The sequence below is a fragment of the Microvirga puerhi genome (genome assembly GCF_020089865.1).
GTDB classification, from domain to species: Bacteria; Pseudomonadota; Alphaproteobacteria; order Rhizobiales; family Beijerinckiaceae; genus Microvirga; species Microvirga puerhi.
Genome location: NZ_JAIRBM010000010.1, coordinates 502 through 115844, shown reverse-complemented (window position 1 = coordinate 115844; position 115343 = coordinate 502). Strand labels below are relative to the sequence as shown.

104 protein-coding genes and 2 pseudogenes (1 of these 106 running past the window's edge) are annotated in these 115343 nt (G+C 63.2%); 56 read left to right on the top strand and 50 right to left on the bottom strand.

The genetic code is table 11. From position 1 onward, the window contains the following. Window positions 1-1293, bottom strand: the 5' portion of a protein-coding gene (locus tag K9B37_RS14775; protein WP_224314040.1) for an SUMF1/EgtB/PvdO family nonheme iron enzyme. It extends 345 nt beyond the left edge of the window; only the first 1293 of its 1638 coding nucleotides appear in the window; it begins with the start codon at window positions 1291-1293; the stop codon falls past the left edge of the window. Between the two features lie 68 nt (window positions 1294-1361). Beyond that, window positions 1362-2282 carry a DMT family transporter gene (locus K9B37_RS14770; protein ID WP_224314038.1) on the bottom strand — a complete coding sequence of 307 codons (921 nt, stop codon included), beginning with the start codon at window positions 2280-2282 and terminating at the stop codon, window positions 1362-1364. 227 nt (window positions 2283-2509) lie between these two features. Here K9B37_RS14770 and K9B37_RS14765 point away from each other — a divergent pair, with 227 nt between their 5' ends. From K9B37_RS14765 to K9B37_RS14750, 4 genes are all read left to right on the top strand, one after another. Next, window positions 2510-3736 (top strand): MFS transporter, encoded by a 1227-nt coding sequence (locus K9B37_RS14765; protein ID WP_224314036.1) that lies wholly within the window; start codon window positions 2510-2512, stop codon window positions 3734-3736. Window positions 3737-3879: 143 nt separating this feature from the next. Then, complete coding sequence (locus K9B37_RS14760; protein ID WP_224314035.1) at window positions 3880-5115, top strand: YeeE/YedE family protein; 1236 nt, start codon at window positions 3880-3882, stop codon at window positions 5113-5115. 140 nt (window positions 5116-5255) lie between these two features. Continuing rightward, on the top strand, window positions 5256-5996 hold the full coding sequence (locus K9B37_RS14755; protein ID WP_224314033.1) for a hypothetical protein: 741 nt from the start codon (window positions 5256-5258) through the stop codon (window positions 5994-5996). Beyond that, complete coding sequence (locus K9B37_RS14750) at window positions 5989-7047, top strand: thermonuclease family protein (RefSeq protein ID WP_224314031.1); 1059 nt, start codon at window positions 5989-5991, stop codon at window positions 7045-7047. Before K9B37_RS14755 ends, K9B37_RS14750 begins: the two co-directional genes overlap by 8 nt. Before the next feature lie 9 nt (window positions 7048-7056). Here K9B37_RS14750 and K9B37_RS14745 read toward each other — a convergent pair whose 3' ends face one another. Next, window positions 7057-7701, bottom strand: a complete 645-nt coding sequence (locus tag K9B37_RS14745; protein WP_224314150.1) for an MBL fold metallo-hydrolase — start codon at window positions 7699-7701, stop codon at window positions 7057-7059. Between the two features lie 167 nt (window positions 7702-7868). On the opposite strand from K9B37_RS14745, the gene K9B37_RS14740 reads away from it, so the two are divergent. From K9B37_RS14740 to K9B37_RS14730, 3 genes are all read left to right on the top strand, one after another. Beyond that, window positions 7869-8981: an S-(hydroxymethyl)glutathione dehydrogenase/class III alcohol dehydrogenase gene (locus K9B37_RS14740; RefSeq protein WP_224314030.1), complete on the top strand. Its 1113-nt coding sequence runs from the start codon at window positions 7869-7871 to the stop codon at window positions 8979-8981. A 214-nt stretch (window positions 8982-9195) separates the two neighbouring features. Further along, window positions 9196-9732: a hypothetical protein gene (locus K9B37_RS14735; RefSeq protein WP_224314028.1), complete on the top strand. Its 537-nt coding sequence runs from the start codon at window positions 9196-9198 to the stop codon at window positions 9730-9732. Window positions 9733-9813: 81 nt separating this feature from the next. Continuing rightward, on the top strand, window positions 9814-10734 hold the full coding sequence (locus K9B37_RS14730) for a tellurite resistance TerB family protein (RefSeq protein ID WP_224314027.1): 921 nt from the start codon (window positions 9814-9816) through the stop codon (window positions 10732-10734). Here K9B37_RS14730 and K9B37_RS14725 read toward each other — a convergent pair. Then, on the bottom strand, window positions 10731-11333 hold the full coding sequence (locus K9B37_RS14725; RefSeq protein WP_224314025.1) for an NUDIX domain-containing protein: 603 nt from the start codon (window positions 11331-11333) through the stop codon (window positions 10731-10733). The genes K9B37_RS14730 and K9B37_RS14725 overlap by 4 nt on opposite strands. A gap of 300 nt (window positions 11334-11633) precedes the next feature. Here K9B37_RS14725 and K9B37_RS14720 point away from each other — a divergent pair, with 300 nt between their 5' ends. The 3 genes from K9B37_RS14720 to K9B37_RS14710 all read left to right on the top strand — a co-directional run bounded on the left by K9B37_RS14720 (window position 11634) and on the right by K9B37_RS14710 (window position 14971). Next, window positions 11634-12815, top strand: coding sequence for an OpgC family protein (locus K9B37_RS14720; RefSeq protein ID WP_224314023.1), 1182 nt, complete (start codon window positions 11634-11636; stop codon window positions 12813-12815). Continuing rightward, on the top strand, window positions 12725-13573 hold the full coding sequence (locus K9B37_RS14715) for an SGNH/GDSL hydrolase family protein (RefSeq protein ID WP_439651734.1): 849 nt from the start codon (window positions 12725-12727) through the stop codon (window positions 13571-13573). The genes K9B37_RS14720 and K9B37_RS14715 overlap by 91 nt, the downstream gene beginning before the upstream one ends. Before the next feature lie 81 nt (window positions 13574-13654). Continuing rightward, window positions 13655-14971, top strand: coding sequence for an AmpG family muropeptide MFS transporter (locus tag K9B37_RS14710; RefSeq protein WP_224314019.1), 1317 nt, complete (start codon window positions 13655-13657; stop codon window positions 14969-14971). Window positions 14972-15016: 45 nt separating this feature from the next. Here K9B37_RS14710 and K9B37_RS14705 read toward each other — a convergent pair whose 3' ends face one another. From K9B37_RS14705 to xylF, 4 genes are all read right to left on the bottom strand, one after another. Continuing rightward, entirely contained in the window at window positions 15017-15769 is a 753-nt protein-coding gene (locus K9B37_RS14705; protein WP_224314018.1) for an SDR family NAD(P)-dependent oxidoreductase, read from the bottom strand. 106 nt (window positions 15770-15875) lie between these two features. After that, entirely contained in the window at window positions 15876-16655 is a 780-nt protein-coding gene (locus K9B37_RS14700; protein WP_224314016.1) for an ATP-binding cassette domain-containing protein, read from the bottom strand. Window positions 16656-16666: 11 nt separating this feature from the next. Next, a complete protein-coding gene (locus K9B37_RS14695) occupies window positions 16667-17968 on the bottom strand; it encodes a sugar ABC transporter permease (RefSeq protein WP_224314014.1) in 1302 nt (433 codons plus the stop codon). A 195-nt stretch (window positions 17969-18163) separates the two neighbouring features. Next, a complete protein-coding gene (gene xylF, locus K9B37_RS14690) occupies window positions 18164-19210 on the bottom strand; it encodes a D-xylose ABC transporter substrate-binding protein (RefSeq protein ID WP_224314012.1) in 1047 nt (348 codons plus the stop codon). Window positions 19211-19445: 235 nt separating this feature from the next. On the opposite strand from xylF, the gene K9B37_RS14685 reads away from it, so the two are divergent. After that, window positions 19446-20654 (top strand): ROK family protein, encoded by a 1209-nt coding sequence (locus K9B37_RS14685; protein WP_224314010.1) that lies wholly within the window; start codon window positions 19446-19448, stop codon window positions 20652-20654. A 6-nt stretch (window positions 20655-20660) separates the two neighbouring features. Here K9B37_RS14685 and K9B37_RS14680 read toward each other — a convergent pair whose 3' ends face one another. After that, the gene (locus K9B37_RS14680; protein ID WP_224314008.1) at window positions 20661-21281 is read right to left on the bottom strand and encodes a TetR/AcrR family transcriptional regulator; all 621 of its coding nucleotides are present in this window, start codon (window positions 21279-21281) and stop codon (window positions 20661-20663) included. Window positions 21282-21369: 88 nt separating this feature from the next. On the opposite strand from K9B37_RS14680, the gene K9B37_RS14675 reads away from it, so the two are divergent. The 5 genes from K9B37_RS14675 (at window position 21370) to K9B37_RS14655 (ending at window position 29411) form a co-directional block, all read left to right on the top strand. Continuing rightward, window positions 21370-21948 carry an isochorismatase family protein gene (locus K9B37_RS14675; protein ID WP_224314006.1) on the top strand — a complete coding sequence of 193 codons (579 nt, stop codon included), beginning with the start codon at window positions 21370-21372 and terminating at the stop codon, window positions 21946-21948. A gap of 142 nt (window positions 21949-22090) precedes the next feature. Beyond that, on the top strand, window positions 22091-25135 hold the full coding sequence (gene polA, locus K9B37_RS14670) for a DNA polymerase I (RefSeq protein ID WP_224314004.1): 3045 nt from the start codon (window positions 22091-22093) through the stop codon (window positions 25133-25135). A gap of 569 nt (window positions 25136-25704) precedes the next feature. Continuing rightward, the gene (locus K9B37_RS14665; protein WP_224314002.1) at window positions 25705-28083 is read left to right on the top strand and encodes a calcium-binding protein; all 2379 of its coding nucleotides are present in this window, start codon (window positions 25705-25707) and stop codon (window positions 28081-28083) included. 228 nt (window positions 28084-28311) lie between these two features. Further along, window positions 28312-29022 (top strand): glutathione S-transferase, encoded by a 711-nt coding sequence (locus K9B37_RS14660; RefSeq protein ID WP_224314000.1) that lies wholly within the window; start codon window positions 28312-28314, stop codon window positions 29020-29022. 101 nt (window positions 29023-29123) lie between these two features. Continuing rightward, entirely contained in the window at window positions 29124-29411 is a 288-nt protein-coding gene (locus K9B37_RS14655) for a hypothetical protein (protein WP_224313999.1), read from the top strand. 15 nt (window positions 29412-29426) lie between these two features. On the opposite strand, the gene K9B37_RS14650 is transcribed toward K9B37_RS14655, so the two are convergent. After that, entirely contained in the window at window positions 29427-30218 is a 792-nt protein-coding gene (locus K9B37_RS14650) for a class II glutamine amidotransferase (protein ID WP_224313997.1), read from the bottom strand. Between the two features lie 173 nt (window positions 30219-30391). Here K9B37_RS14650 and K9B37_RS14645 point away from each other — a divergent pair, with 173 nt between their 5' ends. After that, a complete protein-coding gene (locus K9B37_RS14645) occupies window positions 30392-31801 on the top strand; it encodes a sodium:proton antiporter (protein WP_224313995.1) in 1410 nt (469 codons plus the stop codon). Between the two features lie 60 nt (window positions 31802-31861). Here K9B37_RS14645 and K9B37_RS14640 read toward each other — a convergent pair whose 3' ends face one another. From K9B37_RS14640 to K9B37_RS14630, 3 genes are read right to left on the bottom strand one after another with little or no spacing between them, the layout of a single operon-like run. Beyond that, window positions 31862-32956, bottom strand: a complete 1095-nt coding sequence (locus K9B37_RS14640; protein WP_224313993.1) for an NAD(P)/FAD-dependent oxidoreductase — start codon at window positions 32954-32956, stop codon at window positions 31862-31864. 6 nt (window positions 32957-32962) lie between these two features. Next, window positions 32963-33403 (bottom strand): hypothetical protein, encoded by a 441-nt coding sequence (locus K9B37_RS14635; RefSeq protein ID WP_224313991.1) that lies wholly within the window; start codon window positions 33401-33403, stop codon window positions 32963-32965. 45 nt (window positions 33404-33448) lie between these two features. After that, entirely contained in the window at window positions 33449-35059 is a 1611-nt protein-coding gene (locus K9B37_RS14630) for a phosphoenolpyruvate carboxykinase (protein ID WP_224314149.1), read from the bottom strand. Window positions 35060-35429: 370 nt separating this feature from the next. Between K9B37_RS14630 and K9B37_RS14625 the strand changes: the two genes are divergently transcribed. The 14 genes from K9B37_RS14625 (at window position 35430) to tolA (ending at window position 54002) form a co-directional block, all read left to right on the top strand. Further along, entirely contained in the window at window positions 35430-36128 is a 699-nt protein-coding gene (locus K9B37_RS14625; protein WP_224313989.1) for a response regulator transcription factor, read from the top strand. 23 nt (window positions 36129-36151) lie between these two features. Beyond that, a complete protein-coding gene (locus tag K9B37_RS14620; RefSeq protein WP_305072161.1) occupies window positions 36152-37930 on the top strand; it encodes a sensor histidine kinase in 1779 nt (592 codons plus the stop codon). After that, window positions 37927-38397: an HPr kinase/phosphorylase gene (locus K9B37_RS14615; RefSeq protein WP_224313987.1), complete on the top strand. Its 471-nt coding sequence runs from the start codon at window positions 37927-37929 to the stop codon at window positions 38395-38397. Before K9B37_RS14620 ends, K9B37_RS14615 begins: the two co-directional genes overlap by 4 nt. A gap of 90 nt (window positions 38398-38487) precedes the next feature. Next, complete coding sequence (locus K9B37_RS14610; RefSeq protein WP_224313985.1) at window positions 38488-38889, top strand: PTS sugar transporter subunit IIA; 402 nt, start codon at window positions 38488-38490, stop codon at window positions 38887-38889. A 15-nt stretch (window positions 38890-38904) separates the two neighbouring features. Further along, the gene (locus K9B37_RS14605) at window positions 38905-39231 is read left to right on the top strand and encodes an HPr family phosphocarrier protein (protein ID WP_224313984.1); all 327 of its coding nucleotides are present in this window, start codon (window positions 38905-38907) and stop codon (window positions 39229-39231) included. Between the two features lie 106 nt (window positions 39232-39337). Beyond that, window positions 39338-40768, top strand: a complete 1431-nt coding sequence (gene ahcY, locus K9B37_RS14600; protein ID WP_224313982.1) for an adenosylhomocysteinase — start codon at window positions 39338-39340, stop codon at window positions 40766-40768. A 361-nt stretch (window positions 40769-41129) separates the two neighbouring features. Beyond that, window positions 41130-43694, top strand: a complete 2565-nt coding sequence (locus K9B37_RS14595; protein ID WP_224313981.1) for a sensor histidine kinase — start codon at window positions 41130-41132, stop codon at window positions 43692-43694. 30 nt (window positions 43695-43724) lie between these two features. Next, on the top strand, window positions 43725-45299 hold the full coding sequence (gene tsaE / locus K9B37_RS14590) for a tRNA (adenosine(37)-N6)-threonylcarbamoyltransferase complex ATPase subunit type 1 TsaE (protein ID WP_224313979.1): 1575 nt from the start codon (window positions 43725-43727) through the stop codon (window positions 45297-45299). An 8-nt stretch (window positions 45300-45307) separates the two neighbouring features. Next, complete coding sequence (locus K9B37_RS14585) at window positions 45308-46042, top strand: nucleotidyltransferase family protein (RefSeq protein ID WP_224313977.1); 735 nt, start codon at window positions 45308-45310, stop codon at window positions 46040-46042. 9 nt (window positions 46043-46051) lie between these two features. Continuing rightward, complete coding sequence (gene addB, locus K9B37_RS14580; protein ID WP_224313975.1) at window positions 46052-49297, top strand: double-strand break repair protein AddB; 3246 nt, start codon at window positions 46052-46054, stop codon at window positions 49295-49297. Beyond that, window positions 49294-52731, top strand: coding sequence for a double-strand break repair helicase AddA (gene addA / locus K9B37_RS14575; RefSeq protein ID WP_224313973.1), 3438 nt, complete (start codon window positions 49294-49296; stop codon window positions 52729-52731). Before addB ends, addA begins: the two co-directional genes overlap by 4 nt. A 112-nt stretch (window positions 52732-52843) precedes the next feature. Continuing rightward, entirely contained in the window at window positions 52844-53164 is a 321-nt protein-coding gene (gene trxA / locus K9B37_RS14570) for a thioredoxin (RefSeq protein WP_224313971.1), read from the top strand. 133 nt (window positions 53165-53297) lie between these two features. Then, window positions 53298-53630, top strand: a complete 333-nt coding sequence (locus K9B37_RS14565) for a hypothetical protein (RefSeq protein WP_224313969.1) — start codon at window positions 53298-53300, stop codon at window positions 53628-53630. 15 nt (window positions 53631-53645) lie between these two features. Continuing rightward, window positions 53646-54002 carry a cell envelope integrity protein TolA gene (gene tolA, locus K9B37_RS14560; protein WP_224313968.1) on the top strand — a complete coding sequence of 119 codons (357 nt, stop codon included), beginning with the start codon at window positions 53646-53648 and terminating at the stop codon, window positions 54000-54002. Between the two features lie 47 nt (window positions 54003-54049). Here tolA and K9B37_RS14555 read toward each other — a convergent pair whose 3' ends face one another. The 14 genes from K9B37_RS14555 to K9B37_RS14490 all read right to left on the bottom strand — a co-directional run bounded on the left by K9B37_RS14555 (window position 54050) and on the right by K9B37_RS14490 (window position 66464). Then, entirely contained in the window at window positions 54050-55375 is a 1326-nt protein-coding gene (locus K9B37_RS14555; RefSeq protein ID WP_224313966.1) for a bifunctional folylpolyglutamate synthase/dihydrofolate synthase, read from the bottom strand. Between the two features lie 17 nt (window positions 55376-55392). Continuing rightward, entirely contained in the window at window positions 55393-56253 is an 861-nt protein-coding gene (gene accD / locus K9B37_RS14550; RefSeq protein ID WP_224313964.1) for an acetyl-CoA carboxylase, carboxyltransferase subunit beta, read from the bottom strand. 163 nt (window positions 56254-56416) lie between these two features. Next, window positions 56417-57256, bottom strand: coding sequence for a tryptophan synthase subunit alpha (trpA, locus tag K9B37_RS14545; RefSeq protein ID WP_224313963.1), 840 nt, complete (start codon window positions 57254-57256; stop codon window positions 56417-56419). Window positions 57257-57261: 5 nt separating this feature from the next. Then, entirely contained in the window at window positions 57262-57609 is a 348-nt protein-coding gene (locus tag K9B37_RS14540) for a hypothetical protein (RefSeq protein ID WP_224313961.1), read from the bottom strand. Further along, complete coding sequence (gene trpB / locus K9B37_RS14535) at window positions 57606-58790, bottom strand: tryptophan synthase subunit beta (protein WP_224314145.1); 1185 nt, start codon at window positions 58788-58790, stop codon at window positions 57606-57608. Before trpB ends, K9B37_RS14540 begins: the two co-directional genes overlap by 4 nt. Window positions 58791-58928: 138 nt before the next feature. After that, entirely contained in the window at window positions 58929-59591 is a 663-nt protein-coding gene (locus K9B37_RS14530) for a phosphoribosylanthranilate isomerase (RefSeq protein ID WP_224313959.1), read from the bottom strand. A gap of 10 nt (window positions 59592-59601) precedes the next feature. Next, on the bottom strand, window positions 59602-60549 hold the full coding sequence (gene lhpI, locus K9B37_RS14525) for a bifunctional Delta(1)-pyrroline-2-carboxylate/Delta(1)-piperideine-2-carboxylate reductase (protein WP_224313957.1): 948 nt from the start codon (window positions 60547-60549) through the stop codon (window positions 59602-59604). A gap of 6 nt (window positions 60550-60555) precedes the next feature. Further along, window positions 60556-60906, bottom strand: coding sequence for a lipopolysaccharide assembly protein LapA domain-containing protein (locus K9B37_RS14520; protein WP_224313956.1), 351 nt, complete (start codon window positions 60904-60906; stop codon window positions 60556-60558). A gap of 19 nt (window positions 60907-60925) precedes the next feature. Next, window positions 60926-61237: an integration host factor subunit beta gene (gene ihfB / locus K9B37_RS14515; RefSeq protein WP_224313953.1), complete on the bottom strand. Its 312-nt coding sequence runs from the start codon at window positions 61235-61237 to the stop codon at window positions 60926-60928. Window positions 61238-61262: 25 nt separating this feature from the next. Next, entirely contained in the window at window positions 61263-62225 is a 963-nt protein-coding gene (gene sppA / locus K9B37_RS14510; protein ID WP_224313951.1) for a signal peptide peptidase SppA, read from the bottom strand. 125 nt (window positions 62226-62350) lie between these two features. After that, window positions 62351-62737, bottom strand: coding sequence for a YkvA family protein (locus tag K9B37_RS14505; protein ID WP_224313949.1), 387 nt, complete (start codon window positions 62735-62737; stop codon window positions 62351-62353). Window positions 62738-62847: 110 nt separating this feature from the next. Then, the gene (locus tag K9B37_RS14500; RefSeq protein ID WP_224313948.1) at window positions 62848-63291 is read right to left on the bottom strand and encodes a DUF4431 domain-containing protein; all 444 of its coding nucleotides are present in this window, start codon (window positions 63289-63291) and stop codon (window positions 62848-62850) included. Window positions 63292-63446: 155 nt separating this feature from the next. Then, on the bottom strand, window positions 63447-65150 hold the full coding sequence (rpsA, locus tag K9B37_RS14495) for a 30S ribosomal protein S1 (RefSeq protein WP_224313946.1): 1704 nt from the start codon (window positions 65148-65150) through the stop codon (window positions 63447-63449). A 318-nt stretch (window positions 65151-65468) separates the two neighbouring features. Then, window positions 65469-66464, bottom strand: a complete 996-nt coding sequence (locus K9B37_RS14490) for an aldo/keto reductase (RefSeq protein WP_224313944.1) — start codon at window positions 66462-66464, stop codon at window positions 65469-65471. A 103-nt stretch (window positions 66465-66567) separates the two neighbouring features. Between K9B37_RS14490 and K9B37_RS14485 the strand changes: the two genes are divergently transcribed. Next, window positions 66568-67479: a LysR family transcriptional regulator gene (locus tag K9B37_RS14485; RefSeq protein ID WP_224313943.1), complete on the top strand. Its 912-nt coding sequence runs from the start codon at window positions 66568-66570 to the stop codon at window positions 67477-67479. On the opposite strand, the gene K9B37_RS14480 is transcribed toward K9B37_RS14485, so the two are convergent. Both K9B37_RS14480 and K9B37_RS14475 read right to left on the bottom strand, forming a co-directional pair. Then, window positions 67467-68759, bottom strand: coding sequence for an MFS transporter (locus K9B37_RS14480; protein WP_439651735.1), 1293 nt, complete (start codon window positions 68757-68759; stop codon window positions 67467-67469). The genes K9B37_RS14485 and K9B37_RS14480 overlap by 13 nt on opposite strands. Window positions 68760-68909: 150 nt before the next feature. After that, entirely contained in the window at window positions 68910-69539 is a 630-nt protein-coding gene (locus K9B37_RS14475) for a 2-hydroxychromene-2-carboxylate isomerase (protein ID WP_224314143.1), read from the bottom strand. 147 nt (window positions 69540-69686) lie between these two features. On the opposite strand from K9B37_RS14475, the gene K9B37_RS14470 reads away from it, so the two are divergent. From K9B37_RS14470 to K9B37_RS14450, 5 genes are all read left to right on the top strand, one after another. Continuing rightward, window positions 69687-70919, top strand: coding sequence for an argininosuccinate synthase (locus K9B37_RS14470; protein ID WP_224313939.1), 1233 nt, complete (start codon window positions 69687-69689; stop codon window positions 70917-70919). Window positions 70920-71244: 325 nt separating this feature from the next. Continuing rightward, window positions 71245-71886, top strand: coding sequence for a hypothetical protein (locus K9B37_RS14465; RefSeq protein WP_224313937.1), 642 nt, complete (start codon window positions 71245-71247; stop codon window positions 71884-71886). A 272-nt stretch (window positions 71887-72158) separates the two neighbouring features. After that, window positions 72159-73361, top strand: coding sequence for a site-2 protease family protein (locus K9B37_RS14460; protein ID WP_224313935.1), 1203 nt, complete (start codon window positions 72159-72161; stop codon window positions 73359-73361). A 159-nt stretch (window positions 73362-73520) separates the two neighbouring features. After that, a complete protein-coding gene (gene typA / locus K9B37_RS14455) occupies window positions 73521-75350 on the top strand; it encodes a translational GTPase TypA (protein ID WP_224313933.1) in 1830 nt (609 codons plus the stop codon). 93 nt (window positions 75351-75443) lie between these two features. Then, a complete protein-coding gene (locus K9B37_RS14450; protein WP_224313931.1) occupies window positions 75444-76067 on the top strand; it encodes a glutathione S-transferase family protein in 624 nt (207 codons plus the stop codon). 7 nt (window positions 76068-76074) lie between these two features. On the opposite strand, the gene K9B37_RS14445 is transcribed toward K9B37_RS14450, so the two are convergent. The 10 genes from K9B37_RS14445 to ubiE form a co-directional block, all read right to left on the bottom strand. Continuing rightward, window positions 76075-77307, bottom strand: coding sequence for an MFS transporter (locus tag K9B37_RS14445; RefSeq protein WP_224313929.1), 1233 nt, complete (start codon window positions 77305-77307; stop codon window positions 76075-76077). Between the two features lie 96 nt (window positions 77308-77403). Further along, on the bottom strand, window positions 77404-77568 hold the full coding sequence (locus K9B37_RS14440; RefSeq protein ID WP_224313928.1) for a hypothetical protein: 165 nt from the start codon (window positions 77566-77568) through the stop codon (window positions 77404-77406). Window positions 77569-77578: 10 nt separating this feature from the next. Continuing rightward, window positions 77579-77833, bottom strand: a complete 255-nt coding sequence (locus K9B37_RS14435; RefSeq protein WP_224313927.1) for a hypothetical protein — start codon at window positions 77831-77833, stop codon at window positions 77579-77581. A gap of 69 nt (window positions 77834-77902) precedes the next feature. Further along, window positions 77903-78196 carry a hypothetical protein gene (locus K9B37_RS14430; protein ID WP_224313925.1) on the bottom strand — a complete coding sequence of 98 codons (294 nt, stop codon included), beginning with the start codon at window positions 78194-78196 and terminating at the stop codon, window positions 77903-77905. Window positions 78197-78327: 131 nt separating this feature from the next. After that, complete coding sequence (gene cysK, locus K9B37_RS14425; protein WP_224313923.1) at window positions 78328-79290, bottom strand: cysteine synthase A; 963 nt, start codon at window positions 79288-79290, stop codon at window positions 78328-78330. A 74-nt stretch (window positions 79291-79364) separates the two neighbouring features. Then, a complete protein-coding gene (locus K9B37_RS14420; RefSeq protein ID WP_224313922.1) occupies window positions 79365-79814 on the bottom strand; it encodes an RrF2 family transcriptional regulator in 450 nt (149 codons plus the stop codon). After that, window positions 79811-80296: a dUTP diphosphatase gene (dut, locus tag K9B37_RS14415; RefSeq protein WP_224313920.1), complete on the bottom strand. Its 486-nt coding sequence runs from the start codon at window positions 80294-80296 to the stop codon at window positions 79811-79813. The genes K9B37_RS14420 and dut overlap by 4 nt, the downstream gene beginning before the upstream one ends. Next, the gene (gene coaBC, locus K9B37_RS14410) at window positions 80293-81498 is read right to left on the bottom strand and encodes a bifunctional phosphopantothenoylcysteine decarboxylase/phosphopantothenate--cysteine ligase CoaBC (RefSeq protein ID WP_224313918.1); all 1206 of its coding nucleotides are present in this window, start codon (window positions 81496-81498) and stop codon (window positions 80293-80295) included. The genes dut and coaBC overlap by 4 nt, the downstream gene beginning before the upstream one ends. A gap of 3 nt (window positions 81499-81501) precedes the next feature. Beyond that, window positions 81502-83073, bottom strand: coding sequence for a 2-polyprenylphenol 6-hydroxylase (gene ubiB, locus K9B37_RS14405; RefSeq protein WP_224313917.1), 1572 nt, complete (start codon window positions 83071-83073; stop codon window positions 81502-81504). 1 nt (window position 83074) lies between these two features. Continuing rightward, complete coding sequence (gene ubiE, locus K9B37_RS14400; RefSeq protein ID WP_224313915.1) at window positions 83075-83824, bottom strand: bifunctional demethylmenaquinone methyltransferase/2-methoxy-6-polyprenyl-1,4-benzoquinol methylase UbiE; 750 nt, start codon at window positions 83822-83824, stop codon at window positions 83075-83077. Window positions 83825-83917: 93 nt separating this feature from the next. Between ubiE and mutM the strand changes: the two genes are divergently transcribed. The 8 genes from mutM to dnaN all read left to right on the top strand — a co-directional run bounded on the left by mutM (window position 83918) and on the right by dnaN (window position 92350). Continuing rightward, window positions 83918-84799, top strand: a complete 882-nt coding sequence (mutM, locus tag K9B37_RS14395) for a bifunctional DNA-formamidopyrimidine glycosylase/DNA-(apurinic or apyrimidinic site) lyase (protein WP_224313913.1) — start codon at window positions 83918-83920, stop codon at window positions 84797-84799. Window positions 84800-84982: 183 nt separating this feature from the next. Beyond that, window positions 84983-85777 carry a DUF2189 domain-containing protein gene (locus K9B37_RS14390; protein WP_224313912.1) on the top strand — a complete coding sequence of 265 codons (795 nt, stop codon included), beginning with the start codon at window positions 84983-84985 and terminating at the stop codon, window positions 85775-85777. A 151-nt stretch (window positions 85778-85928) separates the two neighbouring features. Further along, window positions 85929-86702 carry an enoyl-CoA hydratase gene (locus K9B37_RS14385; RefSeq protein WP_224313910.1) on the top strand — a complete coding sequence of 258 codons (774 nt, stop codon included), beginning with the start codon at window positions 85929-85931 and terminating at the stop codon, window positions 86700-86702. A gap of 27 nt (window positions 86703-86729) precedes the next feature. Further along, window positions 86730-87497, top strand: coding sequence for a TSUP family transporter (locus tag K9B37_RS14380; RefSeq protein ID WP_224314141.1), 768 nt, complete (start codon window positions 86730-86732; stop codon window positions 87495-87497). 167 nt (window positions 87498-87664) lie between these two features. Continuing rightward, window positions 87665-87931, top strand: coding sequence for a 30S ribosomal protein S20 (gene rpsT / locus K9B37_RS14375; protein ID WP_224313908.1), 267 nt, complete (start codon window positions 87665-87667; stop codon window positions 87929-87931). 314 nt (window positions 87932-88245) lie between these two features. Next, on the top strand, window positions 88246-88641 hold the full coding sequence (locus K9B37_RS14370) for a VOC family protein (protein ID WP_224313906.1): 396 nt from the start codon (window positions 88246-88248) through the stop codon (window positions 88639-88641). A gap of 914 nt (window positions 88642-89555) precedes the next feature. Next, window positions 89556-91067, top strand: coding sequence for a chromosomal replication initiator protein DnaA (gene dnaA / locus K9B37_RS14365; protein WP_224313905.1), 1512 nt, complete (start codon window positions 89556-89558; stop codon window positions 91065-91067). Window positions 91068-91231: 164 nt separating this feature from the next. After that, window positions 91232-92350, top strand: a complete 1119-nt coding sequence (gene dnaN / locus K9B37_RS14360; RefSeq protein WP_224313903.1) for a DNA polymerase III subunit beta — start codon at window positions 91232-91234, stop codon at window positions 92348-92350. Window positions 92351-92382: 32 nt separating this feature from the next. Here dnaN and K9B37_RS14355 read toward each other — a convergent pair whose 3' ends face one another. Then, entirely contained in the window at window positions 92383-92724 is a 342-nt protein-coding gene (locus K9B37_RS14355; RefSeq protein WP_224313901.1) for an antibiotic biosynthesis monooxygenase family protein, read from the bottom strand. Window positions 92725-92940: 216 nt separating this feature from the next. Here K9B37_RS14355 and recF point away from each other — a divergent pair, with 216 nt between their 5' ends. From recF to gyrB, 3 genes are all read left to right on the top strand, one after another. After that, window positions 92941-94101, top strand: a complete 1161-nt coding sequence (gene recF / locus K9B37_RS14350; RefSeq protein ID WP_224313899.1) for a DNA replication/repair protein RecF — start codon at window positions 92941-92943, stop codon at window positions 94099-94101. Between the two features lie 65 nt (window positions 94102-94166). Continuing rightward, window positions 94167-94781, top strand: a complete 615-nt coding sequence (locus tag K9B37_RS14345; protein ID WP_224313897.1) for a LysE family translocator — start codon at window positions 94167-94169, stop codon at window positions 94779-94781. Window positions 94782-94985: 204 nt separating this feature from the next. Then, the gene (gene gyrB, locus K9B37_RS14340; protein WP_224313895.1) at window positions 94986-97412 is read left to right on the top strand and encodes a DNA topoisomerase (ATP-hydrolyzing) subunit B; all 2427 of its coding nucleotides are present in this window, start codon (window positions 94986-94988) and stop codon (window positions 97410-97412) included. Between the two features lie 332 nt (window positions 97413-97744). Here the strand turns inward: gyrB and K9B37_RS14335 are convergent, their stop codons facing one another. Both K9B37_RS14335 and K9B37_RS14330 read right to left on the bottom strand, forming a co-directional pair. Beyond that, window positions 97745-98371 carry a hypothetical protein gene (locus tag K9B37_RS14335; RefSeq protein WP_224313893.1) on the bottom strand — a complete coding sequence of 209 codons (627 nt, stop codon included), beginning with the start codon at window positions 98369-98371 and terminating at the stop codon, window positions 97745-97747. 432 nt (window positions 98372-98803) lie between these two features. After that, window positions 98804-99418: a LysE/ArgO family amino acid transporter gene (locus tag K9B37_RS14330; RefSeq protein ID WP_224313891.1), complete on the bottom strand. Its 615-nt coding sequence runs from the start codon at window positions 99416-99418 to the stop codon at window positions 98804-98806. 92 nt (window positions 99419-99510) lie between these two features. Here K9B37_RS14330 and K9B37_RS14325 point away from each other — a divergent pair, with 92 nt between their 5' ends. Beyond that, a complete protein-coding gene (locus K9B37_RS14325) occupies window positions 99511-100395 on the top strand; it encodes a LysR family transcriptional regulator ArgP (protein WP_224313889.1) in 885 nt (294 codons plus the stop codon). A 1-nt stretch (window position 100396) separates the two neighbouring features. On the opposite strand, the gene K9B37_RS14320 is transcribed toward K9B37_RS14325, so the two are convergent. From K9B37_RS14320 to K9B37_RS14290, 7 genes are all read right to left on the bottom strand, one after another. Continuing rightward, the gene (locus K9B37_RS14320; RefSeq protein WP_224313887.1) at window positions 100397-102625 is read right to left on the bottom strand and encodes a xanthine dehydrogenase family protein molybdopterin-binding subunit; all 2229 of its coding nucleotides are present in this window, start codon (window positions 102623-102625) and stop codon (window positions 100397-100399) included. Between the two features lie 5 nt (window positions 102626-102630). Next, window positions 102631-103647 carry an FAD binding domain-containing protein gene (locus K9B37_RS14315; RefSeq protein WP_224313885.1) on the bottom strand — a complete coding sequence of 339 codons (1017 nt, stop codon included), beginning with the start codon at window positions 103645-103647 and terminating at the stop codon, window positions 102631-102633. After that, complete coding sequence (locus tag K9B37_RS14310; protein WP_224313883.1) at window positions 103644-104174, bottom strand: (2Fe-2S)-binding protein; 531 nt, start codon at window positions 104172-104174, stop codon at window positions 103644-103646. Before K9B37_RS14310 ends, K9B37_RS14315 begins: the two co-directional genes overlap by 4 nt. Before the next feature lie 327 nt (window positions 104175-104501). Beyond that, entirely contained in the window at window positions 104502-105101 is a 600-nt protein-coding gene (locus tag K9B37_RS14305; RefSeq protein WP_224313882.1) for a nucleotidyltransferase family protein, read from the bottom strand. Beyond that, window positions 105098-106117, bottom strand: coding sequence for a molybdopterin-binding protein (locus K9B37_RS14300; protein WP_224313880.1), 1020 nt, complete (start codon window positions 106115-106117; stop codon window positions 105098-105100). The genes K9B37_RS14305 and K9B37_RS14300 overlap by 4 nt, the downstream gene beginning before the upstream one ends. After that, window positions 106114-106806 carry an XdhC family protein gene (locus K9B37_RS14295; RefSeq protein ID WP_224313879.1) on the bottom strand — a complete coding sequence of 231 codons (693 nt, stop codon included), beginning with the start codon at window positions 106804-106806 and terminating at the stop codon, window positions 106114-106116. Before K9B37_RS14295 ends, K9B37_RS14300 begins: the two co-directional genes overlap by 4 nt. Window positions 106807-106864: 58 nt before the next feature. Continuing rightward, on the bottom strand, window positions 106865-107188 hold the full coding sequence (locus tag K9B37_RS14290) for an XdhC family protein (protein ID WP_224313877.1): 324 nt from the start codon (window positions 107186-107188) through the stop codon (window positions 106865-106867). Between the two features lie 175 nt (window positions 107189-107363). Between K9B37_RS14290 and K9B37_RS14285 the strand changes: the two are divergent. The 7 genes and pseudogenes from K9B37_RS14285 to K9B37_RS14255 all read left to right on the top strand — a co-directional run bounded on the left by K9B37_RS14285 (window position 107364) and on the right by K9B37_RS14255 (window position 114568). Continuing rightward, window positions 107364-107834, top strand: a pseudogene (locus tag K9B37_RS14285) (iron-sulfur cluster assembly scaffold protein). 68 nt (window positions 107835-107902) lie between these two features. After that, window positions 107903-108364 carry an SRPBCC family protein gene (locus K9B37_RS14280; protein ID WP_224313876.1) on the top strand — a complete coding sequence of 154 codons (462 nt, stop codon included), beginning with the start codon at window positions 107903-107905 and terminating at the stop codon, window positions 108362-108364. A 173-nt stretch (window positions 108365-108537) separates the two neighbouring features. Further along, the gene (locus K9B37_RS14275; RefSeq protein WP_224313874.1) at window positions 108538-109032 is read left to right on the top strand and encodes a (2Fe-2S)-binding protein; all 495 of its coding nucleotides are present in this window, start codon (window positions 108538-108540) and stop codon (window positions 109030-109032) included. A 151-nt stretch (window positions 109033-109183) separates the two neighbouring features. Further along, window positions 109184-111547 carry a xanthine dehydrogenase family protein molybdopterin-binding subunit gene (locus tag K9B37_RS14270; RefSeq protein WP_224313872.1) on the top strand — a complete coding sequence of 788 codons (2364 nt, stop codon included), beginning with the start codon at window positions 109184-109186 and terminating at the stop codon, window positions 111545-111547. A 12-nt stretch (window positions 111548-111559) separates the two neighbouring features. Beyond that, on the top strand, window positions 111560-112363 hold the full coding sequence (locus K9B37_RS14265) for an FAD binding domain-containing protein (RefSeq protein ID WP_224313871.1): 804 nt from the start codon (window positions 111560-111562) through the stop codon (window positions 112361-112363). 79 nt (window positions 112364-112442) lie between these two features. Continuing rightward, window positions 112443-113357: an AAA family ATPase gene (locus tag K9B37_RS14260; protein ID WP_224313870.1), complete on the top strand. Its 915-nt coding sequence runs from the start codon at window positions 112443-112445 to the stop codon at window positions 113355-113357. Continuing rightward, entirely contained in the window at window positions 113354-114568 is a 1215-nt protein-coding gene (locus K9B37_RS14255) for a vWA domain-containing protein (protein WP_224313868.1), read from the top strand. The genes K9B37_RS14260 and K9B37_RS14255 overlap by 4 nt, the downstream gene beginning before the upstream one ends. 156 nt (window positions 114569-114724) lie before the next feature. Here K9B37_RS14255 and K9B37_RS14250 read toward each other — a convergent pair. Next, window positions 114725-115343, bottom strand: a pseudogene (locus tag K9B37_RS14250) (hypothetical protein); the annotation flags it as partial.

Sequence of the window (115343 nt, the reverse complement as noted above, 5' to 3'; positions counted from 1 at the left end):
ATAGCGTCCCGTGGACCCTGCCCGCGCGGCGTATTCCCACTCGGCCTCGCTCGGCAGCCGATAGGCCAGGCCCGTACTCTGGGCGAGCCAGTCGACATATTGCTGCGCATCCAACCAGCTTAGGTTGCGCGCCGGATCGATATCCTCGCCGCGCACCACGTCGGGGCAGGCCTTCGCGGCGACGCATTGCTTCCATTCGGCGACCGTGATGGGGTAGCGGCCGATCGCGAAGGCGGACACCTGAACGAGACGTATCGGCTTTTCCGAGCTATCCTCGTCGCTTCCCATCCGAAAACTTCCGCCGGGCACCCGGACGAGTTCGGGACAGCCCTGGCAATCGCGGATGCTCGATCCGGAGCCGGTATCTGTTGGCCTGCTGGGTGATGGGATCGCAGCCACGGTGGAAGGCGCCGTTTTCGTCGCTGCTCCTGGCGAGGGGGAAATCGGTGTGATTGGAATCGGCAGGTTGGAGCTGGGGGCAGCGGGAGCCGGAGGCATCCCGGACGGCGCCCCAGCGGCCGAAGAAGCGCTGGTGGATTGCGGCTCCGATGACGACGATTCCGCCTGGAGGAGTCCGGATGCGGACGTTTTGTCGGCCGATTGTTCCAGCGAGGCGGAGCGGCGCCCGCCCTCCGAAGTCTCCGGTTTCATGATGGACCAGCCGACGGCCCCCAGGATCAGCAGCGCTGCCGCGCCCGATGACAGCCAGACCCAGTGCTGCCGCGTTGCCCTTGCAACCGAGGCTGGGTCAGGCAGAACTCTGTAGATCCGCACCGGATCAGTAATGTTCTTGAGCTTTTCATCACCGAGGGATTGGTAACCGCAGACGAGCTTATTCTTGATCTGCTCGTAGACACCCCCGGAAATCAGGACACCGCCGGGATCGGCGAGGTTTTCGAGCCGTGCCGCGATGTTCACGCCCTCACCATAGATGTCGTCGGGATCGACGATCACGTCTCCCAGGTTGACGCCGATCCGGTAGCGGATCCACTGCTCCGGTGGCAGGGACATGTTGCGGGCGGCCATGGATTGCTGGATGACGATGGCGCAGCGGACGGCTTCCAGTGGGCTGTCGAACATGGCGAGGAAGCCGTCGCCGGTCGTCTTCACGAGCCGCCCGTAATGCTCCTGGATCGTGGGCTCGATCAGCTCGCGGCGATGCCTCTTGAGGCGAGCGAGGGTGCCCTCCTCATCCGCGCCCATCAGGCGGCTGTAGCCGGAAATGTCGGCCGCCAGGATCGCCGCCAGACGACGTGGGCTTCCGGCCACATGCGATGTGCTCTCTCCGGGCATCCATGTCTCCCGACAGCACGATCAAGGGTGGAGAGCGTACACCCTTACGCTGGGGGAGCCAATCGCGATCAACCTTTGGAAACGGCCCGAACACGCTCCCGATAGGCCGTATAGAGACCGCTGAGTGCGATAATGCACGCGCCGATGATGGTCCAGGAATCCGGGACAGATCCGAACACGAGATAGCCCAGAGTTCCGGCCCAGAAGAGCTGGATATAGGAGAAAGGCGCGATCGCGGAGGCGTGGGTCTGCCGGTACGCGAGGATGACGAGCCAATGGCCGACGCTCGAGAAGATGCCCATCGCAAGGCCCAGGCCGAGTTCGAAGAGGCTGGGCGTCACCCAAACGAAAGGCAAAAGAAGGCTCAGAAGAACGAAACCGACCAGCGCCGAGTAGGCGAGCGTCGTGACGGCGGAATCCCCGCTCATCTTGCGGGTCACGACGGCGGCGGTAGCCCAGCTCGTTGCACCGAGAAGCGGCAGGATCGCAGCCGCCTCGAAAGTACTCGCGCCTGGGCGAATAACGAAGAGCATTCCGACGAGGCCGACAAAAGCGGCACTCCAGCGACGCCATCCGACCACTTCGCCCAAGAGCGGGATCGAGAGTGCCATGATCAGGATGGGCGAGATGAAGTAGATCGCGGAGGCCTCGGCAATCGGTAGGTAGGGAAGCCCGGCGGTAAACAGCAAAGCCGATCCCACCATTCCGAGACCGCGCAGGATCTGCAGGCTCGGGCGGTGGGAACGCAAGGCCGAACCGCCGCCGCTGGCGAGCAACAGCGGAACTGCCATCAGGACAAAAGTGACATAACGCAACCAGGCAACTTCGACGGCCGGCAACTGGCCGGCGAGCGCCTTCGTGGTCACGTCGGAGCAGGCAAAGAAGACGGTCGAAACGACCATAAGGACCGTGCCATGGAACTGCGCCGCCGACGCTTTGCCGTCCGTGTTGGCAGGAGTAGCCTGCCGGGCGATCGAAGGAGCAGTCATGGATCTCTCGAGAACAGGGGGGACCATCGGGATTCTGCGTCGCGAGACGATCCATCATTCACCATGAGCAATGTTTCGCTCCGAAAGAGAAGCGCAAAGGCGACAAGCATTCCATGCGCCCGAGGAATGGTTCCGAAATCGCGTATGCCCTCTTTCCGCGGCACCCTGCTATAGGAGCTGAGAACCGGCAAGCCGCGTTCATTCATGAGGATCCGTGGAGCTGCGGAATGGTTGGGAAAGGTGAGGTGCCAGGACGGCTCGAGAGTGGCACGTCCGCCTTCAGGCGGCTGAATCTTGCCCTGTTTGCCGCCGGTTTCGCAACCTTCGCCATTCTGTACTGCGTGCAACCGCTGTTGCCGGTCTTCTCCCAGGAGTTTCACGTCAGCGCGGCTGTCAGCAGCCTGTCCCTGTCCTTGAGCACGGGCATGCTGGCCGTCGCAATGCTGGTGACCGGTTCGATTTCGGAAGTCTGGGGCCGAAAGCCCCTCATGGTAGCAGCATTGTTCTCGTCGGCAGTGCTGACGATCGTCTCGGCCGTCGCGCCGAACTGGCATACTTTGCTGGTGACCCGCCTCTTGATCGGCGCGACGTTGAGTGGCTTGCCAGCCATCGCCATGGCCTATGTGAGCGAGGAGGTCGACACCAAATCCATCGGTCTTGCGATGGGCCTGTTCATTGGCGGCAATGCCATTGGTGGCTTGGCCGGCCGGGTCGTCACTGGCGTCCTCACAGATCTCGTCTCCTGGCGGTTCGCCATCGGCACCATTGGGGCCCTCGGCCTCGCGGCGGCGATCGCCGCCTGGCGCAGTCTGCCGGAGTCGCGCCACTTCCTGCCCCGCCGAGCCGACCCTGCCGATCTCCTACGCTCCTTCGCCACGCATTTGCGTGATCCGGGGCTGCGAGCCCTGTTTGCGGAAGCCTTCCTGCTCATGGGCGGCTTCGTGACTTTTTATAACTACCTGGGCTACCGGCTCATCGCGGCGCCCTATTCCCTCAGTCACTCGGCCATCGGCGCCATCTTCACCGTCTATCTCGTCGGCACATTCAGCTCGACCTTCGTCGGCCACCTCGCCGGACGGCTCGGCCGACGGAAAGTGCTCTGGACGATGATTCTTGTCATGCTGGCCGGACTGACCATCACGCTGTCACAGAACCTCCTGCTGATCCTGCTCGGCATCGTCGCCGTGACATTCGGCTTCTTCGGCGCCCATTCGATTGCCAGCAGTTGGGTGGGACAGCGGGCGCAGATCGCGAAGGCACAGGCCTCGGCCCTCTACCTCTTCGCCTATTATTTCGGCTCCAGCGCCGTCGGCACCCTGGGCGGCGTATTCTGGTCGGCATGGAACTGGGCTGGCGTGACTGCTCTCGTAGCAGTTCTGCTGCTGGCTGCGCTCGGAATTGCCCTGTGGCTGACCCGCCTTTCCCCTATCGCGCCGGACGGAACGAGGGTTTAATTACATTATAATTATGTATTTATTTGACTATAATTTAATCTTGAATGTGAATTAAGAGAGAAGCATCTTCAGGTCTGTGAATTTGTCGCAAGGTGCCGTCGTGATGCGAGCGCCTTCCTGCTTTTGCGAACCAGGAAATCGCCATGTCAGGCTCCGCCGTCGCCTCCGCCCCTCCCCTGCCCGCCTCGGGAACCGGCATCAACAGCCCCGCCTCTCTGATCGCCGGCGCTGGCATTCTCGCTGGTGCCGCGCTCATCGGAGCCGTGGTCAATCCGCGACAGGCAGCGCTCTACGTTCTGGGCGCAGCCCTGGGGCTGGTGCTCTATCACGCGGCTTTCGGCTTCACCTCCGCATGGAGGGTGTTCATCGCCGACAGGCGCGGCGAGGGCCTGCGCGCGCAAATGGTGATGCTGGCCGTCGCCTCGATCCTGTTCTTCCCCGTGCTAGCCTCCGGCTCCCTGTTCGGACAACCCGTCTCAGGCCTTGTATCGCCAGCGGGCGTCTCCGTGGTCTTCGGGGCTTTCATTTTCGGAATCGGGATGCAGCTCGGCGGCGGCTGCGCATCGGGAACCCTCTACACGGTCGGCGGCGGGTCCACCCGCATGCTGATCACGCTTGCCGCCTTCATTGCCGGCTCCGCCATCGGCGCGGCACATCTCCATTGGTGGACGGCTCTGCCAAGTCTGCCGAAGATCTCGATTATCGAGACCGCCGGTCCCTGGGCGGGTCTGGCCATCCAGTTGATGGTCTTCGCAATCATTGCGGTCGTCACGATCGTTCTCGAACGGCGCCGGCATGGCCGCCTCCTGACGGCAGCCGCCTCTCCCCGTGTCGGCTTGACCCGCTTTCTCAGGGGCCCCTGGCCTCTCGTGGCGGGCGCCGTCGCCCTGGCGCTCCTGAACTTCGCGACCCTCGCCCTCGCCGGACGGCCCTGGGGCATCACCTCGGCTTTTGCTCTCTGGGGCTCGAAGATCGCGGCGGGCCTCGGCTTCGACGTGGCGAGCTGGCCTTACTGGTCGGCTCCAGCGCAGCAGGCGGCGCTCAAAGGAAGCATCCTCAACGACGTCACATCCGTGATGGACATCGGCATCGTGCTGGGAGCGCTCCTGGCCGCCGCCCTGGCCGGCCGCTTCGCTCCGGTCTGGCGCGTTCCCCTGCGCTCGGCAATCGCCGCGATTGTCGGCGGCCTCCTTCTCGGATACGGCGCGCGCCTCGCCTATGGGTGCAATATCGGCGCCTATTTCTCAGGCATCGCCTCGGGAAGTCTGCACGGTTGGGTCTGGCTCGTGGCGGCCTTCTTCGGCAACGTCCTCGGGACAAAGCTGCGCCCGTTCTTCGGTCTTGAAGTCGAGCGCACGCCGGCGCTGACCGGCTGCTGATCACGAGAGCCCTTCCCTCCGCAAAGGCCATCCGCGGCGTTTGGCCTGCGCCCGGGAAAGTCGGCATCTTGGGAACCTAGACCGCACTTAGCCGCTTTCTCCCGCGCCTGTTCCGATTGAACGAGAAGGCGGGAGATCTCATGAGGGCCGGTTTGCGACATCTCTGGGGGGTGTGTCTGGCAACACCCCTGCTCTTGAACATCCCTCAGGCATTGGCCCAAACCAATCGCCCCTGGGTCGATCCGCCCGCCGATCTGAAGGCACCGTCTCCTGCACAGCCGGCGCAGCCCGCTCCTCCACCGCCCGCCGCGCCAGCTCCCGCTCCCGAAGCTCCGCCGGCAGCTCACGCAGAGAGTCCTGTTTCGCCGGCGCCGTCCGCGCAGAGTGCGCGTCCGGATCAGACTTCGCCGACGCTCGCTTCGCCGCAGAACGATGCGAGGCCTGAACGCACGCAAGCGGCGCGAGACCTGACGCTTCGCTATCTCCAATCCTGGTCCAGCGTGACGGAGGAGGGCCTCGATGCGACATCCGAATTCTACGGACCCCGCGTCCTGTTCCATGGCCGGTTGGTGAGCGCCCGCAACCTCATGCGCGAGAAGCGGCGGTTCATCCGCCGTTGGCCCGAGCGCAGCTACAATGCCCGCCCCGGCACGCTGCAGGTGGCTTGTGAAATGCAGGGAGATGACTGCGCCGTGCAAGCAATCTTCGACTTTACCGCCGCGCATCCGAAGCGGGGCAGGCAGGCGCAGGGGGTGGGCGCCCTCCAGCTGATCGTAACCTTCGTCGACAATCAACCTGTCATTGCCGCCGAGAGCAGCATCGTGCTCGACCAAGGCCCCGATCAGCCCGTCGTGATACCGGAGGAATCGGACGATGACTGAGTCGGATCTTGATCAGAACAGCCTCTCGCCGGATCGAGATCCGGCAGAGCTCCGCGAACGGGTGCGCGCCATGATCCGCCAGGAGCTTACATTCTTCCACCCTACTGAGGATGCGCGCCAGCCTCTCGAACTCATCGTCGAAAGCTCGCTGCGTTATTCCGAACGTGATGGTTTGCTGAAGATCACGGCTCTCGATGAGAGCGGAAAGCCATGCGAGAACGACGAGAACCTCGGAGCCGAGGCCACGATCAGAGGGATTCTGGAGGGGATTCGACGCACAAGACCCGCCCTCTTCAGGCAAACACCTGATCAGGAAGATACTCTTCCGGGCGCGCCTGATGCATCTCCAGTCGAGCGCGATTGGTTAAGCGTTGTTTCACCGAAGGCCGCCGTGCCGCGCTATTCAGAACGGATTCATTCAGCGCGCTTGGGTTGGCAACAGGCCAATGCCTGGTTTCATCGACAGAAGCCGCGCTGGAGCAGAACCGCAGCACAACAGGCAGAGCGACTACGTATGCTCGGCGCGCGATGGCCCGACATGGTCCGGAGCGTATCACGACGACTGCCGACGGATGGCCCATGGCGAAGGAGACCGGTTGTTCTCGGTGCTCTCGCCGCGGCAGCCCTTCTTGCGATCGGTGCCTATGCGGCGCTTCGCAACGGCGAACGAAATGATCATCCGTCCGGACCTGCTCTGACGGGCAGCGTTCCTGAGATGAACGGGGCAGCGGGCACTCCGCTCCGCGGCCTTCCCGAGGTGATCGATACGTCGACTCTTTCTCTGCAGGGCCGCGTGATTCATCTCTTCGGAGTCGAATGGGCTTCTGGCGGCGGCAAGCCGGACGACTTGTCTCGCTATCTCGCCGGCCGAGAAGTGAGTTGCCAGCCGGTGGCAGGCACCAATACGCATCGCTGCACTGTGGAGGGCAAGGATCTCTCGACGGTCGTGCTCTACAATGGCGGCGGTCGCGCGACCTCACAGGCAACGGAGGATCTCAAGGCCGCCGCCGAGCATGCCCGACAGGCGCGTACCGGAGTCTGGAGCCGATAGACCGACGCTTCAGGCGAACATGTTGTCCTGGAGGAAAGGATTTGTCGCCCGCTCCTGTCCGATGGTGCTCATTGGACCGTGGCCACAGATGAAAGTGACGTCATCACCGAGCGGCAGCAGTTTCGTCTTGATCGCGTGGATGAGCGCAGCCCCATCTCCTCCGGGAAGATCCGTGCGGCCGACGGAGCCGTTGAAGAGTACATCGCCAACCAAGGCAAAGCGATCATCACGCGATACGAGAACGACGCTCCCTGGCGAGTGGCCGGGGCAGTGCAGCACATCCATGACAAGGCCGCCCACGGTCACCGTGTCGCCCTCTTTAAGCCAGCGATCCGGCATGACCGCGCGCACGCCGTCGAAGCCATAGGCGCGGCCCTGCTCCGGCAAATGCTCCAGAAGCGTCCGATCTGCCTCGTGAGGACCTTCGATCGGAACTCCGAGATCCTCCTTCAGCTGCGTTGCACCGCCGGCATGGTCGATATGGCCATGGGTGAGGATGATTTTCTCGACCGTCACGCCGCTCTCGTCGATCACCTTGCGGATGCGGTCGAGATCGCCCCCGGGATCGATCACCGCTCCTTTCTTGGTGCTGTCGTTCCACAAAAGCGTGCAGTTCTGTTCGAACGGCGTGACCGGAATGATGGCGGCGCGCATATCTGACACGACAGAATCCTCGAATGGCTGACAGAGACGACATAGGGATATCAGCAGCGTCTTGGAAGCCCTCGCGATCACGTCCCTCCCCTGACTTTGACTTCCCTTGACCTTGCGCTATCCCGGTTCACATAGTCACGGGCGCAAGCCAGGAAGGAATCGACGGAATGGAAACGAGAGCAGCCGTGGCGTGGGAAGCGGGCAAGCCCCTCACCATCGAAACCGTGCGCATCGAAGGCCCCAAGGCGGGCGAAGTGCTCGTGGAGATCATGGCAACGGGCATCTGCCACACGGATGCCTATACGCTCTCGGGCCTTGATTCGGAGGGCAAGTTTCCGGCCATCCTTGGCCATGAGGGCGCAGGCATCGTGCGCGAGGTCGGAGCGGGCGTGACGAGCCTAAGGCCCGGCGACCATGTGATTCCGCTCTACACACCTGAATGCCGCCAGTGCAAATCCTGCCTGTCGCGACGGACCAATCTCTGCACGGCGATCCGCACCACACAGGGGCAAGGTCTGATGCCCGACGGCACAAGCCGCTTCCGCTGCGATGGGGATACGGTTTTCCACTACATGGGCTGCTCGACCTTTGCGAACTTCACCGTCCTGCCGGAGATCGCGCTCGCGAAGATTCGCGAGGACGCGCCCTTCGACAAGATCTGCTATATCGGCTGCGGCGTCACGACGGGCATCGGCGCAGTGATCTATACGGCGAAGGTCTGGCCTGGTGCGAACGTCGTGGTGTTCGGCCTCGGCGGCATCGGCCTCAACGTCATCCAGGGCGCCCGCATGGTCGGCGCCGACAAGATCATCGGCGTCGACATCAACCCCGCCAAGCGCGCCATGGCCGAAAAATTCGGCATGACGGACTTCATCAATCCGAATGAGATCGGCAGCGACAAGGTCGTGCAGGCGATCATCGATCTGACCGGCGGCGGTGCCGACTTCTCCTTCGATGCGACTGGCAACGTGAACGTCATGCGCCAAGCCCTCGAATGCTGTCACCGGGGCTGGGGCGAAAGCATCATCATCGGGGTCGCAGAATCGGGGAAAGAGATCGCCACCCGGCCGTTCCAACTCGTGACGGGACGCGTGTGGAAGGGAACCGCGTTCGGCGGCGCACGCGGGCGCACGGACGTGCCGAAGATCGTCGACTGGTACATGGAGGGGAAGATCAATATCGATGACTTGATCACCCATCGGATGCCGTTGGAGGAGATCAACACGGCTTTCGATCTCATGCACGAGGGCAAGTCGATCCGATCCGTGGTGATTTACTAAGACCTCTAGGGATCGTTCACTCCAACTGATTTGTTACGGCCAAGCTTCGCGACCGCGAAGCTTACAGATTTCCCACGTTGAAAGGTGTTCCAGCGCACTGCTTGCGAGGTAACGCAAAGGAATATTAGGATTTGGAATGATAGAGCATAGCTCTTGAGAACCATTTGAGCTATGAGAGCGCTCTTCATCCGAATCTTTTCATCCGAAGTCGATCATGGAACAGAGCCGCGAACCCACTCTCAGACCCAATGCCGACCAGCTGGTCGGCAAGGCCGTCAGCATGACGCAGGCGGCCCTGGCCTCCGATGCCGGCAAGGCCGTACGGGTTGCCCTCACCAAAGGCCAGGAGGGGCTGATGCAACACCTCTCCCAGGCCGCCCAGAAGAATATGCCCGATCCCCTGACCCAGGCGCGTGTGCTTCTCGCGGAGCAGAGCCAGAACTTCGATGTGATGCGCGGCGCGATCGGCCAGATCGGCGAATCCCTTGCCCATCTCAACGAGGCGGCGCCGGATCCACATGCCCGAGAGCCCCATATCGCGAGCCTGCTCAACGCCCAGGCCGAGGCGATCCAGGGACTAACCCTGCTGTTGCTGAAAGGCCAGCAGGTGCAGACTCAGCTGATCGATGCCATGGGCGCCCATTCCGGAGCCTCAGCCGCTCCGGGCGGAATGCCCAAATGGGCCTATTACGCGATGGGCGGCATGATGGTCTGGAGCTTCCTCACCATGATCTTCTCCACGATCTTCTAACGGTGCGGAACCCGCCGCGCCCTGAATTGCGTAAGAAAGCAATTCTCAGCTACATTTCATGACTTCGTGGGGGCAAGCTCCATGTTCGACGCCAAGAAACTCCTCGATGCACTCGGAACGCCGGCGGCACCCAGCGCCGAGCCGGCCACACCTCCTACGGCTCCGAAGCCGGCCGAGGCGCCCAAGCCCGCTGCGGCCAGCCCTCTCGGTGCCGGCTCCCTACTCAGCGACCTGATCGATCTGGCGAACAGGCCTTCCCCGCCGCCAAGCCAATCCTCGAATGGCGACCCGCAGCCTGCTGCACCCAAGCCCGAGAAGGCCGCTGCCCCCCCACCATCGGATCTCACGGATCTCCTGCTCCGCCGCGCTCAGGATTACCTCAAGACGCCGCAGGGCAATGCTGCCGTGCATGCGGTCATGGCAGGCGTCACCAAGGCCGTGGTGAACTCGCAAACCGGACGCAAGCTCACGGAAAAGGCCAAGGCCAAGGGCGTCGCCCTGTTGGGCCGCTTTATGAACAAAGGCGAAGAGACCGGTCCTCTGCTTGAGGCACAGGCCCTGCCTAAGCCCGCGGATCCGCCAGCGCTTCCATCGCCCACCATCGGAACTCCTGCCCTTCCTCCAGTGCCCGCCGCGTCCGAGAGCGAAAACACGGCGCTTCTGGTCCTGCGCGCCATGATCGCGGCAGCCGCAGCCGATGGGCGTATCGATGAGGACGAGCGGGAGCGAATCCTTGGGACGCTCAAGAATGCGGGAATCGACGGCGAAGGCGTTCATCTCGTTGAGGCGGAGCTCGCCCGTCCTGCGACGGCAGCCGAACTCGCCGCTGCCGTGAAAACCCGGGAAGCCGCCATCCAAGTCTATACGGCGGCGCGGCGCATCATCACACCGAACACGGTGGAAGAGCGGGTCTTCCTGGCGCATCTCTCGGGAGCCCTCGGCCTCGATCCGCGCCTCGTCGCGCAGATCGACGCCGCAGCATCCGGGGTAGCCCCGGGCTAGGTCGTCGCAGGCGTTCCACGCTCGGCTGGCGGAAACAACTCCGCGTGGCTCAGGCCGAGCGCCTGGATCAAGGCCAAGGTCTTGAGATCGCAGAGCTGCTGCCGGGCAATCATTCCCTGCAGATCGGCGATGGCGACCTCGCAAATCTCGATCTCCTCTTTCTCAGAAACCAACCCACCACCAATGCCCTTTCGGTCTGCCGCGGAGTACGGCGCGAGGAAGAGGTGGATGCGCTCCGTTGAATAGCCCGGCGACGCCCAGACGGCTCCAAGAGGCTCGAGAGCCTGCAGGGACAGGCCAGCCTCCTCCATCGCCTCCCGCCGAATCGCATCCTCCGGCATTTCACCAACATCGATGAGACCTGCGATCGCTTCGAGCAGATTCGCAGGCTCATGCGCCTGCATGGCGGCTGCGCGGAATTGTCTTACGAGGACGACCGTTTTCCGAGCCATGTCGTACGGAAGAACCGTCGCTGCCGGAGGGCTTTCCAGAATCTCACGCACCATGGTCTCGCCGCCAGGCGCAGCAAGGGTGAGCGACAGAAGATTTCTTCGCCCTGCATGGAGAACCTTAACCCGCCTGATCTCATGTCCAGACATGTTCTTCTCCTGCGCAACGGAGTGCCAGAATGCTGCGCTTCCAAGAGAATCTTCGTGATTTTCCAATCGAGTGCCGATGCAGCGTTGCCTCTTGTGGCTCCGGAACAGGGCACGTGTTGCATTGCATCAACGCCAAGCCTCCTGTAGCGATCATAGAGAAGTGATTGTCGCGAATCTGGAATTTCATGCGATTCGCCTCACGATAAGATTCTGACAAAGTTTGTTCGCTTAGCAGACCGCGAAGCGCCGTCGCACAGAACCGGCGAACCACTTCGCCACCTTGGCGTTTTCGATAGGAGGATGATGGAAGTGCACGCGATGAAGTCCAGGGAGCGGAACGGCACGATTGATTTCTGGCGAGGCCTTGTCCTCGTGATCATTTTCGTCAATCACATTCCCGGTAACATCATCGAGCATATCACGCCGCGCAGCATCGGTTTCTCCGATTCTGCCGAAGCCTTCATCTTCATTTCCGGGCTGTCGCTCGCGCTCGTCTATTATCCCAAGATTCCGCAAGGCGATATCATAGGGGTCGTCCGCCGATGCCTGCGGCGGTCCTTCGAACTCTACCGAATGCACCTTATCCTGACCGCGGGCGCTATCGTTCTCTTCTCGATCGGCTACGAGCTCAGCGACGACATTGGGCTGATCGAGGCGGACGGCCGCAGTGCAGTCTTCGGCAACACGACGAAAGGCATCACCGGAATCCTGCTCCTTGGGCATCAGCTTGGCTATTTCAACATCCTGCCACTCTATATCGCACTGATGCTATGGGCGCCGGTCGCGCTCGTTCTGACACGAATCCATGTTCTCTTCGCGCTTGCGGTGTCATTCGGAATCTACGCGCTCGCACGCGACGGCATTCTCGCACTGCCAAGCTGGCCAGAACCCGGAACATGGTTCTTCAATCCGTTCGCCTGGCAGCTTCTGTTCACCATCGGAATCGTGGCAGGCGTCGTCTTCAGAACGCGGTCGGTACCGCTTACGCGAACCTGCCTCATCTGCTGCCTCGTTGTCGTCATGAGCTCTCTGCTCGTGATCATGGACGTGTTCGGCTTGGCTCCGGGCCTGCGCGACGCGGCCTTCACCCAGCTTGATCTGCCGAAATATGACCTCGGTCTCGGCCGCCTCGTGCATTTCCTCGCCATTACCTATCTGCTGACCCAGCTGCGCGTCGGAGAGAAGCTTGAGCGCACCATCATCGGCCCGGACCTGCGCCGGCTGGGTCGCAATGGGCTCATGATCTTCGCCGCAGGCTCGCTTCTGAGCGCCCTGGGGCAGGTCATCATGACGCTGACAGCCGTTAAATCCTCCGCTAGTCCCCATATTATCGGTATGGTATTCACGATCATCGGGGTAATTGGTCTCCTGGCACTGGCGCGATATCTGGAATGGAACAAATTCAACGCGGACGGCCCGCAGAGCGGCCGTGCACGAAGCCTCGCTCTGCCGTCCGCTTCGCCGGGGCGCTTATCTCCCTAAGCTTGGCCATTTTCACAGTGCCATTGTCAGCATCCGCAGCGGGTAACACATGTGCGGCTCCCGGTCCGGTCTTCAGACCGCAAGGCCTGCTGACCGCGATTGCGCGAAAGCTCAATCGTCACGAGCCCGTGCGCATCCTGGCGATCGGCTCGTCATCGACGCAGGGTATCGGCGCCTCCGCACCTGACCGGACCTACCCGGCCCAGCTGCAGGAAGATCTTGCGGAGATTTGGCACGAGCAGGTGACGGTCGTGAATGCCGGGATAGGAGGCGAGAAAGCCAGCGATACGGTGCAGCGGCTGGAAACGGCACTCGAATCCGACGGCTATGATCTCGTGATCTGGCAGGTCGGCACCAACGATGCCGTGTCGGGCGTCGCCGAGGACGGCTTCAAGGCCCTCCTGGAGCGCGGCGTCGCAGCCGCCAAGGCGACCAAGACCGAGATGATCCTGCTTGATCAGCAATATTTCCCGACGATCCGTGACCTCGCCCGCTACGAGAGCTTCGTCCAAGCGGTCAGCCGGATCGGAGAAGAACACAACGTTCCCGTCTTTTCTCGTTATGCGATGATGAAGCAATGGGCTCAGCAGTCGGAAACCGAACTGCGCTCCATGCTCTCCTCTGACAGCTTCCACATGGGAGACAAAGGCTACGAATGCCTTGCCGACCGTGTGGCTGAGGAAATCGCTTCAGTCGTCATGCGTCCCACCGTTGCGGATGCCGACCGGAAGACGGTTGCATCTGCCAGACGTCGTTAACGGCGCAGCAACATCCCGCACTTCAGGATGAGAATCGGTCTAGGAATCGCATGATCCGATAGAGCGGCAAACAGGATCCTTATGGCGCAGACTCCACCAGCCGCGAAACGCGGGCTCTCCCTTAGGACGCTTCTGACGGACGGCCGCGTCGCATTGATGCTGCCGCTCGGCTTCTCGTCGGGATTGCCGTTCCTTCTCGTATTCAGCACCTTGTCCGCCTGGCTGAGGGAGGCCGGCATCTCGCGGACCGAGATCGGCATGCTGAGCTGGGTCGCGCTTGCCTATTCCTTCAAGTTCCTATGGGCGCCCATCGTCGATCGGTATGACGTGCCGGTCCTTGCCTCCCTGCTCGGCCGGCGGCGCGGATGGATGGCGCTGTCGCAGATCACCACCGCCGCCGGCCTTGTCGGCATCGCCTTGAGCGATCCACAGACCTCCCTCCCGCTCACCATCACGTCCGCATTGCTCGTCGCATTTTCCTCCGCGACCCAGGACGTGGTGATCGACGGATGGCGTATCGATGCCGCGGCCACTGAGCGACAGGGCATGATGGCTGCCAGCCTGCAGCTCGGCTATCGGCTGGCCTTGATCTGTGCGGGAGCCGGGGCCCTTTACATCGCGGAATTCGTGAACTGGCGCAGCGCCTATCTTTCCATGGCAGCGCTCATGATCGTGGGTCTGGCGGCAACCATCGCCGCGCCGCGCCTCGACGAGAATTCTCCGCGGAAGCGTCTCCCCTTTACGGCGGCCATCCTCGAGCCGCTGATGGAGCTTTTTCGACGCAAGGGCCTGATCCTGCTTCCGATCCTGGCGCTGGTCGCGTGCTTCCGCCTGCCCGATTTCGTAGCGGGCGTCATGGCCAATCCGCTCTACATCGATCTCGGCTTCTCCAAGGCCGACATCGCCAACGTTTCGAAGCTCTATGGCGTCTGGGTCGGAATCGCCGGCGCCTTTGCCGGCGGCATCGCGATCACGCGCCTCGGTCTCTGGTGGGCGCTTCTGATCGGCGCGTTCATTGCCGCCTCCTCGAACCTCATGTTCTCGTGGCTTGCCATGGAGGGCGCGAGGCTCGATCTCCTGATCCTTGCGATCAGCATCGACAACTTCGCCTCGGGCTTCGCCGGCTCGGCGCTCGTGGCCTATATGTCGGGGCTCACGGCACCCGGCTATGCGGCGACGCAGTATGCGCTTCTGAGCTCGCTTTACGCGCTTCCGGGCAAAGTGATCGGCGGCGCATCGGGAGCAGTCGTCGATGCCTATGGCTACCCGCTCCTGTTCTCCGCGACCGCCGCCATCGGGATTCCGCTCGTGTTGCTCTGCTTCGTGGTGAGACGGGACACCATGCAGAAAGACGAGGAACCGGCAACCGCAACGGCCACGGCGGGTTCACGCGCCTGAGGCGGCATTCTATCCCGCCCGGGACGATGATTTCGCGATCAGGGATCAGACCCAGCCGCCATCCACGAGATAGCTCTGCGCCGTGATCGCATCGGCATCCTCGGAGGAGAGGAAGAGCGCGACCTTGGCGATGTCCTCCGGCACCAGCTTGCGCTTCACGCACTGACGCTTGAGCAATTCCTGTTCGCCCTCGGGCGTCAGCCACAGGTCGATCTGGCGCTGGGTCATGATCCAGCCGGGCACGATGGAATTGACGCGGATGTTCTTCGGACCGAGTTCGCGCGCGAGGGCGCGCGTCAGTCCGACGACGGCGGATTTTGCGGTCTTGTAGGCTGCAAAGGAATCCTCGCTGACGAGATAGCTCGTCGAGCCCATATTGATGATGGAACCACCACCGGCCTCCTCCATGTCGGGCAGGACCGCCTGAGCCGCAAAGAACTGGTGGTCGAGATTGGTGGCGAAGCGCTCGCGCCAGTATTCGGGCGTCACCTGGTCGATGGTGTGACGGTCGTCCCGCGCAGCATTGTTCACGAGGATCGTGATCGGACCGAGAGCTTCGCTCGCGCGGCGGATCGACGCCTGGAGCGCCGGGATGTCACGGACATCGTTATGCTCGAAATGCACGCGCTCGCCGAAGCGCCTCGCGAGAGCCTGCCCGGCCTCGGCATTGTAGTCGAGCACCGCGACCTTCGATCCCTGCGCATGAAAGGCCGTCGCGATGCTCTCGCCGATGCCACTGGCACCGCCCGTGATGAGAACGGTCTTGTTCTTCAGGGAGCCGTAGATGGTCTGGGTCATGATGTCCGTTTCGAATCTTGCTGCGTTCTGTCGTCAGAGGTCTCAGGCCGCAGGAACTAGGGTCGTGCGGACGAGCCGACAATGCCATGGAAAGTCGCGAATGCCACTAGCTCGCGCCCGGCCCCGGCGTTGCGCCAGGCGGGCATTTGCCGAGGATGATCATGCCGAGCACTTCGTCCTGTGTCACGTCGGTGACATTCGCCGAGCCGACGAGCTTGCCGTTCTTCATCACGCTGACGCGGTCGGCGAGACCGAACACGTCATGAATGTCGTGGCTGATGAGGAAGATCCCGATACCTTCCTTCTTCAGCTGCAACACGAGATCCGCCACCTGCTGTGTCTCAGCCGGGCCGAGAGCTGCGGTGGGCTCGTCCATGATCAGAACGCGTGCATTGAAATAGATCGCGCGGGCGATAGCGACGGACTGGCGCTGGCCGCCGGAAAGTGCCTTCACCGGCTCCTTGAAGCGACGGAAATGCGGGTTGAGCCGCGCCATCACCTTGCGCGTTTCCGATTCCATGGTGGCATCGTCGAGTGTTCCGTAGGATGTCAACACCTCGCGGCCGAGGAAGATATTGCCGGCTGCATCGATGTTGTCGGCCAGTGCGAGGGTCTGGTAGATCGTCTCGATCCCATAGCGCTTGGCGTCGCGCGGCGATGCGATATCCGCATGCGCGCCGTTGACATAGATCTCCCCTGCATCCGGCCGATAGGCGCCGGACAGGATCTTGATGAGCGTCGACTTGCCCGCGCCGTTATGGCCGAGAAGCCCGACCACTTCACCGGGGCGAAGATCGACAGAGACACCATCCACCGCCTTGATGCCGCCGAATGCGATGGAGATGTTGCGCATCTCGACAAGCGGGGCCGTATCGTTGGTTGCCATGATGCGATCCCTTACTTGATGCGACGGCGATAGAGGCCGTCGACCCAAACCGCCAGCACCAAAACGGCGCCGACCACGATGTTCTGCAGCGGCGTGTCGACCCCGAGCAGCACCATGCCCGATTGCAGCGACTGCATCACGAGGGCACCGAGCATGGCGCCGGCGATCGTGCCGATGCCGCCCGCCAGCGATGTGCCGCCGATCACTGCGGAGGCGATGACGTAGAGCTCATCGAGCGTACCGGCCGCGTTGGTCGCGGCGTTGAGGCGTGCCGTCGAGATACAGGCGGAGATGCCGCAAAGCAGGCCCATGAGGCCGAACACTTTCATGAGCGTCCAGCGTGTGTTGATGCCGGAGAGCTCTGCCGCTTCCGGATTTCCGCCGATGGCGAAGACATAGCGGCCGAAGCGCAGGCGCTTTGCCAGGAACGTCATGACGAGGCCGACGACAACCGCGATCAGAACGGGCAGCGCGACACCATGAGGAATGAACAGACCGCCTTCGGGCCATGCGATGCCGTTGGCTTCCGCCCAGCTCCGTGCGATCCCGACCGGCAGGGGATAGGAGTTGACAATCGCCGCGGCGCCGAGCACCGCGCCGCAGGCAAGAACCGCGATCACGCCATCGGCCCAGACCGGGCGCACCGGAAAGCCGAACCGAATGCGCTGGCGGCGCGCAAACCCCAGAGCCACCACGATCAGCCCACTGGCGATGCAGGCGATGATCCAGGTCGCCGTTGCACCAAGCGCGCCTTCGACTCCGCCGCCCAGCGCCTTGAAGCGCGTGTCCATAGGCGCAATGGTCTGGCCCGCCGTGACCCACCAGGCCGCGCCGCGCCAGACCAGTAGGCCGCCCAGGGTCACGATGAAGGAGGGAATGCCGAGATAGGCGATGAGCCAGCCTTGGAAGAGCCCGATGGCGCCGCCGATGATAACGGCGAGAAGAACGGCGAGCGGCGCCGTCAGCCAGTGCTCGAAGCCGAGCCAGCCGGGGAGCCACTGCACCTGCACCACGCCGACGATCATGCCGACCAGGCCCAGAATCGCACCGACGGAAAGATCGATATTGCGGGTAACGATGATCAGCACCATGCCGGTCGACATGACGGCGATGGACGCGGTCTGCACCGACAGATTCCAGAGATTGCGCGGCGTGAGGAAGAGGCCGCCGGAGAGAATGTCGAACCCGATCCAGATGACTGCGAGCGCCCCCAGCATGCCGAGCATGCGGACATCGATTTCCAGTTTCGAAAGGAGCGATCCTTCCGTGGCGGGGCTCCGGGGCGGAACCGTCGTCGTGGCGGGTGTTGTCATGACATCGTTCGCTTCATGCAAATGTCGTCCGAGGCCCCTGTCGTCGTTCCGGCATGCTGGTCGGCATGCCAGAACCTATCGCTGCCAACGGAGCAGAATAGGGCGCAACGGCAACCGCTGCACGTGAGGTGCAGCGGTCATGTGTGGAGATCCGGGTCGCGCTCAAAGGGCGTCGACCCGGAACGGTCGGTCGGATCAGTTGCAGACCTTCACGGAACCGGGCTTCACGCCCTGGCACACGACGTCCTTCGTCACCCAGCCGGCATTGACGACCACGTCGAGATTATCCTTCGTGATCGCAACCGGCTTAAGGAAGATCGCCGTCATGTTCTGCTTCTTCGGGCCGAGGTTCCACGAGGTCGAGCCCTGGATCTCGTTCAGCTTCTTGCCGCCAGCCAGCTGCACGGCGATTTCCGCCGCGTTGCGACCAAGCTCACGAGCATCCTTGAACACGGACACCGTCTGCGTGCCAAGTGCGACGCGGTTGAGCGCCGCCTTGTCCGCATCCTGGCCAGAGACCGGCACGGAACCGGCAAGGCCCTGTGCGGCCAACGCCGCGATGGAACCGCCGGCCGTGCCATCGTTGGCGGCCACGACCGCATCGACCTTGTTGTTATTCTTGGTCAGGAACTGCTCCATGTTCCGCTGCGCGTTGGCCGGAAGCCAGCCGTCGGTATAGGCCTCGCCGACATTCTTGATCTTGCCGGCGTCAATGGCGGGCTTGAGCACTTCCATGGAGCCCTGGAATAGGAAATTGGCGTTTGGATCGGCGCCGGAGCCCTTGATGAAGACGTAATTACCTTCGGGCTTCACCTTCAGCACCTCGCGGGCCTGCAGACGACCGACTTCCACGTTGTCGAAGGTCAGATAGAAGACCTGCGGAATTTCGATGAGACGGTCGTAGCCGACAATCGGAATACCCTCAGCCACAGCTTTCTCAACGGCCGGGCGGACGGCATCCGCATCCTGCGCCAGCACGATCAGCGCCTTGGCACCACGGGCGATCAGACTCTCGATATCGGTCAGCTGCTTGGCGGGCGATGATTGGGCATCGGCCGACACGTAGGTGCCGCCGGCCTTTTCGACCGCAGCCTTGATCGCGGCTTCGTCGGTCTTCCAGCGCTCTTCCTGGAAGTTCGACCAGCTGACGCCGACCACCGGGCCTTTGCCCTGCGCGAGGGCTGCATTTGCTGACAGGGCAAGCGCGGCCAAGCTGACGAGTAGATGCTTCTTGGACAACATCGGTTTCCTCCTGGGGCAGAGCGGTCTCCGCAACGCCCTCTTTGTCATGGCGAGCCGCCCACCTCAGGATGCCCAAGGCCAGCTTCTCAAGCTCATGCCCGCCACGTGTATTTTTCGAGCAAGAAAATAATTATCCCGTTCATTTCGCCTTTCAAGCGGCCAAGACCTCATCATTTGGTCGAAGCAGTTTCTTTTTGGAGTTGTTTTGTTCGACGAGCGAATAAATATGGATTCCATGTCGATCACTTCCCTGTCCCCTCGCGAGATCGCCCGGCGGCGGCTGCTCGATACCCTGCGCCGGGAGGGCCCGTTGGCGCGCGTCGAGATCGGGCAGCACCTCGGCATGAGCCCAGCCAGCGTATCGGAACTCACTGCAAGCCTCCTGGACGAAGGCGTCCTCGTGGCGGAGGAAGGGGGCGATACCCTGCCCGGCCTGATCCGCGGGCGCCCCAAGGTCCGCCTGTTTTTTGCCGAAACGCTCGGGTCGGTGATCGGTGTCTGGACCGGCTTTAACCGGATCGAGCTGCGGCTCGTGGACAGCGCCGGCCGCAACCGTTCCAGCCGGCACATCGAATACCCTTTGCGCAATCTCGAGGCGGATGCACTTCTGGACGTGCTGGCCGAAACGATCACCACATTCGCCCGCGATACGGGAGCGCCGGATGTGAAGGCGATCGGGCTCGCCTGCCAGGGATATGTGGATACACGCGATGGAATCGTCGCCTGGAGTCCCGTTCTCGGCACGCGCGATCTTCCCCTGGCCAGCGGCCTCGGCGAGCGCCTCGGAAAGCCCGTCCTGATCGAAAACGATGCGAGCGCCATGGCGTTCGCCATCGCCCAGCACGACCCGGCGCTGCGCGTCGGCAGGACCGCCTGCCTAATGATCGGCGACGGCGTCGGCCTCGGGTTCCTTCTTCAGGGCGAGCTTTATCGCGGAGCACGCTCTGGCGGCAGCGAATTCGGACATGTGCGCCTGCGGCGTGGCGGCCCGCAATGCCGCTGCGGCGGACGCGGCTGCATCGAGGCTTTCCTGGCAGACTACGCCCTGCACCGCGATGCGCAGCTTATCGACCACCGCCCTGCCCCAACCATCCTCATCCCCAGCGAGGAGGCCATGGGCGCCCTCGTGACCCAGGCCCGTGGCGGGGACGCAGCCCTGCTCCAGCTCTTCCGGGAAGCAGGCGAGGTGCTGGGCGATGCAGCGAGCATCCTGATCCAGACCCTCGAACCGGATCATATCGTCCTCTGCGGCCCCGGCACTCGCGCCATGGATCTTTTGCGTCCCTCCTTCGAGGCGGCGCTGGAGGTCCAGACCATTCCGGCTCTGCGGTCCCTCACGACGATCCAAGTTGTGGAATCGTCCATGGATCTTCTCACGGAGGGCGTCGTCATGCAGGCCCTGCGCGAACTCGATCTCGACCTCGCCCGGTTGAAGGCGGCGTGAGGAGCGTCAGCTCTCTTCTTCGATCTGACGGATCAGCATCCTGCGCAGATCACTCAGGACGTCCTCTCGGATCGCCAATTCCGCCTCGCCGCTGATGGCGACCGAGATGCGCATCAGATGAAGGACGATCACCGCCATCCGTTCCGCGCGCTCGCGCGACAGGGGCGGATCCATGGCGACAAGAAGCGCGGCGATCTGGCCCCGCATGCGCTGCCGCCGTTCGGCCTTCTTGGCCTTGTCGGCGGCTGGCCGGTCGGACAGGACCGCGAAAGCAGGATGGGCCTCGAGGAAAGCGGAGAGGTCCCGGAAGAGCCTGTCCACCAGCGTTGCGGGTTTCGCGCCCTTCGCAGCCTCCTCCAAGGCGTCGAGCATCCGGGAGAGCGCATCGCCGTTCACGTCCTGGAGCGTGTCGGCTAGAAGCTCCTTGGTGGGAAAGAACTGGTAGAGCGAGCCGATGGAAGCCCCTGCCCGGGCGGCGATCTCCGTCATCGTCGCGGCATCGAAGCCCTTTTCCGCGAAGATCTCCTCCCCAGCCCTCAGAAGCGCCGCCACGCGCTCGCGGCCGCGACGGCGCTGAGGCGAACGCACCTCGGGATGCGGTTTCTCTCTTGTCTTTTGTGAGGACATCCTCATATATCCAAATGTGAGCCTATCCTCATATTTTGCAATGACCCGGAAAGGCTCTTCCCTCCTTTCGATACCGGAAAGCTCCCCCATGCTGAAGCTCGATCCCCGCAGCACCGCCCTGATTCTCATCGACGTCCAGAACGGCACCCTCGGCCAGCCGCTGACGCCGAACAGCCGGGAGATGGTCATTGCCAATAGCGCCACGCTGGCGACCCGCCTGTCCCAGGCCGGCGGCACCCTTGTTCGCGTACATGTAAGCTTCTCGGACGGATACCGGGACAGGCCACAGGGCGAGACCGACGTGCCGATGATTCTTCCCGAAGGCGGGCTACCCGCCGACTGGAGCGCCTTTCCGGCCGAAATCGCGGCCCTTAAACCCGATATTCAGATCACGAAACGGCAGTGGAGCGCCTTCTTCGGCACCGAACTCGACCTCCAGCTGCGCCGGAGGGGAATTAGAACTGTGATCATCGGAGGGCTGATGACCAATTTCGGCGTCGAGACGACCGCGCGCGATGCCTGGCAGCTCAACTATGCCACGCTCGTGGCGCACGATGCCGCCAGCAGCATCGGGGAGGGACTGCACGACTTCGCAGTCCGCAACACTCTGCCCCGCGTGGCGCGCGTGCGTTCGACCGCGGAGATCATCGCCGCGCTTGCAGCATGACTTTTTGCCAGGCGGCTCTTGCGAGCCGCCTTTTCGATGCCCTCGAACGAGGACAAAGTGCCCGCCGGGTATCGAGGCCGTAGCTTTCGGATCGCGAAGCACTTATTTCTCTCCTACGAGAATTCCTTACCTTCGAGACCCAATGGCTTCCTCCCGTCCCGTCGCCGCCGGCGATCATGTCTTCCTCGTCGACGGCTCGTCCTTCATCTTCAGGGCCTACTTCCAGTCCATGAACCAGGACTCGAAGTACAACAGCCGCATCTCGGACGGAATGCCGACCGGTGCGGTGCGGCTCTTCGTGTCGAAGCTCCTGCAGTTCGTCCGCGACGGCGCCGCCGGTTTCATGCCGACGCATCTCGCCATCGTGCTCGACAAGTCGGAAGGCTCGTTCCGCAAGGAACTCTACGAGGACTACAAGGGCCACCGCCCGGATGCACCGGAAGACCTGAAGGTGCAGATGCCCCTCATGCGCGAGGCCATCCGTGCCTTCGGCCTCGAACCGGTGGAGCAGGCTCGCTACGAGGCGGACGATCTTATCGCCACCTATGCCCAGGAGGCCAAGGCACGGGGCGCGAATGTCCTGATCGTCTCATCCGACAAGGACCTGATGCAGCTCGTCGATCCGCTGGTGCTGTTCTACGACTTCGAATCGGGCTCCAAGGGCAAGCCCGGATATCGTCCGGAACGCAACCTGGACGTTGCCGCCGTCACCGAGAAATGGGAAGGCATTCCTCCCGAGAAGATCGGCGACGTCCTGGCGCTCATGGGCGACACTTCGGACAACGTTCCCGGCGTTCCTGGAATCGGCCTGAAGACCGCGGCTCAGCTCATCAAGGAATACGGCGACCTGGAGACACTCCTGGCGCGGGCCAGCGAAATCAAGCAGCCGAAGCGCCGCGAGACGCTGATCAACAACGCGGAAGCAGCCCGTCTCTCGAAGAAGCTCGTCACTCTCGATTGCGAAGCGCCGCTGCCGGTTGCGCTCGATTCCTTGCGCCTGCCGGAACCCGACCCGAAGGCGCTGGTCGCCTTTCTCAAGGCGATGGAGTTCAGCACCCTGACCCGGCGCGTCGCAGAACTCTACGATGTGGATCCAGCGCAGATCGAGCCGAGCCCGCGCCTTATGCCGGGAGGCGAAGCCATTACCTGGCAGCGCTTCGGCGGCCCGGCTCCGGTGGCGGAAGAGGTTCCCTTCTCCGCGGGCGCTGCCGTATCGGGCGACGTCGATCCCTTTGCCGGTCTCGACCTTCCGGAAACCAGCGCTCAACGCAAACCTATCGAGGGCCTCGGCACGCCGTCGCAGCTGTCAGGAAAGCGGGCGACGGAGGCCTCGTCGCAGGCGATCGACACCAACGCCTATGAGACGATCACCAGTCTCGACCGTTTGAAGGAATGGGTCGAGCAGGCACGCGCACAGGGCTTTCTGGCCGTCGACACGGAAACGAGTGCGCTTGACGCCAATCTCGCGGATCTCGTCGGCTTCTCGATGGCGCTGGAACCGAGCAAGGCCGCCTATGTCCCGCTCCAGCACCGCAGCGATTCCGATCTGTTCGGCGGCGGTCTCGTATCGGGACAGATTCCCCTGAACGATGCGCTTGCCGCCATTAAGCCGCTTCTGGAAGATCCGTCCGTCCTCAAGATCGGGCAGAACCTGAAATACGACTGGGTCGTATTCAAGCGCTATGGCATCGATCTGAGGCCCCTCGACGACACGATGCTGATCTCCTACGTGCTCGACGCCGGCAAAGGCTCGCACGGTATGGACGAGCTTTCGCGCCGCCATCTTGGCCATTCGCCGATCAGCTTCAGCGATGTCGCCGGAACGGGCCGCAACAAGGTGAGCTTCGACCGGGTCGAGCTTGCCAAGGCCACGGCCTATGCGGCCGAGGACGCGGACGTGACCCTGCGTCTGTGGCAGCTATTGAAGCCGCGCCTTGCCGCGGAGCGTCGCACGACCGTCTACGAGACGCTGGAGCGGCCGCTGGTCGACGTGATCGCCCGCATGGAGATGCGCGGCATCGCCGTCGACCGCCAGATTCTCAGCCGTCTTTCGGGTGATTTCGCCCAAAGCCTCGCGCGGCTCGAGGATGAGATCCACGAGATTGCGGGCGAGAAGTTCGCACTCGGCTCTCCGAAGCAGATCGGCGACATTCTTTTCGGGAAAATGGGCCTGCCGGGCGCGAAGAAGACGCCGTCTGGCCAATGGGCGACGCCCGCGACTCTGCTCGACGAACTGGCGCAGGCGGGGCACGTACTGCCTGAGAAAATTCTCGAATGGCGCCAGCTCGCCAAGCTGAAATCGACCTATACGGACACCCTGCAGCAGCACATGCACCCGGAAACCAAACGGGTGCACACCTCCTTCTCGCTGGCTGCGACGACAACAGGCCGCCTGTCCTCATCCGAGCCGAACCTTCAGAACATCCCGATCCGTACGGAGGCAGGCCGCAAGATCCGTAAGGCCTTCGTGGCGCCGGAAGGCTCGAAGATCATCTCGGCCGACTACAGCCAAATCGAGCTGCGCATTCTCGCGCATATCGCCGATATCCCGCAATTGCAGGACGCCTTTGCCAAGGGGCAGGACATTCACGCGGCGACGGCCTCCGCCATGTTCGGCGTGCCCCTCGACAAGATGACGCCGGATCTGCGCCGGCAGGCGAAGACGATCAATTTCGGCATCATCTACGGCATCTCGGCCTTCGGCCTCGCGGTGCGCCTCGGCATTCCGAATGCGGAAGCGGCCGCCTTCATCAAGCAGTATTTCGAACGTTTTCCGGGCATCCGCGCCTATATGGACGACATCAAGAAGACCACGCGCGAGAAGGGCTACGTCACGACCCTTTTCGGACGGGTCTGCCACTATCCGCAGATCAAGTCCGGCAATCCGTCCGAGCGCGCCGCCGTCGAGCGGCAGGCCATCAATGCGCCGATTCAGGGCACAGCGGCCGACATCATCCGCCGGGCCATGGTCCGCATGGAGGATGCGCTCAAGGCCGAACGGCTTTCTGCCCGCATGCTTCTGCAAGTCCACGACGAACTCGTCTTCGAGGCTCCAGACGAGGAGATCGAGGCAACCCTGCCGGTGATCTCCCGCGTGATGACCGAAGCCCCCTTCCCCGCCGTGACCCTAAAAGTCCCGCTCGCCGTCGAGGCGCGCGCCGCACAGAACTGGGACGAGGCGCACTAAGCGCATATTTCGGCGAAGCAGATCAGGTTCGCCGAGATATGCGATGCACGATGGAAAAGGGATGATTCCACTGACGTGGAATCATCCCTATCCACGCCGCGGCTTTCGAACGGGCAGAGAAGAAACCGAAAGAGCAATCCTGCCGTTACGGCATTGACCTATCGTGGGCCGGCATGTGCTCCGGCGCACCGCAAAGCTTCCTTTGCCTGAATGCGACCGGATGCTGCAATCGGCCTGGTTTTCCCTGCAAATGCAGGGCCTTATCCAATAAGACCCTTCTATACATTACGTTAGGTAAAGTATCCATTCCGACAAAACCTCTCTGAACGGGGAGTTGTTGGACGTGACGCGCGGTCATATAGCGCTTGAGCGAGTTGCTTTACTGATGTTGCAGCAGCGAATTCTTGATGGCTGCATGTCATTCCGGCAGGTCACCCAAGATTACGTCAATCATTTCTTAATCCATACCGCAACGCGGGCTTTCACGCCCAGCTTCAACCTCTCGACCGAACCTCGCCTGAAACACCGGCAGTCGCCAACGAAACCTTCCGCTTCCAGGAGAACTAGATATGGCCTTCAAGATTTGGGGAACCGAGGGTATTACCCAAGCCCTTTCTGGCATTACGGTTAACCACCCCTCCGTCGCAGGTCTGCCGAACGGCGGCTATGTCGTAAGCTGGCTGGACCATAGCGGGCGATTTTCGTTTCAGATCTACAACGGTCTCGGAGCGAAAGTCGGCTCACCTGTCCAAGTGTCTGCAGCAAACGTCCCGCAGGGCTCCACTCCCGATGTTGTGGTCACGGACGCTCAAGGCAACTTCGTCGTCACCTGGAGCGAGGAAGTCAGCGCAACGAATAAGTCCATTTTCAGCCAGCGCTATACGATCAACGGTACGACGATCGGCGATAAGATCACCGTTGCGGCGAGCGGGGCCATCAGCCACGAAATTGCTACGACTTCCAAAGCCGATGGTTGGGCGACAACCTATGAAGACCAAGGCAAGGTATGGATCCGCTATTACGATAGCCAAGGCGCGGCTTCTACGCCTGTCGAAATCGGACTTGTGAACATCAACTCTCATGTGGACGTTGCCCAAACCGGTGCGGGCCAACATGTCGTTGCATTCGCCACCGGCGGCTCCATCAAGTTTGGCGTGACGAACGGCGCCACTCCGGCAACTTTCGGCACGATGACCGGAGAAAGAGCAGAGGTTGCAGGACTGCTGTCTCCAGTTAACGGGCAGCCATCAGGGAACTTTGTCGTCGCTACCGTAAACGATGCAGGAAAGCTCCAGGCTCACATATTTACCGGAGGCATCGAGAACGTTGTCGATGTCGCACAAGGCGTCGTGCGTCCGGGCGACTTCATGGGCATTACTGCCCTCAAGACCGGCGAGTTCGCGGTCGCATATTCGCAAAGCTCGACTGCCTACGGCGGCTCGCACGAGGTCTTTCTGCAGCTCTTCAGCGCCGATGGTCAGGCACGCCCCGAAGGGGCGCTCCGGGTCAATTCGCTCCCCAACAAGAGCTACGAATGGATGCCCTCCCTGTCCGAGATGACAGATGGGCGGATTGCGATCACGTGGCGTGATCCGAATGTTGGAAACAGCATCATTTCCGAGACTCTCGTAGACGCTCGGATAAAGGCTGTCGTAGTGAACGGCACCGCCGGCGACGATATCTATGTCGGCACCAACGCCGAGGCCAATAATCCCAATATCGGCAATGACGAGCTCAATGGAGCAGGCGGCAACGACCTTCTCATTGGCGGAACCGGAGCGGACAAGCTCGATGGTGGAGACGGTATCGATACCGCATCGTTCCAGTATGCCACCTCGGGCGTCTCCGCGAGCCTTGCAACAGGAACGGGGACGGGTGGCGAAGCGGCTGGTGATACTTATACCAATATCGAGAATCTTCTTGGCTCCAACTTCGCCGACACTCTGGTCGGCGGCGCAGGCAGCAACAAGCTCGATGGCGGCGCCGGCAACGACTATCTCGACGGTGGCGATGGTGCGGACGTGATGATAGGCGGCACCGGCAGCGATACCTTCATCGTCAATCATGCTGGCGATGTTCTGGTAGAAACTTCTGCCGATGCAAGCATCGATACGGCCTATACGTCGGTGACCCATACCCTCGAAGCCTATGTCGAGAACATGATCGCCACGGGCTCGGATGCGATCACGCTCACCGGCAACGCCTGGGACAACACCCTGATTGGCAACGGCGCCAATAACACGCTCATGGGCGGAGCAGGTAATGACGTCCTGAACGGCAACGGCGGCGCCGACTATATGGACGGCGGCGCAGGCAACGACACCTATTACATCGACGACCCGAACGACATTGTTCATGATAGCGGATCGGGCGATGTCGATACGGTGATCGTCTCGGTCAATTACGATCTCAACAAGCTCGTCGGCATCGAGAACATCACGGGCTCCGGCAGCGCGTCGATCACGCTGACCGGCAACGCCGCCAACAACACCCTCTCTGGCAATGACGGCGCCAATATCCTCTATGGTGGCGCCGGCAACGACGTTCTTTACGGGTATGGCGGCAATGACCGCATTCATGGCGGACTCGGCGCCGACAGGCTCAGTGGCGGTACGGGACGCGACATTTTTGTGTTCGACACGAACCCAAAAACCAAGGGCAACACCGACAAGATCCTGGACTTCAACGTGAAGGACGACTCGATCTATCTGGAGAACAAGTATTTCAAGATCGGGTCGAAGGGCACTCTTGCAAAGCCAGCCGCTTTGTCGAGCAAGATGTTCTATGTGGGCGCCAAGGCGCACGACAAGGATGACCGCATCATCTACGACAAGAAGAAGGGCGTCCTCTATTACGATGACGACGGCAGCGGCTCGCACAAGGCTGTCGTCTTCGCGACCCTGTCGAAGAATCTGAAGATGACCTATCACGACTTCTTCGCCATCTGATCGCTCTCATCTCATGTGAGTTTTCGCGAAAGAGCGCCCCTTGCCGGGCGCTCTTTTCGTTTCTTGAGCAGCTGCTCAGCGAAGATCACGGCTTCTGGATCGCGCATGAACCGGCACAGAACGAGGCATCCTGGGGATCTCTGAGACGACCGCTAAACCGGTATGGTCCCGATCGCGACGGCCTCTAGCTTCCTTCACGATCATGTCGCGCCAGCGAAGGAGCCTTCCATGCCTTATGAATTTTACTACTGGCCAGGAATCCAGGGACGCGGCGAATTCGTGCGGCTGGTACTGGAAGAGGCAGGCGCTGACTATGTGGACGTCGCCCGTGGCCCCAGGGGCATGTCCACCATGATGCGGATGATCGAGGCTGCCGATCATCCGCCTTTCGCGCCGCCCTTTCTCAAGGATGGGGACCTGATCATCGGCCAGACCTCCGCCATTCTGCTCTATCTCGGAGCCCGTCACGGCCTCGCGCCCAAGGACCCGGCTGGGGGCCTCTGGACACAACAAATCCAGCTCACTATCGCGGACCTCGTGGCCGAGGCCCATGACACGCACCATCCGATCTCGGTCGGGCTCTATTACGAGGATCAGCAGGACGAGGCTCTGCAGCGGGCGAAGGATTTTCGACAGAACCGGATCCCGAAATTCCTCGGCTGGTTCGAAACGATCCTGACCCGCAACCCGGCTGGCGACGCCCATCTCGTCGGCGCGGAACTGTCCTATGCGGATCTCTCCCTGTTCCAGGTGATCGAGGGGCTGTCCTATGCCTTTCCGAAGGCCATGACCCGGGAATTACGCAAGGTGCCGCGCGTCGCGGCACTGCGCGATACCGTGGCGGTGCGGCCACGGATCCAGTCTTATCTGCAGAGCCCGCGGCGCATTCCCCTCAACGAGGAGGGCATCTTCCGCCATTATCCGGAACTGGACGGGTGAGGCGGCGGCACGGCAACGATGCCTTAAGGGTCTCGTGCGCAATGTCGCCCCGCGGGCCCCGACCGATGGGTGCGGTCCGCAATGCGTGCGTGGAGTATCCGATGAGCGACGAATCCGAAACCATTGCGACCCGCCTCTGGCGCGACCGGGTCGGCCTGCGCGAAGCGGAGCGGGATTCCGCTCTGGCGCGGGTCCGGCAGATGGAGGAGAAGCTGGCGGATCTCATGGCCGAGAACGCCCGGCTGACCGCAGAGCTTGCTCGCCTCAAGATGCACGCAGGATCAGAGTCCTTTGCCCCTCTCTCGGAGACCGAGCTTCAAATGGAAGCCCTGCGTGGCGCTCTCCTGCCGCTGATTTCCGCGCCGGACCTCTCCCGCGACGCGGCCTGACGCCACCCATCGCGGTCAGGCGGCAAGGCGATCCATGGCCTCGTTCATGCATTGCACGGCAAGGTCCTGACCGGCGCGGGCCACGAGGCTGCAGCCCTTCGGGACCTCGCGCCAGCCCATGGTCTTGTCGTCGATCGGCTCCGAGACCACGAGAAGATTGCCGGAGCTCTCCCGGAAATAGAGGGTCGGCGGCTGGCCGTCGCAGGACCAGCGATAGGCCCAGAGGCTCTCGCCATCGGTGACGGAGGCCGTGAACCGCAAGGGCTCCGCAATGCCCGCGTCCTCCATCAGACCACGCACCTGCTTGAGGGTCCGCGCCATGGCCGCGACCGGTTCATCGGCGAGGCCGTTGGCGAGGGCGAGCAGGAAGATCGCCTCGGAATCCGTCGTACCGAGGCGCGTGTCGTAGAGCTCGTCCGGAATCAGCGCTTCGAGACGGCGCTTGATGCGCCCGTATCCGCCGATCTGGCCGTTATGCATGAACAGATGCCGCCCATGGGCGAAGGGGTGGCAATTGGCCCGAGTGGTCGAGGTGCCGGTGGAGGCCCGCACATGGGCGAAGAACAGGCTGGAGCGGACTTGCTCGCAGAGGCTTCTCAGATTCTCGTCCGACCAGGCCGGGCGGACCTCGCGATAAAGGCCGGGCTCGCGCCGCTCCCCGTACCAACCGATGCCGAACCCATCGCCGTTCGTCTCCGTCTTAGCCTCGACGGCGTGAAGCGACTGATGCACGAGGGAATGAGCTGGCGCACAGACCAGATCGGTCAGGAAAATCGGCTCTCCCCGATAGGCTAGGAAGCGGCACATGGCTGTTTCGACCCCCGGAGGCGTTGCGACGCCCTTTGTGAAACCTTGTTTTACTGTCTTTCGGTCGAGGTGAACAGCCGGTTAACGGGGGACCGTTGCCCCGGTTCGAGCAATCCCCTACACCTTGCGCCATCTCAAAAAAACGCCAGTCATACTGGCAACAGGGGGATCGTATGCTTCGCGTCTCGCGCCTCGCGCTCGCCATTCTCGCGCTGACCGCTGCTCCGGAAATCGCTCTCGCGGCGGAGCTCGACGGGCGCAGCCTCAGCCTCTTCTGGGCCCTGCCATTTGCCGGCATCCTGCTGTCGATCGCTCTCTTTCCCCTCCTGGCCGCCCATGCCTGGGAACATCACCAGGGCAAGATCGCAGCCCTGTGGGGCCTGCTTGTCCTCGCTCCGATGGCCCTGCTGCTCGGCCCCGGCACGGCCCTTCAGGCCCTCGCTCATACGGCGCTTCTCGAATACATCCCGTTCATCCTCCTCCTGCTCGCCCTGTTCACCGTGGCAGGCGGCATCCTGATCCGCGGCAACATTCATGGCGCGCCGGCGACCAACGCGGCGCTTCTCGCCATCGGAACGGTCCTTGCGAGCTTCATCGGCACGACCGGTGCGTCCATGGTGATGATCCGTCCGGTCCTGCGGGCGAACGACGATCGTGTCCACAACGCCCACGTGGTGGTGTTCTTCATCTTTCTGGTGTCGAACATCGGCGGCTCGCTGACGCCACTCGGCGATCCGCCGCTCTTTCTCGGCTTCCTGCGCGGCGTCGATTTCTTCTGGACCACGACGCATCTTTTCCCTGAGACGCTGTTCGTGAGCGTTCTACTGCTCGCCGTCTTCTTCGTCTTCGACGCCTATCTCTATCGCAAGGAGGGCCGCGTCCGCCCGGATCCGACACCGGATCAACCAGTCCGCATTACCGGCGGGATCAACTTCCTCCTAATCCTCGTCATCATCGGAGCCATCCTGTTCAGCGCCACCGCCGATCTCGGCCGCTTCACTCTGTTCGGTGCCGAAATCGAGACGGCCAATGCGGTGCGCGACCTGGTGATGATCGCCGTCACGTTCACGTCGCTTGCCTTCACCCCTCGGGCGAACCGGGAGGAGAACGGTTTCTCCTGGGGGCCGATCAAGGAGGTGGCGAAGCTATTCGCCGGCATCTTCGTGGCGATCATTCCGGTCCTCGCCATGCTCAAGGCCGGTGCGGACGGCGCCTTCGCTCCGCTGGTGGCTTTGGTATCGAACCCGGACGGCAGCCCCAACAACGCAGCCTATTTCTGGCTGACGGGCGGCCTCTCGTCCTTCCTCGACAACGCACCGACCTATCTGGTGTTCTTCGAGCTCGCAGGCGGCGACCCGCAGTATCTCATGACCAAGGGCGCGCTGACACTCGCCGCCATCTCGGCGGGCGCCGTGTTCATGGGCGCCAACTCCTATATCGGCAACGCCCCCAACTTCATGGTCTATGCCATCGCCCGCGAGAAGGGCGTCGCGATGCCGAGCTTCTTCGGCTACCTCGTCTGGTCCGGCCTCGTCCTAATCCCGACCTTCCTGATCGCGACGGTGCTGTTTTTCCAGCATTAGGAACAGCGGATCCTGTCATTCCGGGGCGCATCGCAGGTGCGAGCCCGGAATGACGACAGATCAGTTGCTCAATCGCTTCGCCACATCCTCGGCGATCGACAGGGACGAGGTCAGTCCTGGGCTTTCTATCCCGAAGAGATGCACCAGGCCGAGCAGCCCATGTTCCTGCGGCCCGTCGATGACGAAATCCGCGGGCTTCTCGCCGGGACCGGTCAACTTCGGGCGAACACCCGCATAATCGGGAACCAGAGCGCCGTCAGGAAGCCCCGGCCAATAGCGGCGGATCGAGGCGTAGAAGCTTTCTGCGCGCGCCGGATCGACCTTGTAGGCCTCGCTCTCGATCCATTCGACATCCGGGCCGAAGCGCATTCGACCGGCGAGGTCGAGGGTCACGTGGGTCCCGAGGCCGCCGTCGACGGGAGCCGGATAAATCAGATGCGAGAAGGCCGGCCTGCCGAGACATCCGAAATAGTTGCCCTTGGCGAGAACGAGGGGCGGCACGCGGTCTTCCGGATAACCTTCCGTCGATCGCGCCAGCTCTTGAGCATGCAGGGAAGCCGCATTGACCACCGCATCGACGGGAAGAACCGCCGGCTCGGCGCCACCAGCATGCACCTCCCATCCGCTTCCGGCACGCGTGATGCCTTTCACGGGCGAGTGGAACGCGATCATGCCGCCGGCCTGTTCCAGATCGCCCTGGAGCGCGAGCATGAGCGCGTGGCTGTCGATAATGCCCGTCTCACGCGAAAGGACCGCACCGGTGCAGGCGAGGTTCGGCTCCAGCGCCCGCGCCTCGGCGCCCGTCAGGAAGGAGAGGCCCTCAACCCCATTCGAGATGCCCTGTTGGTAGATCCCCTCGATCTTCGCCTGCTCCAGGTCGTTCGTTGCGACGATGAGCTTGCCGCATCTGGCATGCGGAACGCCGTGGCTCTCGCAGAAATCGTAGAGCATCCGTCGCCCGGCGACACAGTGGCGGGCGCGCAGGGATCCCGACGGGTAATACATGCCGCCGTGAATCACCTCGCTGTTGCGGGAAGACACGCCATTGCCGATTCCGCCCGTCGCCTCCGCAACAATCACCGCATGGCCGCGCAGCGCGAGCGCACGGGCGATGGCGAGACCGACCACACCGGCTCCGACGACGAGGATATCCATCAGTGCTTACGAGTTTCTCTTGCGAAGCGTGACATAGAAGAAGGATGCCAGCAGGATCGCTGTGGCGATGGGAGAGACGATAGCACCTGCAAGGTAGCTTCCGCCACATCCCTCCCCCCGCGCGGCATCGAGAATGGGATGAGGGGAAAGGTTTTCCTGCACGGATATCCAAGCAATCGGCATCGAGACTATTGCCGCTGCCAAAGTAAGCCAGCGCATTCCCGGTTCGAACAGATTCAGAATTGCAATGCCAAGCAGGATCAGGGTGACGACGGAGAAGAATTCCCGAACCACATAAATCCACAAAGGGGCATGCATCAGCCAGAGAGGCGCCGCCTCTCCCAGAACTTTGTCGCAAACCTCCGCCAAAGCCGGGGAAGCGGCAAGACACCCAGCGCTGACTGACAGCGCCACGATTTGATGGCGTGAAATGAAAAGGCGGCCCATGGACCGCCTTTTACACCGCTTTGAAGTGAACTGTAACGAAGTTCGCTAAGCCGCAATCGACATCTGTGGAGCCGCGGCCTTCACGTCCGCATCCACATGGGCCTCGAAGCGCTTGAAGTTCTCGTTGAACATATCGACGAGACGCTTCGCGGTCTGGGCGAAGGCCGCTTTATCGGCCCAGGTCTTGACCGGGTAGAGGATATGAGGCTCGACGCCCGGCACCGAGGTCGGCACCGCGAAGCCGAAATAGGGATCGCGACGGAAATCGGCGCGGGAGAGCGAACCGTCGAGAGCAGCCGTGAGCAGGCGGCGCGTGACACGGATCGGCATGCGCCTGCCTGTGCCGTACTTGCCGCCGGTCCAGCCGGTGTTCACGAGCCAGCAATCCACGTGGTGCTTGGCGATGAGATCGCGCAGCAGGTTGCCGTAGACGGATGGGTGACGCGGCATGAACGGTGCACCGAAGCAGGTCGAGAACGTGGCTTCCGGATCCTTCACGCCCTTTTCCGTGCCGGCCACCTTCGCGGTGTAGCCGGAGAGGAAGTGATACATGGCCTCCGCCGGCGTCAGCTTGGCGATGGGAGGAAGAACACCGAAGGCATCGCAGGTGAGCATCACGATGTTCTTCGGAATGCCCGCACGGCCGGTGGCGCTCGCATTGGGAATGAAGTCGAGCGGATAGGCGCAGCGCGTGTTCTCGGTCTTCGACGCATCGTCAAAATCCGGCACGCGGGTGATCGGGTCGATGATCACGTTCTCCAGCACCGTCCCGAAGCGTTCCGTGGTGGCGAAGATCTCAGGCTCAGCCTCGCGGGACAGGCGAATCGTCTTGGCGTAGCAGCCGCCTTCGAAATTGAAGACCCCGTTCGGGCCCCAACCATGCTCGTCGTCGCCGAGCAAAGTCCGGTTCGGATCGGCGGACAAGGTCGTCTTGCCGGTGCCGGAGAGGCCGAAGAACACCGCCACGTCGTTGGAGCGGCCGACATTTGCCGAGCAGTGCATGGGCATCACGTGCTCTGCCGGCAGAGCGTAGTTGAGATAGGTGAACACGGACTTCTTCATCTCGCCCGCATAGGACGTGCCGCCGATCAGGACGATCTTCCGGGTGAAGTCGCAGGCGATCACGGTCTCCGTCCGGCAGCCGTGCCGGGCAGGGTCGGCCTTGAACGAAGGCAGGTCGATGATGGTCAGATCGGGGACATAGCCCTTCAGCTCGCCCTGCTCAGGACGGATCAGCAGGTTGCGGATGAACAGGGAATGCCAAGCATATTCCGTAAAGACCCGCGCCTTGACCCGATAGGCCGGGTCCGCGCCGCCATGGAGATCCTGGGCGAACAGCTCCTTGCCTTCCGCATGGGCGAGAAAGTCCTTGAGCAGGATGTCGAACTGCTCGGGCGTGATGGCGCCGTTGTTCTCCCACCAGACCGCGCTTTCGGTCGCGGCGTCCCGCACCACGAACTTGTCCTTGGGGGAACGGCCGGTATGCACGCCGGTCTCAGCCAGAAGGGCGCCACCCTGGACGAGCTTGGTCTCGCCGCGGGTCAGGGACTGCTCATAGAGGGCGGGGGCCTCGAGGTTCCAATAGACCCGTTTCAGATTGCGGAAGCCGATGGCTTCAGCGCCGTGTGCGCTGTTGAAGACGCCGATAGTGTCCACGAAAGACTTCTCCTGATCGCCGGCCGCGGAACGCGGCCCGGATGCCATGCCTGATGGCGGCTCTTACAATGTTCCCGGGCGGTATAAAGTTTCTTCCGGCCCCGGGTAAAAGGCATTGTTTAGGCTATGAAGCGTCGCCGTCAACCAAAGCCGTTCCATTTCATTCCATTTTGCCGACGGGCACCCCTTCATCCCCGTTCATCTCCGGTTGGGATGGCCCCCTTAAAGTCCCGATCGGCTCTCCCCCTCTGGCGCTTTGCCGGGGAGATCTTACTTATGCCATCAGAAAGGCGCAGTTCGGCACGTTTTGTCGCCTCAGGCGTTATCCGGCAACGCGCCGATGCCAGCCGATTCTAGCAAGGAAGAGTTCATGCCAACGATCGCTCTCGTCGACGACGATCGCAACATCCTCACCTCGGTTTCCATCGCCCTCGAGGCGGAGGGGTACCGGATCCAGACCTATACCGACGGCGCCTCCGCTCTCGATGGTCTGAAGCATGCCCCGCCGGACCTGGCGATCTTCGACATCAAGATGCCGCGCATGGACGGTATGGAGCTGCTGCGCCGACTGCGCCAAAAATCCGATCTGCCGGTGATCTTCCTGACCTCGAAGGACGAGGAGATCGACGAGTTGTTCGGCCTCAAGATGGGCGCCGACGATTTCATCCGGAAGCCGTTCTCCCAGCGGCTCCTCGTCGAGCGCGTGAAGGCCGTCCTGCGGCGCTTCGCACCCCGCGATCAATCGGCCCCCCGGGAGGCCGATGCGAAGGCCCTGGAGCGCGGTCAGCTCAAGATGGATCCGGAGCGCCACGCCTGCACCTGGAAGGGCGAGCCCGTAACGCTGACCGTGACGGAGTTCCTGATCCTGCAGGCTCTGGCCACCCGTCCCGGCGTGGTGAAAAGCCGCAACGCCCTGATGGACGCGGCCTATGACGATCAGGTCTACGTGGACGACCGCACCATCGACAGCCACATCAAACGGCTGCGCAAGAAGTTCAAGTCGGTTGACCCCAACTTCGAAATGATCGAGACCCTCTACGGCGTCGGCTATCGCTTCAAGGAAGGCTGACGTCCGATAGCCCTGAGTGAGGCATGAAGGCTGACCCGATCGACGCCGAAGCCGTGACCGACGATCCTCCTGCTCCGCGTGGCCTTCTCGCGCGGTTGAGGCGTTTCGGCCATATGCTGATGCGGCGCACCTCGTCGAGCCTGACGCGGCGGATCGTGGTGCTCAATCTGGGCGGGCTCGTCGCCCTCCTGATCGGATTCCTCTACCTCAACCAGTTCCGGCAGGGGCTGATCGAAGCGCGGGTCCTGAGCCTCCTGACCCAAGGAGAGATCATCGCCGGCGCCATCGCCAGCTCGGCCACGGTGGAGACCGACACGATCACCATCGATCCGGACAAGCTCCTGCAAATGCAGGCCGGCCAGACCGAGCGCTTCAACGAAGAGAGCTTCTCGCCGCTCGAATTCTCCATCAACCCGGAGCGAGTCGCTCCCCTCCTCCGCCGGCTGGTGACCCCGACCCGCACCCGCGCCCGGATCTTCGACCGCGAGGGAGCCCTCCTGCTCGACTCGCGCAACTTCTACTCCCGTGGTGACATTCTCCGTCAGGATCTGCCGCCCGTCGCGGACGAGGACACGAGCTTCATCGAGCGCGGCTGGAATACCGTCCGCGGATTCTTCGTCCGCAAGAAGCGCATCCCCTACGAGGAGCCAGGACCTAACAACGGCAAGTCCCTCCCCGAGGTCCAGCAGGCTTTCGGCGGCCAGCGGGCGTCCGAGGTGCGCACCAATGTCCGCGGCGAGACCATCGTCTCGGTCGCCGTTCCTATCCAGCGCTTCCGAGCGGTCCAGGGTGTGCTGCTTCTGTCGACCCAAGGGGGTGACATCGACGGGATCATCGACTCGGAGCGATTCGCTCTGCTCCAGGTCTTCCTGGTCGCCGCGCTGGTCATGATCGTGCTCTCGCTGCTTTTGGCCAACGCCATTGCCGGCCCCGTACGCCGGCTGGCGGAAGCGGCGGAGCGAGTTCGCTGGGGCACCAAGTCCCGCCAGGAAATCCCGGATTTCACCCGGCGGTCCGACGAAATCGGCCATCTGTCCGGGGCCCTGCGTGATATGACGCGGGCCCTCTACAACCGCATCGACGCCATCGAGAGCTTCGCAGCCGATGTCGCCCATGAATTGAAGAATCCGCTGACCTCCCTGCGCAGCGCAGTCGAGACCCTGCCGCTGGCGCGCAGCGAGGATTCCCAGCAGCGGCTCATGTCCATCATCCAGCACGACGTGAAGCGTCTCGACCGGCTGATCAGCGACATCTCGGACGCCTCCCGCCTCGATGCGGAGCTGGCGCGAGCGGATGCGGAACCCATCGACATGGCGCGGCTCCTGGAAGCTGTCGTCTCGGTTGCCAACGAGCGCCGACGCGAGGGCGATCCCCCGGTCTTGCTCAAGACGGAACCATCCGGCCGCAACCCCTTCATGATCCTCGGCCACGACAACCGCCTGGGCCAGGTGTTCAACAACCTCATCGACAATGCCCGGTCCTTCTCGCCCCCAGAGGGGACGGTGAGGATCTTCCTGAGGCGGCGCAAGACCGACGTCGAGATCGTCGTGGAGGATGACGGCCCGGGAATCGAGCCCCATGCCTTCGACCGGATCTTCGAGCGCTTCTATACCGACCGCCCCGAACAAGGCTTCGGCCAGAACTCGGGCCTCGGTCTCTCGATCTCGCGGCAGATCATCGAGGCCCATCGGGGAACGATCCGGGCAGAGAACCGGCTCGGACCGCCGGACGAGACCGGGGAGCCAGGGCGGCTCGGAGCGCGTTTCGTCATCCGCCTGCCGGCGGCGGGCCAGACGGGATGACCGCGCCTCTGGCCGACCGGGAGACCGTACATGCCGGCTGCATCGCGATCGGCGAGGCCGGCATTCTGATCCGTGGAGCTTCCGGCTCCGGCAAGTCGACCATGGCTCGGGAAATGGTGCGCCAGGCGCGGGCCGAGGGCCTGTTCTCAGGCATCGTCAGCGATGATCGAACCCGGCTGGAAGCTGCCCACGGCCGCCTTGTGGCAAGGCCGGTTACGACCATTGCGGGGTATCGGGAAGTCCGGGGGATCGGGATCGTGCGCGCTTCCTTCGAGGCCGCCGCCGTCATCCGCCTGGTCATCGACCTGTCGGAGGACGCGCCGGAGCGTCATCCCGAGGGTGCGGAGTCGCAGGTTCGGCTCTGCGGCGTCTTGCTCCGTCGCATTCGGGCCCAAACTGGGGCACCTTTGCTGGACCTCGCCCTGGGCAGCCTGAGCGGTGTCTACGACGCGGTCGTGACACTGTGATGAAGTTTTTATCTTCGATGCTCTTGCGCTTAGCTTCGCGGTGCACAAAATAGCGGCTCCGCTCAACGGAGCGATCGGACCAGTAACATTATGATTGGCATGGTGCTCGTCACCCACGGGCAACTCGCGACGGAATTCAAGGCTGCGCTCGAGCACGTAGTGGGGCCTCAGGAGCAGCTCGAAACGATCACGATCGGACCCGACGACGATATGGAGACGCGGCGCAAGGACATCATGGCCGCCGTCTGCCGCGTCAATTCGGGTCAGGGCGTCGTGGTCCTCACGGACATGTTCGGAGGAACGCCCTCGAACCTGGCGCTGTCCTGCATGAACGGCAATGCCGTTGAGGTCGTCGCCGGCATCAACCTGCCGATGCTCATCAAGCTGGCCAGCGTGCGCGACGAGGAGACGTTGACGGATGCCGTCTCGCATGCTCAGGAAGCAGGGCGCAAATATATTAACATTGCATCGCGCGTCCTGACCGGAAAGTAGCGTGGAAGGAATGTAATGGACCGCTCAGCCGAAGAGGATTGCGACTGCCCGCCGGCCACCGTTCCAGACGGTGCTCAGGTCCGCGAACTGAGAATCACCAACCGCCGTGGGCTGCATGCCCGCGCCTCCGCCAAGTTCGTGCAGACGGTCGAGCGCTTCGATTCCGATGTGACCGTCACCCGCTGCGGCGAAACCGTCGGCGGCCGCTCGATCATGGGTCTCCTGACCCTGGCCGCCGCGCAGGGCACCACCATTACCGTCACCGCCAAGGGCGAGGACGCAAATTTCTGCCTCCAGGCGATTGACGATCTCGTCTCCAACAAATTCGGCGAGGATGAGTGAGCGGAAAAACATATAAAGACATCTTTATATGTTGATTGCCTCTCTTCCGGCTCTCTGCTAAACACGGCGCCAATCCACCGGTGCAACCCAAGCCCAAGAGAGTTCCATGAGCCAAGCTGCCGCGAAGAGCGCGAACGACGCGCGCGACTACGTCGTCAAAGATATCAGCCTTGCCGATTTCGGCCGCAAGGAGATCTCGATCGCCGAGACCGAAATGCCTGGCCTGATGGCCGTGCGCGAGGAATACGGCCCGAAGCAGCCCCTGAAGGGCGCCCGTATCGCCGGCTCGCTCCACATGACGATCCAGACCGCGGTGCTGATCGAGACGCTCAAGGCTCTCGGCGCCGACGTCCGCTGGGTGTCCTGCAACATCTACTCCACCCAGGACCACGCCGCTGCCGCCATCGCGGCCGCCGGAATCCCCGTCTTCGCCTACAAGGGCGAGACCCTGGAGGAGTACTGGGACTACACCGCCAAGCTCTTTGACTGGCACGGCGGCGGCATGCCAAACATGATCCTCGACGACGGCGGTGATGCCACGATGCTGGTCCACGCGGGGCTTCGCGCCGAACAGGGCGACGTGGCCTTCCTCGACAAGCCGGGCTCTGAGGAAGAGGAAGTCTTCTTCGCGCTGATTAAGCGGCTCCTGAACGAGAAGCCGAAGGGCTGGTTCGGCGAGCTCGCCAAGTCGATCAAGGGCGTCTCCGAGGAGACCACCACGGGCGTGCACCGGCTCTACATCATGGAGAAGGAGGGCAAGCTCCTCTTCCCGGCGATCAACGTCAACGACTCGGTCACCAAGTCGAAGTTCGACAATCTCTACGGCTGCCGTGAATCTCTCGTCGACGGCATCCGTCGCGGCACGGACGTGATGATGGCAGGCAAGGTCGCCATGGTCGCGGGCTTCGGCGACGTGGGCAAGGGCTCCGCCGCTTCGCTCCGTCAGGCCGGCTGCCGCGTGCTCGTCTCCGAAGTTGATCCGATCTGCGCCCTGCAGGCCGCGATGGAAGGCTACGAGGTCACGACGATGGAGGACGCGGCTCCCCGCGCCGACATCTTCGTCACCGCCACCGGCAACAAGGACGTCATCACCCTCGACCACATGCGCGCCATGAAGGACCGGGCGATCGTCTGCAACATCGGGCACTTCGACAATGAGATTCAGGTGGCGGGCCTGAAGAACCTCAAGTGGAACAACATCAAGCCGCAGGTCGACGAGATCGCGTTCCCCGACGGGCATCGCATCATCCTGCTCTCCGAAGGTCGCCTCGTGAACCTCGGCAACGCCATGGGGCATCCGTCCTTCGTGATGTCGGCCTCGTTCACCAACCAGACGCTGGCCCAGATCGAGCTCTTCACGAACCAGGGCAAGTACGAGCGCAAGGTCTACACCCTGCCCAAGCACCTGGATGAGAAGGTCGCCTCCCTGCATCTGGAGAAGATCGGCGTGAAGCTCACCAAGCTGCGTCCCGATCAGGCATCCTATATCGGCGTCTCGGAGAAGGGCCCGTTCAAGCCGGACCACTACCGCTACTGAGCAGCCCATCTCATCCGTCTTGGAAAAGCCCGGCTCCGCCGGGCTTTTTCGTGCCTTGCCGGCTACCCCTTCCCCTCCGAATCGGCAGCCTTGACCCTGAGATCCAGCTCCGCTGCAATGCAGATCGACAGCTTGTTCACAGGTTTTCCAAAGGAAGCTTAAGGGGACCTTAACCCCCTTTCTGGCGGAGTCGGGGGTGTCTAGAGTGAACGCGATTCGTCCGGTCATTGTCGGGTTTAGCGAACCGGGACGCAGTTCCGTTCATGGAGAGATAGAACCTGTCCCAGCAGCGCAGGAGCGCACCGGGATCAGGATTGCCTTGGCCTGGCGTCAGGCAGCACGTGGAGAAGGACAGCACCGGATGACCCGGAAAAAGGAGCAGCAGGACGACGACCGAGGCGCGAATGGACCGCGTCGGTTCGCCCTCATGCCTCTCGCTGCAACCCTGCTGACGGGTATCTCATGGCCGGCGCTGGCCGCGGAGCTGCCGCTCTCGCTGACCGACAAGGCGGCGGAACTCGCCGCTCTGCTGCACGGCTGGAAGCTCGAGAACGCAGCCTATTTCGGGCTCTTTTTCGGTCTGGTGGCATTTTCCACCACAACCGCGCTGCTGCTCTTACGCGAGCAGAGGCGCCATGCCCGCGTCGAGCGCGCCCTGCGCGCCGAGATGCTGTCCCTTCGCGGAGCAGACGATCTTGCGAATCTTCTGATGGGATCCGAGCGTCAACTCCTGGTGAGCTGGCAAGGGCGGGACGCGGAACCCCGGTTCGAAGGCGACCCGTCGATCATCGGAAGCGGCGCCCCGGCGCAACGGGCACTTGCCTTCGGTGCCTGGCTGGCCCCGGCCGACGCGGCGGCACTCGATTCAGCTCTCGAACAACTCCGACAGCGAGGTGAGTCGTTCCATCTCACAGCCCGAAGCCTCGCCAACCGATTCCTCGACGTCGAGGGAAGAACGGTCGGCGGACGGGCGATCCTGCGTCTGCGGGACGTGACCATCGACCGGGCGGAGCTTCTGACCGTACGCTCCGATCTCACGGGCGCGCAGGACGACCTGCGTGCCATGACGACCCTGCTCGACGCCATTACCTATCCGCTCTGGATTCGCGACGAGGACGATCGGCTGATCTGGGCGAACCAAGCCTATCTGCGATCCATCGAGGCCGCCAATCTCGCGGATGCCACCTCACGCTCGCTCGATCTCCTGGGTGAGCGCACGCGCGAGGATTCCCTGCGTCAGCGCCAGAACGGCGGCGCCTTCTCGGCGCGCGTCACGACCGTGCTGGCGGGACGACGCTCGATCCTCGACGTGGTAGAGCATCCGACACCGAGCGGCAGCGCCGGCATCGCCATCGACGTGTCAGAACTCGAAGCCGTGCGCACCGACCTGCAGCGTCAGATGGACGCTCATGTCCGCACCCTTGACCAGCTGCCGACGGCGGTCGCGATTTTCGACGGAGCGCAACAGCTCATCTTCAGCAACGCTGCCTATCAGCAGCTCTGGGGCCTCGACAGCGCCTTCCTCGCATCGCGCCCGACAGACGGTGAAGTGCTCGACCGGCTCTATGCTGCACGCAAGCTTCCGGAGCAGGCGGATTTTCGCGCCTGGAAGAACGAGTTTCTGACGAGCTACCGCGCCGTCGACTCGCAGGAAACCTGGTGGCACCTGCCCGACCGCCGCACGCTGCGCGTGGTGATGAATCCAAATCCGCAGGGCGGCGTGACCTATCTGTTCGACGACGTGAGCGAACATATCCAACTCGAATCGCAGGTGACTGCCCTCACCCGCGTCCAGTCGGAGACGCTTGATACATTGAAGGAAGGCGTTGCGGTGTTCGGCTCCGACGGACGCCTCAAACTCTTCAACCGTGCACTCACGGACATGTGGAACCTGCCCACGGAGCTGACGGCCGATCTGCCGCATATCGATGTGCTCATTAAAGCGTGCCGCAAGCTGGCACCGCAGGACGAACCCTGGATCGACATTCGCGGAGCGGTCGCAGGGCTGCCCGACATGCGCATGGGATTCAGCTGCCGCATGGAGCGCCGCGACGGTTCGGCTCTCGACTGCGCCGCGCAACCGCTGCCGGATGGTGCGACACTGTTGACCTTCGTCGACGTCACGGCCAGCGTGAACGTGGAGCGCGCGCTGACCGAGCGCAACGAAGCTTTGGAGAAAGCCTCGCGGCTGCGTGACGAATTCGTGCACCACGTGTCATACGAGCTGCGCTCGCCGCTCACCAACGTCATCGGCTTCGCGCAGCTTCTCGGCGACGAGACGATGGGCACGCTCAACCCCCGTCAGCGCGATTACACCGATCACATCATGCGCTCGTCGGAGTCGCTGCTGGCGATCCTGAACGACATTCTCGATCTCGCATCGATCGATACAGGTTCCCTCGAACTGACGCCAGAAGTCGTCGATATCCGCCCCACGATCGAGGCCGCAATGCGGGGCCTCGAGGACCGTTTGGCGGAGTCGTCCCTCCAGGTGATCATCGACGCGCCCGACGACATCGGCTCCTTCGTCGCCGACGGAAAACGTGTCCGCCAGATTTTGTTCAACCTCCTGTCGAACGCGGTCGGCTTCTCTTCACCGGGACAGAACATCACGGTCTCGGCCCGCAAGCGCGGCGGCGAGGTGATCTTCGAGGTGAAGGACCAGGGCCGCGGCATCCCGCCCGAGATCAAAGCGCGGATCTTCGACCGGTTCGAGAGCCATACCCTGGGGACTCGCCACCGGGGCGTGGGCCTGGGCCTTTCGATCGTGCGCTCCTTCGTGGAGCTGCATGGCGGGCGTATCGAACTGGCCTCCACCCCGGGCGTAGGCACCATCGTGACTTGCATCTTCCCCAACGAACGGTACGAGTCGCCCTCCGATGGCCGCTCCGCGCCCCAGGCGGTGCCACCGCTGGCGGCAGAATAGGGATCGGCGATGGCGAAGGGATTGGCTTTCATGACCGCGCAAGACGACTGGCAGGATCCGACCTGGGTCCTTGCCCTGCCCGACCAGGAGGCCACCGAGCGCCTGGCGCGGCTCCTCATCGACGAACTGCGCCCGGGCGATCTCGTCACCCTGTCGGGCGGCCTCGGGGCCGGCAAGACCACCCTGGCCCGTGCCCTGGTGCGCGGGCTGGCGGGCAATCCCGACCTCGAAGTCCCGAGCCCGACCTTCACGCTGGTCCAATCCTATGAGGGGGCACATCACCCGGTCGTTCACGCCGATTTCTATCGCCTCGGCGGCGGCCAGGAGCTTTACGAGCTCGGATGGGATGAGATGACGGAGAACGCCATCTCGCTCGTGGAGTGGCCGGAGCGGGCCGACGATGCCCTTAAGGCGGAGCGCCTCGACGTCCATCTGGATTTTGCCCCCGGTGGTGCAAACGCGGGGCGCATCGCGATCCTCACGGGGATCGGCGGATTCAGTGGACGACTGCAGCGGCTCAAGGCCTTCCACGCCCTCGTGGATCGCAGCGGCTGGACCGATGCGATCCGGGTTCCCATGCAGAGCGACGCTTCCGTGATCCGCTCCTATGAGCGCCTCGTGAAACCCGATGGGGAAACCTCTCTCCTGATGATTTCCCCGCCGCGGCCCGTCGGACCGCCCGTCCGGCGCGGCAAACCCTATACAACCATCGCGAAGCTGGCCGAGACGGTGCATGCCTTCGTGGCGATGGATAAGGCCCTGCGCGCCCAGGGACTGAGCGCGCCGGAGATCTACGGCGAGGACTTGGACACGGGCCTTCTCATCCTTGAGGATCTCGGCAGCGAGCCTGTCGTGAATACGAATGGCCCGATTCCGGAGCGCTACGCGGAAGCCGTGCGTGTGCTCGCTCACCTGCATGCCGCATCCCTGCCGGACGTACTCCCCGTCACGGAAGGACAGGAATACACGCTGCCGCCCTACGATCTCGAGGCCATGCTGATCGAAGTGGAGCTTCTGCCCGACTGGTACGTGCCACATATCATCGGCAGCCTACTTTCGGGTTCGGCACGGGCTGAGTTCGTCAATCTATGGACCGAAACCCTGGCGGAGATCCTCGCTGGCCCGACGACCTGGACCCTGCGCGACTATCACTCGCCGAACCTGATCTGGATGCCGGAGCGGGAAGGCCTTCAGCGGGTCGGCGTCATCGACTTCCAGGATGCGGTGCTGGGCTCTCCTGCCTACGACGTCGCGTCTCTTCTTCAGGATGCGCGAACGACAGTGTCGCCGGATCTCGAACTGAAGCTGATCGGCCTCTATGCCCGCGAGCGCAAGGCAAGCGATCCGCAATTCGACGTTGCGGCCTTCGCGCGCGCCTACGCCATCATGGGTGCGCAGCGCGCTACGAAGATCCTCGGCATCTTCGCGCGGCTCGACCGCCGCGATGGCAAGCCGCACTACCTCAAGCACCTGCCGCGGATCGAGACCTATCTGGCACGCAATCTTGCCCATCCCGCCCTGTCGCGTCTGCGCGCCTGGTACGAGGCCTACCTGCCGCGCCTCATTCCACATCCTCCCGCCGACGACACTTCCTCCGCGCCCTGAGTTCCTCCTTGCCCGACGTTTCACACGCTGCCCCCACCACCGCCATCGTCCTTGCTGCCGGCCTCGGCAAACGCATGCTGCCGATCACGGCAACGATGCCGAAGCCTTTGGTCCGGGTCGGCGGCCGGACGCTGATCGATTTTGCTCTCGACAAGCTGCACGAGGCAGGCATCGGCAAAGTCGTCGTGAACGTTCATCACTTCGCCGACATGCTCGAAACCCACTTACGCACACGCAAATTGCCGCACATCGTCATTTCCGACGAACGCGATGCGGTGCTGGAGACCGGCGGCGGCGTGAAGAAGGCACTGCCGCTCTTAGGGAACGCGCCCTTCATCACATTCAACTCGGATTCCATCTGGACCGAAGGATCGCAGCCGAATCTTTCGCGTCTCGTCGCGGCCTGGAATCCGGAAACGATGGATGTGCTGATGCTCGTCGCGCCGTTATCCACAAGCATTGGGTATGAGGGGCGCGGCGATTTCAGCATGAATCCGGACGGACGTCTGCAGCGCCGCAAAGGGGACGAATCCGTGCCTTTCGTCTACGCAGGCGTCGCCATCGTGAAGCCGGAACTCGTCACGGACACGCCTGAAGGGCCGTTCTCCGCGAACTTTTTCTACGATCGCGCCATTGCGAGAGGGCGGCTCCACGGGTTGCGCCTCGACGGCCAGTGGCTGCATGTTGGTGAGCCTCAGGCCATTGCCGAGGCGGAAGAGTGCCTTGCCGCCCGCACGCGGTGAGGACTCAGGATGTCGAGCACGCACCGGAATCGAGGATCTGTATCGCCGCAGGGCGACGATCTCTTTTCCGACCGAACCGTGCGCGCTCCCGATCCGTCGAAACACGTCTTTACCGTTCCGACCGGCTGCCCGTTTCTTCCGACCCTCGTCGATGCATTGATGGATGGGCGTCTCGTCGGACCACTCCCGGACGATCCGGCGGCGCTCGCCGATGTCACGCTTTACGTCCCGACGCGACGCGCGACGCGTGCCCTCGTGGCGCTGCTGGCTGAACGCGGTGGCGGACGGGCACAGCTTTTGCCGCGCATCGTGCCGCTCGGAGAAGCGGAAGAGGCCGAGTTCGAACTGACCGGTCTCGAAGGCACGCCGCTCGCCGAAGTCGCGTCCTTGAAGCCGCCGATCCCGCCGCTGGAACGACGCCTCATTCTCACGCGTCTCATCCAGCGCTGGTCGGCGGAGGTCGACCGGACCCTGCTGCAGCTCGGCCCCGACATGCCGTTCCTGGTTCCGGGATCGCCCGCCGACGCGGTCAGCCTCGCAGGCGACCTCGAAACCCTGATGGATGCCTTCACCACGGAAGGGATCGACTGGCATGCTCTCGAAGGGGCCGTTGACGCGGATTATTCGGAGTATTTCCGTATCACCCGCAACTTCGTGCAGATCGTGAGCGAAAACTGGCCGCGCATCCTGGCCGAGCGGCAGGCGAGCGACCCGGCGGCGCGTCGTGGCGCCCTGATCGCGGCTGAAGCCCGACGGCTCCTGCGCGACCGCCCCGACACGCCGATGATCGTCGCCGGCTCGACAGGCTCGATTCCAGCCACCGCCTCGCTGATCGCCGCGATCGCGCGCCTGCCGCGAGGCGCGGTCGTCCTGCCGGGTCTCGACACGGATCTCGACGAGGAGAGCTGGGCGTCGATCGGCGACATTGCCGACAGCGAGACGGATCCGGTGCACAGCCATCCGCAGGCCTCCCTGCGGCGCCTGGTCGATCAACACCTGCGCGTGCCGCGAGCCGGCATCACCATGCTTGGAACGCTGCCGGAAACCGCACGGGCCCGCAATCGGCTCCTGTCCGAAGCCCTGCGGCCCGCGGCGACGACGGATCGCTGGGTGCAGATTCCGACCGACGAACGGCTCGCACTGGCGGATGCAGGCTGTGCGGGCCTCACGGTCATCGAAGCCGCCGACGAACGGGAGGAAGCCTTCGCCATCGCGGTGGCCCTGCGCGAAACCCTCACGGAGCCGGGCCGCACGGCGGCCCTCGTCACGCCCGATCGCGCCCTTGCAACGCGTGTCGCGGCGGAGTTGGCGCGATGGGGCATCGCCGTGGAAGATTCCGCCGGCATTCCCTTGTCCGACACGCCCGCTGGCCGCCTCGCCCGCCTCGCCGCAGATGCGGCAGCGGACGATGTGCAACCACTTGCGGTTCTGGCGCTCCTCGCCCATCCGCTGGTGCGCCTGGGATGGCCGCGCGAGACCGTGGACCGTGCGGCGAGCGTGCTCGAAATCGGCGTCCTGCGCGGTCCGGCGCCAGCGCCTGGCTTCGATGGCATGCGCGCCGCGCTGGCGCAAAACCGCGCGGAGCCGGACCATCGCACGCCCCGTCCGCGTAAGCGCCTGACGCTGGAAGAATGGGATCTCGCCGACGCGCTTCTTCAGCGCCTGGAAGTCGCCTTCGGTGATTTCACGCCAGCCCGTCGCGGTGAGGACATTCTCGATCTCATGGGATTGACGGAAGACCACCGCCGCACGGTCGCTGCCCTCGCGGACAGGCCAGCGGACGAGGCGGAGCGGGAAGATCGCGAGTCTTCCATGGAGGCGCTGGAAGCACTCTTCGACGATCTACAATATTCCGAGATCCGCAAGGAGGAAGATCATCCCCTGCAGGGGCGGTTCGCCGACTATCCCGCGTTCTTCACCACACTCGCCAGACAACAGACCTTGAGCCCTTCGCCCCGCGCGACCCATAAACGTCTGAAGATCTTCGGCCTGCTCGAAGCGCGCCTGCTCTCGGTCGATCGCGTCGTGCTGGGCGGACTCGACGAGGGCACTTGGCCGCCTCGCACGGTGACAGACTCGTTTCTCAATCGCCCCATGCGCGCGCGCATCGGCCTTGCGCCACCCGAACGTCGGATCGGCCAGACGGCGCACGACTTCGTGCAAGCCCTCGGCACGCGCGATGCGATCATCACACGCGCGCAGAAACGCGATGGCTCGCCGATGGTGCCCTCGCGATTTCTCCAGCGCCTGAAGGCATTCACCGGCAAGGGCGCCTGGGAGGGGATGGTTCGCGCGGGCGAACGCTATCGCCACCTCGCGCGCAGTCTCGACATGCCTGCACCCAGCGCGCCTCTTGCGCGTCCGCGGCCGAAACCCGATCCCTCGCTTTTCCCACGCAGCCTGAGCGTCACTGAAATCGAGACGCTGGTGCGCGATCCCTATTCGATCTTCGCCCGCCACATCCTCAAGCTCGACGCCCTGGATGCGATTGCGGTCACGCCCACCGCCGCCGACCGCGGCACGATCATCCACGAGATTCTCGGCACTTTCGCGAAGGACCATCCGCGCGCCCTGCCGGAGCTTGCTCTCGAAGATCTGCTCGGGCGCGGAGCCGAGGCGTTCGGTGCCGTGGAAGAGGCCTTTCCGGAGCTCTATGCGGAATGGTGGCCGCGTTTCACGCGGCTTGCCACCGCTTTCGTGGAGTGGGAGCGGACTCGCCGACCCGATCTCGTCGAGATTTATCCGGAACGGTCCGGCGCGCTGCCGATCCCGCTGGCCGATGGCTCGACGTTCATCTTGCGCGCCCGCGCCGACCGCATCGAACATCGACGTGACGGCGGCTTCACGATCATCGATTTCAAGACCGGTCAGCCTCCGGGCGTGCGCGAGGTCTATGCGGGATTTTCGCCTCAGCTCACGCTCGAAGCCATGATGCTGATGCGTGGCGCCTTCAAGGGCCTTCCGCTTGCGAAGGAAACGCCGGAGCTCGTCTATGTCCACACCACGGGCGGGCGCACGCCGCTCGATCCGCGCGAGATCAAGCCCGGACGTGACGAGACGCGCAGCGTCGCCGAGATCGTGGAAGAACATCGCCGCCGCTTCGAGGGCATGATCGCCCGTTACGCGACCGGCGAGACACCCTATGTGTCGCGCCCCTTCCCGAAGTACGCGCGGCGCTTCTCCGAATACGACCACCTCGCCCGCGTGAAGGAATGGTCGCTCGCCAGCAATGGCGGCGGGGAGGGCTTCGAATGAGCCTCGACCTCGTCGTTCCGGAACACACTAGGGAGGCGCAGCGCCGCGCCGCAGATCCGCGCGCGTCGGCCTGGGTGTCTGCCAATGCGGGTGCCGGCAAGACGAAGGTACTGACGGATCGTGTGGTGCGCCTTCTCCTCGCGGGCTCTCCGCCGGGGCGGATCCTGTGCCTCACCTTCACGAAGGCTGCCGCCGCCAACATGGCGATCCGTGTGTTCGAACGCCTCGGCAAGTGGGTAACGCTCGACGACGAGAGCCTGATAGCCGAATTGACGGAACTCGAAGGTCAGCGCCCCAGCCGCGAACAGTTGCGCCTCGCGCGCACGCTGTTCGCACGGGCCGTTGAGACGCCGGGCGGCCTCAAGATCGATACGATCCACGCCTTCTGCGAGCGGCTTCTCCATCTCGTGCCGTTCGAGGCGAACGTGCCAGCCCGATTTGCCGTGCTCGATGAGAGCCAGACCGACGAAATGCTGGCGCAGGAGACCGCAAACGTGCTCGCCGATGCGGCGAGCGGAAATTATCCCGAACTGAACGATGCGCTCGCCGTTGTGGGCACGGAAGCGGCCGGCGATGCCTTGGCAAACGCCCTCAACGGGGCTTTGCGCTGCAAGAGTTTCCTGCACCACGACGGAGGACTCGCCGCGGGCCTTATACGCGTGCGCGCGGCGCTCGGTCTTGGCACCGACGAGGATCTCGTCACGATCGAACGGTGCATGCTCGAAGACGGTCTGGCACCCTCCGAATGGCCCGGAATCGCTCAGGAGTTGCTCAGAGGCAAGAAGACCGACCAGAAGCGCGGAGAGTTTCTGTCACAGGCGGCTCTCGCAAACGCCCATGACGACAAGCTGCAGCGCTACCTGTCGGTGTTCTTCAACAAGGACGGCACGAAGGCGAAAGGGTCGGCCTTCCTCACGAAGGATGTCGATGTCGCCCTCCTTGAGCGAATGCTAGAGGAGCAGGAGCGCCTCGCACGACTCGACGACAAGCGCAGGGCAGCGCGTGCGCTGGAGCGCACGACGGCGCTGTTCACGCTGGCCGCTGAGATCGGCGCGCGCGTGGAGCGCGCGAAAGCGCGCTATGGCGCGCTCGACTTCCAGGATCTCATCGAGAAAACGCTGACGCTGCTCACCCGGCACGATGCGGGCTGGATCCTCTACAAGCTCGATCGCGGCATCGACCATGTGCTGGTCGACGAGGCGCAGGACACCAATCCCGAGCAATGGGAGATCCTGCGCAGGGTCACGGAGGATTTCACTGCCGGGCATGGCGCGCGCGGCCAGCGGATCCGCACGCTCTTCGCCGTGGGTGATCCGAAACAGTCGATCTATGGCTTCCAAGGCGCGGCGCCGCAGGAATTCGAGGCGAGCCGACAGGCGTGGGCGCGCAAGGTTGCGGATGCCGAGCTGAGCTTCGAGGACGTGCGCCTGACTGTGTCGTTCCGCTCGACGAAGGCGGTGCTCACGGCCGTCGACTCTACCTTCTCGGTAGCGGAAAACTTCAAGGGCCTGTCCTTCGAGGATCAGGCCATCGGCACGGTTCACGAAACCGCGCGGCCACATGCGCCCGGGCTCGTGGAGCTCTGGCCGACCGAGACGCCGGCGGAGGAAGAGGAACCGGAAGCCTGGGTCCTGCCTCTCGACGCGCAGGAGCAGCACGCGCCTCCGGTCATGGTCGCCAAGCGCATCGCGAAGGCCGTCCAGACCTGGACCACCAAAGGCGACGCGCAGGGTCGGCACTGGTCGGCAGGCGACATCCTGGTCCTGGTGCGTAAACGCGGCGCGGCATTCGAGGCGGTGATCCGCGCCCTCAAGGAAGCCGACGTGCCGGTGGCCGGTGCCGACCGGCTCAATATCGGCGAGCACATTGCCGTGCTCGATCTCGTCGCGGCCGGCCGTGCCGCCCTGCTGCCGGACGACGACCTCACGCTCGCCACCGCACTCAAGTCGCCCCTGGTCGGGCTGACGGACGACGATCTGATCCGCATCGCCGCTGATCGATCCGAGAGCGAATCCCTGTTCGCGGCCCTCGGACGCCACGCACAGGCCGGCGACAAGGCAGCTTTGATCAGCCTCGACGCGCTCGGGGCCTGGCGCGGCCTTGCCCGCGTGCACGGGCCCTTCGGCTTCTTCGCCACGCTGCTCGGGCCAATGCATGGGCGCGCGAAACTCGTCGCGCGGCTTGGCAGCGAAGCAGGCGATGCCATCGATGCCTTCCTGTGTGCCGCTCACCAGTCGGAGCAGACCGAAACGCCCTCCCTCACGGTGTTCCTGAACCGGTTCGAATCCGCCTCTCACACCATCAAGCGCGACCTCGATTCCACCAACAACGAGGTGCGGGTGATGACCGTGCACGGGGCCAAGGGCCTCGAGGCGCCTGTGGTGATCCTCATCGACGGCTGCGACGTGCTCGGCCGCGATCCGCCTCTGCTCCAGCTGCCGACCTTCCGTGGCGATGCCGTGCCGGTCTGGGCGCCTGCCAGGAATTCCGATTGCAAGGCCACCGGAGCGGCGCGCGATGCTCTGAGAGCCAAGGGGCTCGAAGAGCACAACCGGCTTCTCTACGTGGCGATGACCCGCGCCAAGGACCGGCTCGTCATTGCTCCCTATCAGACAAGCCACAAGGATTCGCCCCAGGAAGCTTGGTGCGAGATGGTCCGACGTGGCTGGCTCTCCGCCCATCACGGCAAGGAACTGCCGGCGGCCCCGTTCGAACCCCTGATCCTGTGGCAGGATGGGGCGGCGGGTGCCGCCAGGGATCGCGACGAGGCCGCTGCGCTGGTTTCTGCGGAGCTTCCGGACTGGTTGCTCCGGATCGCCGATCCGGAGCCGGAACCCCTGCCACCGATCCGCCCGTCGAGTGCCCTCGGAGCAGCGGATCGCATGACGCGCCCGGGGGATGGCCCCTATGCGCCGGAAGCACGGCTGCGCGGCACCCTGATCCACACGCTCCTGGAGCGTCTCCCCGCCCTGCCGCAGAACCACCGGGAAACGATGGCGCGCGCCTATGTGAAAGCCCGTGCACCGCGCCTGCCGGAGGACCTCCGCGAGGCCATCGTCGTCCAGGCCCTCGGCGTCCTCGATCACGCGGCAATCGGCCCTCTCTTCGGCCCGGGCTCTCGTGCGGAAGCGCCGATCGCGGGCCAGATCGTCACGCCGGACGGGCCGCTCATGGTGTCGGGCCAGATCGATCGCCTGGCCATTCTCGACCGGGAAGTTCTGGTGGCGGATTTCAAGACCACGGCGCGCCCGCCCCGGCCTGGCCAAGCACCACCGCGCTCCTACGTGGCCCAGCTCGCCCTGTACCGGCGGCTCCTGCAGGAGATCTATCCGGACAAGACCATACGGGCCTTTCTGGTCTGGACGGCAGGACCCGTTATCCACGAGATGTTGGAGGCGGAGATGAACCAAGTACTAACCATTGTGGCTGCATGACCGGTGGCCGATGCGGTGCCGTTGCTTGATTCCCTCTTGGGCCGTTCTTACCTTGATGGAATCGTTGAGCGGCTCGCGACTGAGTCGCACTGAAATTGACAAAGGTGATGGTATGGCGACCGTGAAGGTAACCGACGCGAGCTTCTCGCAGGACGTCCTGAATTCCTCCGAGCCCGTCGTGGTCGACTTCTGGGCCGAGTGGTGCGGCCCCTGCCGTATGATCGGCCCGGCCCTGGAGGAAATCTCCAACGAGATGGCCGGCAAGGTGAAGATCGCAAAGCTCAACGTGGACGAGAATCCCCAGATCTCCTCCCAGCTCGGCATCCGGTCGATCCCGGCCCTGATGATGTTCAAGGACGGCAAGGTGGTGGCCCAGAAGATCGGCGCCGCTCCGAAGGGTGATCTCGCCAAGTGGATCCAGGCCTCGGCCTGATCCCTCCATTCCACGGAATATGAAAGGGGCCTTCGGGCCCCTTTTTCGTATCGCCTCCGGCAAGCTTGCGTTTCACGAGGCCATGGCGGGGTCCGGACCTGCATGCTAAGCCTTGTCATAGGGAGAGATACCTATGATCCGAACCATCGTCCTCGCCGCTGTCCTGCCCTTGTTCCTGACGGCTTGTGTGACACAGCAGCAGCGGGAACAGGTTGCCGCCTGCAATGCGCAGACTTTCAAGACCAATGCCGAAAAGGTCGTATGTCTGAACGCGGCGGAAACATCCCTCTCGGCGGACCTGAAGAATAAGCGCCTCGAACTCGCCAGGCGGGTCGATACCGGCCAGATCAGCCTCGATGAAGGGAATCAGCTTTATCGGGCCCAAGTCCTTGAGGCCCGCGAGCAGCAGCGGCGTACTGCCAATGCCGGCATGATGGGCGCCATGATCGGAGCCGGCATCCGGTGATTTTTTGAGGATGTCATGATCCGCTTCGTGCCGGCCCTCGCGTCGCTGATACTCCTCGGATCGATACCGGCCCAGGCCATGGCTTTTGAGCATCGGGACGCGTTCTTGCGCAGCTTGCGCGACCAGATCTCCCGCTGCTACATGGCGCCGATCGGCGCCTCATCAGCCAGGGTCCGTCTGGAGATTCGTCTGAGGCGCGACGGTTCCCTTGCGGGTCCAGTGAAGGTTATCGGGCAAGCGCCAGATACGGCCACCGCCAAGGCCGCCATCCGCTCCATTCAGCGCTGTTCGCCGTTTCAGTTCGGAGCCGAGTTCCGCTCCTCCTACGATCAGTGGAAACGACTGCAGATTGAGTTCGAAACATCGCAGTGACAGGCGAAGCGCTCCTTGATGGGCCGAGGGCGCCGGTGATCCGCGCCCTATTCCGGCAACGTGCCGTTCGCCGCTAGTACTTCGCCCGCCAGATAAAGCGAGCCGCAGATCAGGATCCGGGGCGGACGATCCCAGACATAGTTATGCAGTGAGGCCAGTGCCGCTTCGACGCTGGCCTTCGTCGAGACTGTGAGGCCGACGCTCGCGGCGATGCTCGCCACCTCCTCGGCCGGCCGAGCGGCGATCTGGCCGGGAATCGGAACGGCGATCACCTCGCGGGCGAGACCGAGGAAATTGTGGAAGAAGGCTTCCGAATCCTTGGTGCCGAGCATGCCGGCGATGAGCACCAGGGGCGCATCTGAGCTTTCGCTCCGGTCCGCCATGGCGGCGGCGAGCACCCGGCCGCCATCGGCATTGTGGCCGCCATCGAGCCAGAGTTCGCAGCCTTCCGGTGCGATCTCCGGCAGACGGCCCTTGGAGAGCCGCTGCAGGCGGCCCGGCCATTCGGCGCGGGTCAAACCGGCCTCGAAGGCTGCGGTCTCGAACTGGTCGAAGCCGGCCACCCGAAGGGCCGCGATCGCCGTGCCGGCATTGATGAACTGGTGACGTCCGACGAGTTTTGGGCGCGGCAAGTCGAGCAGCCCCTTCTCGTCCTGGTAGACGAGACGCCCGCGCTCCTCGTGAACCGAGAAATCCTGCGCACCGACCATGATAGGCGATGCGCCGACCCGCTCGGCCTCTTCGCGCAGCGTCTCGTCCGCCGCCACATAGTCCTGAGCGGCGATGACGGCGGGGCAGCCGCGCTTGAAGATGCCGGCCTTCTCGCGGGCGATGCCTTCGAGAGTCGTGCCGAGATATTCCGCATGGTCGTGACCGATGGAGGTGACGACCGCAGCCGCCGGAGCGTCGATGACGTTCGTGGCGTCAAAGCGGCCACCAAGACCCACCTCCAGCAGCAGCACGTCCGCAGGTTCCTCCGAGAAGAGCAGGAGCGCCGCGGCGGTGGTAATTTCGAAGACGGTGATCGGCGCGCCCGCGTTCACCTTCTCGCAGCGGCGCAAGGCCTCGACGAGACGATCCTCCTCCACATAGCGCCCGCCACCGAGGCGGCCGAGGCGGATGCGCTCGTGGAAGCGCACCAGATGAGGCGAGGTATAGACATGGACCGCAAGGCCGGCGCTCTCCAGGATCGCCCGCATGAACGCAATGGTGGAGCCCTTGCCGTTGGTGCCGGCGACATGGATCACCGGCGGCAATCGCCGCTCGGGATGGCCCAGCTGCGCGAGAAGCTGCTGAATGCGCCCGAGCGACAGATCGATGGTCTTCGGGTGCAGGGCGAGAAAGCGCGCGATCAGCGCATCCGAGGAATCCATCACCCTGCTCTTCTCCGTTAGGCAGCCTTGGCCGGAGCCTTGGTGAAAAGGCGCGCGAGCCGAGCGACGGTAGGCTTCACCTCATGCCGGTGAATGACCATGTCGACCATGCCGTGGTCCCTCAGGTACTCGGCACGCTGGAAGCCGTCGGGAAGCTTCTCGCGGATCGTCTGTTCGATCACCCGCGGACCGGCAAAGCCGATGAGCGCGCCAGGCTCTGCCAGATGCACGTCGCCGAGCATGGCATAGGAAGCCGTCACGCCACCCGTGGTGGGGTTCGTCAGCACGACGATGTAGGGCAGGCGCGCGTCGCGCAGGCGCCGCACCGCCACCGTGGTGCGCGGCAACTGCATGAGGGACAGGATGCCCTCCTGCATGCGGGCACCGCCGGAACCGGCGAAGAGAATGTAAGGCGTCTTCTTCTCGAGAGCGGTCTCGGCTCCCTTCACGAAGGCCTCACCGGCCGCCATGCCGAGCGAGCCGCCCATGAAGCCGAAATCCTGGACCGCGATGGTCATCGGCACATCTTCGACGCGGCCGAAACCGACCTTGAAGGCATCCTGCTGGCCGGTCTTGGCGCGGGCGTCCTTCAGGCGGTCCACATAGCGCTTCTCGTCGCGGAACTTGAGCGGATCGACAGGAGCTTCCGGAAGGGCCACGTCGAGCCAGGTGCCGCCATCGAACATCAGGCCCAGGCGCTGGGTCGCCGAGATGCGCATGTGATGGTTCGAACCGGGAATAACCCATTGGTTCGCTTCCACGTCCTTGTGGAACACCACCTGCCCCGTATCCGGGCACTTGATCCAGAGATTGTCCGGCGTCTCGCGCTTGAAGAGCGTCTTGATCTTCGGACGGACGACTTCGGAAATCCAGTTCATGATTCGTAATCCTTCCTGTCAGCGGCCTGCCAGAGCCCACATCCTGAGGAGGACCGTCAGGTCCGTCTCGAAGGACGAGGGCGTCCTCGGTGCCCGCTGGAAGCGCATCCTGATCCTTCGAGACGCCGCTTCGCGGCTCCTCAGGACGAGGATGCTCGTGATTTTACGCCGCCGCGCGCTTCGCCACCGAGCGCACGCCTTCGCTCAAGTCCTTCACCAATGTGGTGACGGCATCGACCGTGCGCGAGGTGGCGCGCCCTTCGGCATCGAGCGTGCCCTTCAGGGCATCGATCAGCGCCGTGCCGACCACGACGCCGTCCGCGCCCTTCGCCACCGCCGCCGCATGGGCGCCGTTCTTCACGCCGAAGCCCACCACCACGGGTAGAGGCGTGTGGCGCTTGATCCGCTCCACCGCCGTGGCGACCTTGCCGAAATCGGGGGTCGCCGCGCCGGTGATGCCGGTGATGGAAACGTAATAAACGAACCCGGCCGTGTTGGCGAGCACCGTCGGCAGACGCTGGTCATCCGTGGTCGGGGTCGCGAGGCGGATGAAGGCGAGGCCCGCCTTCAGGGCAGGCAGGCAGAGTTCGTCGTCTTCCTCAGGCGGCAGATCGACCACGATCAGCCCATCGACACCCGCCGCCTTGGCATCAGTCAGGAACCGGTCGACGCCATAGACATAGATTGGATTGAAATAGCCCATGAGGATCACGGGCGTGTCGGCGTCCTCGGCCCGGAAGCGCCGGACGAGCTCCAGGGTCTTGATCGTATCCTGCCCCACCTTCAGGGCCCGCAGGCCGGCTGCCTGGATCGACGGGCCGTCGGCCATCGGATCCGTGAAGGGCAGGCCGAATTCGACAATGTCGGCGCCGGCCTTCGGCAGCTGTTGCAGGATCTGCAGCGAGGTCTCGGGATCCGGGTCCCCCGCCATGATGTAGGTGACGAGGGCGGCGCGGCCTTCCGCGCGGCATTTCTCGAAACGGGCTTCGATGCGCTTGGTCATCAGAGTTACTTGCCTAACTTGCAGAGAGCTCGGTTGAACGAACCGTCAACCGTTTGCGGAGCCTCGTACTTGTTCTCGCCCGGCTTCACCGTGAGCCGCGCAATGGAGAATTGCTTAACGAGCTTGTCGCCATCATGGAACTCGCACCGCACATTGCGGACATCCACGCTCGTATCGTTCGGGTTCATGAGTTGCAGGAAAATCTTGGTGCTCAGGACTTTTTCCGAACCGGAACTTCTGTGAATGGCTCTCTCGACCGACAGTCCCTTATTTTCAACGGGCTTCAGGGTTGCCGCGAGGCAGGCTCCTGCTCCCAGGGACAGAAAGCCGAAGGCAATCACGACCCGGCTCAAAGCTTCACCCCAAGGATATCCGCGATCTGAGGAACGTCCTTGTCGCCGCGGCCGCTGATGTTGACGACCATCAGGTGGTCCTTGGGCTTTTTCGGCGCGAGTTCGATCACCTTGGCGAGCGCGTGGCTCGATTCCAGCGCCGGCAAGATGCCCTCGAGCCGCGAGCAGAGCTGGAAGGCGTCGAGCGCCTCCTGGTCGGTTGCGGAAATGTAGTTCACCCGGCCCACATCGTGCAGCCAGGAGTGCTCCGGACCGATGCCGGGATAGTCGAGACCCGCCGAAATCGAGTGGGCGTCCTGGATCTGCCCGTCCTCGTTCATCAGGAGATAGGTGCGGTTGCCGTGCAGGACCCCCGGGCGCCCGCCCGTCAGCGAGGCCGCATGCAGCTTGTCGAGCCCGTGGCCCGCCGCTTCGACGCCGTAGATTTCCACGCCTCGGTCATCGAGGAAGGGGTGAAACAGGCCGATGGCGTTGGAGCCGCCGCCGACGCAGGCGATGAGCGAATCCGGCAGGCGCCCTTCCGCCTGCTGCATCTGCTCGCGGGTCTCGTTGCCGATGACGCACTGGAAGTCGCGCACCATGGCCGGATAAGGATGCGGACCGGCCACCGTGCCGATGCAGTAGAAGGTGTCGGCGACGTTGGTGACCCAGTCGCGCAGGGCCTCGTTCATGGCGTCCTTGAGGGTCTTCGTGCCGGACTGCACCGGCACCACCTTGGCGCCCAGCATGTTCATGCGGAAGACGTTGGGCTTCTGCCGCTCCACGTCGACGGCGCCCATATAGACGATGCATTCCAGCCCGTAGCGGGCGCACAGCGTGGCGGTCGCGACCCCGTGCTGGCCGGCGCCGGTCTCGGCGATGATGCGCTTCTTGCCCATGCGGCGGGCGAGAAGGATCTGGCCCAGCACGTTGTTCACCTTGTGCGCGCCGGTGTGGTTCAGCTCTTCGCGCTTGAAGTACACCTTCGCGCCGCCCGATAGGCCGGCGGCCATCGAAACCTCACGAAGATGTTCGGTCATGCGCTCGGCGAAATAGAGCGGGCTCGGGCGGCCGATGTAATGGGTCATCATCGACGCCATCTCGGCATGGAAGGCCGGATCGGCCTTGGCCTCGTTATAGGCCTTCTCCAGGTCGAGGATGAGCGGCATCAGCGTCTCGGCCACGAAACGGCCGCCGAACATACCGAAATGACCGCGCTCGTCCGGCCCGGTGCGGAAGGAATTGGGTTGCGCCTGAGCTGTCACGCCTGTCCTGCCTTGCACTGTTGAGCATTCGTCGAAAACGCGGGAATAGCGGATTTCCGAGCGGAATGCGCGTTTTTATTGCCCCTTCGCGGCATATGCCGCACGGGCAGCTTTGATGAAAGCCTCGATCCGGGCTGGATCCTTGATCCCGGGCGCGCTCTCCACTCCCGACGACACGTCGACCGCCTTCGCGCCGGTGAGGCGGATGGCCTCCGCCACGTTGTCGGAAGTGAGCCCTCCTGACAGCATGAAGGCGGTGTCAGGGTCAAGCTTGGTCAGGAGTCGCCAGTCGAATGGCAGACCGTTGCCGCCGGGGAGCGCCCCTGACGTGCGCGGCGGCTTGGCGTCGAGGAGAAGAAGATCAGACAGGGCGCCATAGGACGCGATCCCCGCGAGATCCGCCTCCTCGGCGATACCTAGGGCCTTGATGATCTGTCGCCCGAAGCGGTCGCGGATTTCCCTGATACGGTCTTCCGTCTCATGGCCGTGGAGCTGCAGGAATTCGGGGTCGATGGCCTCGACCGCCTCCGCGATGGCGGCATCATCCGCATCGACGAGAAGCACGACCCGTTGTGCCCGGCCTGCCGCCTGACGGGACAGAGCCCGAGCCTGATCGAGGCCGACATGACGCGGGCTTTTGGGGAAGCGCGCGAAGCCGATGAAATCGGCGCCCGCGCTCAACGCGACGTCGAGGGTCTCGGGCGTGGAGATCCCGCAGATCTTGATGAGGCCGTCCATGGGCGGGATCCTATGCCTTTTGGCCGATCTTCTGCCACACCAGCATCGCCGCAGCCAGATCTTCCAGCGCCGCCCCGACCGATTTGAAGGCCGTGATTGCTACATTCGCCCGCTTCAGCGGGTCACGGCAGAGGCTTGCGAGATCGCCCTGCACGTGACTTTCCGGAATCGCGCCGCTCTTGATGGCGATTGCGACGTCGCCGCCTTCGTGCTTGGCGGCCGGAGTATCGATATAGACCTGGGCCCGACGCAAGGCCTCGTCATCCGCCTCGCGCATCGAGAGGTTAAAGGCGCCGACGAGATCGAGATGCGTGCCCTCCTTGAGCCATGCGCCCTTGACGATCGGTGCTGAGGACAGGGTGGCGCAGGAAACGAGATCGGCGCCGCGGACGGCCTTTTCGAGATCCGACGCCGCAGTCACGGGCAGACCCTCGGCGCGAAGCGTGGCCGCGAGGCTTTCGGCTTTCTCGGGGCGGTGATTCCAGAGCGCCACCTCCCGGATCGGACGCTGGCTCATATGGGCGCGGATGAGGAATGGCGCGAGCGCTCCAGCGCCAACCATGACCATGCGCTCGGTATCCTCGCGGGCCAGGTACCGGGCCGCCAAGGCCGATGCGGCAGCAGTGCGCCAGACGGTCAATCGCGTGCCGTCGAGGGCGGCCAGAGGCGTTCCGGTCGCACCGTCGATGAGCAGGTAAGTGCCCATGACGCTGGGAAGGTTTTTGGCGCCGTTTTCCGGGAAGACGGAAACGATCTTCACGCCGACGAACCCATTGGCCGCCGTAGGACCGGTCCAGGCAGGCATGAGAAGGAGCGTCGCGGGGGTGCCGGGACGCTCGATCTCATGGTGATGCCGGACCGGGGTGACCAAGTCCCCCCTGAAGGCGTCGCCGAGGGCTTCAATCAGGTCAGGGAATCCGAGAGCCTGATCGATCTCGGCAGCGGTAATGACACGCATGGAAGCTCAGAAAGTCGGGGTGCGGGAGGTCGGAAGCGCCGGCACGGAGGACGTGTTCCGGCCCTGCGTGCGCAGGCGCTCCGTCTCGCTGCGCAGTTGAGTCACCTCGCGACGGAACTGACGGCGCGCGCGACGGTGCTTCCCTTGCGCAAGCCATGTAGCCGCGCCGCCGATCACCACGCCGACCATGACGGCAGCGAAGATGACGGCGAACAGAGGCAGCTGTGCGGCGAATTCCGGAACGTCGCGGGAAAACGGATCGAGCGACAGGGTCACGGGCTCCCGGTTTGCCACGGCGAGCAGAACGATCAGGACAGCGACGGGCAGAAGGATGAGCGCCTTGAGAAAGCGAATCACCGGGCCACCTCCCTTCTCATCATCGCGCCGCGACGGCCTTCAGAGGCCTCGGGGCCGTATTGAGGCGCTGGCGCATTTCCTTGCCGGTCTTGAAGACCGGCACGACCTTCTCGGTGATCTCGACCGACTCGCCGGTTCGCGGATTGCGCCCGGTGCGCGCATCGCGCTTCTTGACCGAGAAAGCTCCGAAGCCGCGCAGCTCCACCCGGTCTCCCCGCGCCAGGGCGTCGGCAATGGTGTCGAGAATCGCGTTGACGATGTTCTCGACGTCGCGCTGATACAAGTGCGGATTCTGCTCCGCAATCTTGAGCACCAGTTCGGATTTTATCATTGGGCGTTATATCTTTGATGCGTCTTTACTTTTCGGAAGGGTGCCAGACAGCCAGGAGACCGTCAAGCTGAGCAGCCTCGACGCCGGAAGCGGTGCGGCGCAGCATAGCGGCGAGGCTCTCGAACCCCATCAGGTCGGCGCCACCGGCGGCCCAGACGAGGAACGACAGGTCACGGTCGCTGCGCGGCCTCCAGTCGCGAATCGGAAGGTTCTTCTTCACGCCCTTCTCCCGCTCCAGCCAGGCAACAGCGTCCCGCTCGCTCCCCAGGGCATCCACCAGCTTCAGGGGCACGCCCTGGTGGCCGCTGAACACCTGTCCCGTGGACACGGTCGCAAGCTCGGCATCACTCATGTGCCGCCGCTCGCGCACCAGACGCTTGAACCAGTCGTAGGTATCGCCCACGACCAGCGCCAAGGCTGCCCGCGCTTCGGGACTCGTGGGCTTGAACGGGCTCGGCTCCGCCTTCAGCGGAGCGGACTTCACTTCCTCGACCTTGACCCCGACACGATCGAGAAGACCCGACACGTCGGGATACTGGAACAACACGCCGATGGAGCCGACGATCGAGGTTTCCCGGGCGACGATATAGTCCGTCGCCATGGCGGTGATGTAGCCACCGGAGGCGGCCGTGCCATCCACGAAAGTCACGACCGGCTTCTTCCCCGCCAGACGGCGGATGTTGCGGAAGAGCTCCTCGGACCCGGTGGTGGTGCCCCCGGGGCTGTTCACGGAGATCACGACCCCGGACACGTTCGGGGCATTGCCGACCCGCTCCATGAGGTCCGCCATCCGCTGGTTGCCGGTGATGAGGCCGCTGACCGAAATGCGCGCCACCTGATCGGTCACGTTCAGGCCGAAGCGCCGCGAGGTGGAATAGCCCAGCGCCACCACGGCGGCGATGAGGGCGAGGAGCCCTATCACCCGCCAGAAGGTGAGCTTGCGCCGCAAACGGCGGCGGTCGGCGATGGCTTCGGCGTCGATCGGCATCAGTCTCGTCTCGCTGGATCTTCAGGGCCTCAGGGCAATCCCTGTGGGAGAAAATGCTTTAAGGTGAAGTAGATAGGGCAGCAAGAGCCCTTTGCCAGTGAATCTCCGGGCGGTTTCCGCCGCCTCTATGACCAAAGGATCCGGAGCAGGAGCGCGGCGGCAACGATCCAAAAGGCCAGGATCGCGATCCCGGCTCCGCGGCTGACCGGCCGGCTGGACCGGGCACGCGCCGTCTCGCGCAGCTCCGCCATCAGGGGCTGTGGGATCAGCCGGACAGCAAGGAGAATGCCGAGAGGAACGATCACGAGATCGTCGAGATAACCGAGAACCGGAATGAAATCGGGAATGAGGTCGATGGGGCTCAGCGCATAGGCCGCGACAAGGCCTGCGACGAGCTTCGCGAGGAGCGGCACCCGAGGGTCGCGCGCCGCGAGATAGAGCGCGATCACATCGGTTTTGATGGCTTTCGCCCACCGGCGGACTCGGAGAAGCCAATTATCCTTATCTGTCATGTATGCCGCTGGCCCGACTCATCGCCCAAGGGAAACTCCTGTTCTGCTAAAAAGCTGATCCGAGAAATAGGCGATAGGCCCGCCTGCTTCGTGACCCGCAAATATGCAGCTCAATTAGATCGGACGAGTGTTACCCGCTCCATGAGCGCGGGTGTGTGATGATGACCGGAGATGGCGCCGAACAGCAAACCTGACAGTCGTACAGCTTTACCCAAAAGCCGTTTCATCTCGGCGAACTGCCCGTTGCCGTGAAGGGCCAGTTGGACTTTTCTGACACCTTGGGCTGCATCGCCTAATCCATCCGCCGTTGCGATAAGACAGATCGGTTTCTTAAGCTGGAGCAGGAGGACGGTTTCTGGCTCGTCTCCCTCCTCGACGCTCTGATAGTTGGGCCGACCCGGGAAGGTTTTGATTGTAAGAGTGCCTTCGAGTGTGACGGGGCTATCGTAAGCGAGGCACTCACCTGCAAGAGCCTTCGACGAAGCTCCCGCAACGCCCGTGAGCAAGCTCGCCAAAACAATTCGCACAACTGTGCCTGCTCGATCTACGCGCATCACCAAAGCCTCAGCACATAATTGTTTCGTGATAACATAGTATCAAGAACAACGAAAAAACCCGCGCGATTTCTCGCGCGGGTTTCCTGGTTTGGAGATCCCCTTCCCTCACGGCCTTACGGCCGCTCGCCGGGGACGACACGCCGGAAGGCGCGTCACTTCTTGTCGGTGCGGGCCTTGAGGGCCGCGCCGAGGATGTCGCCGAGCGACGCGCCGGAATCGGCCGAGCCGTACTGCGCCATGGCTTCCTTCTCCTCCGCGACCTCGAGGGCCTTGATGGAGAGGGTGACGCGGCGCGCCTTGCGGTCGAACTGGGTCACGCGGGCATCGACCTTCTCACCGGTCGCGAAGCGCTCGGGGCGCTGGTCGGCACGGTCACGCGCAAGCTCGTTGCGCTTGATGAAGGTGGAGAGGTCGGTGTCGACGATCTTCACTTCGATGCCGCCGTCCTTCACCTCGAGAACCTCGCAGGTGACGACCTGGCCCTTCTTGATCTCGCCGGCTTCCGCGAAGGGGTCGCCGCCGAGCTGCTTGATGCCAAGCGAGATGCGCTCCTTCTCGACGTCCACGTCGAGAACCTGGGCACGCACCATGTCGCCCTTCTTGAACTCGTCGATGACCTGCTCGCCCGGACGGTTCCAGTCGAGGTCCGAGAGGTGAACCATGCCGTCCACGTCGTTCTCGAGCCCGATGAAGAGACCGAACTCGGTCTTGTTCTTCACCTCGCCCTCGACTTCCGAGCCGACAGGATGCTTCTCGGCGAAGGCTTCCCACGGGTTCTGGAGCGTCTGCTTCAGACCGAGCGAGATGCGGCGCTTCACCTGGTCGACCTCGAGGATCACGACCTCGACTTCCTGCGAGGTGGAGATGATCTTGCCGGGGTGGACGTTCTTCTTGGTCCAGGACATCTCGGACACGTGGATCAGGCCTTCGATGCCCGGCTCCAGCTCCACGAACGCGCCGTAATCGGTGATGTTCGTGACGCGGCCCTTCAGCTTGGCGCCAACCGGGTAACGGGCGGCGATGCCCTCCCACGGATCGGCGAGGAGCTGCTTGATGCCCAGCGAGATGCGGTGCGTGTCGTGGTTGATCTTGATGATCTTCACCTTCACCGTCTGGCCGATGTTTACGACCTCGGACGGATGATTCACGCGCCTCCACGCCATGTCGGTGACGTGCAGCAGGCCGTCGATGCCGCCGAGATCAACGAACGCACCATACTCGGTGATGTTCTTGACCACGCCGTCGATGACCTGACCCTCTTCGAGGTTCGCCACGAGCTCGGAACGCTGCTCGGCGCGGCTCTCTTCGAGAACCGTACGGCGCGACACGACGATGTTGCCGCGGCGGCGATCCATCTTGAGGATCTGGAACGGCTGAGCCACGCCCATGAGCGGGGTGACGTCGCGAACCGGGCGGATGTCGACCTGCGAGCGGGGCAGGAACGCCACGGCGCCGTCGAGATCGACGGTGTAGCCGCCCTTGACCTGGTTGAAGATGGTGCCGTTGACGCGTTCGCCGGCCTCGAAGGCCTTCTCGAGCTTCACCCACGACTCTTCGCGGCGGGCCTTGTCACGGGAGATGACGGCCTCGCCCAGCGCATTCTCGATGCGCTCGACATAGACCTCGACCTCATCGCCGACCTTGACGGTCTGATCGCGGTTGGGGCCGGCAAATTCCTTCAGGGCCACGCGGCCCTCGGTCTTGGCGCCGATATCGATGACCGCGACGTCCTTTTCGATCGCGACCACCTTGCCCTTCACGACCGAGCCTTCGTTGATCTCGGACGTACGGAAGGATTCTTCGAGCAGGGCCGCGAAATCCTCACGGCTCGGCGCTTGTTGGTATGCTGCGGACATATGTTCTCCTGAATGGCCCTCGATTAAGGGGCAACGCCGGCGGCTCGTGTTACGGGTCGCTTCCAGCCGCCGCTGCCAGGGACGCCCCTTCAGGGCCAGGTCCCAGGCATACCGCTCCTCAGAGCGGGCCGGCGTATCATCGACGGATGAAAACGCTTGTTCCGTCAGGCTTTTACGGAAACACCGCAAGGGCGCGTACACGCACCCTGACGTCTTAAGCAACCGGTTCTGTCCTGTCGGATGAACCCCTATGTACTGCCTTTCCTGCCTGTTCACAAGGGTTTCCGACCTGGTCGACTGACCTTAAGTCAGCAGGCCTCAGGCCCGCTCGCTGTCCAAGTGCGCCATCTGTGGAGCTGGATAGCGGTCACCGGCGGCAGCGCCTTTCGGAACGACGCGCTCGATCAGCGCCATGTCCTCCGAGGTGAGCCTGACGTCCAGGGCGCCGATGGCCTCCGCCAGGCGGTCGCGGCGGCGGGCCCCGATCAGGGGCACGATGTCGTCCCCTTTGGCGAGCACCCAGGCGATGGCGATCTGCGCCACGCTTGCGCCTTTGGCCTCGGCCACCGACCGCAGCGCCTCGACGAGGGCGAGGTTCTTCTCGACATTGCCGTCCTGAAATCGGGGAGAGCGGGAACGGAAGTCCCCGGTGTGCAGCGCCGTCTTCTGCCAGTGTCCGCTGATGAGTCCCCGGGAAAGAACGCCGTAGGCGGTGATGCCGATTCCGAGCTCCCGGCAGGTCGGCAGGATGGACTCCTCGATGCCGCGCGAAAGGAGCGAGTACTCGATTTGAAGATCGCAGATCGGGTGGATCGCCGCCGCACGCCGGATCGTCTCGGGGCCGACCTCCGAAAGACCGATGGAACGGACATAGCCGGCCTTCACCATGTCGGCGATCGCTCCGACCGTCTCCTCGATCGGCACCTGCGGATCGAGGCGCGCCGGACGATAGATGTCGATGTAATCGACGCCGAGGCGCTGGAGCGAGTAGGCCAGGAAAGTCTTCACCGCCTCTGGCCGGGCATCGTAGCCGATCCAGCCCCCGTCCGGGCTGCGCATGGCGCCGAACTTGACGCTGATCAGGGCCTGGTCGCGGCTACGGCCCCTCAAGGCCTCGCCGATCAGCATCTCGTTGTGGCCCATGCCGTAAAAGTCGCCCGTATCGAGGAGCGTGATCCCGGCCTCCAGGGCCGCATGGATCGTCGCGATGCTCTCGGCACGATCCGCGGGACCATACATGCCGGACATGCCCATGCATCCGAGGCCGAGGGTGGAAACGCGCGGACCGGCCGCGCCCAATTGACGATGTTGCATGTTCATGTGCCTCCGTTTGCGTCTTGAACGGAAAGATTATGGATCCGCTCAGGCCGTGCGATAATCTGGCACAACCTGAACAGGCTGTGCGGATTTTCGAACAATGACCGATCTTGACCTTGCTGATCTCGACGCCTTCGCGGCAGTGGCGCGGGCCCGCAGCTTCCGGAATGCGGCACGGCTGCGCGGCGTCTCCGCCTCGTCCTTGAGCGAGGCCGTCCGCCGGCTGGAGGCCCGACTTCAGGTGCGGCTTCTCAACCGCACGACCCGCAGCGTCACGCCGACGGAGGCGGGCGAGCGCCTGCTGGAGCGGCTCAATCCCGCCCTGCAGGAGGTGGCCGCCGCCCTCGACGAGGTGAACATCTTCCGTGACAGCCCGACAGGCACGTTGCGGCTCAACGTCCCGACCGTGGCCGCGCGCCTGATCCTGCCGCCGATCATCGGCCCCTTCCTCGCCGCGCATCCGGGGATCACCCTGGAGGTGGTGGCGGAAGACAGCTTCGTGGACGTGCTGGCCGCCGGCTTCGATGCCGGCATCCGCTATGACGAGCGGTTGGAGCGCGACATGATCGCAATCCCGATCGGCCCGCGCGTGCAGCGGTTCGTGACGGCCGCCGCCCCGTCCTATCTGGAGGCGCGCGGCCGGCCGGCCCATCCCAACGAGATCCTCAGCCATAACTGCATCCGTCACCGCTTCGCCAACGGACGCGCCCTGCCCTGGGACTACGAGCGCAGCGGCGAGACCATTCGGATCAGCCCCACCGGTCCGCTTGTGGCGACGAACTTCGACCTGGAGCTGAGCGCCGCCATCCAGGGGCTCGGCCTGATCCACAGCTTCGAGGAGTTCCTTGCTCCGGCAATCGCCCGCGGCGCGCTGGAGCCGGTCCTCGAAGACTGGTCGGAACGGTTCTCGGGCCCCTTCCTCTATTATGCCAGCCGCCGGCACATGCCGGCGCCGCTGCGGGCCTTCGTAGACTTCGTCAAGAACCCCAGGCTATCGGCTCAATCCTCGTGAATGAGGCTGTGCTTGCGGGTGTCCCGCATGCGCAGATACACGATGAGCGAGAGGCCGATCAGCACCGTCACATACCAGAAGAAGCCGCTTTCCATGCCCTTCTGCTTGAACCAGAGCGCCACGTATTCCGCCGTGCCGCCGAAGATCGTGTTGGCGAGCGCATAGGGCAGCGCCACGCCCAGCGCCCGGATATGAGCGGGGAACATTTCCGCCTTCACCACTGCGTTGATCGAGGTGTAGCCCGTCACGATCACCAGGGCCGCGAGCGCAAGTGCGAAAGCCATATAGGGATCGTTCGTTCGGCTGAGAGCCGTGAAGATCGGATAGGTGCAGATCACGCCGAGGATTCCGAAGCCGACCATCAGGGGCTTGCGGCCGACCTTGTCCGACAGAGCTCCGGCCACCGGCTGCAGCAGCATGAACACCAGGAGGGCGGCCGCCGTGATCTGGCTCGCCGTCTCGCGGTTGAAGCCTGAGGTGTTGACGAGGAACTTCTGCAGATACGTGGTGTAGGCATAGAAGGCGAGCGTGCCGCCCGCGGTCAGCGCCAGCACCGTGAAGGCCTCGCGCGGATATTGCCGGAACAGCGCCAGCCCACTCGACCTCTGCTGCCCCTCCTTGGCGTTCTTGTAGGATTGCGTTTCCGCCAGTCCGCGCCGGAGATAGAACACCAGGATGGCCAGCACGCCGCCGATGGCGAAGGGAATGCGCCAGCCCCAGACCTCAAGATCGTGGGTCGATAGGGTCGCCTGCAGCACCAGCAGCACGGCAAGGGCCAGAAGCTGTCCGGAGATCAGGGTCACGTACTGGAAGCTGGAGAAGAAGCCACGCCTTTCCTTGCCGGCCATCTCGCTCAAATAGGTGGCGCTGGCACCGTATTCACCGCCGACGCTGATGCCCTGAACGAGGCGCGCGAGCACCAGAATGATCGGCGCGAAGGCCCCGATGCTCTCGTAGCCGGGCGTGACGGCGATAGTCAGAGAGCCGAGACACATGAGGGTAACGGAGAGCGTCAGGCCGGCCTTGCGGCCCTTACGGTCCGCATAGATGCCCATGATCCAGGCGCCGATAGGCCGCATCAGAAAGCCGACCGCGAAGATCGCCGCGGCATCGAGAAGTTGGGCCGTCTGATCGCCTTTCGGAAAGAAGACCGGAGCGAAATAAAGGGTGAAAGCCGAATAGACGTACCAGTCGTACCATTCGACCATATTGCCCGCCGAGCCACCCAGGATCGATTTCAGGCGATGTTTCCGGTCGGCAATATCGTTCTTCATCAACATCATGTTTTCCTATTGTTCTTCGTTATTGGATCAGCCGACGGCGATGGGCACCGGGCGGGGCTGCCGGGGGCGCCTGCCTGTCAACGCTCTCGCGGCGGAGAGTTTCGGAACAGCAGGCCGCAGAGGGCTACTTGGCGGACGCAATATCCGTCAGGCCGGCCATTTGGACCGGTTGGCGCGCTCGACGGCCCAGGCGAGCGCCTGTTCGAGCCGGTCGTTGCCCCAGAACATCTCCCCGTCCTCTGCCAGGAAGGTCGGCGCTCCGAAGAAGCCGCGCGACTGGGCCTCCTCTTCCGCCCGGCGCAGGCGCGCCTTGTTGGCCTCGGTCTCGGCCTCCGCAAGGGCCGTTTCCGGCGCGATGCCGATCGCCGTCAGGATCTCCGCCAGGACGACCGGATCGCCGATATTGCGTCCCTTACCGAACTCGGCCGCGAAGACCGCACGGGTGAAATCGGGCGTCCAACCTTTGTCGATGCCCAGAAGCGCAACGCGGGCGGCGAGCAGGCTGTTCTGCGGGAAGGGTGTGGGACGACAGAAGGGAAGACGCAGACGCGCCGCCTCCCGCTCCATGTCGCGCCACATGTAGCGGCCCTTGAGAGGATAGAGATTGAACGGCGAGGTGTTCCAGCCCTGCGCCCCAAAGATCGGCCCGAGGAGGAAAGGACGCCAGACGACGGTCACACCCGCATTCTCCGCGGCATCCGCGATGCGCATGGCGGAGAGATAGGAATAGGTCGATGAAAATTCGTACCAAAATTCGAGGGACGGCCTGGGCATGATCCCTTCCCTATTCCATCGCGAACGGCTGGGACAGCAGCCCGGCTTCCGGTCGGGGATGCTCTGGACGCATAACGAAATGTCCGGTTGCGCCGCCCAAGCTTCCGTTCTAAGTCGCGGAGGTTTTTCTCGATCTCGGAACGTTCCCCCATGGCTGACAAGCGCGTGAACAAGGTCGTGCTCGCCTATTCCGGCGGCCTCGACACCTCCATCATCCTCAAATGGCTGCAAACCACCTATGGCTGCGAGGTCGTGACCTTCACGGCCGATCTCGGCCAGGGCGAGGAGCTGGAGCCGGCCCGCAAGAAAGCCGAACTCCTCGGCATCAAGCCGGAGAATATCTTCATCGAGGATCTTCGCGACGAATTCGTGCGCGAGTACGTATTCCCGATGTTCCGGGCGAACGCCCAGTACGAGGGCCTGTATCTGCTGGGTACTTCCATCGCCCGGCCGCTCATCGCCAAGAAGCAGATCGAGATCGCCGAGAGGGTCGGCGCCGACGCGGTCGCCCATGGTGCGACCGGCAAGGGCAACGATCAGGTGCGCTTCGAGCTCTCCTATTATGCCCTCAAGCCCGACGTGACGGTGATCGCGCCCTGGCGCGAGTGGGACCTGCGCTCCCGCGAGCAGCTCATCGCCTTCGCCGAAGCCCACCAGATCCCGATCGCCAAGGACAAGCGCGGCGAGGCCCCGTTCTCCGTCGACGCCAACCTCCTGCACGCCTCCTCGGAGGGCAAGGTGCTGGAGGATCCGAGCCTCGAGGTTCCGGACTACGTCTATTCCCGCACCAACGATCCGGAAACGGCACCCGACAAGCCGACCGTGATCTCCATCACCTTCGAGAAGGGCGATCCGGTCGCCATCGACGGCAAGAAGATGGGTCCTGCAGACCTTCTGGCGAAACTCAACGAGCTCGGCCGCCTCAACGGCATCGGCCGTCTCGATCTCGTCGAGAACCGCTTCGTCGGCATGAAGAGCCGCGGCATGTACGAGACCCCCGGCGGCACCATCCTGGTGCTCGCCCATCGCGGCATCGAGTCGATCACCCTCGACCGCGGCGCAGCTCATCTCAAGGACGAGCTGATGCCGAAATATGCCGAGCTGATCTATAACGGCTTCTGGTTCTCGCCGGAGCGCGAGATGCTTCAGGTAATGATCGACAAGAGCCAGGAATTCGTCACCGGCGAAGTCAAGCTCAAGCTCTACAAGGGCGGCGTCTATGTGATCGGCCGCGAGAGCCCCTATTCGCTCTACGACCAGGAACTCGTGACCTTCGAGGAAGGCGCGGTCGCCTACGACCACCGCGACGCAGCCGGCTTCATCAAGCTCAACGCACTGCGTCTGCGCACGCTGGCCCAACGCAAGAAGAAGCTGGGCCTGTAAGACCGAGCCTCGTCATACCAGTCTCGTGCCGGGCATGACGCGTTTCGACAATCGCCCCAAAAGGCCCCGACCCGTTCGGGGCCTTTTTTGTCGGACGAGGTGATCCACCCTGGCGAAGCTGTGGGGCAACCAAGCGCCTAGATGGTAAAGCCGGCTGCGGCACTGAGGTTGTCGACACACCACATCGAAGCAGCGCGTCGTCTGGAAAAACGGACATGTAACGCAGCGCGCTAACGAATCCGCGACCGAACCATTCTCGCATTTCGCCTACGGTCTTTCGGCAGTATCATGCTGTGCCTTTGGTTTCGGCAAAGGGAGACTGACGATGCGCAGGCTTCTCGTTGCAATGAGTGCTCTCCTGGCTAGCGCTCTTATCCTGCCGGATGATGCTTTCGCCCAGCGGGGCGGTGGCTTCCGAGGCGGCGGTTTCGGTGGAGGTGGTTTCCGGGCCGGCGGCTTCGGCGGAGGCGGCTTCCACGCTGGCGGATTTGGTGGCGGTTTCGGGGGCGCAGCGATCGCTGCACGTCCGGGATTCAGTACGGGTGCAATCGGTGTTCGCCCCGGATTGGCGGGCGTCAACTCCGCCATCGTCCGCCCTGGCTTCGGCACCTATGGCGGCTGGCGTTATCCCTACTGGCGCTATCCAGCTTACGGCTATTATCGCCGCGGCTATCCGTATTACGGCGCAGCGCTGGCGACCGGCCTGGCCCTCGGAGCTCTCAGCTATCCGTATTATGGATACGGTTCCTATGACTATCCGTACGACGACAGCTACTCGTATCCGTATGACAGCGGCTATTACGCAGCCCCCGGCTATTACGCAGCGCCCGTTGCCGCACCCTATTACGGATCGACCGTCGTGTGCAGAACCGATCCCTACGCTGCCTACAATGAGATCTGGGGCGGTTGCCGGACCGTCTATCGCCCAGGTTATGGACGCGTGATCGTGACCAGCCCTGGGTATTGAGGCGCCGGAGAGACGCTTCCGCGCAAGACAATCGAGAATACCAGCGGCAGCTTCTCAAATCGTCGGAGCTGCGCTCATCGTGCGCGCATGCATTCGACCATCTGCGAATTTTTCTATCCCAAACTGTCAAGCAAACGCCTCACGCGCCCAAGGACTCTTAGGCTTCCCAGAAACCGGACCTCAGCAAAGGAGCGGTTGCCATCCACCTCTCAATCTACCGATTGCCGTCTTCACACCCTACCTTGAAGACAGCACCTCCTGAGGAGCGCTTCATGGTCTGGTCGATCCCCATCGCACGCATTGCCGGCACGGCGGTGCGCATTCATGTGACCTTCCTGTTGTTCCTGGTGTGGATCGGAGCCTCCTACTGGCGGATGGGCGGACGCGAAGCTGCGATCGAGGGCGTGCTGTTCATGATGCTCCTCTTCGCCTGCGTGCTGGCGCATGAGTTCGGCCATATCCTGACGGCCCGGCACTTCGGCATTCGCACGCCCGAGGTGACGCTCTGGCCCATCGGCGGCATCGCCAGCCTGGAGCGCATTCCCTCGAAGCCACGGGAGGAGCTTCTCGTCGCCATCGCGGGACCTGCGGTGAACGTGGTCCTCGCCGCCGTCATCATCCTGGTGCTCGGCATCGGCCTCGACACGGTGACCACCGCCGCCATGGACGATCCCCGCACCAGCCTGCTGGCGCGGCTCGCGGCGGCGAATATCTTTCTCGTCGTCTTCAATCTTCTCCCGGTCTTTCCGATGGATGGCGGACGCGTCCTGCGGGCGCTACTCGCCATGCGGATGGACCGGCTCAATGCAACCCGCATCGCGGCCCGGATCGGCCAGGGTGCGGCCTTCCTGTTCGCCCTGATCGGCCTGTTCGTGAACCCGATGCTCATCATCATCGGGCTCTTCGTCTATCTGGCCGCGACGGCCGAGGCTCAGGACATGGCCTTTCGCGATGCCACGCAGGGACTGCCGGTCCGCTCGGTCATGATCAGTTCCCTTGAGACGCTGCCGACCACCGCGACCCTCAGCGACGCAGTCGACCTAATGCTGCGCACCTCGCAGAAGGAATTTCCCGTGGTGGACGGCGCGCAGGGGCCGCGCGGCCTCCTGACCCGCGAAAACCTCATTCACGCCCTTCACGACGGCGGGCCGACGGCGCCGGTGCTGGAGGCCATGACACGGGAAATTCCGACCGTCTCCGACGGGCAGCCGTTCGACACGGCCCTCGCCCTTCTCACCCGCACCCGGGCACCGGCCCTGTTCGTCCTCGACGAGGCCAGCCACCTCATCGGCCTCGTGACCCTGGAAAACATCGGCGAGATGATGATGGTACGCAGCGCCAGGCCCGATTGGCACTTCCGTAACGATAGACCTACCTCCCCACGCACCGTCCCGCCCATAGGCCAGGCGACATTTCCCAGGGGAAGGGTTGGAAATCCCGGAGGCAATAACCCATATGGCCAGGGGCCGTCATAAGGCGGTCACAGGGCGGCTGTCTTGATTTGAGACGCCTGCCCTATTGCCGGTTTGCGCGCATCGCGATATTGCAGCGCAATCATATTCCGCCCGGTTCGAGCCAGGGGCGCGGCCAAGCTTGCCGCGAACCGGGCCGCTTTGTTTTGAAAGACTTGCCCAATGAAGCTGCGCAACATCGCTATCATCGCCCACGTCGACCATGGAAAGACGACCCTCGTGGACAAGCTGCTCCAGCAATCGGGCAGCTTCCGCGAGAACCAGCGCGTGGAAGAGCGCGCCATGGATTCCAACGACCTGGAAAAGGAGCGCGGCATCACCATCCTGGCCAAGGCGACTTCGGTCGTCTGGAAGGACACCCGCATCAACATCGTCGATACGCCCGGCCACGCCGATTTCGGCGGCGAGGTGGAGCGTATCCTGAGCATGGTCGACGGCGCCATCGTGCTGGTGGACGCGGCCGAGGGTCCGATGCCGCAGACCAAGTTCGTGGTCTCCAAGGCCCTGAAGATCGGCCTCAAGCCGATCGTCGCCATCAACAAGATCGACCGCCCCGATGCCCGCCACCAGGAGGTCATCAACGAGGTGTTCGACCTCTTCGCCGCCCTCGATGCCACCGACGAGCAGCTCGACTTCCCGATCCTCTACGGGTCCGGCCGCAACGGCTGGATGGCTCAATCGCCGGAAGGACCGCAGGATCAGGGTCTCGCCCCGCTGTTCGATCTCGTTCTCAACCACGTGCCACCGGCCAAGGTCGAGGAAGGCCCGTTCCGCATGCTCGGCACCCTCCTCGAAGCCAACCCCTTCCTGGGCCGCATCGTCACCGGCCGCATCGCCTCCGGCTCCGTGAAGCCGAACCAGTCGATCAAGGTCCTGGATCGTGAAGGCAAGGTGGTCGAGACGGGCCGCGTCTCCAAGATCCTCGCCTTCCGCGGACTGGAGCGTCAGCCGATCGAGGTGGGCGAGGCGGGCGACATCGTGTCCATCGCGGGCCTCGAAAAGGGCTCGGTCGCCGATACCTTCTGCGCGCCCGAGAACGACATTCCGATCCAGGCCCAGCCCATTGACCCGCCGACCGTCACCATGTCGTTCATCGTCAACGACTCGCCGCTCGCGGGCACCGAGGGCGACAAGGTCACGAGCCGCATGATCCGCGACCGCCTGTTCAAGGAAGCGGAAGGCAACGTGACGCTCAAGATCGAGGAGGCCGCCGACAAGGATTCGTTCTACGTCTCCGGCCGCGGCGAATTGCAGCTCGCCATCCTCATCGAGACCATGCGCCGCGAAGGTTTCGAACTCGCCGTGTCGCGTCCGCGCGTCGTCATGAAGAAGGACGAGGCCACGGGCCAGCTTCTCGAGCCGATCGAGGAAGTGGTCATCGACGTCGACGAGGAATTCTCCGGCGTCGTGGTGCAGAAGATGTCTGAGCGCCGCGCCGAAATGGTCGAGATGCGCCCGTCCGGCGGCAACCGTCAGCGCCTCGTGTTCTACGCCCCGACCCGCGGCCTCATCGGCTATCAGAGCGAATTGCTGACCGACACCCGCGGCACCGCGATCATGAACCGCCTGTTCCACGCCTACGAGCCCTACAAGGGGGAGCTCGCCGGCCGCAACAACGGCGTGCTCATCTCCAACGACCAGGGCGAGGCCGTCGCCTATGCGCTCTGGAACCTGGAGGATCGCGGCCCGATGGTCATCGAGCCGGGCTGGAAGGTCTATCAGGGCATGATCGTCGGCATCCACAGCCGCGACAACGACCTCGAAGTGAACGTGCTCAAGGGCAAGAAGCTCACCAATATCCGCACGACCTCGAAGGACGAAGCGGTGCGCCTGACGCCGCCGATCCGCATGACCCTCGAGAAGTCGCTCGCCTGGATCCAGGACGACGAGCTCGTGGAGGTCACGCCGAAGTCGATCCGCCTGCGCAAGGCGATTCTCGACCCGAATGACCGCAAGCGCGCCGAGCGGTCGAAGGAGGCGCTGAGCGCCTGATCCGAACTTTCCTGCAAGATGAAAAGGCCGCATTGAATGCGGCCTTTTTCGTAAGCGGATGCCATCCGTCGCTTTAAGAATGCTGGGCACGTCATGCTGAAGATCCATGGCTACAAGGGCTCGATCAATGTCCGGAAGGTGCTCTGGACCTGCGTGGAGCTGGGCCTCCCCTTCGAGCGGATCGACTGGGGCGGTGGGACGCGTCCGGTTACGGATCCGGAGTTCATCGCGCTCAATCCGATAGGCATGATCCCGGTCCTTGAGGATGCGGGTCAAATCTTCTGGGAATCGAACAGCATCGTCCGCTATCTCGCGGGACGCGAGAGACGGCACGATCTGCTTCCGTCCCATCCGGCGGAGCGGGCGCAGATCGAAAAGTGGATGGATTGGCAGGGTTCGGACTTCAACAATTCCTGGCGCTACGTTTTCCAGGCCACGGTTCACAACAATCCCCAGTTCCAGGATGCCATGCAGGTGGCGTCCTCGTGGGAACAGTTCTGCCGCATGGTCCAGATCCTGGATCGCGAGCTGGACAAGACTCGGAGCTATATCGCCGGGAGCCACTTCACCTGCGCCGACATCGTCATCGGCCTGTCGGTCCATCGTTGGAAGAGCATTCCGCTCGACCGCCCCACCTTGCCGTCGGTCGAACGCTACTACGACCTTCTGTGCTTGCGGGACGGCTTTCGGCAATACGGAAGGGACGGCGGTCCCTGAGGAGCGCTCACATCACCGGCTCCGCAATGGGCTCTGGCAGGGCTGCGAGCTTCGACACGGGCGAAGACGCGATGATCAGGAGCTGGATCACGAAGCCGATGGCCGCGACGGCGATGCAGGCCTGAAGCCCGAAGGCGGCTCCGATGGCACCACCAAGCACCGCGCCGATCGGGCGGGCTCCGGCCGTCGCCGTCATCACCAGGGCCGAGACGCGGCCGAGAAGCGCTATCGGAGTCACGGTCTGTCGAAGCGTCGTCTGGCTGATCGTCCACAGAATTGGGCCGGCACCGAACAGAAAGAACGAGAGCGCGGCAAGGAAGCCGGACGGCACCCATATGGTCCCGGCCATGGCAAAGGCGGCAGCGACAGAGACCAGAGGCCCGACCAGGATGGCCGCCCCGAAGGTGAGGCGCCCCACGAGCCGGGGAGCCAGCAACGCGCCGACGATCATGCCGATCCCGTAGGTGGCCATCGAGGTGCCGATCCCGGACGCCGTCAGGCCGAGCACATGGACTGCATAGGGGACATAGGCTGCCTGCAGCACGAACCAGGCCAGGTTCCAGGCCACTGCCGTGAGCAGGATGGGCCGCAGGTGCGGGTGGTTCCAGGCGAAGGCGGCGACCTCCTTGAGGTCGCGCCAGATATGAGGCTGGGCCGGGCGACTGCGCGGCGCTTCGGGAACGCGGATCAGGCACAGAACGGCCAGGATCGAGAGAGCGGCCGCCAGGGCGAAGGTCTGCGATGCTCCGAACCAGCCGACGAGGCTTCCCGCCAGCGCTGGCCCCGCCGCATAGGCCACGCTGCGCGCCAATTCGAGCTGTCCGTTGGCCCGCGCTAGCAGATCGCGCGGCACAAGCGACGGCACAAGCGCGGGCGCGGCAACGCTGAACACGACGGTGCCGGTTGCCGCTGCGAAACCGAGGATCGCGAGCATCGGGATCGAGAGGAGGGCGAGCATCGCCAGAAGCGGCAGGCTCAGAAGCGCCACGGCCCGAAAAGCTTCCGCTGCAGCCATCAGAATCCGGCGCGGCATGCGATCAGCCATAATGCCGGCCGGAAAGGACAGAAGCAGAAACGGCAAGGTCTGAACGGCGGCGAGCATGCCGGTTTCACCGGGACCGGCCCCTAGGGCCAGGACCGCGATGAGGGGAGCGGCTGCAAGTCCGATCTGTTCTGCGGACTGCGCCGCAACATTCGACCAGGCGAGAGCCCGAAAAGAGGAAGGCAAGGAGGAGGACATGGCGAAGACCTGGAACCGTTCGTATTCGTCCAGGTCTATGGGCGGTCGTGCCGCCCGCGCCCACCCGAATCCTGCTCCGCTGCTCCCGCGATGGGACTATCCTTCAGCCTTGTCGCTTTGCCCCTTCTTGGCACCCTTTCCCGATGTGCTCGTGGAGTCTTCGCCTCTGGCGTCGGGATCCGTCCGGCCCTGCGGCGTAAGACGCGGCGCATTGATGTCGGCCTCGGTCGCCTGGCTGCGTTTCCTATCAGACCGGCTCATGATCAGCTCCTCAGCCGCTGGTGGAATCGGTTGCGTCGCGTCTGCCCGCTTCGGGCAGGGTGCCCGCACCCGGCGTGCCCTCATCATTCATCAGTTCAGGTTTTGCGTGGGGTCCCGCGGCCGGCAGATCCGCGCCGGCGGGGCGTCTCCTGTCCTGGGTCGCTTTCGGGGTCTGACCGGTCGCCTTGGGATCCGGACGCTCTGCCGATTGAGGCTGCTGCTTGGGAGCCTGCTGGTCATTTTTGCTGTAGCTGGCATCGCCCATGAAAGTCTCCTTGATCGCATGCCGTCAGAGCGACTCCATCGCCTTGGGCTGGCTGCCGTTTCGACAGGCTCAGCCCTTGTCCTTGCCCTTCGGCGAGAGGGTGGGATCGCTCAGATGTTTCGTGGTCTCGGGTGTCTCGGCGGCCGTCAGGTCGGAATGTCCCTCATCCCGGTTGCCCGCGCCACCCATGGATTGGCGATAGGCGTAGGCCTCTCCGCCGGGCTCATCCCAGACCTTGCGCATGGTGGCGTTGGCCTCAGGGCCCTTGTTCGCCATATCAGCGATGCCGCCGCTGCGCTGCTCGTTGCGGATCTGATCTGCGGTCTGGTTTTTCAGGGAATGGGGGGTGCGTTTGTCCGCCATCGTGGGCTCCTCGAATGCGCTCGTTTCAAGGGCAACCCGGCGGAAAGGGTTAGGTTCTGGCCACGCTTCGGCGCGAATGCAAAAGAAAAGGGCGGCCGCGGCCGCCCTTCGGGTATCCCATGGCAGGGACTTCAGAGCCCTTCGAAGAGCGCGCTGGAAATGTAGCGTTCGGCAAAGGATGGAGCCACCGTGACGATGCGCTTGCCTTTGAATTCCGGCCGTGCCGCAACCTCGAGGGCCGCCGCCACATTAGCACCCGTCGAGATGCCCCCGGGAATGCCTTCGAGCTTGGAGAGCTGCCGCGCCATGTCGAAGGCAGTCTGATTGCCGACCGTCACCACGTCGTCGATCACCGAGCGGTCGAGCACATCCGGCACGAAGCCGGCGCCGATGCCCTGAATCTTGTGCGGACCCGGCTGGCCGCCGGACAGAACCGGAGAATCCTCCGGCTCCACGGCGATCACCTTCAGGTTGGGAAGACGCGGCTTGAGGACCTGGCCGACGCCCGTGATCGTGCCGCCGGTGCCGACGCCGGCGACGAAGGCATCGAGCTGCCCGTTGGTGTCGTTCCAGATCTCCTCGGCGGTCGTCTTGCGATGAATCTCGGGATTCGCCGGGTTCTTGAATTGCTGCGGCATTACGGAATTCGGAATCTCGCGCAGCAACTCCTCGGCCTTGGCGATAGCGCCCTTCATGCCCAGCGGGCCTGGCGTCAGAGCGAGCTCGGCTCCGAGGAAGGCGAGCATCTTGCGGCGCTCGATGGACATGGTCTCCGGCATCACCAGGATCAGCCGGTATCCCCGTGCGGCGGCCACAAAGGCCAGCGCGATCCCGGTATTGCCCGAGGTCGGCTCGACGAGCGTCGCACCCGGCTTGATGGCTCCGGCCGCTTCCATGGCGTCGATCATGCTGACGCCGATGCGGTCCTTCACGCTGGAGATGGGATTGAAGAATTCGAGCTTGACCAGGATCTCCGCGTCGATCCCGCGCTCCTTCGGCAGGCGGTTCAGGCGCACGAGGGGCGTGTTTCCGATGGTCTCCGTAATGGAGCCGTAGATCCGGCCTCGGCCAGGCTTCTGGGCAATATCAGCCATTGAACTCTCCTTGAGGTGTGAGCGATGTCTAGCCCTTTTGACGATATTTGTCGATAAATTCCTAATTATACAGACTATATCGTGAAATCGGCCGCCGGAATCTCATCGACGGCCTCCTCGACCTGCGCCTGCTTGCAGAGGTCGTCGACGGTCACCTGGTCGAGCTCGGTCAGAAAGGCCTCGATGCCCTTTTTCACGACCGGCGCGACGATCGTTTCCGCAAGGCGCGATTCCGGCAAAGGCGAAGTCCCCTCATCCTCATAGGCCGTCATGGCGACGCGCACGATCTCACCGGCCGTGATCCGTCGCCTTTCCCGCGCCAGTTCATAGCCGCCTCGAGGACCCCGCACGCCTTTGAGAAGACCGTTGCGGACCAGCGCCTGGAGCACGGGTTCGAGATGTCGCGGCGGCAGCTTGTGGCGTGCCGCCAGAGCCTTCGCGGAGACCGGCATCGGCCGGGCATGCAGGGCGATATCCGTCACGGCCGCGATGGCCAGAAGCGATCGGCGGGAAAGAACGTTCATCTGCCCCTCCCCTGAAGTCCCGTCGAGCCGAAGCCGCCGGCCGCACGGACGGTCTCGTCGACAGCCGTTACAGCAATCGGCTCGACCCGCGTCACGGGAGCAACGATCATCTGCGCGATGCGCAGGCCACGCGTCACCGTGAAGGATTCCTGGCCGAGATTGACGAGAAGCACCTGCACCTCCCCGCGATAATCGGCATCGATCGTTCCCGGTGCATTGAGCACCGTCACGCCGTGCTTCAGGGCCAGACCCGAGCGCGGGCGCACTTGGGCCTCGTAGCCGGACTCCAGCTGAATCACGAGCCCGGTCGGCACCAGCGCACGTGCTAGCGGCGCAAGAACGATCGGCGTCTCCTCGGCATTGGCCGCGAGCAGATCCATTCCGGCTGCATCTGCACTTTCATAGCGCGGAAGCGGCAAATCACCGGCATGACTGAGACGCTGGATGCGAAGCGGATGAGTCGTATCGCCTGCCATGCTCATGCGCCCTTCAGCATCTGTCCGAGGCGTTCGACGAGCCGTTGCGCGACCTCGGTCTTCGACAAGGTCGGCCAGGTCTCGACACCCGATGCGCTCACCAGATGCACCGTGTTGCTGTCGCCGCCCATCACGCCGGTTCCGATCGACACATCGTTGGCGACGATGAGATCGCAACCCTTCTTGGCGAGCTTTTGCTTGGCATGCTCGATCACGTTCTCGGTTTCCGCCGCGAAGCCGATAGTGAGAGGCGGGCGACCCTCATTGCGATGGGCGATGGTCGCGAGGATGTCCGGATTCTCCGTCAGCTTGAGATCCGGCAAGGCGCCGGCATTCTTCTTGAGCTTCTGGTCGCCTGCGTTCGCGACACGCCAATCCGCGACTGCCGCGGCAAAGATGCCGATTTCCGCCGGCAATGCCTTTTCGACCGCATCGAGCATCTCGCGGGCGCTTTCCACACGCACCATCGTGACGCCGGTAGGATCGGGAAGGTCGACAGGACCGGACACCAGCGTGACGCGAGCACCCGCCGCTGCGGCGGCACGGGCGATCGCGTGCCCCTGCTTGCCGGACGAGCGGTTGGCGATGTAGCGCACCGGATCGATGGGCTCATGGGTCGGCCCAGACGTGACGAGCACATGCTTGCCGACGAGCGGACCGGAGGGAGCAAGATAGGCCTCGACGGCCGCAACGATTTCGAGCGGCTCCGCCATGCGACCGGGCCCGACTTCCGCCTCCGCCATGGCGCCGTTGTTCGGTCCGACGGTGCGGATGCCATCCGCCTTGAGAACGTCGAGATTGCGCTGCGTTGCCGGATGCAGCCACATGCGCACGTTCATGGCCGGTGCGATCAGGATCGGCAGGGTCGTGGCGAGCAGGACCGTCGAGGCGAGATCGTCCGCATGCCCTCCCGCCATCTTCGCCATCAGATTGGCAGTGGCCGGCGCGACCACCACGAAATCAGCGTCACGGGCCAATCGAATATGCCCGATATCGGCCTCGTCCTCACGGTCGAAGAGATCCGTGTGCGTCCTTTGTCCGGATATGGCAGACGCCGCCAGCGGCGTGATGAACTGTTGTGCGCCGGCGGTCAGTATGCATCGCACCGAGGCCCCCTGCTCGCGCAGGCGGCGGATCAGGTCGAGGGATTTATACGCGGCGATCCCCCCGCCGATGACGAGAAGGATCCGTTTGCCCGCAAGCACCATGTATCAGCCCCCTCGAACCACCATGAACACCAGCGACAGCGCAATGATCCACAAGGCTGCCGTGGTCCAGCGACTCCCCCGCGCCTCGGCCCGCCCGATGGCGGAGACGCTATCATCATGCAGGGGAACGCCCTGTGCCGTCACATTCTCGATCTGGTTCAGAACCCGCTTGGCGCGAAGCGCCATGTCTGGCAGGTCGGCGGCGATCCCGGCGAGGGTCGCAAGGCCCGATCCCGCCTCCTCGATCCGTCCGATCGGGCCGAGATGCCGCTCGATCCATTCCCGAACGACAGGCTCGGACGTGGTCCACATGTCGAGGCGCGGATCGAGATTGCGAGCGACGCCCTCCACCACCACCATGGTCTTCTGCAGCATCACCAATTCGATGCGCGTCGCCATGTCGAACAGGGCCGTGATCTCGAAGAGCAGCGTCAGCAGTTTCGCCATGGAGATTTCATCGGCGCGCCGGTCATGGATCGGCTCGCCGATGGCGCGGATCGCCTGCGCGAAATCCTCCACCGAATGATGAGGTGGCACGTATCCTGCCTCGAAATGGACCCGCGCGACGCGAAGATAATCGCGCCGGATGAAGCCCAGCAGGATCTCCGCGAGGAAGCGCCGCTCCTTCATGCCGAGGCGGCCCATGATGCCGAAATCCACCGCGACGAGACGTCCCTGCGGATCCACGAACAGGTTGCCCGGATGCATGTCCGCGTGGAAGAAACCGTCGCGAATGGCATGCCGCAGGAAGGACTGAATGACCGTGCGGGCAAGCGCCACCCGGTCGAAACCGGCAGCCTCGATGCGCGGAATATCGTTGAGGCGGATGCCCTCGATCCAGGTGTTGGTGAGCACGTCGCGCGCCGTCAGATCCCATTCCGGCTTCGGAACCCGGAAATCGGGATCGTCCTTCGTGTTCTCAGCCAGCTCCGAAACGGCGGCCGCCTCGAGGCGCAGATCCATCTCGACGGCCACGGAGCGTGCAAGCGCCTCGACCACCTCGACAGGTTTCAGGCGCTTGGCATCCGGCACGAGGCGCTCGAACAGCCGGGCCGCCGCCCGCATGGCCTGAAGGTCGCGGGCGAAACCTTCGCGCACGCCAGGGCGCACGACCTTCACGGCGACCGTCAGCGGCCCCTCCGGAGTCCTGATTGCCGCCTTGTGGACTTGTGCGATGGAGGCGGCCGCGATCGGCTCGCTGAATTCGAGGAAGAGTTCGTCGACGGGCCTCCCCAGCGCCAGCTCCACCGTGCGGACGGCCTCCGCTCGCGGGAAGGGCGGCATGCGGTCCTGCAGGTTCTCCAGATCGCGCGCCGCAGCCGCTCCCACGATGTCGGGGCGGGTCGCTAGGAACTGCCCGAACTTCACATAGGACGGACCGAGGCGGGTCAGCGCGGCCGACAGACGCGCCGCACCGTCTCCGGCCTGGCGTCGTTCGATCAGGCGTGCGAGTCGCAGGCCGAGGCGGGCCGCGGGCGGCAGGGCGTTGGGATCGACCAGCGCCAGCGCCCCCTCGCGTGCCAGGATGATTCCGGCGCGCAGGTTGCGGAACAGGTGGACGAGGCTGCCGATCACGTCAGATCTTCCAGCCGGAATGAATGGCCACGACTCCCGCCGTCAGGGGCCGATAGGTCACGCGCTTGAAACCGGCCTGCTCGATCATGCGGGCGAAGGCGGCGGGCGGCGGAAAGCGGCGGATCGACTCGACGAGATATTGATAGGACTCGGCGTCCCCCGTCACCATCCGGCCGAGGCGTGGAATCACGTTGAACGAATAGGCATCGTAGATCCGGTCGAGCCCCGGAACGTCGACCTTCGAGAATTCGAGGCAGAGGAAACGCCCCCCGGGCTTGAGCACCCGGTAGGCCTCCCGCAGGGCCGCATCGATGCGCGGCACGTTCCGGATGCCGAAGGCGATGGTGTAGGCGTCGAAGGCGGCCGTTTCCAAGGGCAGGGATTCCGCGTTGGCTTCGACGAAATCGATCCGTCCCTCGTAGGCGTGGCCAGCCCTTTCCTGACCGACCTTGAGCATCTCGCCGTTGATATCGAGGACGGTGACATGGGTTTGGGGGCCTCCGGCATCGAGGATACGGAACGCCACGTCTCCGGTGCCTCCCGCCACATCGAGATGCCGGAAGGGCCGGTTGCGCGGCGGACGAAGCATCGCGACCAGATTGTTCTTCCAGAGCCGATGGAGGCCGGCCGACATGAGGTCGTTCATGAGATCGTAGCGGCCCGCCACCGAGTGGAAGACCTCGTTGACGCGACCCTGCTTCTCGCCGAGCGGTACGGACTGGAAGCCGAAATGGGTGTTTTCGTCAGTCATCTCTCACGCCTCTCGTCGCCATTTGCCGCGATCCATAGCGGAAGCGGGCCCGAATGGCTATGTAAGGAGCCTCCCGAAGCCGCGAGATGGTTGATGCCCGAACTCCCCGAAGTCGAAACGGTCCGCAGGGGCCTCGAACCCGCCATGGTGGGAGCGCGACTGAGCAAGGTGATCCAGCGCCGCCCGGATCTGCGCTTTCCCTTTCCGGAGCGGTTCGCCGACCGGCTCGAGGGACAGGAAGTGACGGCCCTGGGCCGGCGGGCGAAGTACCTCTTGGCCGATCTGTCGTCCGGCGAGGTTCTGGTGATGCATCTCGGCATGTCGGGCCGCTTTCTCGTCGCGCAGGAAGGCCCGCGCGTGAAGCCGGGCGCGTTCCATCACGAACATGGGGCGCTCGCTACCCATGACCACGTGGTCTTCTGCCTGTCGAACGGCTTTACCGTCACCTACAACGACGCGCGCCGCTTCGGCTTCATGGACCTGGTGCCGCGGCCTGAGATCGAGAGCTGCCGCCATTTCAAGGATATGGGGATCGAACCCCTCGGCAATGCCCTTTCCGGCGAGACCATCGCACAACTCTTCGTGGGCAAGCGGACGCCGCTCAAGGCCGCGCTCCTCGATCAGCGCCTTATCGCCGGCCTCGGCAATATCTATGTCTGCGAGGCCCTGTTTCGGACCGGACTGCACCCTGAAGCGGCGGCCGGCTCCCTGGTGACCGCCAAAGGCAAGCCGACCGCCAAGGCCCATCGCCTGGCGGAGGTGATCCGGGACGTCCTGAACGAGGCCGTCGAGGCGGGCGGCTCCACCCTGCGGGACCACGCCAAGGTCGACGGCTCCCTCGGCTATTTCCAGCATGCGTTTCGGGTTTACGACCGCGAGGGCGAACCCTGCGTCACGCCGGGCTGCAAAGGCACGGTCACGCGCCTCGTGCAGGCCGGCCGCTCCACCTTCTACTGTCCGAGCTGCCAGCGTTGAGCGAGGGCAGCGGGATGACGTGTCTCTAAGGGACCACACGACAAGGGCCCAAAGCGCAGCTACACTCATCTGGTCGATGGGCAGGTTGCGGCTCCGCGTTGTCAGCGGGCTCTGGGGGGCAAAGACCCACTGCACCACGTCGGCGCCTGACCGTCCGAACATCCCCTTCGGAGGTTTAAGGCCATGGCGAAACTCGATTCGATTCCCGGCGTGGGCTCCGCGCTGGTCGGCCCTACTGTCCGCACCATCAGCAGGGCGGATCTCAAGGAGGCGCTGCGGCGCGGGGTCGACGATTTCATGGCGATGCCGACCCATGCCTTTTTCATCGCGCTCATTTATCCCGTGCTCGGGCTGTTTCTCGCGGCCGGCATCTTCGGCAACAACGTGCTGCCGCTGCTCTTTCCCCTCATCGCGGGCTTTGCCCTGATCGGCCCCTTCGCAGCGATTGGACTTTACGAATTGAGCCGCCGTCGCGAGCAGGGAGAAGCACTCTCGCTGTCCCATACCTCCGAGATCCTGCGCTCGCCGTCGATCGGCTCGATTGCGGCTCTCGGAACGCTGCTCCTGGTCATCCTGCTCCTCTGGCTTGCCACCGCCCAGGCGCTGTATTTCGCGATCTTCGGCAGCGACCGGCCTGATTCCGTCGCGACATTCCTGCATCAGGTTCTGACCACTCGCCAGGGCTGGGCGCTCATCCTCGCGGGCAACGCGGTAGGCATCGCCTTCAGCGCCGTCGTGCTCGCGATCAGCATCGTGTCCTTCCCCCTTCTGCTCGAGCGCAACGTGAGCGCCGCCACGGCCGTGCAGACATCCCTTCGGGCCGTCAGCGCCAATCCCGGCCCCATGGCGTTGTGGGGCCTGATCGTGGCCGCGCTTCTCTTCGTCGGCTTCATTCCGCTTTTCTTCGGACTCGCCGTGGTGATCCCGATCCTCGGGCACGCCACTTGGCATCTCTACCGACGGCTCGTCGTATCCTGAGCAAGGCGCTCCTCTTGCGCAGACCATAAGCTTCTCGACCTCGCCGGACCTTTGGATGCGGATCGGGGATCGAATTTCTCCTGCCTGACTTTTCTCTTGCCTGACTTTTGCGCCTCGCCTACCCGTGGGCCTCCATCGAGGAGGCGCCGGCATGGCTTACGAAACGATCATCGTCGAGACCCGCGGCAAGGTGGGGCTTATCACCCTCAATCGCCCGCAGGCGCTGAATGCGCTGAATTCGACGCTCCTGAACGAGGTCAATCAGGCGCTCGACGCGTTCGAGGCCGATTCTGCCGTCGGCTGCATCGTCGTGACAGGTTCCGAGAAGGCTTTTGCGGCCGGCGCCGACATTAAGGAGATGGCGAACCTCTCCTACCCGCAGATTTATTCCGACAATCAGTTCGGCGGTTGGGACCGCGTGGCGAACCGGCGCAAGCCGATGATCGCCGCCGTAGCAGGCTTCGCCCTCGGAGGCGGCTGCGAGTTCGCTATGATGTGCGACTTCATCATCGCCGCCGACAATGCCAAGTTCGGCCAGCCGGAGATCAAGCTCGGTGTCATGCCGGGCATGGGCGGCACCCAGCGCCTGACCCGCCTGATCGGCAGGGCCAAGGCCATGGAGATGTGCCTCACCGGTCGCATGATGGGCGCCGAGGAAGCGGAACGCTCCGGTCTCGTCGCCCGGATCGTGCCGACGGCGGATCTCCTGAGCGAGGCGCTCAAGACGGCCGAGACCATCGCATCCATGTCGCAGCCCATCGTCATGATGACGAAGGAGAGCATCAACCGCGCCGACGAAATCTCCCTCTCGGAGGGCATCCGCTTCGAACGGCGCGTCTTTCACGCCATGTTCGCCACCGCCGATCAGAAGGAGGGCATGGCCGCCTTCGTCGACAAGCGCACGCCCCGGTTCACGGATCGCTGATCCGTGACATCTCTCGATTCCGATGTGATGGCGGCCCTGGCCGCCATTTCCTTTCTGGCTGGATTTGTCGATTCCATAGCCGGCGGCGGCGGCCTCCTCACCGTTCCGGCCCTTCTGATCGCCGGGCTCGATCCCGCGCAGGCGATTGCCACCAACAAGGTGCAAGGTGCCGTTGCCGCGGCCTCGGCCACCTACACGTTCGGTCGCAAGGGCCTGATCGTCTGGTCCTCCGCATGGCGCTTCGCGGGCATCTCCTTCCTGAGCGGTATCGTCGGGGCGCTCTGTGTCCAGTTCCTCCCTAAGTCCGTCCTCGACGGTCTGATCCCTGTACTTCTCGTGGCTATCGCGGCCTTTTTCGCCCTCTCTCCGAAGGTGGGAAACGAGGATGTCCACGCACGGATGACGGCCCTGACCTTCGGCCTGACCGTGCCCGTGGCCGTCGGCTTCTACGACGGCATCTTCGGACCGGGTGCCGGCTCCTTCTACATGCTCGGCTTCGTCACTCTGTTGGGTTACGGGGTCGTTCGCGCGACCGCGCACACCAAGCTGCTCAACCTGTGCAGCAATCTCGGCAGCCTGCTTCTCTATGCGGCGACGGGAGCCGTGGTCTGGCCTCTCGGTCTGGTGATGGCTGCGGCCTCGCTCCTTGGAGCGCAGGTCGGATCCCATCTCGCTCTTCGCCACGGCACCAGGATCATCCGCCCGCTCCTGGTGATCGTTTCGAGTCTGATGGCGCTCAAGCTTCTCGTCGACCCTGCCAACCCGTGGCATCAAGCCCTCAGGGCGCTTTTTTGACGCGCAAACACGGGCAAGCGTTGACGTTCGGCACGCCTGTCGCTATAAGCCGCCCCACATGAGCCCGCGCGATCCGCGGGCTCTTCGGTTTCCATGCAATCACCGATCGCGTCTTTGGCCGGCTTATCCGGCTTCCTGCGTCGGACTTTAAAGAACGAGGATTGGCCATGGCCAACACCGTGTCGGCCAAGAAGATGACCCGCAAGATCGCGAAGCGCACCGCGGTCAACCGCTCGCGCCGCAGCCGTATGCGGACTTTCATCCGTAAGGTCGAGGAAGCGATCGCTTCTGGCAACCAGACCGAGGCCGCTGCCGCCCTTCGCGCCGCCGAGCCGGAGCTCATGCGCGCCGCCCAGAAGGGCATCGTGCACAAGAACACGGCCTCCCGGAAGGTGTCCCGCCTCGCGTCGCGCATCAAGACGCTGAGCGCCTAAACCGGCCCGATCTGTTATCTGACAGCTTGAGAAACCCGGCGTACCTGCGCCGGGTTTTTCGTTGTTCGGTAGCAAAGGGCACCAAATGTCCAGTGAGGGGCGGCGTGAAAGACAATCCATGCTCCTCCGCAACACAGCAATCTGCCGAGGCTGAGGTGGCGCTCGCCTGAATGCGCCTCGCAGCTCTTGTCCGGAAACACAGTCCGCTCAACGAGATTGCGCGGAACTTGGTGTAGCGACAGGTTATTGGGGCGGGAATTAGCCTTCAGCTTGGCCATATGCTACCCCTGCGCTTCACCGAGATGGAGATCAGGATGAAAACCGGCGCAACCCGTCAGCCCGACGGCCACTCGACCGTCTCAGCCTACATGATGGCAGATGATGCCCAGCGCGCCATTGGCTTCATGACCGATGTTCTCCGCGGTGAGACACTCATCCGGATGAATCGCGCGGACGGCTCCATCATGCACGCATCCGTGCGGATCGGCGACAGCGTCGTCATGGTGTCGGATGGAACCGCGGACTATCCGGCTTTCTCGGTCTGGCTGCACGTCTATGTGCCTGATGTGGATGAGACCTACGCGCGAGCCCTGGAAAACGGCGCAGTGTCGGTGCAGCCTCCCAGCGAGAAAGGCGATGGCGATCGGCGCTGTGGCGTCAAGGATGCAACCGGAAACACGTGGTGGCTCGCGACCCATGTCGGGCGATGATCGGCCTGCCCGGGCAAAGCGCGCCAACACTGCAAGCGCAGTCCTATCCTTTACCCATAGGATGGGCTTGCCGGGCCATCCCCGGCTGGTGGCACACGACGAAGCTGGACGGGCTCAACGAAGGTGACCGAGGACGATCGTGAAGGGAACTGACCTCCACATCAGCTCTGGTGAACGCTGCTACCGATTGCTGGGCTTTTCGTGCCCGAAGATCGCTTCCGAAGGGCGCGTTTTATCCACATTGCCTCTTGACTCATACGCCCGTCCAAGGGTTGGCAAACGTCACGGCGCGACTTGGAAGCGCGCAAGAAACCATCATGAAGTTCAACAGGTTAGCAGGCAAAGCTTCGCGAAGCATCGGAATCACACACGACATCTCCGCGAATCAGTCCTGATTCAAGGTTGCGCGAAAACTCTTTTTCGACATCGCCGCCAAGCTGTGTTGGAACTGTGAATCAATTGGAGAGTCAGGACTTTACCGCATCGCCGGAAAAGCTGTGGACGGGGCTGGGGGTATCTGAGGCGGGTCTCGAAACCGACTCAAGGGACTCGGCCGTATTGCTCCCCTCAGACCCCCTGTGTAAGGTCAATTCCACTTCGGCGGCCTGCCGCGAAGTCATCCACTCAAGTCGCAAGGTATAACACTCAACAATGGGGATAGGGCGTTGTTTCAAGAATTAAGAAGCAAGAGAAAGCTCGCCTCCATTTTGGGAATTCACTTTGGAAAGCTTGAGAGGGTGGGCAATAGGTGATCGCTCTGATCACCTCTACTTAAGCGTACACATAATCATTAGTAGTTTTGGGGGCGCCGGGTTTCGCGGGAACCTGGTGTAAGTCCGTCCCTGCGTTTGGGGTCGGACAATGGCGTAGAGGTGCTCGGCTTGAGAAAGCGGGAACCTCTTGGAGGAATATTGATGTATCGCAGCGAGGATCATCGCACCTTTGCAGCTCCGAGTGAGAGCGGCTTCGAGTCATCAAGCGAACAGAACGCGGCCGAGATCTGGGCTAGGGTCAAGCGGCGGCTCCGGGCGGAGCTTGGCGAGGACATCTTTGCCAGCTGGTTCGGGCGTCTCGAACTCGATGCGGTGGTCGATGGCTGCGCCTATCTGACGGTTCCCACCCGCTTCCTGAAGAGCTGGATCGAATCCCACTATACCGACCGCGTGCTGAACCTGTATCGCGCCGAGGCAAAGGACGTGGAGCGCGTCGTGATCGGCGTGCGCAGCACCACCGGGCGAGAAGGCACGGCGCAACGGCGCATGATCGAAGCGGCGCGGCCGACGAGCCCGAGCCCCACTGCCAACGCAACGCCCACAAGCACTCCCGCCATGGAAATCAAGTCCCTCGCTCCCACCCTGCCGGAAGAGCGGAGCGATGCTGCGGATCTCGGCGGCGCTCCCCTCGATCCGCGCCTCACCTTCGAGAGCTTCATCGTCGGACGCTCCAACGCCCTTGCTCATGCGGCGGCGGACCGGGTGGCACATGCCCAGAACGGGCAGGCGATCTACAATCCGCTCTACCTTCATGCCGGCGTCGGCCTTGGCAAGACGCACCTCCTTCATGCCATCGGCCACGAGGTTCGGGCCCAGGGACGCCGGGTCATCTATCTCACGGCCGACCGGTTCATGTACGGCTTTGTCGCCTCCTTGAAGGCGCAGACCTCGCTCGCCTTCAAGGAGCGCCTTCGCGGCATCGATCTGCTGATCCTCGATGACGTGCAATTCATCCAGGGCAAGCAGATTCAGCAGGAATTCGGCCACACCCTCAATTCCCTCATCGATGCCGGCCGCCAGATCGTCGTCGCCTCGGACCGCCCGCCGACAGATCTCGAGAGCCTGGACGAGCGCGTGCGCTCGCGCCTGGCCGGCGGACTCGTGGTGGAAGTCGGCGCTCTGGACGAGGCCCTGCGCGCCTCGATTCTCACGACGCGTATCGAAGCCCTGAAAGCCATCCATCCGACCTTCGAGGTCAGCGCGAGCGTGGTTTCCTACGTGGCTCGTGCTATCACGGCCAACGGGCGCGATCTTGAAGGCGCCGTAAACCGCCTGCTGGCCCACGCGACCTTGACCGGCTCCGCCATCACTCTTGAGACCGCCGAAGTCGCCATTCGTGATCTCGTCCGCAATCGCGAGCCGAAGCGGGTCAAGATTGAGGACATCCAGAAGCTGGTGGCGTCCCGTTACAATGTCTCCCGCTCCGATATTCTCTCGGAGCGCCGCACGGCCGCGGTGGTGAGACCCCGGCAGATCGCCATGTATCTGTCGAAAGTCCTGACCCTGCGCTCCTTGCCGGAAATCGGGCGCCGCTTCGGCGGCCGGGACCACACCACCGTGCTCCATGCCGTACGCAAGATCGAGAAGGCGCTCGGCGAGGATAATGCCCTCTCGGATGAGGTCGAGCTCCTCAAGCGCATGCTGCAGGAATGAGGCGCTAGACCGGCCGCAACCCCTTCGGCGGCCGGGCGGCTGTTGAGGAAAGCTCGGCCGGTGCTTGCTTTTGGCAGCGACCTTCGCCAATCTTTCCGGCCCTTGGGATCCGTTTACCTGCCGGATCGCCGGCCAATAATGCCAACGAGAATGGATGTTGGACTATGAGAGTTACTGTTGAGCGCGCCGCTCTCCTGAAGGCGCTCGGGCATGTTCACCGGGTTGTTGAGCGCCGCAATACCATCCCGATCCTCTCCAACGTCCTTCTGCGCGGCGAGGAAGGAACCCTCCGTCTCAGGGCGACCGACCTCGACATCGAGGTCACGGACACGATCCCGGCGGATATCACCGACGCGGGATCGACCACGGTCCCGGCCTATATGATCTATGACATCGTCCGCAAGCTGCCGGATGGGGCTCAGGTCTCCCTCGAAACGCCGGGCGATACGGGTCAGATGCAGATCCGCTCCGGCCGTTCCCGCTTCATGCTGCAGGCCCTGCCGGAGAGCGATTTTCCCGATCTCGCCGCCGGCGATCTCCCCCACCGCTTCGCGCTGTCCGCCACCGACCTGAAGCGCTTGATCGAGAAGACGCAGTTTGCGATTTCGACCGAGGAAACACGCTACTACCTCAACGGAATCTACCTCCACACCATCGACGTATCGGGCACGCCGATGCTGCGCGCCGTCGCGACCGACGGCCATCGTCTCGCCCGGGTTGAACTGCCCGCGCCGCAAGGCTCGGAAGGCATGCCCGGCGTGATCATTCCACGCAAGGCCGTTGCCGAGATCGTTAAGCTCGTCGAGGACGGCAGCGAATCCGTCACCGTCGAATTGTCCTCGGCTAAGGTGCGCCTGACCTTCGACGACGTGATTCTGACCTCCAAGCTCATCGACGGAACCTTCCCGGATTATCAGCGCGTCATTCCTGCCGGCAACGACAAGCTCCTGACCGTGGAACGTGCGGATTTCGCGAAGGCGGTCGATCGCGTCTCGACCATCTCGTCCGAGCGCGGGCGAGCGGTGAAGCTTGCTCTCAACGACGGACGCCTGACACTCACGGTCAATAACCCTGATTCCGGCAGCGCGACCGAAGAGATCGAGGTCGATTACGATTCAGCGCCGATCGATATCGGCTTCAACGCCCGCTATCTCCTCGACATCACGGCCCAGCTCGACGGCGATACCGCCCTGTTCAAGCTGGCCGATCCCGGATCACCGACCGTGGTGCAGGATCGGGAGGGGGCGTCCGCTCTCTACGTGCTGATGCCTATGCGCGTGTGAGGCATATCGCCTTCTGTCGTTGCGGAGCCGTCTCACGACGGCTCCAGAAGATCGGCCGGAACCTGAGCACGATCGGTCATCCCGTAATCGCGTAAGACCTCCGCGACGCGCAGGCGGTAATGCGCGAAGATCTCGGATCTCCCGCGGACCTGCGCCATGCGATGCTCCGTCTGCATCCGCCACGCCTTCACAGCCGCCTCGTCGCGCCAGAAGGACAGGGAGAGGATCTTGCCCGGTTGAGTCAGGCTCGCGAACCGCTCGATCGAGATGAAACCGTCAATGCCGTCGAGGAGCGGGCGAAGTGACGCGGCAATCTCGAGATAATGCTCACGGTGCCCGTCACGCGGTTCGACTTCGAAGATCACGGCGATCATGGACATCCTCCCTGGACCCTGTTCTTTACCGACCGCTCATCTTTCACGAAACAACCGATCCGTCTCGCCGGAACACTTCGTCAATGGACGAAATGTCCTTAGCGGGGCAGAATGCTATCCGATGGGACGAGAAGGTCCGCACTCTTTCTCCGCCCGATGCGCCAGCGACGCTTGATCTTTCGGAGGGACTCCCTGAAAAGGAGCCTCGGATCCGCCATGCTGTCAGCGCCACCTGCCGCCTCCCTCATCACCCATCTGATGCTTCAGGATTTCCGCACCTATGCGGATCTGGACCTTGCCGTGTCACGCCCTCTCGTAGCGCTCGTCGGCGAGAACGGTGCCGGCAAGACCAACGTGCTGGAAGCAATCTCCCTGTTCATGCCGGGACGCGGATTGCGCCGGGCAGAACTGTCCGACATGGTTCGCCAGGGCGGCCCAGGCTCCTTCGCAATCTCCGTGACCCTGGAGACGCCCTATGGCGAGCATCGCCTCGGCACGGGGCTCGAGCGCCCCGGAGATGAGGGACGCGTATCGCGAATCTGCCGCATCGATGCCCTACCCGCCTCATCTCCGGCGGCCTTTGCCGAGCATTTGCGGATCGTTTGGCTGACGCCTGATCTCGACGCTCTTTTCCGTGGCCCTGCCGGCGATCGCCGCCGCTTCCTCGATCGCCTCGTGCTGGCGGTCGACGCTGAACACGGTGCCCGGGTCAATGCTCTCGAACGGGCCCTGCGCTCCCGCAACCGGGTGCTGGAAGACATACCCGACGACCGGCTCTGGCTCGATGCCCTGGAGCGGGAGGTGGCGGAGCTCGCCATTGCCGTGGCGGCGGCTCGCCGGGAGACCGTCGAGCGCTTGGCCGCGCTGATCCTGGCGACCCGCGACGAGAACTCGCCCTTCCCCTTTGCGACCCTCACTCTCGAAGGCGAGATTGACGCCCTGGTCGCCACGCTACCAGCCGTCGACGCGGAGGATCGCTATCGCGCCATGCTGCGCGAGGGACGCCCGCGCGACCGCGCGGCCGGCCGCACGCTGATCGGTCCGCAAGCAACGGATCTCCTCGTCCGCCACGGCCCCAAGGACATTCCTGCCGCCATGGCTTCCACGGGCGAGCAGAAGGCGCTCCTGATCGGCCTCGTCCTGGCTCATGCGCGGCTTGTCGGCCACATGAGTGGAATCGCGCCCTTCATCCTCCTCGACGAAGTCGCGGCCCATCTCGATCCGCGGCGGCGAGCCGGGCTCTTCGACACGCTCGAATCCCTTGGCGGCCAGGTTTGGATGACAGGAGCCGATCTGGGCCTTTTCAGCGAGCTCGAAGGCCGCGCCGACCTGCTCCAGGTCCAACCGGGCGTGATAGAATCGATCAAGATTCGTTGATGGCCTGACGGGCGCCGCCCGCTATAATCACCGCTTGTCCCATTCCGTCGTGCTCGGACCTCATCATGGATCTCGCCGGACTTCTCGTATTTGCCACGGCCCTATTCATCGCTGCCGCTTCGCCCGGCCCGGGGATCGCGGCGATCGTGGCACGGGTGCTCGGTCGCGGCACTCGCGGAGCGGTCGCGTTCAGTGCTGGCCTCGCCATCGGGGACGTGGTCTGGCTGACCTGTGCCATTGTGGGCTTGGCGGCCCTGGCTCAGGCCTTCCACGGTGTGTTTCTGGTGATCAAATATGCAGGCGCCGCCTATCTGCTCTATATCGCCTACAAGCTCTGGACGGCCCCCGCGGCGCCTCAGGATGTCGCCGTCGACGTCAAAGCCGAACACCCTCTCCGGGTCTTTCTTGGCGGCTTCGCGGTGACCATGGGCAATCCGAAGGTCATGGTGTTCTATCTTGCCCTGCTACCGACGATCCTCGACCTCACCCGGGTGAATCTTCTCGGTTATGCGGAGCTCGTCCTGGCGACCTTGAGCATCCTGGCCGTGGTGTTGGGGGCCTATATCGTCCTCGCATCCAACGCGAGGCGCCTCTTTACCAGCCCGAGAGCGATCAGGATCCTCAACCGGACCACCGGAACCGTCATGGCGGGCGCCGCTGCGGCCGTAGCGGCCAGGTAGGACGATCGGCCTATTTCCTAGCGGCCGACCCCACGCGCGACATGATTCGGCATTTTTGCGTGGAATTTCCGCTTGTTTCCACGCGCGCATACGCGCGTGGGGGTGAAATTTCAACCAGGAACCACTAAATAATTGATCTAACGAATCAAACATGCCGGGGCGCGCCTTTTATCCATCCCATCGCGCTCTCCTGAAGGATCCTCAATGGCCGAACCCGCAATCAACGTGAATGCCGATGCCTACGGCGCGGAATCGATCAAGGTGCTCAAGGGCCTTGATGCGGTACGCAAGCGGCCGGGCATGTATATCGGCGATACCGACGACGGCTCGGGCCTGCACCACATGGTCTACGAGGTGGTGGACAACGCCATCGACGAGGCGCTCGCCGGCCATGCCACGGAAGTGACCGTCACGCTCAATGCCGACGGTTCCGTCACCGTGACGGATAACGGCCGCGGTATTCCCACCGATATTCATGCCGGCGAAGGCGTGTCGGCAGCCGAGGTCATCATGACCCAGCTGCACGCAGGCGGTAAATTCGACCAGAACTCCTACAAGGTCTCGGGCGGTCTGCATGGCGTCGGCGTCTCCGTGGTGAACGCCCTGTCCACTTGGCTCCGGCTGCGCATCTACCGCAACGGCAAGGAACACTTCATGGAGTTCCGCAACGGCGATGCAGCAGCGCCGCTCGCTGTCGTTGGCGAAGCCGAAGGCAAGCGGGGCACGGAAGTGACCTTCCTGCCGAGCACCGAGACCTTCACCATGGTGGAGTTCGACTATTCCACCCTGGAGCACCGCCTGCGCGAGCTCGCCTTCCTGAATTCCGGCGTCCGCATCATCCTCACCGACAACCGCCATGCCGAGCGCAAGCGGGAGGAGCTGATGTACGAGGGCGGCGTCGAGGCCTTCGTGCGCTACCTGGACCGCGCCAAGACTCCCTTGATTCAGCAGCCGATCGTGATCCGCTCGGAGAAGGACGGCATCGGCGTCGAAGTAGCGCTGTGGTGGAATGATTCCTATCACGAGAGCGTGCTCTGCTTCACCAACAACATCCCGCAACGTGACGGCGGCACCCATCTGGCGGGCTTTCGTGCCGCCCTGACCCGTCAGGTCAACGGCTATGCCGACTCCTCGGGTCTCACGAAGAAGGAAAAGGTCTCTCTCACCGGCGACGATTGCCGTGAAGGCCTGACCGCCATCGTCTCCGTGAAGGTTCCCGACCCGAAATTCTCCTCGCAGACCAAGGACAAGCTCGTCTCCTCCGAGGTGCGTCCCGCGGTTGAGAACGTGGTCAACGAAGCGCTCAACAACTGGCTTGAGGAGCATCCGGCTGAGGCGAAAACCCTCGTCGGCAAAGTGGTGGAAGCGGCTGCCGCCCGTGAAGCCGCCCGCAAGGCACGCGAGCTTACACGCCGGAAGGGCGCGCTCGACATTGCATCGCTTCCCGGAAAGCTCGCCGATTGCCAGGAGCGCGATCCTTCGAAGTGCGAATTGCTGCTTGTCGAGGGCGACTCGGCCGGCGGTTCCGCCAAGCAAGGCCGCGACCGTGCGTTCCAGGCTGTGCTTCCCTTGCGCGGGAAGATTCTGAACGTGGAGCGCGCCCGCTTCGACAAGATGCTGTCGAGCCAGGAAATCGGCACGCTGATCACCGCGCTCGGCACGGGCATCGGACGCGAGGAGTTCAACCCCGACAAGCTGCGCTATCACCGCATCATCATCATGACCGACGCGGACGTGGACGGCTCGCACATCCGGACCCTGCTGCTCACCTTCTTCTTCCGGCAGATGCCGGAGCTGATCGAGCGCGGACACCTCTACATCGCGCAGCCGCCGCTCTATAAGGCAAGCCGCGGCAAGCAGGCGATCTACCTGAAAGACGAGCGTGCACTCGAGGACTTCCTGATCGATGCGGGAACGGAAGGCGCCGTGCTGCGTCTTGAATCCGGCCTTGAATTCCAGGGAGATCAGCTGAAGGGGCTGATCGACGAGGCCCGCCTCGTGCGGCAGGTCCTGTCGAATCTGCATTCCCGCTATGACCGCAAAGTCGTCGAGCAGGCAGCTATTGCTGGCGCGCTTCGCCCCGACGTGGTGGATGATCCGGAACGCGGTTCGGCAGCGGCAACTTACATCGCTCAACGTCTCGATGCGATCTCGGATGAGATCGAACGTGGATGGACGGGCGAGGTGCGGGAAGGCGGCTATGTCTTCTCCCGGACCTTGCGCGGCGTGAAGCAGGTCGCGGTTCTGGATCAGGCCTTGATCGCCAGTCAGGAAGCCAAGAAGCTCGACGAGCGCGCGGCCTCCCTGCAGGATGTCTATGCCCGTCCGGCGACGCTCCTGCGCAAGGGCGATGCAATGAAGATCGATGGCCCTCTGACCCTGTTTACCTCGGTGCTCGCCACAGGCCGAAAGGGCCTGCAGTTGCAGCGGTACAAAGGCCTTGGCGAAATGACCGCGCAGCAGCTGTGGGAAACCACGCTCGACCGCGACGTGCGTTCGCTCCTGCAAGTCAAGGTGAAGGACGTCACCGACGCCGACGATCTGTTCGTGAAGCTCATGGGCGACGTGGTGGAACCTCGCCGCGAATTCATTCAGGACAACGCGCTCTCGGTTGCGAACCTGGACGTCTGATCGCTTCACTGTCTCCCGATCTTGAAGTTTGACTCAAACCGGGAGGCTTTCTGACCTGCATGGGCGAGTAGCCTGGCTCTCCTGTTCGCAGAGCCTTAGGTTGTGCGCCAGCTGAAAGGCTAGGCTCCTTCCCCGAGGATCAAAACGGCCCGCCTTCCTAATGGAGGCGGGCCTTTTTCCGTCCGGCCATCGCGGCTGTGGCAATCCTGGAACCAAGCCGCTCGTTGCACTTCTGCTTCGGTTCCGTTCAACTCTCAGCTTGCCCCATTGGGGCCAGGAACTACCTAACGGGCGGGATGGGGTCCGGTGGCATTTGCGGACGAAAGCCGAGGTCATCCGCCATTGAGGTACTCTCTGAGCCGCCGGACTGCTTCGATCAATACGGTCGCAAGTATCTCGGCATCCTCTGCCTCGAAGTAGATCCGGGATCCTTCGTCACCGACCCCACAACCAAGAGTAATTTTGTTGGTGGTTACACCCGGTTTCTGTTCGACCTGCATGGTAAGAACAGCGGTTGGGAATTCTGTTGGGATGGTCGTCCTGAACAATACCTTTGGGATGAGACGATGGAAGATGATTGCAATGAACGAGGTGGGTTGCTGTGCAATGGTGGCGGAGCGCGCCACATTAATGGCATCGCGGAGATTGCCGATCAGCGCTTCGGCTTGGTCCGCGGTGAATCCGACACGCAATGTAGGAAGGCCAAAGTATTGCGACAGCACCAGTCGGGTGCCACACATCGATACTTTCCGAACCTCGACATAGCAGCGCGAGGAATCAGTGGTTTTGATTTCTTGGGAAAATAACGGATCTTTTTTCGAGAAGAAATTTGAGAGCACGCCGATATCCCTGACCTTTGACTTCGCGATGGTTGAGCCGGCTGACGCATCCGCGGTTGCTTCGGTAACTATTCTTGGCAACGAGTATGGCTTGGCGCCAGAGTTGTTGGCAGTCAACATGTCCAACAACTAAAGGAGATCCTCAACACGCTTGGCGCCGGTTCAGGAAGCGGCCCGGAGTCTTGCCTTCCCGTGCAGCCTGGCGACCTCGACGAGCGCCCACTGGTTGGTCGGGTATACCCTGTCGAGTAGGCTCTCCGGACCGTCGACCGCCTCGTACTCCATCGCCCAGGCCAACCAATCCCTCGCTACTGCAAGCCGAGACGCCGCTCGAGGCGCCCGATCTCGCGCGCCAGTTCGATCCGGCGGGATCCAGCCAGCGTCTCATTGCCCAGGGCATGGCTCGCCCCTCTCGATGCAAGCTGCGGCCCGACGGAGTCTGCCTTTTGGGTCGAACGCCCCCGCGAAGGTCAAAGTCTTCTACCGGAATCGCGGGATTTTCGCGAAGCCCGCACTCAGTCATTTTTTCGGTGGCAGCTGCCGCTTGGCGTCTTAGGCGGGCGCCGAAGCAAGCAGCACTCTCGCGGCCGTGCCCCACATCACGAGGCCGATCCCACCATCGAGAACCCGCCATGTGCCAGGACGGGCGAAGAGGGGACGCAGCAGGCGTGCGCCATAGCCCAGCGAAAAGAAGAAGGTGAAGGATGCGAGCATCGCCCCGAGTGCAAACAACCCGCGCCTTTCGTCAAACTGGATCGAGATCGACCCGATCAGCACGACGGTATCAAGGTAGACGTGAGGATTGAGCCAAGTGAGCGCCAAGCAGGTGAGCAGCGCGCTTTTAAGCGTGATTGTCGTCGCACCTGACACCCGAAGGCTTGCCTCCGCCGCGAATGCCGATCTGAAGCTGCGGGTACCATACACAATCAGAAATGCCGCGCCGCCGTACCGCATGACGGGCTCGATCCATGGCAGGACAGCACCTACCCGAGCAAACCCTGTCACGCCGAGCAGGATCAGCACTGCGTCGGACAGGGCGCAGGTCAGGACGACCGCCAGGACATGTTCACCCCTCAGGCCCAGACGCAGCACGAAAGCGTTCTGCGCCCCGATCACGAGAATCAGGCTCAGGCCCAACATGAAGCCTGCGAAGAGGGGGATAGCCATGTTCAACTCCGGCAAAGGGTCGACATGAGCTAGGCCAAGCATCATGATCAGAAAAGTTAAAGTTTCTTTGCTTGCATTAGAGATGCTAATCCATGCTCGACTACGCGCTTCTCTCCGCCCTCGCCGCCGTCATCAGGACCGGCAGCTTCGAGAGCGCTGCACAGCACCTCAACGTCACTCCCTCGGCCATCTCCCAGAGGATCAAGCTGTTGGAGGAACGGCTGGGAGTTGTGCTTGTGGTCCGGGGGCAACCCTGCACGGCAACCGAGGCGGGGCAGCGTCTCTGCCAGCATGTCGAGCAGGTCGCGCTGCTGGAGAGCTCTTTGCGGGGCAGTCTTCCGGGTCTTCAGGCGGAGAGCCGACCCGTGATGCTGCGGATTGCCGTGAATGCCGACAGTCTGGCGACCTGGTTCATCTCAGCCATGGCAAAGACGGAAGGATATCTGTTCGACCTGGTGCTGGATGATCAGGACCACAGCGCGGAATGGCTGCGGCGTGGCGCTGTGGTTGCCGCCGTAACGGCGCACGACACGCCGATCCAGGGCTGTGATTGTCATCCTCTCGGAGCCCTGCGCTATATTGCAACCGCAAGCCCGGAGTTTTGCGCCCGGTGGTTTACCGATGGATTCAGCGCGCGCGCAGCGACGCGCGCGCCATGTCTCGTCTTCGATCAGAAGGATCGGCTCCAAGCGGAATGGATGCGGCAGGTGCTCGGAACCAGCCTTCATCCTCCACTCCATTGGCTCCCCTCATCCCAGGCCTTCGTGGATGCAGCCTTGGCTGGAATTGGCTGGGGCATGAATCCCGAGCCGCTTGTGATCGACCATCTTCGTGCCGGGCGGCTGGTTGCGATCGAGCCCGACCAGCAGCTGGACGTCCCGTTATTCTGGCAGCAGAGCCGCATCGTAGGCGCCGTGCTGAGCGATGTGACCCGTGCTGTCGTGCATGAGGCCAGGACGATGTTGGTGCAGGTTTAGTTTACGCAAGCAACTTATCTAACGTGATAGGCAGGTCTCGCACGCGCTTACCCGTCGCGTGATAGACCGCGTTGGCAACCGCCGCTGCAACGCCGACGATGCCGATCTCGCCCAACCCCTTGATGCCGAGACGATTGATGCTATCGTCCGGCTCGTCGACGAAGATCACATCAATGTCATGTATGTCGGCGTTCACCGGCACATGGTATTCCGCGATATTGGCATTCATGACTCGCCCGAAGGTATGATCGAGGAGGGTTTCCTCGTGCAGTGCCATGCCGATGCCCCACACCACGCCACCCAGGATCTGGCTGCTGGCGGTCTTGGTGTTCAGAATACGCCCGGCCGCAACTGTGCTGACGACGCGGGTGACGCGAATGACCCCCAGCTCTTCGTCGACTTTGACCTCGGCAAAGATCGCCGAATGCGTATTGTGTGAATGCGTTTCATCCTTCGGAAAGCGCGTAGTCTTCTCCAGTTCGATGCGATCGATGCCGCCGTGGCGCATGGTATCAGCGATGGAGACCGCACGTGCCGGGTCGCGCGCGCTCATAAGCTTGCCATCGACCAGTACGACCTCCCCAGGAGCAATGTCTGAAAGCGGCGAATTCGGCATCTGCTTGGCGAGGCCCAATAGCTCATCGCGGATTGCATCGGACGTTGTTGCAATTCCATTGGCAACCGAAGCTGCGATCCACGAGCCACCTTCGACGGGAGATTGCGGCAGCGTCGAGTCGCCGAGCCTGATCGTGACTTGGTCGAGGGGAACGCCCAACATGTCGGCTGCGACCTGAGCCATGATCGTGTAGGTGCCAGTGCCGATGTCAGAGGTGGCACAGGACACCTCCGCATGGCCATTGGCGGTGAGCGCGATGCGCACCGCAATCGGCACCTGCAACGCCTCCCAAACGCCGGTCGCCATGCCCCAGCCCACCAGCTCGCTGCCATCGCGCATCGAGCGCGGCTCGGGACTGCGCTTCTCCCAACCAAATGCTTCAGCGCCCTGACGGTAGCATTCGTGCAAATTCTTACTGCTGTAGGGGCGGTTGGTGTTCTGGTCCCGGTCCGAATAACACCGCTGCCGCAACTCGAGTGGGTCGAGCCCGAGCGCGACCGCGAGCTCGTCCATCGCACATTCGAGCGCATAAACACCGGTCGCTGCGCTTGGCGCGCGCATGTCACACGGGGTTGGAAGATCGAGCGGCGCGACCCGGTGCGCGTATGTCGCATTGGGGCACTGATAGAGCAGGCCGGACCAGCCGGTCTCCTGCCGATAGAAGTGCTCGTACTGCGAGGTCATCGTGATGGCGTCATGCGTCATCGCTTCGAGTGTTCCATCCCCCTTGGCACCAAGCTCGATCCGCTGAATCATGGCTGGCCGGTAGCCAAGGCCATACATCTGTTGCCGGGTGAGCACGACACGCACCGAGCGCTTCAAAGCGAGCGCGGCGAGCGCGGCCAGCACGACCTGATATTGCGGGCGCAGGCCAGAACCAAATGCGCCGCCCGTGAAGGGCGAGAGCACCTGGACACGCTCCGGCGCGAGCGCGAATACGCCGCAGAGGTAACATTGGACGTTCTGCACGCCCTGGGTCTTGTCGAAGACGGTGAGCGTGCCGTCGGACTCGTACGTCACCGTTGAGCCATAAAGCTCCATCGGATTGTGATACTCGACCGGAACGTAATAATCACCCTGGTGACGCACCGCCGCGGCCGCGAGCGCCGCCTTGGCATTGCCACGTGGCTTTGGCGGGCTGAAGGGATTCTCGCCGGGCTTGGCAACGGCTTTCAAAGCGGGCGCATCATCCCATCGCCGATACATCTCCGTGACATGCGGCTCCTCGGCATACTCGACCCTAACCAGGGAGGCTGCGAACTGGGCGGTCTCCGGATCCTCGGCGACCACCAACGCGATCGGCTGTCCACTGAACAGGATCCTGTCGTCATAAAGAGGCCGGAACGGCGAGCCATCCGGAGCAACCTCGTCCTTGTAGCCGCTGTCAGCATCCGCCATCGGCGGCCGGTTCGCATGCGTAAGCACGTCGATGACGCGGTCGACTCGCAACGCATCACTCACGTCGATGCGCACGATCCTGCCCTTGGCGATGGAGGATGTGACGACGCTGCCATGGACAAGGCCAGTTGTCTTGGCTTCAGCTGCATATGTCGCCGTGCCAGTGACCTTGGCGTGGCCGTCGACGCGGGATGTGGCGGTGCCAATATACGTCATGACAGTTATCGAATTTTCTTGATGGCCTGGATCTGGGGCGTGCCGTGCGCGGCCTGCATCAATGTGCGTTCGATTACACGATGGGCGAGGCCGATCTTGAAACCGTTGTGTGCGAAGCCGCAACTGCCACGAAGCAAAATGTCGGCCGCCTTAGCGAACGCGGCCCGATCGGGAACTTCGCCCCGCAAGGCCGCTTCGGCTTCCACCCGACGCCAGGGCTTGTGGGCCACGCCGCCGAGTGCGAGACGCGCTTCCGCGATGCGCCCGCCGTCGAGCTCCAGGGCGGCTGCAGCTGACACAAGTGCGAATGCATAGGACAGCCGGTCACGGATCTTGAGATAGCTGTAGTGCGACGCGAAACCCTGAGGCGGCAGTTCGACCGCCATAATGATCTCATCCGGCGCGAGATTGGTATCGATCTCAGGAGTACCACCTGGCAGGCGATGGAAATCGGCGAAGGGAATCGCACGCTCGCCGGAAGGACCTATGACGTGAACCGTGGCCTCAAGCGCAGCGAGCGCAACGCACATGTCGGACGGATGCGTCGCGATGCAGGCTTCGCTTGTTCCAAGGATTGCATTGATGCGGTTGATGCCTTCGATCGCGGAGCAGCCACTGCCGGGTTCGCGCTTGTTGCAAGGGGTCACCGTATCATAGAAATAAAAGCATCGCGTGCGCTGCATCAGGTTGCCGCCCGTCGATGCCATGTTGCGCAATTGCTGCGACGCGCCCGCCAGAATAGCGCTCGACAGTATAGGATATCGCGCCTCGATCAGTGGGTGGTAGGCTAAATCACTGTTCGGAACGAGCGCGCCGATGCGTAAACCTCCGCTCGGCACTTCCTCGATGATCCTGAGCGGCAGGTGCGAGATGTCGATGAGTTGTGTCGGCTGCTCGACCTCGTACTTCATCAGGTCGAGAATGTTCGTGCCTCCGGCGATGAACTTCGCCTTCGGCTCGGCTGCGATCTGACGGACAGCGTCGCCGACATCGGTCGCGCGCGTATAGCGAAAGTTGATCATGGCTTGCTTTCCATTGCAGCCATGGCTTGCTGGATCGCCGCGACAATCCTGGGATATGCGCCGCAGCGACAGATGTTGCCGCTCATCAATTCGCGGATCTCGTCCGCGTTTCTTGCCCGGCCTTCACTGATCAGGGCCACTGCCGACATGATCTGGCCAGGCGTGCAATAGCCGCACTGAAAGGCATCGTGGTCGATGAATGCCTGCTGGACTGGATGCAAAGCACCGTCCTTCGCCAGTCCCTCGACAGTCGTCACACGGGCATCATTCATCATGATGGCGAGGACGAGACAGGAATTGACCCGACGCCCATCCACGAGCACTGTGCAGGCTCCGCATTGGCCGTGATCACAACCTTTCTTGGTGCCAGTCAGACCCAGGTCGTTGCGCAGTGCATCGAGCAACGTTGTCCACGATGCGATGGTCAACGTGCGCGGCACGTCGTTGACGTGAAGTGTGATTGCCACCTTGGAGGGCGGAGAAAGCCGATCCCAACCCTTTGGGGTCCTTGTCAATGGTTCAGCCATCGGGATCTCCAACCAGACGGCGTTCGTTACATCACGTTACGCTATGTGGCGGAGAGGCCATACGGATCCTGCTCCGGATCACGCTACCATTGATTCACAATCTGCCCGTCGCGCAGTGAAGTCAAGCCATCGGCGCGGCCGACCGGTCATTCAGCCACCCGCCTTCCAGAGCACCATGTTTCGAATCACGAACTGTTAAGCCAAACCGTAATCGGCAATTATGGATGACGCCGCTGGCATGAGTGGTGTCGAAGGACGGTGCCATACGTTCGACTTTGGCATCGCCGAAAGCCCGCTGGGACGAAGCGGTACCATGACTTCAATTCTTCACGGCCAGTGCTTCAGCAGTTCTTCTCTCGTGTCGATATCCTGCACGACAGCGAAGTCATCGGTCGGCCACTCCAACACGTCAGACCGCCCGCGAAGAATCAGGCCCGCCCCGACATCCCCAGAGAGTTTCATGATCATGCCCTCAAGGTTGCGCGAAATCACGACGGGGTTTCCGCGCTGCCCATTCCATGTTGGAATCAGAGCGGCCGGCTCTCCCCTCTCCCGCCAAGCAGCCGTCAATGCGTCGATAAGATCGGCTTTTACGAACGGCATGTCCCCGAGAAGGACGATTGCTGCCCGCGCCGCTCGTGGAAGCGCGGCAAATCCAGCCTTCAGAGACGTCGAGAGGCCCTCAGCGAACAGAGCATTCTCGACGATTTGGACGGGAAGCCCGTGCAGCGCCGTTTCGACCTCTTCCGCACGATGCCCGGTCACCACGATGACCGGGTCTGCTGTGGACAGGACAGCAGCCTCGGCTACATGGCGAACCAGGGCCTTGCCTTCGATCCGGGCCAACAGCTTCGGTTCGTCACCAAAGCGCGTGCCGCGCCCAGCCGCGAGAAGAACTGCCGCCACATCGCTCGTTTCTTGACTCATTCCTCGCTCTCGCTCTCGCCGCCCTCGCGCGGCTGCGGCCGTGAGACGATTTCCATGAGAAGCCCTCCGACACCGAGAGACATGATGTCGGCCCGTGTCACGGGAATCCCCGCCAGAAGGCGGTGCAGAATCCAGTCGAATCCGTTTTCCTTCGGGGACCGGGCGCAGCCCGGGGCACCAATCACAGGCTTGTCGGCAATCGATCCTATGAGCAGCAGATTGCCCGGATCGACGGGCATGCCGAAATGTTCCACCCGCCCTCCGGCCATCTCGATGGCGGATGGAATGACATCCCGACGATCGGCGATGGCCGAAGCGCCGAAAATGACGACGAGTTGCGCATCGCTGTGCCCCTGGTCGGCCAGCTGCTGTGCCAGGGCTGCGGCCTCGTGAGGCGCCCGGCGGTCGAACACGATCGTCGCGCCTGCGGGTTCCAGCCGCCTCGCGAGCGCCGCAAGGGTCTTGCCGATCACGCTCGGCTTGAGTCCGGGAAGGATCGTCGAAACCACCCCGACCGAGCGGCGCACATACGGCGCAACGCGCAAGGCCCCTATGCCAGCCTCGGCGATCCCTTTCTGCAGCAGGATCTCCGGGATGGCATAGGGAATGATCTTGACGGTTCCTACCATCTCCCCTGCGACAACCGGCTTGTAGGCCGGCAGCGTGGCGACAGTCATGGCCTCGTCGACGGCGTTCAGATGGTTGACCGCCTCCCCATCGATGAGGAGAACCCCCGGAACTTCGGCGTGGAGATTGGAGCGTCCGGTAAAGGGCGCCTCGACAACGATGTTGGCTCCAGCAAGCGCCTGTGCGAGACGCAAGGCCGCCTCGTTCTCCGCGATGTCACCGGATTCGAACCGCGCGGCGATAATGAATTCGACGCCGGCCCGCTTCAAGCGCAGGGCGATTTCGGATGAGATGAGGGTTCCCTTCCTCACCACCGTTTCTCCACTTCGCACGCTGTGAGCTGCCAGGGCGCCAACGGCCTCCTCGACTGGAACCTCTCCGAATTTCACGCCGGGCGTCTCCGCTCTTTACGCAGGGCCGCGACGATTTCGGCTAGGATAGAAACCGCGATTTCCGCAGGCGAAACAGCTCCGATGTCGAGGCCGATCGGCGCCTGGATGCGTTTCATGTCCGTGTCGGTAAAGCCGAGGGCAGTCAGGCGCTGGACGCGGCGCTCATGGGTTTTGCGCGAGCCGAGCGCACCGATGTAGAAGCAGTCCGACCGCAGAGCGATCGCGAGCGCGGGATCGTCGATCTTCGGGTCGTGAGTGAGCACCGCGAGGGCCGTATAACGGTCGATGCCCAGGGTCGGCAGAACGGCGTCGGGCCATTCGGTCAGCACCGGCACGTCCGGAAAGCGCGCGGGCGTCGCGAAGGCTGTGCGCGGATCGATGATCGTGATGTCGAAATCCAGACCTTGGGCCATGGGCGCCAGCGCTTGGCTAATATGCACGGCACCGATCACGATCACTCTCACCGGCGGCGTCTGTATCGTCAGGAAGTACTGGCGATCGCCCCGCTCGATAAGCCCGCTTTTGCCCTGGCGTAGTCGATCCTGCAGGTCCTCAGCCAGCGGGTCGCTTCCAATCTTCGCCTCCAAAACAAGACGCTGCTCGCCGGAAGCGATGTCGGTCACGAGGACAACGGCGCGCCGGGCGGCACGCTCCGCATTGAGATCGGACAGGAAGCTCAACCGCATGCGGTTTCCTCACCTTGGCCGGGCGGCAAACGGAAACGACAAGGACCGAATGAACATTCTAGTCCACTCGCTCCACGTAGACCCTGATCCGTCCCCCACATGACAGACCGACCTGCCAGGCGGTCTCGTCGGCGATCCCGAACTCAAGCATGCGCGGCTTTCCATCGGCGATGACATCGAGCGCCTCGGTGATAACAGCGCCCTCCACGCAGCCGCCGGACACCGATCCGAGGAAGTTCGTCTCTTCGTCGATCACCAGATGACTGCCGACGGGACGCGGAGCTGATCCCCATGTCTCGACAACGGTTGCGATCGCGACTCCCCTACCCTCGCGCCTCCACGCTTCTGCAGTCTTCAGGACATCCGTATCGGTTGAAAGCATGGGAATTCCCTGCGGAAGGAGGAGCTTTCGAACAGCACTTGAGTATCGATACTGCCATCACCACCCGTCGGACCGCAACCGGCATGGGAACACTCATGAGCACGACCGGCATCTCTGCGCATTGATGCAGCGTCTGATCGTTGTAGGCACCACCGTCGGACGGCTCGCGGGAAGGATGCTGAACGATATCTACAGCCGGCGCATCTTGGAGTCCGCGGCTGACATTCCCCTTCTCGGCATTTTGCCCGATGCGGATGCCAGCGCGAAGGCGCACTCGAAGCTGTGCGGGTCGACGGTCACGGTACATCTGAAACTCGATAGGAATATCGTCTAAGCCTTCCCGCACGATGTCAGGGCCTGTGCCCTCGGTCAGGCTTCCTCATCGATCATGGGACGCCATGTCATCGGCTCGACAGTCGAGGAACTCCAGACCGTTGTTGAAGGCCGGCGGGAGCCCGCCGCAGATCTTGCCCTGTTGGAGCCGGCGCGGGATCTGAGGGCCAGCCACGCCTCGATTCTTCTCACTTTCGATATGGTCGTCGATGCACTCGCTAAGGTCGAGGTCCCCGAAGTAGCCACGCTGTCAACGATCCATAGTGCATCGCCAGAAGCTGCCTCCGACAAGGGTGCATTGCAGCAACGCTGAGGGAGGTGACGTGCCGCCGAGTTTGCACATACTCTAGCATTGGGGCTGGTTCACAGGAGGAGATCATCATGGCGATGACGATGCAAGGCGAAGTCACACTTCCCGCCGACCGAGCGAGCGTGTGGGCAGCCCTCAACGATCCGGATGTCCTGAAAGCCTCTATTCCCGGATGCCAAGAGCTGGAGAAGATCAGCGACACGGAATTCCAGGCGACAGCCAAAGTCTCTGTCGGTCCCGTGAAGGCGACATTCAAAGGCGGTGTCACTCTCTCCGATCTCGACCCGCCCAACGGCTATACCATCAGCGGAGAAGGACAGGGCGGTGTTGCCGGCTGGGCCAAGGGCGGTGCGAAGGTCCGTCTCGAAGACATCGAGGGTGGTACCAAGCTGGTCTACGACGTGGAGGCCAATGTGGGCGGCAAGATCGCTCAACTCGGTGGGCGTCTGATCAATGGCGTCGCCAAGAAATATGCCGACGAGTTCTTCGGGAATTTCGCCAAGATCCTGTCGCCCGAAGAATCCGCCGCGTAATCGCCCGCTAGGGCATTCAGTACATTTTTCCAATACTTGACCGCTTAGAGAGGGAGGTTCACACTCAATATCGGCGGATCGCGCTCGTGCGTTCGTCCAACAAGAAGACCTGCCGGTGCCTGAGACCACCTTAAGGTTGGCCGGGTTTCCGGCACTTAAGGAGGATATCACGCATGACCACCGTCTCCCTGACGGTGAACGGTCAATCCGTCACCTCAGACGTCGATCCCCGCACCCTGCTCGTTCAGTTTCTCCGCGAAAACCTACGGCTAACCGGAACCCATGTTGGCTGCGACACCAGCCAGTGTGGCGCCTGCATCGTTCACCTCAACGGGCAAGCCGTGAAAGCCTGCACCGTTCTCGCGGTCCAGGCGCATGCAAGCGCCATCACCACGATCGAAGGCATCGCCCAGGGCGGTGAGCTGCACCCGATGCAGGCGGCCTTCCGCGAGCATCATGGCCTCCAATGCGGATACTGCACGCCGGGCATGATCATGTCGGCCATCGATATCGTGAGCCGTAAGGGGAACGCGCTCGATGAGCAGACGATCCGGGCTGAGCTCGAAGGCAATCTGTGCCGCTGCACGGGCTATCACAACATCGTCAAGGCTATTGCAGCTGGAGCGCAGGCGATGGCCCAGGCGCCGCTGCAGCAGGCGGCGGAGTGAGGCGATCCGACGAGCTCGTCGAAAGTACGGCGCCTTACCAGACAGGTGCAAGCTGAGGTGCGTCTCGGAGCAGGCGTCTCTGGAAGCCTTCTTCGAGGATCCCCGCTTCACCTCCACACGGTGAGGGCCAACGAAGACAAGGGAGGATTTCATGACCGCAACAGGGATCGGCGCCCCCGTCCGCCGGAAAGAGGATCAGCGTTTCGTCACTGGCCAGGGACGCTACGTCGACGACTTCAACCGGCCTGGCCAATCTTATGCCTATTTCCTGCGCTCACCGCATGCCCATGCCGTGATCCGGTCCATCGATACCGGCCCGGCCAGGACCATGCCGGGCGTCGTGGCGGTCCTAACGGGTGACGACCTCGCAGCCGACAAGATCGGGGGCCTCATCTGCGGCTGGATGATCCATTCCAAGGACGGCTCCCCGATGAAGGCAGGTCCCCACCCGGCCCTAGCGCAGGGGAAGGTGCGCTATGTGGGCGACCATGTCGCGGTCGTGATCGCCGAATCCCTGGCCCAGGCAAAGGACGCCGCAGAAGCCATCACGGTCGATTATGAGGTTCTCCCGGCCGTCGTCGACACGGCCCAGGCTTCGAAGGCGCCGGTTCAGGTGCACGACATCTCGCCCGACAACACGGTATTCAACTGGCATCTCGGCAACAAGGACGAGACGGAAGCGGCCTTCGCGCGGGCCAAGCACGTGACGAAGATCGATCTCGTCAACAATCGGCTGATACCGAACGCGATCGAGCCACGCGCGGCGGTCGGCGAATATGATCCCGGCACCGACAGCTACACGCTCTACACGACGAGCCAGAATCCCCACGTGGCCCGTCTTGTTCTGTCTGCCTTCATCGGCGTCGCGCCAGAGCACAAGCTGCGCGTCATCGCACCTGATGTCGGCGGCGGATTCGGCTCGAAGATCTTCATTTATGCCGAGGAGACGATCTGCGTCTGGGCGGCGAAGAAGGTCAAGCGACCGGTGAAATGGACGGCGGACCGCACCGAGGCTTTCCTGTCCGACGCTCATGGCCGCGATCACGTCACCCACGCGGAAATGGCGACCGACGAGAGCGGCAAAATCCTGGGCCTCCGGGTGCATACGACGGCCAATCTCGGCGCTTATCTTTCGACATTCGCATCGTCCATACCGACCTATCTCTATGCTCCGCTCCTGTCAGGACAGTACGATATCCCGGCTATCTATTGCGAAGTGGACGGGGTCTACACGAACACGGCACCCGTCGATGCCTATCGCGGCGCAGGTCGGCCCGAGGCGACCTTTGTGGTCGAGCGGCTCGTCGAGAAGACCGCTCGCGAGCTTGGACAGGATTCGGCAGCATTCCGCCGAAAGAACTTCGTCACGCACTTTCCGCACCAGACTCCGGTCATCATGGCCTACGACACGGGCGATTACGCCGCCTCGCTCGACAAGGCGCTGGAACTCGCCGATTATAAGAACTTCCAACAGCGCAAGCAGGAGAGCGCTCGCCGCGGCAAGCTGCGGGGCATCGGCTTCTCCAGCTATATCGAGGCCTGTGGCATTGCTCCCTCCCAAGCTGTCGGATCCCTTGGCGCGGGCGTGGGCTTGTGGGAATCCGCGGAGGTGCGCGTTAACCCGACCGGTTCCGTCGAAGTTCTCACCGGCTCGCATAGCCACGGCCAGGGCCACGAGACCACCTTCGCTCAGCTCGTCTCGGATCGACTCGGCATCTCCATCGATCAGGTCAGCATCGTTCATGGCGACACCGACAAGGTGCAGTTCGGCATGGGCACTTACGGATCACGATCTGGCGCTGTCGGCATGTCGGCAATCGCCAAGGCTCTCGACAAGGTGATCGCGAAGGGCAAGAAGGTCGCCGCCCATGTTCTAGAGGCCTCTGAAGGCGATATCGAGTTCAAGGACGGCAAGTTCGGAGTCGCCGGAACAGACCGAACACTTGGCTTCGGCGAAGTCGCTCTCCAGGCCTATATCGCCCACAAATTCTCGGGACAGGATCTGGAGCCCGGCCTAAAGGAGGGAGCATTCTACGATCCCACCAACTTCACCTTCCCGGCAGGCGTCCATATCTGCGAAGTGGAAATCGATCCCGGCACGGGCGTCACCAAGATCGAGCGCTGGACTGCGGTGGACGATTTCGGGGTTATCATCAATCCGATGATCGTCGAAGGCCAGGTTCATGGCGGCATCGCGCAAGGCGTCGGCCAAGCGCTTCTCGAAGGCGCCGTCTACGATCAGAGCGGACAGCTTATTACCGCCAGCTTCAATGATTACTGCATGCCGCGCGCGATCGATCTGCCGTCGTTCCAAGTTGGTATGACAGTCACCCCCTGCCCTTCGAACCCGCTCGGGATCAAGGGTTGCGGTGAAGCAGGCGCCATTGCGGCACCGCCCGCCGTTATCAACGCGATCACGGACGCGCTCGGCCACGAGGACATCGCAATGCCAGCAACGCCGCAGGCCGTCTGGCGGGCGGCGCAGAAGACACGCATGCCCACGGCGGCGGAATAAGGGAGGACGGGAATGTACGCTTTCGAATACCACCGCCCGACGAGCATTCGGGAGGCCGCCAATCTTGCCAACCAGTCCGAGGACATCAAGTTCCTCGCCGGCGGTCACACCTTGCTGCCGACCATGAAGCTGCGGCTCGCATCTCCGGCCAATCTGATCGATCTCGGTCAGATTGCCGAACTTCGCGGAATCGAGCGTTCCGGCGATGCGATCGTGATCGGTGCCATGACAAAGCACGCAGAGGTCGCGAACTCGGCAGTGGTGCGGGAAGCTATTCCCGCTCTTGCCAATCTGGCGGAACTCATCGGCGATCCGCATGTGCGCAACCGCGGCACAATCGGTGGCTCGATCGCCAATAATGATCCTTCCGCGGACTATCCAGCCGCCTGCCTCGCCCTGAATGCAACGATCGCCACCGACAAGCGGAGAATTGCGGCGGATGATTTCTTCCAAGGCATCTTCACGACAGCATTGGGGGAAGGCGAGATCATCACTCAGATCTCGTTTCCAATTCCCTTGCGGGCAGCCTACGCCAAGTTCCGCCACCCGGCCTCGCGCTACGCTCTCGTCGGTGTCTTCGTCGCACAACACACAGGCGGGGTGCGGCTCGCTGTGACGGGAGCAGGTTCCAATGGCGTGTTCCGGATAGCAGCGATGGAGGAGGCGCTGAGCCGGAACTTCGTAGCGGAGTCCCTCGACGGCATCTCTGCACCGATGGACGAGATGAACAGCGATATCCATGCGGATGCCGCCTATCGTGCCCATCTCGTCGGCGTCATGGCCCGCCGGGCCGTGCAGGCCGCGGCGCGAGGCTGAGAGTCTCCACAGGAAGCGACATCGCAGCCGATGCCCGGGTTCTTACCGGGCATCACGCCCTCACGGAGCAGCAAAGCCTGTGGCAGACCAACCCCGTTCCATCGACGAAACATTGGCCTTGCTGCAAAGCGAAGGCTATGTCGCCGACCGTCCGCTCGCAACGGTACTCTTTCTCGCCCTGAAGCTCGGACGGCCACTCTTCCTCGAGGGAGAGGCGGGCGTCGGCAAGACGGAGATCGCGAAGGTGCTGTCTTCCGCGCTCGGACGTCGTCTCATTCGCCTGCAATGCTACGAAGGACTCGATGTCGCCTCGGCCGTCTACGAATGGAACTACGCCGGGCAGATGATGGCTATTCGCCTTGCTGAAGCAGGCGGAACCGTGGACCGCGACATACTCGAGAGCGATCTGTTCTCTGAGCGCTATCTCGTAAAAAGGCCGCTCTTGCAGGCCCTCGAACCGGACACCGCTGGCACAGCGGTTCTACTGGTCGATGAGCTCGACCGAACGGACGAGGCTTTCGAAGCCTTTCTTCTCGAAGTGCTGTCCGACTTCCAGATTACGATTCCGGAGCTCGGCACCATTAAGGCGGATCATCCCCCGATTGTCGTCATCACATCGAACCGCACGCGGGAAGTTCATGATGCGCTCAAGCGCCGCTGCCTATATCACTGGGTCGACTATCCGGATGCGGAGCGGGAGCTCGCCATTCTCAGAAGCCGCGCGCCTCGCTCTCCCGACCGCCTCTCTCGGGAGGTCGTGGCCTTCGTTCAGGCCATCCGGAAGGAAGACTTGTTCAAGGCACCCGGTGTTGCAGAAACCCTGGATTGGGCGTCGGCCCTGGTGGAGCTCGATGCAGTGGCGCTCGACCCGTCGCTGGTCTCCGACACGCTCGGCGTTCTCCTGAAGTATCAGGACGATATCCAGAAGTTGCAGGGCAGCCGGGCAAAGGGGATCCTCGACCGTGTCAAAGACACGCTGAGGATGCCGGAGTGAATAGCCTCTCAGTGCAGGGCGAAGGTCAGCTGGCGGCCAATGTCGCCTATTTCGCCCGGGCTCTGCGCATTGCCGGTCTGGCTGTCGGCCCCGGTGCGGTTCTTGATGCAATCGCCGCGGTCGAGGCGGCCCGGATCGGTACGCGGGAAGATTTCTACTGGACGCTTCATGCTGTCTTCGTAAAGCGGCATGAGCAGAGCGTCCTGTTCGACCAGGCCTTCAGAATCTTCTGGAGGCGGCGGGCGCTGATTGAAAAGCTCATCGCACAGATGTCGCCGGTCGCGCCGGGTGGCCACGAGGACAAGAAGCCCCAGGCGGGAGCTTTGCGTGTTGCTGAGGCTTTGGCGGTGCCCCGGCATGAGCAGCCAGAGCGGATTGAAAGAACCGAATTTTCGGCTCGCCTCACGGTTTCGGATCGAGAGGTCCTGCGGACAAAAGACTTTGCACAGATGTCGGCCTCTGAGATCGCGACGGCCAAACACCTCATCGCGGAAATGTCCCTGCCCCATGATGAGATCGCCACGCGTCGCTTACTACCGGACCCACGGGGACGGCGGATCGATCTGCGCAGAACTTTTCGGCTGTCGCTGCGTGGAGGCGGCGCCGGGATTGATCTGGCTCGCCGCTCTCCCGCTCTCAGGCACGCGCCGATAGTTGCACTCGTGGATATCTCAGGTTCCATGGCGGAGTACTCGCGCCTCTTCCTGCACTTCCTGCACGCCATTGCCGAAAAAAGGCGGCGCGTTCACTCCTTTGTCTTCGCGACGCGCTTGACCAATATCAGCCGCGAGCTGACGAGCCGCGATCAGGACGAGGCTCTCGCGCGCGCATCGAAGCTCGTACAGGACTGGGAGGGCGGAACGCGGATCGCCCATGCCCTACATGACTTCAACCGTTACTGGTCTCGTCGGGTACTTGGCCAGGGCGCTATCGTCCTCCTTTTTACGGACGGGCTTGAGCGAGAAGTGTCAACAGAGCTGACTTTCGAGATGGATCGGCTCAAGCGCTCCTGCCGGCGCGTGATATGGCTGAATCCGCTACTTCGGTTCGACGGCTTCGAGGCTCGAGCTGCCGGTATCAGAGCGATGCTACCTTACGTCGACGAATTCCGACCAATCCACAACCTGACCTCGATGGAAGAACTTTGCCGGGCTTTGTCGGGCAAGCGGAACCAACAATGGAATCCGCGCGAATGGCTGCAGGGAATCTGACTCACGAGTGTGTGTCTCTATGAGCATACGCCTCCTCTCCTTGCAGATATCGGTCGTAAGGCTAGGTGATCATGGACCAGAATCTGGCCCTATCGACTGAAATGTAATGGCCGGGCGCAAGAACGCAGCTTGCGCCCGACATTCGCAGGAGGCGCGTTAAAGGTAGAAGTCCGAAGCCGTCAGACCGAGATGAATTCCCTTCAGGTCGATCTGGAACTTAGATGTGCCCGTATTGCCATAGACGTGGGTCACGTCGGCCGCCTTATCTTCGACTGCCCAGATGTGGCCAGTGGAACCACCGGTCTTATAACCACCAGCCTTGTAGCCATCGAACACGAAGGCCTGGTTTCCTGACTTATAGGCGTTGGCATCAATGAGATGGACGTCGAGTTTATCTTCTCCGTGATGGAAGTTCACCACCTTGACACCGTTGGCTTTGGAAACGGAGCTGAATTGGAAGACATCTTTGCCGGCAGTGCCCCACAATGTGTCGCCAGGCTTCGTTGGAGTGACAACGTGTGGCGAAGAAGGGGTTGGGGTCGGCGTCGGGGTTGGTGTGGGTGTCGGATCCGGGGTCGGGGTGGGCGTTGAGCCGCCGGCATAGCTGTCAGGCGCCTTGTCGGGAGAGAGGCCGCCGGCAATCATGGTGTTGCTGGCGCTACCCGGCGTATGGCCCTGGCTGTCGGCCTTGATGTACTCGTAGCCATAACCGCCCTTGACGACATAGTTGTTGTTCCAGGCGACATTGGTCATCGCCGCGCTGCTCTTGGTGCCG

Bases quoted from the DNA above. Each gene is read 5' to 3' on its own strand.
- K9B37_RS14770 (WP_224314038.1), bottom strand. From the start codon at position 2,282: ATGACTGCTCCTTCGATCGCCCGGCAGGCTACTCCTGCCAACACGGAC.
- K9B37_RS14765 (WP_224314036.1), top strand. From the start codon at position 2,510: ATGGTTGGGAAAGGTGAGGTGCCAGGACGGCTCGAGAGTGGCACGTCC.
- K9B37_RS14760 (WP_224314035.1), top strand. From the start codon at position 3,880: ATGTCAGGCTCCGCCGTCGCCTCCGCCCCTCCCCTGCCCGCCTCGGGA.
- K9B37_RS14755 (WP_224314033.1), top strand. From the start codon at position 5,256: ATGAGGGCCGGTTTGCGACATCTCTGGGGGGTGTGTCTGGCAACACCC.
- K9B37_RS14750 (WP_224314031.1), top strand. From the start codon at position 5,989: ATGACTGAGTCGGATCTTGATCAGAACAGCCTCTCGCCGGATCGAGAT.
- K9B37_RS14745 (WP_224314150.1), bottom strand. From the start codon at position 7,701: ATGCGCGCCGCCATCATTCCGGTCACGCCGTTCGAACAGAACTGCACG.
- K9B37_RS14740 (WP_224314030.1), top strand. From the start codon at position 7,869: ATGGAAACGAGAGCAGCCGTGGCGTGGGAAGCGGGCAAGCCCCTCACC.
- K9B37_RS14735 (WP_224314028.1), top strand. From the start codon at position 9,196: ATGGAACAGAGCCGCGAACCCACTCTCAGACCCAATGCCGACCAGCTG.
- K9B37_RS14730 (WP_224314027.1), top strand. From the start codon at position 9,814: ATGTTCGACGCCAAGAAACTCCTCGATGCACTCGGAACGCCGGCGGCA.
- K9B37_RS14725 (WP_224314025.1), bottom strand. From the start codon at position 11,333: ATGTCTGGACATGAGATCAGGCGGGTTAAGGTTCTCCATGCAGGGCGA.
- K9B37_RS14720 (WP_224314023.1), top strand. From the start codon at position 11,634: ATGATGGAAGTGCACGCGATGAAGTCCAGGGAGCGGAACGGCACGATT.
- K9B37_RS14715 (WP_439651734.1), top strand. From the start codon at position 12,725: ATGGAACAAATTCAACGCGGACGGCCCGCAGAGCGGCCGTGCACGAAG.
- K9B37_RS14710 (WP_224314019.1), top strand. From the start codon at position 13,655: ATGGCGCAGACTCCACCAGCCGCGAAACGCGGGCTCTCCCTTAGGACG.
- K9B37_RS14705 (WP_224314018.1), bottom strand. From the start codon at position 15,769: ATGACCCAGACCATCTACGGCTCCCTGAAGAACAAGACCGTTCTCATC.
- K9B37_RS14700 (WP_224314016.1), bottom strand. From the start codon at position 16,655: ATGGCAACCAACGATACGGCCCCGCTTGTCGAGATGCGCAACATCTCC.
- K9B37_RS14695 (WP_224314014.1), bottom strand. From the start codon at position 17,968: ATGACAACACCCGCCACGACGACGGTTCCGCCCCGGAGCCCCGCCACG.
- xylF (WP_224314012.1), bottom strand. From the start codon at position 19,210: ATGTTGTCCAAGAAGCATCTACTCGTCAGCTTGGCCGCGCTTGCCCTG.
- K9B37_RS14685 (WP_224314010.1), top strand. From the start codon at position 19,446: ATGTCGATCACTTCCCTGTCCCCTCGCGAGATCGCCCGGCGGCGGCTG.
- K9B37_RS14680 (WP_224314008.1), bottom strand. From the start codon at position 21,281: ATGTCCTCACAAAAGACAAGAGAGAAACCGCATCCCGAGGTGCGTTCG.
- K9B37_RS14675 (WP_224314006.1), top strand. From the start codon at position 21,370: ATGCTGAAGCTCGATCCCCGCAGCACCGCCCTGATTCTCATCGACGTC.
- polA (WP_224314004.1), top strand. From the start codon at position 22,091: ATGGCTTCCTCCCGTCCCGTCGCCGCCGGCGATCATGTCTTCCTCGTC.
- K9B37_RS14665 (WP_224314002.1), top strand. From the start codon at position 25,705: ATGGCCTTCAAGATTTGGGGAACCGAGGGTATTACCCAAGCCCTTTCT.
- K9B37_RS14660 (WP_224314000.1), top strand. From the start codon at position 28,312: ATGCCTTATGAATTTTACTACTGGCCAGGAATCCAGGGACGCGGCGAA.
- K9B37_RS14655 (WP_224313999.1), top strand. From the start codon at position 29,124: ATGAGCGACGAATCCGAAACCATTGCGACCCGCCTCTGGCGCGACCGG.
- K9B37_RS14650 (WP_224313997.1), bottom strand. From the start codon at position 30,218: ATGTGCCGCTTCCTAGCCTATCGGGGAGAGCCGATTTTCCTGACCGAT.
- K9B37_RS14645 (WP_224313995.1), top strand. From the start codon at position 30,392: ATGCTTCGCGTCTCGCGCCTCGCGCTCGCCATTCTCGCGCTGACCGCT.
- K9B37_RS14640 (WP_224313993.1), bottom strand. From the start codon at position 32,956: ATGGATATCCTCGTCGTCGGAGCCGGTGTGGTCGGTCTCGCCATCGCC.
- K9B37_RS14635 (WP_224313991.1), bottom strand. From the start codon at position 33,403: ATGGGCCGCCTTTTCATTTCACGCCATCAAATCGTGGCGCTGTCAGTC.
- K9B37_RS14625 (WP_224313989.1), top strand. From the start codon at position 35,430: ATGCCAACGATCGCTCTCGTCGACGACGATCGCAACATCCTCACCTCG.
- K9B37_RS14620 (WP_305072161.1), top strand. From the start codon at position 36,152: ATGAAGGCTGACCCGATCGACGCCGAAGCCGTGACCGACGATCCTCCT.
- K9B37_RS14615 (WP_224313987.1), top strand. From the start codon at position 37,927: ATGACCGCGCCTCTGGCCGACCGGGAGACCGTACATGCCGGCTGCATC.
- K9B37_RS14610 (WP_224313985.1), top strand. From the start codon at position 38,488: ATGATTGGCATGGTGCTCGTCACCCACGGGCAACTCGCGACGGAATTC.
- K9B37_RS14605 (WP_224313984.1), top strand. From the start codon at position 38,905: ATGGACCGCTCAGCCGAAGAGGATTGCGACTGCCCGCCGGCCACCGTT.
- ahcY (WP_224313982.1), top strand. From the start codon at position 39,338: ATGAGCCAAGCTGCCGCGAAGAGCGCGAACGACGCGCGCGACTACGTC.
- K9B37_RS14595 (WP_224313981.1), top strand. From the start codon at position 41,130: ATGACCCGGAAAAAGGAGCAGCAGGACGACGACCGAGGCGCGAATGGA.
- tsaE (WP_224313979.1), top strand. From the start codon at position 43,725: ATGACCGCGCAAGACGACTGGCAGGATCCGACCTGGGTCCTTGCCCTG.
- addB (WP_224313975.1), top strand. From the start codon at position 46,052: ATGTCGAGCACGCACCGGAATCGAGGATCTGTATCGCCGCAGGGCGAC.
- addA (WP_224313973.1), top strand. From the start codon at position 49,294: ATGAGCCTCGACCTCGTCGTTCCGGAACACACTAGGGAGGCGCAGCGC.
- trxA (WP_224313971.1), top strand. From the start codon at position 52,844: ATGGCGACCGTGAAGGTAACCGACGCGAGCTTCTCGCAGGACGTCCTG.
- K9B37_RS14565 (WP_224313969.1), top strand. From the start codon at position 53,298: ATGATCCGAACCATCGTCCTCGCCGCTGTCCTGCCCTTGTTCCTGACG.
- tolA (WP_224313968.1), top strand. From the start codon at position 53,646: ATGATCCGCTTCGTGCCGGCCCTCGCGTCGCTGATACTCCTCGGATCG.
- K9B37_RS14555 (WP_224313966.1), bottom strand. From the start codon at position 55,375: ATGGATTCCTCGGATGCGCTGATCGCGCGCTTTCTCGCCCTGCACCCG.
- accD (WP_224313964.1), bottom strand. From the start codon at position 56,253: ATGAACTGGATTTCCGAAGTCGTCCGTCCGAAGATCAAGACGCTCTTC.
- trpA (WP_224313963.1), bottom strand. From the start codon at position 57,256: ATGACCAAGCGCATCGAAGCCCGTTTCGAGAAATGCCGCGCGGAAGGC.
- trpB (WP_224314145.1), bottom strand. From the start codon at position 58,790: ATGTTCGGCGGCCGTTTCGTGGCCGAGACGCTGATGCCGCTCATCCTC.
- K9B37_RS14530 (WP_224313959.1), bottom strand. From the start codon at position 59,591: ATGGACGGCCTCATCAAGATCTGCGGGATCTCCACGCCCGAGACCCTC.
- lhpI (WP_224313957.1), bottom strand. From the start codon at position 60,549: ATGCGTGTCATTACCGCTGCCGAGATCGATCAGGCTCTCGGATTCCCT.
- ihfB (WP_224313953.1), bottom strand. From the start codon at position 61,237: ATGATAAAATCCGAACTGGTGCTCAAGATTGCGGAGCAGAATCCGCAC.
- sppA (WP_224313951.1), bottom strand. From the start codon at position 62,225: ATGCCGATCGACGCCGAAGCCATCGCCGACCGCCGCCGTTTGCGGCGC.
- K9B37_RS14505 (WP_224313949.1), bottom strand. From the start codon at position 62,737: ATGACAGATAAGGATAATTGGCTTCTCCGAGTCCGCCGGTGGGCGAAA.
- K9B37_RS14500 (WP_224313948.1), bottom strand. From the start codon at position 63,291: ATGCGCGTAGATCGAGCAGGCACAGTTGTGCGAATTGTTTTGGCGAGC.
- rpsA (WP_224313946.1), bottom strand. From the start codon at position 65,150: ATGTCCGCAGCATACCAACAAGCGCCGAGCCGTGAGGATTTCGCGGCC.
- K9B37_RS14490 (WP_224313944.1), bottom strand. From the start codon at position 66,464: ATGCAACATCGTCAATTGGGCGCGGCCGGTCCGCGCGTTTCCACCCTC.
- K9B37_RS14485 (WP_224313943.1), top strand. From the start codon at position 66,568: ATGACCGATCTTGACCTTGCTGATCTCGACGCCTTCGCGGCAGTGGCG.
- K9B37_RS14480 (WP_439651735.1), bottom strand. From the start codon at position 68,759: ATGTTGATGAAGAACGATATTGCCGACCGGAAACATCGCCTGAAATCG.
- K9B37_RS14470 (WP_224313939.1), top strand. From the start codon at position 69,687: ATGGCTGACAAGCGCGTGAACAAGGTCGTGCTCGCCTATTCCGGCGGC.
- K9B37_RS14465 (WP_224313937.1), top strand. From the start codon at position 71,245: ATGCGCAGGCTTCTCGTTGCAATGAGTGCTCTCCTGGCTAGCGCTCTT.
- K9B37_RS14460 (WP_224313935.1), top strand. From the start codon at position 72,159: ATGGTCTGGTCGATCCCCATCGCACGCATTGCCGGCACGGCGGTGCGC.
- typA (WP_224313933.1), top strand. From the start codon at position 73,521: ATGAAGCTGCGCAACATCGCTATCATCGCCCACGTCGACCATGGAAAG.
- K9B37_RS14450 (WP_224313931.1), top strand. From the start codon at position 75,444: ATGCTGAAGATCCATGGCTACAAGGGCTCGATCAATGTCCGGAAGGTG.
- K9B37_RS14445 (WP_224313929.1), bottom strand. From the start codon at position 77,307: ATGTCCTCCTCCTTGCCTTCCTCTTTTCGGGCTCTCGCCTGGTCGAAT.
- K9B37_RS14440 (WP_224313928.1), bottom strand. From the start codon at position 77,568: ATGAGCCGGTCTGATAGGAAACGCAGCCAGGCGACCGAGGCCGACATC.
- K9B37_RS14435 (WP_224313927.1), bottom strand. From the start codon at position 77,833: ATGGGCGATGCCAGCTACAGCAAAAATGACCAGCAGGCTCCCAAGCAG.
- K9B37_RS14430 (WP_224313925.1), bottom strand. From the start codon at position 78,196: ATGGCGGACAAACGCACCCCCCATTCCCTGAAAAACCAGACCGCAGAT.
- cysK (WP_224313923.1), bottom strand. From the start codon at position 79,290: ATGGCTGATATTGCCCAGAAGCCTGGCCGAGGCCGGATCTACGGCTCC.
- K9B37_RS14420 (WP_224313922.1), bottom strand. From the start codon at position 79,814: ATGAACGTTCTTTCCCGCCGATCGCTTCTGGCCATCGCGGCCGTGACG.
- dut (WP_224313920.1), bottom strand. From the start codon at position 80,296: ATGAGCATGGCAGGCGATACGACTCATCCGCTTCGCATCCAGCGTCTC.
- coaBC (WP_224313918.1), bottom strand. From the start codon at position 81,498: ATGGTGCTTGCGGGCAAACGGATCCTTCTCGTCATCGGCGGGGGGATC.
- ubiE (WP_224313915.1), bottom strand. From the start codon at position 83,824: ATGACTGACGAAAACACCCATTTCGGCTTCCAGTCCGTACCGCTCGGC.
- mutM (WP_224313913.1), top strand. From the start codon at position 83,918: ATGCCCGAACTCCCCGAAGTCGAAACGGTCCGCAGGGGCCTCGAACCC.
- K9B37_RS14390 (WP_224313912.1), top strand. From the start codon at position 84,983: ATGGCGAAACTCGATTCGATTCCCGGCGTGGGCTCCGCGCTGGTCGGC.
- K9B37_RS14385 (WP_224313910.1), top strand. From the start codon at position 85,929: ATGGCTTACGAAACGATCATCGTCGAGACCCGCGGCAAGGTGGGGCTT.
- K9B37_RS14380 (WP_224314141.1), top strand. From the start codon at position 86,730: ATGGCGGCCCTGGCCGCCATTTCCTTTCTGGCTGGATTTGTCGATTCC.
- rpsT (WP_224313908.1), top strand. From the start codon at position 87,665: ATGGCCAACACCGTGTCGGCCAAGAAGATGACCCGCAAGATCGCGAAG.
- K9B37_RS14370 (WP_224313906.1), top strand. From the start codon at position 88,246: ATGAAAACCGGCGCAACCCGTCAGCCCGACGGCCACTCGACCGTCTCA.
- dnaA (WP_224313905.1), top strand. From the start codon at position 89,556: ATGTATCGCAGCGAGGATCATCGCACCTTTGCAGCTCCGAGTGAGAGC.
- dnaN (WP_224313903.1), top strand. From the start codon at position 91,232: ATGAGAGTTACTGTTGAGCGCGCCGCTCTCCTGAAGGCGCTCGGGCAT.
- K9B37_RS14355 (WP_224313901.1), bottom strand. From the start codon at position 92,724: ATGATCGCCGTGATCTTCGAAGTCGAACCGCGTGACGGGCACCGTGAG.
- recF (WP_224313899.1), top strand. From the start codon at position 92,941: ATGCTGTCAGCGCCACCTGCCGCCTCCCTCATCACCCATCTGATGCTT.
- K9B37_RS14345 (WP_224313897.1), top strand. From the start codon at position 94,167: ATGGATCTCGCCGGACTTCTCGTATTTGCCACGGCCCTATTCATCGCT.
- gyrB (WP_224313895.1), top strand. From the start codon at position 94,986: ATGGCCGAACCCGCAATCAACGTGAATGCCGATGCCTACGGCGCGGAA.
- K9B37_RS14335 (WP_224313893.1), bottom strand. From the start codon at position 98,371: ATGTTGACTGCCAACAACTCTGGCGCCAAGCCATACTCGTTGCCAAGA.
- K9B37_RS14330 (WP_224313891.1), bottom strand. From the start codon at position 99,418: ATGGCTATCCCCCTCTTCGCAGGCTTCATGTTGGGCCTGAGCCTGATT.
- K9B37_RS14325 (WP_224313889.1), top strand. From the start codon at position 99,511: ATGCTCGACTACGCGCTTCTCTCCGCCCTCGCCGCCGTCATCAGGACC.
- K9B37_RS14320 (WP_224313887.1), bottom strand. From the start codon at position 102,625: ATGACGTATATTGGCACCGCCACATCCCGCGTCGACGGCCACGCCAAG.
- K9B37_RS14315 (WP_224313885.1), bottom strand. From the start codon at position 103,647: ATGATCAACTTTCGCTATACGCGCGCGACCGATGTCGGCGACGCTGTC.
- K9B37_RS14310 (WP_224313883.1), bottom strand. From the start codon at position 104,174: ATGGCTGAACCATTGACAAGGACCCCAAAGGGTTGGGATCGGCTTTCT.
- K9B37_RS14305 (WP_224313882.1), bottom strand. From the start codon at position 105,101: ATGAGTCAAGAAACGAGCGATGTGGCGGCAGTTCTTCTCGCGGCTGGG.
- K9B37_RS14295 (WP_224313879.1), bottom strand. From the start codon at position 106,806: ATGCGGTTGAGCTTCCTGTCCGATCTCAATGCGGAGCGTGCCGCCCGG.
- K9B37_RS14290 (WP_224313877.1), bottom strand. From the start codon at position 107,188: ATGCTTTCAACCGATACGGATGTCCTGAAGACTGCAGAAGCGTGGAGG.
- K9B37_RS14280 (WP_224313876.1), top strand. From the start codon at position 107,903: ATGGCGATGACGATGCAAGGCGAAGTCACACTTCCCGCCGACCGAGCG.
- K9B37_RS14275 (WP_224313874.1), top strand. From the start codon at position 108,538: ATGACCACCGTCTCCCTGACGGTGAACGGTCAATCCGTCACCTCAGAC.
- K9B37_RS14270 (WP_224313872.1), top strand. From the start codon at position 109,184: ATGACCGCAACAGGGATCGGCGCCCCCGTCCGCCGGAAAGAGGATCAG.
- K9B37_RS14265 (WP_224313871.1), top strand. From the start codon at position 111,560: ATGTACGCTTTCGAATACCACCGCCCGACGAGCATTCGGGAGGCCGCC.